The following is a 114408-nucleotide window of genomic DNA, read 5'->3' on the forward strand; positions in this document are numbered from 1 at the left end:
CGACGGCATCGAGGTCTCCAAGGTCGCCCTGGAGCACCGCGACCTCGCCGGCATCCACTTCACCGGCTCGACCAAGACCTTCCAGTACCTGTGGAAGACGGTCGGCAACAACATCGAGAAGTACCGCTCCTACCCGCGCATCGTCGGCGAGACCGGCGGCAAGGACTTCGTCGTCGCCCACCCGAGCGCCGACAAGGCGGTCCTGAAGACCGCCCTGACCCGCGGTGCCTTCGAGTACCAGGGCCAGAAGTGCTCCGCGACCTCCCGCGCGTACATCCCGGCGTCGATCTGGAACTCCGGCTTCAAGGAGGAGTTCGCGGCCGAGGTCGACTACCTCACCATGGGTGACGTCACCGACCTGTCCAACTTCGTCGGCGCCGTCATCGACGACCGTGCCTTCGCCAAGAACAAGGCCGCCATCGACCGCGCCAAGCAGGACCCCTCCTGCACGATCGTCGCCGGCGGCTCCTACGACGACTCGGTCGGCTACTTCGTCCGCCCGACCGTCATCGAGTGCAGCGACCCGGAGAACGAGGTCTTCACGACCGAGTACTTCGGCCCCGTCCTCGCCGTGCACGTCTACGAGGACGACCGCTACGACGAGATGCTGGAGCAGATGGAGTCGGTGTCCGCCTACGCCCTGACCGGCGCGGTCATCTCGGGTGACCGTGCGGCGACGGCGTACACCATGGAGAAGCTGCGCTACGCGGCAGGCAACTTCTACATCAACGACAAGTCGACCGGCGCCGTCGTCGGCCAGCAGCCCTTCGGCGGCGGCCGTGCCTCCGGCACCAACGACAAGGCCGGCGCCCCGCAGAACCTGATGCGCTGGACGCTGACCCGCGCCATCAAGGAGACCCTGGTCGCGCCGACCGACTACACCTACCCGCACATGGGCTGACACCCCAACTCATCGGAAAAGGCCGGGTCTTGAGGGACCCGGCCTTTGCCGTGCGGGGAGAATGCGGCCATGACGGTGACGGCGGACGACGGCGTAAGACTGTGGGCGAGCGCGACCGGCCGGGGCGAGCCGCTGGTGCTGTGCCACGGCGGGCCCGGGCTGTGGGACATGTTCGAGGACGTGTCCGCCATGCTCGACGACACGGCCACGGTGGTGCGCTGGGACCAGCGCGGATGCGGGCGCTCCGAGCGCTGCGCGGGCCCCTGGACGACCGACCGGTTCGTGGCGGACCTCGACGCCGTCCGACGGCACTTCGGGCCCGGCCGGACGGCGCTGCTCGGCCACTCCTGGGGCGCGCAGCTGGCGCTCGCCTACGCACTGGCGCACCCGGAGCGGGTGAGCACGCTGGTGTACGTGGCCGGAACCGGCATCGGGCCGCCCGGCGACTGGCACCCGGCCTACGAGGAGAACTTGCTCGCGAGGCTGGGCGAGGATCCCGAACGGCTCGCCCGCTGGCGGGAGTTGCCCAAGGACGACCGGGAACGGGCGGTGCTCCAGTGGTCGGCCGAGTTCGAGGACCGGGCGCGGGCGCTGGAGCACGCCGGGCGGATGGCCGACCCGTGGTTCGGCATCAACACCGAGTGCGGCGCGGCCCTGAACGCCGAGACCCGGCGCACCTGGGGCACCCCCGAGCTGTACGCCGCCTGCCGGGACCTGGACCTGCCCGTGCTCATCGTCGACGGGGCCCACGACATCCGGCCGCGCTCGGCGGTGGACTCGCTGGAGCGGGCGCTGCCCCGGGTGCGCCGGGTGACCCTGCCCGACGCCGGGCACCTGCCGTGGGTGGAGGACCCGAAGGGCTTCCGGGAGGCGGTGGCGGCCGCACTGGGGTGAGCTACTCGGCGATCTCCGTGCGCTCCCACCACTCGTAGACGGCCAGCGCGCCCTGCGGGGTGTCCGTCTGCCGGGTCGTCGGCCGGAAGTGCTCGTATCCACCGCGGAGCTTGATCTTCACGTCCGGCCCGGGGGCCGGGGCCGGGACGATCCGGTCGGGCAGGTCGTCCGGGCCGCCCTCGAGGAACACTTTCGCCGTGTCGTTCATGACCTCACCGTTCCCCTCGCCGAGCCCGTCCGTCCCGTGCCGCCCGGAGGATCAGCCGAGTGGGCGATCCGCGACGGTGTCCGCCTGCGGCGCCGATACTGGTCGGATGACCACATCCGCTTCCGCCGTCACGGCCCGCACCGCGCACACCGCCGACCTCACCCCCGCCGAACTGCGCGCGATCCGCGCCCTGATGGACGACGCCTTCGACGGCGACTTCTCCGACGAGGACTTCGAGCACGGGCTCGGCGGCATGCACGCCCTGGTCCACGACGACGCCGGACGGCTCGTCGCGCACGGGTCGGTGATCATGCGGCGGGTGCGGCACCGGGACAGGTGGTTGCGGGTCGGGTACGTCGAGGCGGTCGGCGTACGGCCCGACGCGCGCCGCACCGGGCTCGGCGGCCGGGTGATGGCAGAGCTGGAGCGGGTGATCGACCGGGCCTACGACGCGGGCATGCTCTCCGCGAGCGACGAGGGGGCCGCGCTGTACGCAGCCCGGGGCTGGGAGGTGTGGGGCGGGCGGGTCTGCGGGCTCGGGCTCGAAGGCGTCGTCCATCTCCCGGACGAGGAGGGCAGCACGTTCATGCGGACCGCACTCGCCGGTCGTCTCGATCCCGCATTCGAGCTGGTCTTCGACTGGCGGGACGGGGATGTGCTGTGACGGGCCGCCGGTAGAAAGCGCAGGTCAACGGCGGGTGGCCCACTACGCCGTCTCAGATAGTAGGAAGTCCGAGTAATTGTGGAGACAGACGCGCCGTCCTCCCTTAGTTTTGTAGGAGCCGAACGTCTCGCTCGATCAAGCGAATGGCGGTCGTGAGCCGGGCCCCGTGCAGGCAACCCCTGCGGCACCGCTCCCCGCCCCACCCGGCGTCTCCCCTCTGTGCACTCCCGATTGTCGAAGGAGTCGATTTCCCATGGCCGAGACGACCGCCCGCCGTCGAGTCCGTCACATCTCCCGTACCAGCGAGTCCGACCGCAAGAATGCCGCGGCTGCGCTGCAGCGCGCGCTCGACCGTCGGGACAACGGGGGCAGTACCGGCCACCAGGCCGCCTGACGCCGTAACAGCACGCCACCAGCCGGGAGCCGCACCCGATCGAGGTGCGGCGCGCGGTCTCACGCCCCGCGCCGCACCTCGAAGTGGTCGATGCGCTCCCCGTCCTGCGCCAGTGCCGACACCTGCAGCCGTGGCTTCGTGCCGCCCTCCGCCTCGACCGTGAGGAAGGAGAAGCCCCGGTAGCGCACCCGCGACCACTGCACGCTCTCCGGCTTGGTGTTGCGTGACTTGGTCCACTTGAAGGTGTCGACCGACTCCCGCTCGGTCACATGCCCCTCGTAGCTCTCCTCGACGCCCGGGGGGAAGCCGTACAGCTCCTTGCCGCCCCCGCCCGCCGTGACGTAGACGATGCCGTCCCGGGTCGGGTCCGTCGAGGCGCCGATGGGCACCTGTCGGCCGACCTCGCCGTTCTTGATGGCGTCCGTCCGCTCGTAGACGTGGTTGTGCCCGTTGATCACCAGGTCCACCTCGTGCTGGGCGAACAGCGGCACCCACTCGGCCCGCACACCCCCGTCGGACGCGTGCGAGGACGTCGAGTAGGCGCAGTGGTGGAAGAAGACGACGATGAAGTCGACGCCCTTCGCCGCCCGCAGCTCACCGAGCCGCTCGTCCAGCCACTTCGTCTGGCGGCCGTCCGTGTGGCCCCGGTTGGCGGGAATCTCGTACGACACGTCGTTCGCGTCCAGCGCCACGAAGCCGACGTTGCCGTAGGTGAAGGAGTACACACCGGGGGCCGTACGGGAATCGAAGCCGCTGTCCGGCAGGGACCAGCGGGCCAGCTGGCCGCCGTAGCCGTCCGGCGAGTACCAGGCCTCCATGTCGTGGTTGCCGGTCGTCACCATCCACGGCACCGACTTGGCCACCGACTCGGTCTGCTTGAGGTACCCGTCCCAGTAGCCGGGGTCGTAGGCGTCCGACTCCTTGCCCAGGCCCTTGACGTTCGCGTAGCAGATGTCGCCCGCGTGGAGGTGGAAGGCCGGGTTCTGGCCCAGCAGGAGCTTGTCGTTGGTGGCGGCCGCCTCGCTGACGCCCTGGTCGCCGAAGGCCGTGAAGGTGAAGGTCTCCGCGCTCGCGGGAGCCGTGCGGAAGGAGGCGATCGTCGCGCGGTTCTTCGGGGCCGCCGGGTCGAAGCCGTCATGGCCCACGCCGTAGTAGTACGTCGTGCCGGGGCGCAGGGAGTCCAGCGCCGCATGGACGTAGTACTGCTCCAACGCCGCGCGGATGCCCTGCAGTTCGGGGGTGTACAGATCGCGGATCTCGGCGTCGATCCGGCGGCTCAGGTCGTCGGGCCGCAGGCCGATCCGGATGTACGGCTTCCGCACCGCGGCCGGGACCTGCCAGGAGATCCGCATCTGCGACTTCGGGTCGGCGCCGAAGGCGAGATGGCGGCCGAACGGGACGACGGCCGAACCCGGCACCTTCGTGAGGGTGGACGCGGACGCCGATACGGAGGGCTTCGCACCGGGAGTGCCCGGCTCCGAGCAGCCCGTCAGCAGCCCGCCCGCGACCGCGCCCGCGGTCACCAGCGTGCGGCGCCGGGTCAGCTTGGCGCGCAGGTACTCGTGCTGCTCCGCCATGCTCATACGGCGGGCGAGCTGCGGGGGGATGCCGAAATCGGGAACGTCCATGGTGGGAAAGTTCCCAGCGGCAGCCAACAGCCGCCCTGCATGCGGGTGAACGGCGGTTGAAGCGCAGGAACCTTCCCCCGTCCGGCCGTCCGCATCGCGGACACCGCATGTCATTCCATGGGACGAGGAGTAGGGTGCCGACATGTCTCGCAGCCTCAATCTCGCAGTGATTCCCGGTGACGGCATCGGCCAGGAGGTCGTGGCCGAAGGCCTGAAGGTCCTCTCCGCCGTCCTTGAGCAGGATGTGAAGCTGGAGACCAAGGACTACGACTTCGGCGCCCGGCGCTACCACGCCACCGGTGAGACCCTCACCGACGCCGACCTCGACGCCCTGAAGCAGCACGACGCGATCCTGCTGGGCGCGATCGGCGACCCGGGTGTCCCCTCCGGCGTCCTGGAGCGCGGCTTCCTGCTCAAGCTCCGCTTCGCCTTCGACCACCACGTCAACCTGCGTCCGTCGAAGCTCCTTCCGGGTGTCGCCACCCCTCTCGCGGGTGAGCCGCAGATCGACTTCGTCGTCGTCCGCGAGGGCACGGAAGGCCCGTACACCGGCAACGGCGGCACCATCCGCAAGGGCACCGAGCACGAGGTCGCCACCGAGGTCTCCGTCAACACGGCGTTCGGTGTCGAGCGGGTCGTCCGGGACGCGTTCGCCCGCGCCCAGGCCCGGCCGCGCAAGAAGCTGGCGCTGATCCACAAGAACAACGTGCTGACCTTCGCCGGTCACCTGTGGACCAACGTCTTCAACAAGGTGGCCGAGGAGTTCCCCGAGGTCACCACCGAGTACATGCACGTCGACGCGGCCACCATCTACCTGGTGACCCAGCCCGAGCGCTTCGACGTCATCGTCACCGACAACCTCTTCGGCGACATCATCACCGACCTCGCCGCGGCCGTCTCCGGCGGCATCGGCGTCGCCGCCAGCGGGAACATCAACCCGAGCGGCGCGTTCCCGTCCATGTTCGAGCCGGTCCACGGCTCGGCCCCGGACATCGCCGGCCAGGGCAAGGCCGACCCGACCGCCACGGTCCTGTCCGTCGCCCTGCTCCTGCGCCACCTCGGGTACGACGCCGAGGCCGGCCGCATCGAGGACGCCGTGTCGGCCGACCTCGCGGAGCGCACCGGCAAGCCCGCCCGCAGCACCTCGGAGATCGGCGACGCGCTCGCCGTACGAGTAGCCGGCTGATCCGGCGCGCACTCGAACTCCCCCACTCTCGACTTCGCTCGAGCGGGGGGACCCCCATCGAAGCCGCCGGGTCACATCGCACCCGGCGGCTTCCCCATGTCCGCCGCCGGGTGTCACCATCGACCCCTGGATCGCGATTCACTCCGTACCGGCCGATTTCTCCCTCAAGCTCCCAAAGGGCGGGGGGAGCCCCCATCCGGCTCCGCGCTTGCGATAATCGAACGCGGAGCCGCGGAATGAGGGAATGCTCGGACGTCCTAGCACTGGCCCTTGGCAGTACTGGCGTGAGCGCGGCCCGCCACAACCAAACCGGTGAAGGACACCTACTCATGACGACGCCCACGATCGAGCTCAAGCCTTCCGCCAGCCCACTCGCCGCCGCCGAGCGCGAGGCGATACTGGCCAACCCGGGGTTCGGCCGCCACTTCACCGACCACATGGTGACGATCAAGTGGACCGAGGGCCGCGGCTGGCACGACGGCGAGCTCGTGCCGTACGCGCCGCTCTCGCTGGACCCGGCCACCATGGTCCTGCACTACGCGCAGGAGATCTTCGAGGGCCTGAAGGCCTACCGCCAGCCCGACGGGTCCGTCGCCTCCTTCCGCCCCGAGAAGAACGCCCGGCGCTTCCAGGCCTCGGCCCGCCGGCTCGGCATGCCGGAGCTGCCGGTGGAGACGTTCATCGAGGCGTGCGACGCGCTGGTCGCGCAGGACGCGGACTGGGTGCCGGCGCACGGCGGCGAGGAGTCCCTCTACCTGCGCCCGTTCATGTTCGCGACCGAGGTCGGCCTGGGGGTGAAGCCGGCGAGCGAGTACCTCTTCATCGTCATCGCCTCCCCGGCCGGCGCCTACTTCCCCGGTGGCGTCAAGCCGGTGTCCATCTGGGTCTCCGAGGACCACGTCCGCGCCGTGCCGGGCGGCATGGGCGACGCCAAGACCGGCGGCAACTACGCCGCGTCCCTGCTGGCCCAGGCCGAGGCCGCCGCCAAGGGTTGCGCCCAGGTCTGCTACCTCGACGCGGTCGAGCGCAAGTGGGTCGAGGAGCTCGGCGGCATGAACCTGTACTTCGTGTACGGCGACAAGATCGTCACGCCCTCCCTCACCGGCTCCATCCTGGAGGGCGTCACCCGTGACTCCCTGCTCACGGTCGCCCGTGACCTCGGGTACGAGGCCGAGGAGGGCCGCGTCTCCATCGACCAGTGGCAGCGCGACTCCGCCAACGGCAGCCTCACCGAGGTCTTCGCCTGCGGCACGGCGGCCGTCATCACGCCGGTCGGCACCGTGAAGCGCACGGGCGCGGAGTGGCAGCAGAGCGACGGGGAGCCCGGCGAGGTCACGCTGAAGCTCCGCCAGGCGCTCCTCGACATCCAGCGGGGCGCTGCGCTGGACCAGCACGGGTGGATGCATCGCCTGGGCTGATCAGTGCTCGGCGTTGAGGCCGGGGTCTGGGGGCTGCCGCCCCCAGGCCCCCGCTTTCGGCCTAGACGGCCTCGTCCTCAAGCGCCGGACGGGCTGAGAATGCCGCCCCCGGGCTCGGCTGAGACTGAGCCCGGGGCTGCAGCAGTGCGTACGCCACGCCCCCCACCAGCCCCGACAGCAGGAAACTGCAGTCCACCCCGCCCGTCAGGCCGAGCAGCGGCCCCTCGTGCGACGGCAGGGAGACGGCGAGCAGGCCGACCGTCGCGCCCAGGGTCCAGGACACGGTCGCCGGGATGTTCCAGCCGGAGCGGTACCAGTAGACGCCGCCCTTTGCGCGGCGGTTGAAGACCTGGAGGGCGTCCGCGTCGTACACGCCCCGGCACCGGACGAAGCCGATCAGGGTGATCACCGCCCACGGTGTGCCGACGGCGGTCAGCAACAGCACGAAGGACGTCATCGCGTCCTGTGCGGTCGAGGCGTAGTGGCCGACGAAGACGCAGACCGTGGCGACGACCGCGACCGCGCAGGTCGCCCGGGCGCGGGAGGCGCGCGGCAGGATGGCGTCGAGGTCGAGGCCCATGGAGTAGAGCATCAGCCCCGCGTTGCCGACCGAACCGGCGGAGGCGGCGAGGAGGAGCGGCGGCAGGTACCAGGCGGGGGAGGCGTCGACCAGGGGACCGGCGTAGTCGAGGGCGGCCCGTGCGGCGTACGAGGTGAACGTGCCGAACAGCTGCGGGACCAGCAGCCCCAGGATCAGGCCCAGCCAGGTCGCGTGCAGCACCCGGCGTGAGGAGTGCCGGGCCGGGGAGATGTAGCGGGTGTAGTCGCCGAGCAGGGTGATGAAGGCGATCGGCCCCGACAGTCCCGCCGCCACCGTCGCCAGCAGCCACGTGGGCCAGAAGCCGCCCAGCAGATAGCCGCCCGCCTCGGGCAGCGCCTGCGTGGTGAAGTGCGGGGCGTAGGCGATCACGCCGAGGAGCAGCAGCGCCGTCATGCCGACCGCGAGGATCCGGGACATGGCGAGCAGTACCCGGTAGCCGTACACCGCGCCCGCGACGGTCGCCGCGGCCAGCAGCCCGTAGACCACGCCGTACGACACCCCGCTCGCCGGCAGCCCGAACAGCCGGCCCAGTACGCCCACCATGACATCGCCGCCGATCCACACGGTCAGGGCCGTGTAGCCGAGGGCGAGCAGCAGGCCGACCACCGAGCCGACCAGTCGGCCGCGCACCCCGAACTGGGCGCCCGAGGAGGTGGACAGGTTCGTCGCCGTGCGCAGGGAGATCAGGGCCAGCGGGGCGGTGAGGGCGGTGCCGGCCACCGTGCCCACCACGATCGAGCTCACCGACGCCCACCAGTCCAGACCGAAGGACGGCGGCAGCCAGCCGAAGACGATCACCCCGAGGCACAGGTTCGACCCGAGCAGGATCGAGACGAGGTCCCGGGGACCGCTCGTGCGTTCCTCCTCCGGGATGGTGTCGACTCCGCGCTGTTCCATCGGCATGGGTGGCTCCCTCGGTTTGAGTGACGTTCAATCTGAAGTCCCCGAGGTTTGCTGTCAACCTTTCGGTTCATCGAATTTCGTGTTTAGAGTGATGCTCTAAAGTCGAGTCTGGCAAGGAGGTGCCGCGTCGTGAGACTGACCCCCACGGAACGTGACCGGCTGCTGCTCTTCGGAGCCGCCGAACTGGCCCGGGCGCGCCGGGCCCGCGGGCTGCGGCTGAACGTCCCGGAGGCGACGGCGATCGTCGCGGACACGGTGTGCGAGGCCGCCCGGGACGGCGCCCGGCTCGCCGAGGCGATCGAGCGTGCCCGCCGTGTGCTCGGGCCGGACGACGTGCTGCCGGGCGTGGCGGACATCGTCACCGAGGTCCATGTCGAGGCGGTCTTCGACGACGGCTCGCGCCTCGCGGTCGTCTCCGACCCCATCGGGGGCGGGCTCGGCCCGCAGGCTCCCGGCGCGCTGCTGCCGGGTCCGGATCACGCCGAGCCGGAGGCGGCGCTGCGGCTGACGGTCACCAACACCGCGACCGTGCCGGTCTCCGTCACCTCCCACTTCCACTTCTTCGAGGCCAACCCGCGGCTGGACTTCGCGCGCGAGCAGGCCTACGGCATGCGGCTCGCCGTGCCCGCCGGGTCGTCCGTGCGCTTCGGGCCGGGGGAGAGCATCGAGGTCGGGCTGGTCCCGATCGGCGGCGAGCGGATCGCGATCGGATTCGCGGGGCTCGTCGACGGGCCGCTGGACGCGCCCGGCGCCCGCGCGCAGGCGCTGCGCCGGGCCGCCGCGTGCGGCTACCTCGGCGTCACGGAAACACCTGATCAGGAGGTCGTGCGATGAGCCGCCCAGGAGGCCACGCCGCCGAGGCCCGCCGCCTCGGCCCGTACGAGTACGCGTCCACCCACGGCCCGCGCGCCGGCGACCGGATCCGGCTCGGCGACTCCGGGCTGACGATCCGGGTCGAGTCCGACTCCCAGCGCTACGGCGACGAGTTCCTCGCCGGGTTCGGCAAGACCGCCCGGGACGGGCTGCACCTCAAGGCCGCCGCCGTCCGGGACACCTGCGACGTCGTCATCAGCAATGTGGTGGTGATCGACGCGGCGCTGGGGATCCGGAAGGTCTCCATCGGGATCCGCGAGGGGCGGATCTGCTCGATCGGGCGGGCCGGGAACCCCGACACCCTCGACGGGGTCGACGTCGTCGTCGGCACGGGCACCTCGATCGTGTCCGGCGAGGGGCTCATCGCCACCGCCGGGGCCGTCGACACCCACGTCCATCTGCTGTCGCCGCGCATCATGGAGGCCTCGCTCGCCTCCGGCGTGACCACGATCATCGGCCAGGAGTTCGGGCCGGTGTGGGGCGTCGGCGTCAACTCGCCCTGGGCGCTCAAGCACGCGTTCAACGCCTTCGACGCCTGGCCCGTCAACATCGGCTTCCTGGGGCGCGGTTCGTCCTCGCACAGCGCGCCGCTCGTCGAGGCACTGGCCGAGGGCGGGGCGAGCGGTTTCAAGGTGCACGAGGACATGGGCGCCCACACCCGGGCGCTGGACACGGCGTTGCGTGTCGCCGAGGAGCACGACGTCCAAGTCGCCCTGCACAGCGACGGGTTGAACGAGTGCCTGTCCGTCGAGGACACCCTGCGCGTCCTGGACGGCCGCACCATCCACGCCTTCCACATAGAGGGCTGCGGCGGCGGACACGTCCCCAACGTGCTGAAGATGGCCGGGGTCCCGAACGTCATCGGCTCCTCCACCAACCCCACCCTGCCCTTCGGGCGGGACGCGGTCGCCGAGCACTACGGCATGATCGTCTCCGTCCACGACCTGAAGACCGACCTGCCCGGCGACGCGGCGATGGCCCGCGACCGCATCCGCTCCGGGACGATGGGCGCCGAGGACGTGCTGCACGACCTGGGCGCCATCGGCATCACCTCCTCCGACGCGCAGGGCATGGGCCGGGCCGGCGAGACCGTCCGCCGTACGTTCGCGATGGCCGGGAAGATGAAGGCCGAGTTCGGCGCCCCGGACGACGGCCACGACAATGAACGCGTCCTGCGCTACATGGCCAAGCTGACCATCAACCCGGCCATCGCGCACGGCCTCGCCCACGAGGTCGGCTCGATCGAGGTCGGCAAGCTGGCGGACATCGTGCTGTGGCGCCCGGAGTACTTCGGTGCCAAGCCGCAGCTGGTGCTGAAGTCCGGGTTCCCCGCGTACGGCGTGGTCGGCGACCCGAACGCCGCCACCGACACCTGCGAACCCCTCGTCCTGGGCCCGCAGTTCGGGGCGTACGGCGCCACCCCCGCCGACATATCCGTCGCCTTCGTCGCCCAGGCCGCCGTCGACCAGGGCAACGACTCGATGCCGACCCGGCGCCGCAGGGTCGCCGTGCGCGCCACGCGCGGCATCGGGCCGGCCGATCTGCGCCTGAACTCCCGTACCGGAGCCGTCGACGTCGACCAGCGCACCGGCCTGGTCACCCTCGACGGCGAGCCGCTGCGCTCCGAGCCGGCCGAGTCCGTGTCCCTCAATCGCCTCTACTTCCTCTGATTCCTCCAATTCCGCTAAGGACACCCCATGTCTGCTGCCTCCGACGGCTTCCGTATGCCGGCCGAGTGGACCCCGCACGAGCGCACCTGGATGGCCTGGCCGGGGCCGAACGTGACCTTCGAGGACGCCGAGGATCTCGTGGCGGCCCGCCTGGCCTGGGCGTCGGTCGCCCGTGCGGTGCGACGCTTCGAACCGGTGACGGTGGTGTGCGGCCCGGGACAGTCCGAGGAGGCCCGCACGCTGCTCGGGCCGGGTGTGGAGACCGTTGAACGTGACCTCGACGACGCCTGGATGCGCGACATCGGCCCGACGTTCCTGACCAATGGTGCCGGTGAACTCGGCGCTGTCGACTGGACGTTCAACGGCTGGGGGGCGCAGGACTGGGCCAGCTGGGAGCACGACGCGAAGATCGCCGCATACGTCTCCGACCTGGCCGGCTCGACAAGGACGTACGCCTCGAAGCTGGTGAACGAGGGCGGGGCGATCCATGTCGACGGCGAGGGGACGGTCCTGCTGACGGAGACGGTCCAACTCGGGCCGGAGCGCAACCCGCACTGGACGCGCGAGGAAGTGGAGGCCGAGATCCATGCCATGCTCGGCACCCGCAAGGCGATCTGGCTGCCGCGCGGCCTCACCGGCGACTATCCTCCCCCACTGCCCGAAAGGCGTGGGGGGACCCCCAACGTCTTCGGCACCCTGGGCCATGTCGACATCGTCGCCGCCTTCGCCCGGGCCGGCGTCGTCGTGGCCCATGTGCAGCCCGACCCGGCGCACCCCGACCACGAGGTGACCAAGGAGATCCTCGGCCTGCTGAAGTCGCAGACGGACGCACGCGGGCGCCGCCTGGAGGTCGTCGAGGTCCCCGCCCCGACCGTCCTGGAGGCCGACGGCCACTGGGCCGACTACTCCTACATCAACCACTACCTCTGCAACGGCGGCGTGGTGCTCTGCGGCTTCGACGACCCGCGCGACGAGATCGCGGCCGGCATCTTCCGACGGCTCTTCCCGGAGCGGACGGTGACGCTCGTCGACGCGCGCACGGTCTTCGCGGGCGGGGGCGGCATCCACTGCATCACTCAGCAGCAGCCGAGGGGTGTGGTCAGGTAGAACGTACGGGTGAACGTACTGCTCTGCGCCACCTGCGGAACCCGGCTGACCGAGCCGGTCCGGCGGCTCGACGAGATGCCCGAGTACCCCGGCTGGGACGGCCTCCCGGGCCCGGACGGCCGGCGGCACGGCCCGCCGAGCGTGTCGCGCGGCACCTACGTCGTCGACCCGCTGCCCTTCGGGGCGCCGTTCGAGCCGATCGGTCCCGACGAGGAGTACGACGGGGTCGTACCCGGCGGCTACTGGAAGTCCGACGAGCGTGGCTTCCTGGTCTCCGCAGGGCCGCGCGGCACATACGTCCTGCACCCGGACGACGTCATGGACCTCACCCCCCATCCCGACACGTACCGCCTGATCGGCTGCTGCGGTCCGGACGGGTCGGCCGGGGTCAACCACGTCTGTGCCTGCGGTGCCGAGGTGGCGATCGTCGCCGCCGACTGCACGAGCGGCTACGAGACACGGCTCGTCCCGGACGCCGTCCGCGTGGAGGTGGCCGCGTGACGCCTGCCCGCCGCCGCACCCCCGCCCCACCCCGCGAGGACGTCCTCGCCGCGGCCATGGACATGATCGCGGAACTGGGCCTGGAGAAGCTCACCATGGCGGCGCTCGGCCGCGAGGTCGGGATGAGCAGCGGCCATCTCCTCTACTACTTCCACTCCAAGGACGAACTGCTGCTGCGCACCCTGGAGTGGAGCGAGGGCCGGCTCGGCGCCGAGCGCGGCCGGCTCCTCACCCGGTCCGCCTCCGCCCGCGAGCGGCTCGACGCGTACGTCGACCTGTACATCCCCGACGGCCACCGCGACCCGCACTGGTCGCTGTGGCTGGAGGTCTGGAACCGCTCGCAGAACGCCGACGAGGAAGCCCGCGAACGGCAGGCCGCGATCGAGGGCGCCTGGCACCGCGACCTGGTGGCGCTGGTCGCGGAAGGCGTGTCGAGGGGGGAGTTCCGAGCGGTCGACCCGGACCGTTTCGCGGCCCGGCTGCGGGCGCTGCTCGACGGCTTCTCGATCCATGTGGCGATCGGGCTGCGCGGCACGGACCGAGCGCAAATTCTGCGCCACGTACGGGAGTTCCTCGACGACAGCCTCCTCGCGGACTCCTGAGCCCAGGTCCTGGTTGTACGCAATATGGGGGATTGACCCTGTAGTGCCTGGTGCGTTTGTCTCATGGAGAGCCCTCGGCGCGGGCCGGGGGAGAAGCGTTCACGGGGACCACAGGGGGAATCTTGCTGAGCAGCATGCGTGCGGCGTCCGTCGCCGTATTCGCGGGGGCGCTGATCGCCACGACGGCGACAGCGGCGTCCTCGGCACCGGCACCGCGCACCGAGCGGGTCACGCTGACGTCGACGGGGCAACAGGGCGACGGCGACTCGTACGGGGCGCAGTTCAGTGCCGACGGCCGGTTCGCGGCCTTCACGGCGTACGCGACCAACCTGGTGCCCGGTGACACCAACGGGCACGCGGACGTCTTCGTGCGCGACCTGCGCAAGGGGACCGTCGAGCGGATCAGCGTCGCCTCGGACGGCACACAGGCCGACATGCCCTCGTCGACGGCGGCCATCAGCGCCGACGGGCGGTACGTCCTGTTCCGCTCCAACGCGCGGAACCTGGTCCCCTGGGACCCGCCGCCCACGAACGACGCGGCCGAGGACGTCTATCTGCACGACCGGCGCACCGGCAGCACCGAGCGGATCAGCGTCGGCTTCGACGGCGGCTCCGCGTTCTCGGCCGGCGCCCATATGTCGGCCGACGCCCGCTACATCGTGTTCAACGCCAAGGCCGACCGGATGGAGAGCGGCGCCCGCGACCTGTTCGGGGCGGTGTACGTCTTCGACCGCCGCACCGGCAGCACCGAGCGGGTCAGCAACGGGGACCGCCCGACCAACCCCGCGCTCCTGCAGAGCGTCAGCGCCGACGGCCGCTTCGTGGCGTACACGCAGCTGGTGCCGCGCAGCGGGTCCGGCGTCACTTGGGTGCACGACCGCCGCACGGGCACCGAGGAACGGGTCAACGTCAAGCAGGACGGCACTGCGGCCGAGAGGTACGCGATGCCCGTCTCCCTGTCGGCGGACGGCCGGACGGTCGCCTTCAAGTACACGGGCGACGACCTGGCCGAGGGCGACGCCCCCGGGGACGCCTCCGACCTCTACGTCCGCGACCTGCGCGCGGACGTGACCCGGCGCATCGACCCCGGCCCCGACGGCGAGCGATGGCTCGACGCCCCGCAGCTCAGCCCGGACGGCCGTCACCTGGCCTATGAGGCGGAACCGCGGCTGGCGGACGGGCAGTACGGGCCGGACAACGTCTACCTGCGCGATCTGCGCACCGGCGGCACCCGGCTGGTCAGCGCCTCCGTGACCGGCGGTCCCGTCACGGACGCGTACGTGTCGGTCTACGAGGTCGGCGCGGGCGCAGGGCGGGTCAGCCTGGGCAGCAGCTCCGCCCAACTGGTCCCGGACGACACCAACGGCCACTACGACGGCTTCGTGCGCCGCCTGCGGTGATCAACGCTGTGCTCGCATCCTGAGACGGACGGTGAGCTCGGGGGCGGTCTGTGCCAGACTGCCCCCGTGCTCTCGTTCGCCATGATTATTGGCAGCAGGCGCGCCGGTCCGCAGTGACCGCCACGTACGACCAGGTACGGGCGGACACCGTCGTCCTCGACCCGCGCGCAGACCTCTCGCACCCGCGAGGGGTTTTTCGCATTTCTGGCCCACCTACAGCCGGGACCGCAGCGCGAGGGATCATTGGAGGACGGTGGAGCCGGTCATTCCGGTACAGACCGAGATCCATACATCAGGAGCCTTCAGACCATGACGGAAACCAGCGAGCTCGACGACTCGTTCCACGTCTTCGACACCACCCTGCGCGACGGCGCCCAGCGTGAGGGCATCAACCTCACCGTCGCGGACAAGCTGGCCATCGCACGGCACCTGGACGACTTCGGCGTGGGCTTCATCGAGGGCGGCTGGCCCGGCGCCAACCCGCGGGACACCGAGTTCTTCGCCCGTGCCCAGCAGGAGATCGACTTCAAGTACGCCCAGCTGGTCGCCTTCGGCTCCACTCGGCGCGCGGGCGCCAAGGCCTCCGAGGACCCGCAGGTCAGGGCGCTGCTGGAGTCCGGCGCCCCGGTGATCACGCTGGTCGCCAAGTCCCACGACCGGCATGTCGAGCTCGCCCTGCGCACCACCCTGGACGAGAACCTGGAGATGGTCCGCGACACGGTGTCCTACCTGAGCGCGCAGGGCCGCCGCGTCTTCGTCGACTGCGAGCACTTCTTCGACGGCTACCGCGCCAACCCCGAGTACGCGAAGTCCGTCGTCCGTACGGCCTCGGAGGCCGGTGCCGACGTCGTCATCCTCTGCGACACCAACGGCGGCATGCTCCCCGCCCAGGTCCAGGCGGTCGTCTCCACGGTCCTCGCCGACACCGGCGCCCGGCTCGGCATCCACGCCCAGGACGACACCGGCTGCGCGGTCGCCAACACCCTCGCCGCGGTCGACGCGGGCGCGACCCACGTCCAGTGCACGGCCAACGGCTACGGCGAGCGGGTCGGCAACGCCAACCTGTTCCCGGTCGTGGCCGCCCTGGAGCTCAAGTACGGCAAGCAGGTCCTCCCCGCCGGTCACCTGCGCGAGATGACCCGTATCTCGCACGCCATCGCCGAGGTCGTCAACCTCACCCCGTCCACGCATCAGCCCTACGTCGGCGTCTCCGCCTTCGCGCACAAGGCCGGTCTGCACGCCTCCGCGATCAAGGTCGACCCGGACCTGTACCAGCACATCGACCCCGAGCAGGTCGGCAACACCATGCGGATGCTGGTCTCCGACATGGCAGGCCGCGCCTCGATCGAGCTCAAGGGCAAGGAGCTCGGCATCGAGCTGGGCGGCGACCGGGAACTGGTCGGCCGGGTGGTCGAGCGGGTGAAGGAGCGCGAGCTCCAGGGCTACACCTACGAGGCCGCCGACGCCAGCTTCGAACTCCTGCTCCGCACCGAGGTCGAGGGCAAGCCCCTGAAGTACTTCCAGGTCGAGTCCTGGCGCGCGATCGTCGAGGACCGCCCCGACGGCAGCCACGCCAACGAGGCCACGGTCAAGCTCTTCGCCAAGGGCGAGCGCATCGTCGCCACGGCGGAGGGAAACGGCCCGGTCAACGCGCTGGACCGGGCGCTGCGGGTGGCGCTGGAGAAGATCTACCCGCAGCTCGCCAAGCTGGACCTCGTCGACTACAAGGTCCGCATCCTGGAGGGCGTGCACGGCACCCAGTCCACGACCCGCGTCCTGATCTCCACGTCCGACGGGGCGGGGGAGTGGTCCACGGTCGGCGTCGCCGAGAACGTCATCGCGGCGTCGTGGCAGGCGCTGGAGGACGCGTACACGTACGGGCTGCTGCGGGCCGGGGTGACGCCGGCGGAGTAGGCCGAACGGACCTCGAGGCCGCCCCCGGGCCCGTCGTCCACGGCACAGTGGAGCCATGGACGACAAGGACACCGACGCCCGACACTTCCTCACCCGGGGGCAGGTGGCGACCCGGCTGCCCGCCCAGGACCTGGAGCGGGCCCGGCGCTTCTACTCCGAGAAGCTCGGTCTGGACCCGGTCGACGAACGGCCGGGCGGGCTGCTGTACCGGTGCGGCGGCACGGAGTTCGCCGTGTACCAGTCGACCGGAGCCTCCCCCGGCACCTTCACCCAGATGGGCTGGCAGGTCGAGGACGTGGATGCGGTCGTGGCGGAACTCAGGCGGCGCGGCGTCGAGTTCGAGGACGTCGACGTGCCCGGCCTGCGCACGACGAACGGCATCGCCGACATCGAGGGGCACTACCCCAGCAAGGGCTTCCGCGGGGAGCGCGCCGCCTGGTTCCACGACAGCGAGGGCAATCTGCTGGGCCTCGGCGAGCCGTTCGCCTGAGCCGCTACGCCTGCAACCGCCACTTCTGGTTAGTGGCGCCCGTGCAGCTCCAGATCTGCGCACGGGCACCGTTGACCGAGGAGTTGTCGGTCACGTCGAGGCACTTGTTCGCGCCGCGGTTGGCCACGTCACCCGTCGTCGCGTTGTACGTCCACTGCTGCGCACCCGAGCCGTTGCAGTCGTACAGCTGCACCTTCGCCCCGTCCGCGGTCGCGCCGGACGTGACGTCCAGGCACTTGCCCAGCGCCCGCACCGACCCGTCGGACTGCACCGTCCACCGCTGGGCGGTGGAGCCGTTGCAGTCGTAGAGCTGCACGGCCGTGCCGTTGGCCGACGAACCGCCCGCCACGTCGAGGCACTTGCTCCCGAGGCCGACCAGCGCACCCGACTGCGACGGGCCCTCGGTCTGCGTGCCCGACCAGGTGAAGGTCGCCGACGTCTTGCCCGGCAGTGAATAAGTGGCGTGCTGCGAGCCCCAGTTGATGGTGACGGTCTTGGCGGCCGAGGAGTCGTTGTACGCGATCAGCGCCTTCGAACCGTCGGGGTTGCGCCACGCCACGTTCGGCACCGACGCGGACGCCGTGGACGCGATCCGCTGCGCACCCGGCTTCACGAACTTCGTCAGATGACCCATCGTGTAGTACTCGACGGTGTAGTCGACCTGCCCGTGCCGGGAGTCCCCGTTGTGCACGGTGATCAGGCCGTCGCAGGTGCCGCAGCCGCCGTTGTGCGGACCGCGGTTCTGGTCCAGCGCGAGCGACCACTTGGTCACCGACTTCGCCCAGTTCCGGGTGTAGTCGATGATGTTCATCATGTCCTCGCGCTGCTGGTTCGCGATCCAGGTGCCGCCGGAGTGCTCGGTGCCGAAGGCGTCCAGCTGCGGGTACTGGTTGTGCACCTGCGTCTGCTTGGCCACGTCACCGCCGTAGCCGTGCCAGGCGATGCCGCCGAAGTTCGGGTGGCTGCGCACCGCCGCGTCGTCCACGGTCTGGGCGGCGTAGGCGTCGTAGGTGTCCCAGTTCCAGTCGTGCGCCAGGACCTTGGTGGACAGGCCGGCCGCCTGGAGCTTCGGCAGCAGCTCGCTCTTGGTGAAGTACGCCAGGCCGCTCCCGTTCCAGCTCATCGACGGGTAGCCCGAGCAGCAGGTCGGTTCGTTCTGCGCGGTGACGTACGCGATCGGGACGCCCTGGGCCTGGTAGGCCTGCACGTACTTCACGAAGTACGAGGCGTAGGCCCCGTAGTTCTCCGCCTTCAGCCAGCCGCCGTTGAGTTGCCCGTTGTCCTTCATCCAGGCGGGGGCCGTCCACGGCGAGGCCATCACGGTGAGCTGGGGGTTGAGCTGACGGGCCTGCTTGGTCAGCGGCACGACGTCCTGGAGGTCGTGTGCGATCGTGAATTCGGAGAGGTCGGGGTCGGTCTGCCCGGCCGGCATGTCGTCGTAGGTGTAGCCGAAGCGGGCCAGGTCCGAGCCGCCCATGGGATTGCGCAGGAACGACAGCCCGATGCCCTCCGTCGGGGAGAACAGCTTGCGCATGGTGTCGTCCTTCGTGGCCTGCGACAGCGCGCCGCTGCCGTCCATCAGCCAGGCCGCGGTGTCCGTGAAGGACGCGCCGCCGCCGGTGAAGGACTGGTAGCGGGTGCTCTCGTCGACGGTGATGTTGTCGCCGCTTCCGCCGGAGCCGGCCTGGAAGGCGAACGGCGCCTGCTGCTGGAGCCCGCGGACCACATGGCGGCCGCCGGAGTCGTCCGTCGTGGTGAGCCAGGCGGTGACCTGCTCGCCCGCGGCCTGCGCGGGCGTGGCCGCCGAGAAGCCGGCCGAGGTGAGGAGCCCGGCGACAAGCAGCCCGAGCGTCCGAGTGGATCTCCTCATGGAGCGCAGCCCTTCTGGGGGTGGGGGATGGGGGCGTGCGAGGCGTGAGTAAATGACGGCTTCGTATACGCGTCAAGGGGTCGCGCGTTCACGAGATGAAGGGACAACGCCACTGATCCGGCCAGGACTTGAGCGCGTACCGGTTCTGACGTGAAGTCTTGACGCCAAACCGCACCCCCAGTTAACTCAAGGCGTGAGGTAAGTCATAAGTGGACCATGAGAGTCGAGGGACGTTCCATGCGAAGAACCGCCCTGCTCGTCTCCGCCGCCCTCTGCACCACCCTGCTCCCGCTGACCGCCGCCGCGCCCGCGTCCGGCGCCGACGACCCCGCCCCGGTCCCCGTGGACCGCTTCGAGGGCGAGGTCCCCTTCGCGCGCCCGCCCGCCGAGGGCCTCTTCACCTGGGGCAGCGACAACGACGACCCGCCGGCCCTGACGCTGACCGCCCGCGACGACGCACCCGAGGGCGGGAAGGTCCTCACCGGCAGCTACGACATCAGCGGATACGGCGGCTTCACCCACGACTTCGCCTTCGCCGAGCCGGCCCACGACTGGTCCGCGCACAAGGGCATCCGCCTGTGGTGGGAGGGCCAGGACAACGGCAAGAAGATCCCCTTCGAGCTCAAGGACGGCGGCGCGAACGGCGAGGCCTCCGAGCTGTGGACGACCTCCTTCACCGACGACTTCAGCGGCTGGAAACAGATCGAGCTGCCCTTCACCGACTTCACGTATCGCACGGACTACCAGCCCGTCGGCGGCATCGACCACATCCTCGGCCTCACCGGGACGTGGGGATATTCGGTCACCCTCCCCGTCGGCGGCCCGGGTCAATTCGCCATGGACGGCGTGGAGTTGTACGGCAAGGCCGACCAGTCGCTGCGCGCCTCCGTCACCACCGACGCGGCCGTGTACCCGGTGCGGGAGGGCGGCACGGCGGCCGTGCGGATCGCGGTCGCCACCACCGGGTCCGCCCCGCTCGCCGAACCCGTGACGGTCACGTACGAGACCGCGAGCGGCAGCGCGGACTCCGGCAAGGACTTCACGCCGGTCAGCGGCACGGTCACCTTCCCCACCGGCACGGTCTCCGGCACCTCGCGCACCGTCCGCGTCCCCACCCTCAAGGACAGGTCCGCCGAGCCTGCCGAGACGATCCCGCTGAAGCTGACCGTCACCGGCGCCAAGGCCCCGGCCGAGACCCCGCAGATCGTCGTCGACGCGCACGGACTGCCTTATCTGAACAGCGAGTTGCCGGTGCAGCGGCGCGTCGCCGACCTGCTCTCCCGGATGTCCCTGGCGGAGAAGGCCGGCCAGATGACGCAGGCCGAGCGCGGCGCCCTGTCGAACGCGGGTGACGTGGCCGCGTACGACCTCGGCTCGATCCTGTCCGGCGGCGGCTCCACCCCGACGCCCAACACCGCCGAGGCCTGGGCCAGGATGATCGACGGCTTCCAGCTGCGGGCGCAGGCGACGCGCTTCCAGATCCCGCTGATCTACGGCGTCGATGCGGTGCACGGCCACAACAACCTGGTCGGCGCGACGATCATGCCGCACAACGTCGGCCTCGGCGCGACCCGCGACCCGGACCTCGCCTACCGGGCGGGCGCGGTGACGGCCGCCGAGACCCGGGCCACCGGCATCCCCTGGGACTTCGCGCCCTGCCTGTGCGTGACGCGGGACGACCGCTGGGGACGGGCGTACGAGTCCTTCGGCGAGGACCCGGCCCTCGTCGAGTCGATGGAGACGATCATCCAGGGCCTCCAGGGCGCCGCGAATGGCAAGGACCTCAAGGACGACGACAAGGTCCTCGCCACCGCCAAGCACTTCGTCGGCGACGGCGGCACCGGGTACGGCTCCTCCACCAACGGCACCTACACGATCGACCAGGGCGTCACCAAGGTCACCCGGCAGGAGCTGGAGGCCGTGCACCTGGCGCCGTTCGAGACGGCCGTCGACCGCGGTGTCGGCACCGTCATGCCGTCGTACTCCTCGCTCGACCTCGTCGGCGACGGACAGGGCCCGGTCAAGATGCACGCCCGCGCCGACATGATCAACGGCGTGCTCAAGGACCGCATGGGCTTCGACGGCTTCGTGATCAGCGACTGGAACGGCATCGACCAGATCCCCGGCGACTACGCCTCCGACATCCGTACGTCGGTCAACGCCGGCCTCGACATGATCATGGCCCCGTACGCCTTCCGGGACTTCCACACCACGCTCGTGAAGGAGGTCCAGGCCGGGCGGGTCAGCGAGGCGCGGATCGACGACGCCGTCTCCCGCATCCTCACGCAGAAGTTCCGGCTGGGGCTCTTCGAGAAGCCGTACGCCGACACCAGCGGCGCGTCGAAGATCGGGTCCGCCGGACACCGGGCCGTGGCACGGGAGGCCGTGGCCGAGTCGCAGGTGCTGCTGAAGAACGCCGGCGGGGTCCTGCCGCTGAAGAAGTCGCAGAAGGTGTACGTCGCCGGATCCAACGCCGACGACATCGGCAACCAGAGCGGCGGCTGGACGATCACCTGGCAGGGCTCGTCCGGGGACATCACGCCCGGCACGACGATCCTGGAGGCGATCGGCAAGAACTCCACCGCCCTCACCTACTCCAAGGACGCCTCCGAGCCCCTGACCGGCCACGACGTCGGAGTGGTCGTCGTCGGCGAGACCCCGTACGCCGAGGGCGTCGGTGACGTCGGCAATGGCCACGACCTCCGGCTGAGCGCCGCCGACCAGGCCGCCGTGGACAAGGTGTGCGGCGCGATGAAGTGCGCCGTGCTGACCGTCTCCGGACGCCCGCAGCTCATCAACGACGAGAAACTGTCCGGGATCGACGCCCTGGTCGCCTCCTGGCTGCCGGGCACGGAGGGCGACGGCGTGGCGGACGTGCTGTACGGCAAGCGGCCCTTCACGGGGCAGTTGCCCGTCAGCTGGCCCCGGTCGGAGGCCCAGCTGCCGATCAACGTCGGGGACGCCTCGTACGACCCGCGCTTCCCGTACGGCTGGGGCCTGACCACGCTGACCAAGGTGCCCGGGGGCGGTGCCACGACGCTCAAGGCGCTCGGCATCGCGGCCAGGGCCGCCGAGAAGGCCGGGGCGGACCAGGTGGGCCGCACGCTCGTCGGCAAGGCCCGGCTGATCGTCCAGCAGCGGGCCGCCGGGGCGGGGATCACCGAGGCGGTGGCGAAGCCCTTCGCCGAGGCCGACCATCTGCTGCTGACCGGCCGGTACGGGTCGGCTGTGGAGAGGCTGAGCGCGGCGTACCGCGCGGCCTGAGCCGCCGTACGGCACGCGGCGGGATGCCGTGCGGCCGCCGGTCCCGGTGGGAATCCAGCCACCGGGACCGGCGCCTTTGCCGGTCTCATCAGGTAGCGTCGACAGTATGAGGATTCCGCTCTTCCGGAGCCTCATGCGCTCGCTGATCGTGCCGGCCGCCGCGACTGTGGCGGTGCTCATGGCAGGCACGACCGGCGCACATGCGGCCACTGACCTGTCCCGGGTGGCCGAGGCACTGCGGGACGGTCCCGTCTATGTGGACCCCGCCGCCTCGGACCAGCTGTCGTCGGCCGACGCCGAGGCGCTCGCCGACAAGATCGAGGACGCCGACAAGCCGGTGTTCATCGCCGTCCTCCCGGCCGACCAGCCGACCGAGAACCTCCTGCTGAACCTCCGCACGGAGACCGGCATCACGGGCCTGTACGGCGTCCGCGTCGGCGACCGCTTCGACGCGGCGGCCGACGCCTCGGTGATGTCCCGGCAGGCCGTGGACAACCTGGTCGCCTCGGTGCAGAGTGCCGGCGATCCCAAGGCCCAGCTGAACGACTTCGTCGACTCGGCGCTGCGCAACGTGCGCGGCACGGCACCGGCCAGTTGGAGCGACGGCGGCGGCAGCTCCGGTGTGGACGCCGGCGGTCTGATCGCCGTCGGCGTGGTGCTGGCGGCGGGCGGCGCGGGAGCGTACGCGCTGGTCCGGCGCAACCGGCGGCGCCACGAGGAGAAGCAGCGGGCGGCGCTGGACAAGCTGCGGGTCGTGGTCGACGAGGACATCACCGCGTTCGGCGAGGAACTGGAACGCCTGGACTTCCACCCGGCGGAGTCCGGCGCGGACGACACGATGCGCGCGGACTACGAGCGGGCCCTGGACTCCTACGAACAGGCGAAACGGCTGATGGAATCCGCCCGGAAACCGGAGGACGTCAAGGCGGTCACGCAGGCCCTGAACGACGGCCGGTTCTCCCTCACCGAGCTGGCCGCCCGCCGCGAGCACCGGCCCCTGCCGGAGCGCCGGCCGCCGTGCTTCTTCGACCCGCGCCACGGCCCTTCGGTGGCCGACGAGACCTGGACGCCACCGGGCGGCACCAGCCGCGAGGTCCCGGTCTGCGCGGCCGACCGCACCCGGTTGTCCGAGGGCCGCGACCCCGTGGTCCGCGAGGTCGACACGGAGCAGGGCCGCCGCCCGTACTGGGAGGCCGGCCCGGCGTACGGCCCCTGGGCCGGCGGCTACTTCGGCGGCGGCCTTCTGCCCGGCCTGCTCGTCGGCACGATGCTGGGCACCCTGATGGCCACCCCGTCCTACGGGGCCGACTACGGCGCGGGCTACGGCTACGGCGGTGGTGGCTACGAGGGCGGTGACATGTCCGGCGCGGACTTCGACAGCGGCGACTTCGGCGGTGGTTTCGGGGGCGGGGACTTCGGTGGGGGAGGAGGGTTCGACGGCGGCGGCTTCTGAACCCGCTCCTGCTCAGGGACACGTACACGTACACGGACACGCATACGGACACGGGCCCGGCGTCCGAGGACACCGGGCCCGCTGGTGCGGCACTTCGAGGGTGCCGAGGGATCAAGGTTGCCGGGAGGTCAGAGAGACGACGCGGCCGACGCGATCGCGGAGGCGAAGGTGGAGACCTCCGTGTAGACGCCGGGGGCGTTCGGGCGGGCGCAGCCTATGCCCCAGCTGACGATGCCGACCTGGATCCAGGCGTTGCTCGCGTCGCGGCGGAACATCGGGCCACCGGAGTCGCCCTGGCAGGTGTCGACGCCGCCGGACGGGAGGCCGGCGCAGATCTCCTCGTTCGCGACGAGACCGCTGTAGCCGCTGTACGAACGGCACTGGGTGTCGCTCATGAACGGCACGTTGGCCTTGAGCATGTAGCGCTGCTGGCCACCGCCCTCGGTGGCGGCGCCCCAGCCGGCGACGGTGAAGGTGCCGGTGTTGTACTGCGTGGTCGTGGCGATCTTCAGCGTCGGCAGGTTGATCGGCTGGGCGAGCTTGATGAGCGCCCAGTCCTTGCCGGTGCCGTTGTAGCCCGGGGCCCGGTACACGTACGTGGAGCGGACCTGCACCCGGCCGCTGGTGGACTGGAGGTCCACGACGCCGGCGGTGGCGGTGATGGAGGTGTTGGCGCCGGTCGAGCCCACACAGTGCGCGGCGGTGAGCACGATCTGCTGGGTGTAGAGCGCGCCGCCACAGCCCATCGAGAGCCGGACCATGAACGGGAACTCGCCCTGCGTGGCGCGGGTTCCGCCGACGACACGCGAGTCGGCGGCCTGCGCGGCCGAGACGGGCTGAAGGCTGACGATCGCGAGAGCGGCGGCGCCGAGGGCCGCGCATCTCTTGAGCGCGGTGAGGAGCTTCTTCAACGTGATGCCTTCCGTGGGGGGTTGGACATACGAACGTTCAGAGCGCTGGAATGTCGGGGGCATGCCAAGCGGGGGGAGTGAGCTCTGCTGGCATGCGCCGGTCAATTCTGTTGCTGGATTATCGGAACCCTGTGAGCGCCACCACAAGGGGCAAAATCCGGCCACGCGCGATTTTCAGGCCAGGGCCGGCCCGCCCGGGAACCGTCGTGCGTACCGTTCCCCGGCGGCGTGCCACCAGCCGGGCGGGGAGGGGCCGTTGACGACGGAGGTCGGCTGATCGGGATGCAGTCCGAGCCGCCGTACGGCACCGGCGTCGAGATGGACCGTGATCCACGCACGCCAGTGCCCGTCGGCGCCCGGCGCGCACATACGGTCCCAGCGGACCTCGCCCGCCCCGAACGGCATCCAGTCGATGCCGCGCTCACGCAGTCAGGCGTGCACGGCGACCAGGGGCCTCGGGGACCCCTTCTCGAACTCGTACGAGGCGATGACGATCCATGCGGAGGCGGAGCGGGACGGTGCGGTCATGCGGACGATGATCCCCGCGTACGGCGACCGTGCGCGCGCTCGTTTCGCCGCCAGGCAGGAAAGCTCGCGACCACCAGCGACGGCGTCACCAGCTCGCGGTGCCCTACAGGCACGACCGGTATCCGAACCGGAGCGGGACGGTGTGGTCATCGCGACCATGATGCCCGCACCCGCCGACCGTCCGCGTGCTCGTTTCGCCGCCCGGCAGCACAGCTCGCGACCGCCAACGACAGTGCCACCAGCTCGCGGTGCCCTGCATGGCGACCGGTATCCGTCCCGGAGCAGGACGGTGTGGTCATCGCGACCATGATGCCCGCACCCGCCGACCGTCCGCGTGCTCGTTTCGCCGCCCGGCAGCACAGCTCGCGACCACCAGCGACAGCGCCACCAGCACCGCGCTGACCCACAGGGGCGACCGGTATCCGAGCCCGGCCCCGATCGCCGTGCCGCCCAGCCAAGGGCCCAGCGCCGCGCCGACGTTGAACGCTGCTGTCGCGAAGCCGCCGGCCAGGGTGGGGGCGTCGGGCGCGGCGTACAGCGCCTGGGAGATGAGCGTGGATCCGACCCCGAAGGACAAGGCGCCCTGCACGAGGACGAGTCCGAGCGTCACGGCCGGTGTTCCGGCGCCGAGCGCGAGGGCGGCCCACCCGAGGCACAGGGCGCCACCGCCGCCGGCCAGCACGGCACCGGGCCACCGATCGGCGAACCGCCCGCCGACGGCGACCCCCACGAACGACCCGGCGCCGAACAGCGCGAGCACGACGGGCACCCACCCGCTCTCCAGCCCCGTCACCTTCGTGACCAGGGGCGCGAGATAGGTGAAGGTGCAGAAGGTCGCCCCGTTCACGAGGGCACCCAGGAGCAGGGTGACCCGCAGGCGAGGGCTGCGCAGCGACCGCAGTTCACCGCGCAGCGCGGGCCGCTGCGAGCCCTCGGCCGCACCGCCGGGTACGGACCGTGCCACGGCAGCGACGGCCGGCAGGGACACCAGCGCGACGGCCCAGAACGCCGCACGCCATCCCCAGAGTTGACCGAGCAGCGCCCCCGCGGGCACGCCCACGACACAGGCCAGCGTGACCCCGCCGAGCAGGGTGGACGTGGCCCGGCCCTTGGCCCCCGGCTCGACCATCCCGACGGCCGTGACGAGGGCGACGGCCAGGAACCCGGCGTTGGCCAGCGCCCCGACGACGCGGGTCGCGACCAGAACCCCGAAGCTGCCGGTCACCGCCCCCACGACATGGACGGCGAGGAACACCGCCAGAAATCCCAGCAACGCGCCCCGCCGCGACCACCGCCGCGCGAGCCCGGCCATGAGGGGCGCCCCGACCACCATCCCCACGGCGAAGGCCGAGGTGAGCGCACCGGCCGCGGGCACCGAGACCCCCAGGTCCCGGGCGATGTCCGGCACCAGCCCGGACAGCATGAACTCGGACGTCCCCTGTGCGAACACGGCGACGCCCAGCAGAAAGAGAGCGAACGGCATGAAGAAACTCCGCAACCCGAAGTCGAAGTGGAAAACGGCACGTCGAACGGCCGTCCGGTGGCGGAGTGAGCCCGGAAGCGGAAGTGAGCGCTGATCAGGCCGACATCACGAGCAGCCACCGGAGAGCCGGTGGCCGGAGTCTGGAGGCCTCGGGGCTGGACACGCAGGCAGGCTATGCGGGTCCCGGAGAGCGCGGCCACCGGATTTCCGCCGGGGAGGGCCGCCCGCGCGCTGCACGAGGACGACCGCGGCGAGACCGACGGCCAGTCCGAGGGCGGTCTGCACACCGAACGGCTCCCCGAACATCAGCGCTCCCCAGACCGCCGTGACCGGAGCCATGAGGAACATCAGCGCGTTGACCTTGGTCACCCCGGAGCGGCGCAGGATGATCCAGTACAGCCCGTACCCGCCGAAGGTGGACAGGACGACGAGCCAGACGACCGCCACCCAGAAGCCGGCCTCGGCGGGCGGCCCGGCCGTTCCGGCGCTCACGGCGAACACCGTGAACAGCACGGCGCTGGTGGCGCAGTGGACGGTCAGCGCCACCCCGGGCGCGACCGGCGTACGGGACCGGCTCTCCAGGAACGTGGCCGCCACCAGCGAGAGCATGCCGAGGAACGGGACGAGATAGGCCCACGCGGCGACACCGGTCGCGGCCATGGCGTCCGCCGTGGTGACCAGGGCGACGCCGCCCACCCCCAGGCCGAGGCCCAGCCACTGCCGACGTGAGACGTACTGCCGCAGCAGCGGTCCGGCCAGCGCTCCGGCGACGAGGGGCTGGACACCGTCGATCAGGGCCGTGGTGCCGCTGGAGACGCCGAGCTGGATGGCGTAGTAGACGGTGAGCAGATAGCCGCTCTGCGACAGCACACCGATCGCGGCCTGCCGTCCGACGTCCCGCGCGGCGAGCCCCCGCCACGACGCGCGGCCCGCCGTGACGGCGACGACGATCAGGATCGCGGCGAGCGGCAGGAACCGCCACATCAGGATCGTGACCGCGGACGCGCTCCCCGCGCCGAGCTTGGCCCCGATGAACCCGGAACTCCAGCACAGGACGAAGGCGATCGAGAGCAGGGCGTTCACGACACCACATCCAGTAGACAGATCTGTATACCTGGCTCGGATCTCGAGTATACAGATCGGTATACTTTCAGGCATGGGCACAGCACAGCAGCCGCAGCGCATCACGATGACGCGTGCCGGACGGCGCGTCCTGGAGGCCGCCGAGCGGCTGTTCTACGAGCGCGGCATCCATGCCGTCGGCGTCGACCTCATCGCCGCGGAGGCGGGGGTGACCAAGAAGACCCTCTACGACCGCTTCGGCTCCAAGGAGCGGATCGTCGTGGAGTACCTGGCCGACCGCGACGAACGCTGGAGGGCCTTCCTCGCGCGGTACCTCGACGACCACCTCGACCCGGCGGACGCGACGCCGCGGGCGCGCATCCTGGCCGTGTTCGACGCCTCCCGCGCCTGGTCGGAGGAGTACGGCTCCAAGGGGTGCAGCATGGTCAAGGCGCACGCCGAGATCAGCGACCCCGCCCACCCGGCGTTCCCGGTCATCGCCGGGCAGAAGCAGTGGATGCTGGCCCTGTTCACCCGCCTCGCCGCCGACCTGGCCCCGCAGGGCGCGGACCGCCTGGGCCGGACCCTGATGCTCCTGCACGAGGGGGCCCTCGTCGCCCACGGCCTGCAGGTCTTCCCCGACCCCATCGCGCACGCCCGCGACCAGGCAGAAGCTCTCCTACGGCAGGAGCACTCCATGTGAGCGATCAAGGTCTCCCACCTAGACTGAAGACGGCACGGGGGAGGGACGCCGACCCAGGAGGACGCGATGTTCCGGCACACCCGGCTGCCAGGGGAATCCGCCGAATACCTCGCGGCCCGCGAGGAACTGCGCCTCGCCGAGATCGAGCTGATGCACCGGCGCGAGGAGGTCGCCGCCCGGCGGCGCGCGCTCCCGCCGGGGCCGCCGCTCGACGACTACCTCTTCCTGGAGGGCCCCGCCGACCTCGATTCGGGCGACGAACCGGTCCGCGAGGTACGGCTGAGCGAGCTCTTCACGGCTCCCGAAACCACACCCGAAGCCAGGCCCGAAGCCACGCCCAAACGCCCGCTGATCATGTACCAGTTCATGTACGGCAAGGCCCAGACCGACCCCTGCCCGATGTGCACCCTGTGGATCGACGGCTTCAGCAACATCGCCCACCACGTCACCCGCAACGCCGACTTCGTCATCGCGGCGGCGGCGGACCCGCCCGTCCTGCGGACGTACGCCCGCAGCCGTGGCTGGCACCGGCTGCGGCTGCTGAGCTGCGGCGACAGCACGTTCAAGTACGACACCGGCAGCGAGGACAAGGACGGCGGACAGGACTCCACCGTCTCCGTGTTCACCCGCGACGGCGACGGCACGGTCCGCCACTTCTACTCGGTGCACCCCCGCATGTCCCCCGACATCGCTGAGCGGGGCATCGACGTGCTGGCCCCCGTCTGGCACCTCCTCGACCTGACCCCGCAGGGGCGCGGCGACTGGTACCCGAGCGTCGACTACTGATCCGGGAGACCCCGCCGACAGCGGACGGTTTCTGACCTAATTCGCCCTTACGTTGTGCGTCATGAGCCCTCACCCCGAGCCGGAATCCCGCGCCTTCGCGTCCGCCGAGGCCCTCGACGCCTGGCTGGCCGACCACCCGGCCCCGCACCCCGGCCTCTGGATCAAGGTCGCCAAGAAGGACTCCGGCATTCCGTCCGTCACCGCCGACGAGGTCAACGACGTGGCCCTTTGCCACGGCTGGATCACGGGACAGCGCAAGGGGCTCGACGCGTCGTACTACGTCCAGCGGATCACCCCGCGCCGGCGCGGCAGTCTCTGGTCCATGGTCAATGTGCGGCGTGTGCCGGAACTGGCCGCCGAGGGGCGTATGCGTCCCGCGGGCCTCGCCGAAGTGGACGCGGCCAAGGCGGACGGGCGGTGGGAGGGGGCGTACGAGTCGCAGCGCGCGGCGGAGGTCCCGGCGGAGCTGACCGCGGCACTTCAGGAGGATCCCGGCGCGCAGGCGGCGTTCGAGAAGCTCGGCAGGACCGATCGCTACCAGCTCATGCTCGGCCTTCTGCAGGCCAGGACCCCGCGCGGCCGCGCGACTCAAGTCGCCGCGATCCTCCGGGAACTGACGAAGCGCCGGTGAGCGGATCGCTCACCGGCGCTTGGTGGAGAAACGTCAGGCGTTCTTGATCGCCGAGATGTCGAAGTTCAGCTTGATCTTGTCGGAGACCAGCACGCCGCCCGTCTCCAGCGCGGCGTTCCAGGTCAGACCCCACTCGGAGCGCAGGATCTCGGCCTTGCCCTCGAAGCCCACGCGCTCGTTGCCGAACGGGTCCTTCGCGGCGCCGTTGAACTCCAGGTCGATGGTGATCGGCCGGGTCGTGCCGAGGATCTCCAGGTCGCCGGTGATGCGGTAGTCGTCACCGCCGAGCGCCTCCGCCTTGGTGGACCGGAAGGTCATCACCGGGAACTCGTCGATCTTGAAGAAGTCCGCGCTCTTGAGGTGCCCGTCGCGGTCCGCGGAGCCGGTGTCGATGCTGTCCATCTTGATGTCGAGGGACGCCGTGGACGCCGACGGGTCACTGCCGTCCAGGTGCAGGGAGCCGCTGAAGTCGAGGAATTTGCCCTTGACGTTGGTGACCATGGCGTGCCGCGCGACGAAGCCGAGGGTCGTGTGGGCCGCGTCGATCGTGTAGTCGCCGGTCAGCGCGGCCAGGTCCGGGTTGACGGCGGCGGCAGCGGTCTGGGTGCCGGCGTCGGTCGTGTCCTTGCGGTTGAAGATGCCCATGACGTGCTCCTCGGGAGGTGATGTTGAATGTTGAACTACACAACGCGGCCCACCGTAGACCTATTCCGTTCAGCGTTCAACATCTTCCAGGTGTGTCTGTGGAATTACTCGCCGTCACGTGGTAGGGCATGGACATGACCCCCACGCGCCGTGCCTTCCTGTACGCCGCCGCCCTCGTCGCGACCTTCGCCCAGGGCCCTGGAGCCACGGTCCACGCGGCGGACGCCGACCCCGAGCAGGACCCGTACGCCACCCTCCGCCGCCGCTGGCTCGGCATCGCCCTCGGCACCGGCTACGACCCGGCGACAGAGCCGTACGCCTCCCGGCTCGCCGAAACCGGCACCCTGGCCCGCGGCTACCGGGCGACCATGACCCCCACCGCGACCTCCCTCTGGCCCGGCCACCCCTTCGACCCTCCGGCCGGCATCACCCAGAGCTACAGCCGCCTGTGGACCATGACCCAGGCCTACGTCCAGCAGGGCACCGGCTCCACCGCCGACCCGGCGCTCCTCGCCGACGTCCTGCGTGGCCTCGACCACCTCTCCGCCACCGTCTACAACCCCGCCACCACCCGCTACGGCAACTGGTGGGAATGGCAGATCGGCAGCCCCCGCCTACTGACGGACATCACGGCCGCCCTGTACGACCACCTCACCGACGCCCGGATCGGCGCCGCCTGTGCGGCCGTCGACCACTTCATCCCGGACGCGACGCTGACCGACTACTCCGGCACCTCCACCGGCGCCAACCGCGTCGACCTGTGCCGCAGCGTCGCCCTGCGCGGCATCCTCGGCCGGTCCCCGGCGAAGATCGCGCTCGCCCGGGACGCCCTCTCCCCGGTCTTCCCGTACGTCACCAAGGGCGACGGCCTCTACGCCGACGGCTCCTTCGTCCAGCACACCTGGGTCGCGTACTCGGGGACGTACGGACAGGTGATGCTCGACGGACTCGGCCGGCTGTTCACACTCCTCGCCGGCTCCGAGTGGGAGGTGACCGACCCGAACCGGAGAATCGTCCTCGACAGCGTCGAGCGTGCCTACGCACCCCTCATTCACGACGGGTTGGTGATGGACAGCGTCAACGGCCGTGCCATCAGCCGGGGTTACCTCAAGAGCGACGACCGGCAGGTCATGCGCAGCGACCACTATCACGGGCAGGCGATCATCGCCGCCGTCGCCCTGCTCGCGGGCGGCGCGAGCGTGGCGGAGAGGGAGCGCTGGTACGGCCGCATCAAGGGATGGATCGAACGCGACACGACCGCACCGATCTTGACGGCACGTCAGTTGGACGTTGCCGACCTCGCCCGACTGCACACCGTCGCCGAGTCACCGGTCCCCGCGACGCCCGAACTCCCCGGCCACCACCTCTTCGCCGCGATGGACCGGGCGGTGCATCGCCGCCCGCGCTTCGTCGCGAACATCGCCATGGCCAGCGACCGCATCGCCCACTACGAGTGCGGCAACGGCGAGAACCCACGTGGGTGGCACACCGGCGCCGGGATGCTCTCCTGGTGGGCGGCCGGCCTCGACGGCCGGGCCGATCGGGCCGATCAATACACGGACTGGTACTGGCCGACGGTCGACTGGTACCGCCTCCCCGGCACAACCGTCTCCACCCTCCGGCTCCCCGACCGGGCGGGCGGCGAGTGGGGCGCGCCCAAGCCCGACGTGCGGTGGGTCGGCGGCACGACCGACGGCGAGTACGCGGCGATCGGGCAGCACCTGAAGGGACTGGGGTCGACGCTCCAGGCCCGTAAGTCGTGGTTCTGCGTCGAGGACGCGGTGATCTGCCTCGGCGCGGGGATCACCAGCGCGGACGGCGTCCCCGTCGAGACCGTCGTCGACAACCGCAACCTGGGGGAGGGCGGCAACCAGGCCCTCGTACGCGGCCGGGACTGGGCCCATCTGGAAGGCCACGGCGGCTGGGTGGTGCCGTACGGCGAACTGCGCACCCTGCGCGAGGACCGCACCGGAGCCTGGGCCGACATCAACAGCGCCGGCACGACCGAGCGCCGCACCCGCCGCTGGCAGACCCTGTGGCTGGATCACGGCACGGACCCGACGGACGCGACCTACGTCTATCTGCTCATGCCCGGCGCGGACCGCCGTGCGGTGGCCGCCCGTGCCGCCGACCAGGGGTGGCTGCAGGTCCTCGCCAACGACAGCGGGTGCCAGGCGGTGCGCGTCCCCTCGCTCGGGCTCAAGGCCGCCAACTTCTGGCGGCCGGGCACAGCGGGCCCGCTCACCGCCTCCGCCGGCGCGAGTGTGCTGCTCCGGGGCCGGGGTCGTACCGCTACGCTCTGCCTGAGCGAGCCGCCGCGCACCGGTGAGCCGGTGGAGATCATCTGGGACCACCCCGTGCGACGGGTCCTGCGGGCGGACGACTCGGTCGAGATCCTCGCGACAGGACGCCGCCTGAGGGTCCGTGTCACTCCGGGGATGGTATGCGCGACCCATCGATGTGAGGTGGCTCTCGCCTGACGGCTTTGTGCGACCCCCACAACCCGCAAGCCCTCTGACCAGTCGGAAGGGCTGCATGCGGTGATGGTTCTGTTCAGGGGTACCAGGAAATGGGTCCGGAGACTGTACGGAGTCAACGGCTCGCTTTTGTCGGTGTCCTTCGTAAGGTCGCTACATGACCGTTTTGGATGAGGCACCGGGTGAGCCGATCGACGCGCGCGGGCGGACGGCCGAGCTGCACGAGATCCGTGCGCAGGCGCTGGCCGGCCCGAGCGAGAAGGCGACCGCGGCGCAGCACGCCAAGGGCAAGCTGACCGCCCGGGAGCGCATCGAGCTCCTCCTGGACCCGGGTTCCTTCCGGGAGGTCGAGCAGCTGCGCCGGCACCGGGCCGTGGGGTTCGGCCTGGAGGCCAAGAAGCCGTACACCGACGGTGTCATCACCGGCTGGGGCACGGTGGAGGGCCGCACGGTCTTCGTGTACGCGCACGACTTCCGGATCTTCGGCGGCGCGCTGGGCGAGGCCCACGCCACGAAGATCCACAAGATCATGGACATGGCCATCGCGGCCGGCGCTCCGCTGGTCTCCCTGAACGACGGCGCGGGCGCCCGTATCCAGGAGGGCGTCTCGGCCCTCGCCGGCTACGGCGGCATCTTCCAGCGCAACACCAAGGCGTCGGGCGTCATCCCGCAGATCAGCGTGATGCTCGGCCCGTGCGCGGGTGGCGCGGCCTACAGCCCCGCCCTCACCGACTTCGTGTTCATGGTCCGCGAGACCTCGCAGATGTTCATCACCGGCCCGGACGTGGTGAAGGCCGTGACCGGCGAGGAGATCACCCAGAACGGCCTGGGTGGCGCGGACGTCCACGCCGAGACCTCCGGTGTCTGCCACTTCGCGTACGACGACGAGGAGACGTGCATCGCCGAGGTGCGCTACCTGCTGTCGATGCTCCCGCAGAACAACCGCGAGAACCCGCCCCGGGCCGAGTCCTCGGACGCGCCCGACCGCCGCAGCGAGGTGCTCCTCGATCTGGTCCCGGCGGACGGCAACCGGCCGTACGACATGGCCAAGGTCATCGAGGAGATCGTCGACGACGGCGAGTACCTGGAGGTCCACGAGCGCTGGGCGCGCAACATCATCTGCGCGCTGGCCCGGCTCGACGGACAGGTGGTCGGCATCGTGGCCAACCAGCCGCAGTCCCTCGCCGGCGTTCTGGACATCGAGGCGTCGGAAAAAGCTGCGCGCTTTGTCCAGATGTGTGACGCTTTTAACATCCCGATCGTCACTTTCCTGGACGTCCCCGGGTTCCTTCCGGGCGTCGACCAGGAGCACGGCGGAATCATCCGCCATGGAGCGAAGCTGCTCTACGCCTACTGCAACGCGACCGTCCCGCGGATCTCGCTGATCCTGCGCAAGGCGTACGGAGGTGCCTACATCGTCATGGACAGCCAGTCCATCGGTGCGGACCTCACGTATGCCTGGCCGACGAACGAGATCGCCGTGATGGGCGCGGAGGGCGCGGCCAACGTCATCTTCCGCCGGCAGATCGCCGAGGCCGAGGACCCCGAGGTCATGCGGGCGCGCATGGTCAAGGAGTACAAGTCCGAGCTCATGCACCCCTACTACGCGGCCGAGCGCGGTCTGGTCGACGACGTGATCGACCCCGCCGAGACGCGCGAAGTACTCGTCAAGTCCCTGGCGATGCTGCACACCAAGCACGCCGATCTGCCGTCCCGCAAGCACGGCAACCCCCCGCAGTAACCCACCGGTACCGCTGCGGAAACCTCTCTCACGGAGACTGACACCCATGAACCTCCCTGATATCCGCGTCGAGAAGGGCCACGCCGAGCCCGAGGAAGTCGCCGCCATCACGGCGATCCTCCTGGCCCGCGCCGCCGCCCAGCCGGCGCCCGCCGTGACCCACCGCGGCCGCGCGAAGGCCGGCTGGCGCCGCCTGGAGCGCGAGCCCGGCTTCCGGGCGCCGCACAGCTGGCGCTGAGTTCTTGAGTCTGGCCACGGCCCCGTGCTCCTCCGGGAGGGCGGGGCCGTGGTGCGTGTTCAGCTGACGGCGACATCCCCGCCGGGGAAGTTCAGCGCGCGCCGGTCGGCGGGCAGCGAACAACTCCGCGGGGAGCCGCGACGCCGTCGAGCATGGCCTCCGGCGCCGGTAGCGCCCGGCCGCTGTACTCCCGTGGCTTCACGAGCATCGGCGTCAGACCGTTCCAGTCCGTCAACTCGCCCGTGAAGGCGCCGCGGGCCGCGGTGACCGCCGGCCGGCGCACCAGCGTCGTCCTCTGCCCGAGCCCGCCTCGCCCTGCGGCAGCACCCGCGAGGAGCCCCGTAGAGCGGTCTCCACGCGCATTCCGGAGCCCTCGGTATCCGCGGTCTCCCAGTCGCTCATGTCGGCCCGCAGACGGGGCCTGATCCGTGCCGTCCGGCGCGAACAGGGAGCGGTCCGGGGGCCGTTCGAGGATGCGGGCCACCTCACCGGCCGACGTGGACGTCCGCACCAACAGAACTGCGCACGATCCGGACGTAGTACTCCACGCACTCGGTGAACAGCCGCTTGTACAGGCTGCTTTCGGCCTCGCCCGGACCGCGCAGCCGCCTCAGCGCTCATCCCCGTGTCCCCTCCCGCAAACGACTTACGGCCCCCATCCCTCCCAGCAGGAGGAACGAGGGCCGCAGCCGAAACGTGCCGGAGAGGCGGGCCGCTAGCGCAGGCGGGCCATCAGGGCGTGTTCGACCAGGGTGATCAGCGCCGACTTGGCGTCCGCGCGGTGGCGGGCGTCCGTCGTGATGATCGGGGTGTCGGGGCCGATCTGCAGGGCCTCGCGCACCTCGTCCGGGTTGTACGGCTGGTTCCCGTCGAAGCCGTTGAGGGCGATGACGAAGGGGAGACCCGAGTTCTCGAAGTAGTCGACCGCGGGGAAGCAGTCGGCGAGACGCCGGGTGTCCACGAGCACGATCGCGCCGATCGCGCCGCGCACCAGGTCGTCCCACATGAACCAGAAGCGGTCCTGGCCGGGCGTACCGAAGAGGTACAGGATCAGGTCCTGGTCCAGGGTGATACGACCGAAGTCCATGGCGACCGTGGTGGTCGTCTTGTCCCCGGTGTGGGTGAGGTCGTCGATGCCCGCCGAAGCTGACGTCATCACGGCCTCTGTGCGCAGCGGGTTGATCTCCGAGACGGCGCCGACGAACGTGGTCTTGCCCACGCCGAAGCCGCCCGCCACCACGATCTTCGCGGACGTGGTGGAGCGGGAAGGACCGCCGCTAGAGCTTGCGAAGTCCACTGAGCACCCTTTCGAGCAGTGTCACGTCTGGCTGGCCGCCGGCGTTCTCGTCGCCGCCGGGCTGATGGATCGCGACCAGTCCCGCCTCCGCCAAGTCGGCGACGAGGATCCTGGCCACGCCGAGAGGGATCGTCAGCAGGGCCGAGACCTCGGCGACCGACTTGATCTCACGGCAGAGGTTGCAGATGCGCTGATGCTCGGGCAGTTGGCCCTGCATCTGGTGCGGCTGCGCGGTGGTGTGCACCAGTGCCTCGATGGCGAGCTGGTAGCGCGGGCGCGTCCGGCCGCCGGTCATGGCGTACGGGCGCACCAGGGGGTTGTTCGACGCCCCTGCGGGCGCCGGCTCAGGGGTGCGTCGCTGCGGCTGCACCGGCTGAATACGCGGGGCCGGCGGCTGGTCGTACGGCGAGGGCCCGGGGCCCTGCGGCATGTACGGCTGTCGCTGGCTCGGCGTGGAGGGGAAGTTGTACCGGTTCTGGGAACCGTCGTTCTGGCCCTGGGCAGGGCCGTACGACCAGTTGCCCGATGACGAACCGTCTGGGGGTGTTGCCACTTTCTCTCCTCCTCCGACTGTGCCTGGCACCCATCATGTGGAGCCGCGTCCCGAAACCTTACGGCCACGGGACGCCAAAACGCACCGCTGTCTGTTAGTTGAGCAGGCTCCCTTGGAGCTCCGCACGCAGATCCGGGGTCAGGACCGTACCGGCACGGTCGACCAGAAGCGCCATCTCGTACCCAATGAGGCCGATGTCCGCCTCGGGATGTGCGAGCACCGCGAGCGACGATCCGTCGGAGATGGACATGAGGAAGAGGAATCCTCGCTCCATCTCCACAACCGTCTGGTTCACGCTCCCGCCCTCGAAGATTCGGGAGGCGCCTGCCGTCAGAGACGTCAGACCGGAGGCGACGGCCGCGAGCTGGTCGGCGCGGTCGCGCGGAAAGCCTTCGGACATCGCCAGAAGGAGTCCGTCGGCGGAGACCACCACCGTGTGCGACACCCCGGGGGTGTTGTCCACGAAGTTGGTGATCAACCAGTTCAGGTTCTGTGCCGCCTGGCTCATCGGGCTCACACTAACGCTCCTGGTTGTAGGTGCTGTCAGGACCGAAGCCCTGGCCGTTCGTTTCACTGCCCGCACTGCGACCCCGCTGGACACCGCGGCGCAGGTTGCTCAGCCTGCCCCGGACGTCCTCGGGAGCGCGGGAGACCTGTGGGCCGCCCTGGGGGGTGGCTGCGGCGGCTCCCTCGACCAGGTTGGCCTTGGGAACCCGCCGGGGCAGGCCGGAGGAGGTGACCCCGCCCGCCTTGGGCTTACGGAGCGCCGAGGCCTGCTGCCAGCGGTCGTCGTTCTGCGAACGCCAGCTGTCGCCGTTGCTCTCCGGTGTGGGGGCCGGCGACTCCTGCCGCGCGGGCCGTGCGCCGTTGGTGCCGTTCGCGAGGGAACCGCGGCGCGGAAGTCCGGCGTTGGTCATCGTGTGGCCGGCGGACGGAGCCGCTCCCGGACGGTCGAAGCCTACGCGGTCGCGCTCACTCGCGTCATCGACCTGCGCGGATTCCGCTTGCGGAGCGTACTGGTCCTGCTGTCCGCCCCGGTAGCCGTCCTGCTGCGGCCAGTCGTCCTGGTGACGCCGCTGCTCGAAGGCCGTGAAGCTCTCCGGAGCGGATGCGCCGGCAGGCGCGGGCTCTTCCTGGGCCGGTTCCGCATAGGAGGGCTCGGGGTAGCCGCCGCCGGACGAGAAGGTGTCGTTGCGCGGCAGGCCGCCGTTCGGCGCGTAGTACGTGTCGTCGTACGCCGGGCGCTGTTCCTCGTAGGACGGCATCTGCGGCTCGTCGTACGCCGCCTGCTGCTGCTCCTCGTACGACTGCTGCCGGTCGTAGCCCGCGGGCTGCTCCGGGAAGCCGTTCGGCCGGTTGTCGTAGGAGGGCTGTCCGGGGAAGTCGTCCGCGTAGGCAGGCAGCTCAGGGGTGTCCTGGCCGTGCGTCTGGGCCTCCAGGGCCGCTCGGCGCTCCTCGCGCATCAGGGAGCGGCCGACGGGGTCCAGGTCGCGCAGGTCGTCCGGGACCTCGGTGTAGCGGCTGTCGTCGAAGCCGAGCTCGGCGGCCGTACGCATCGGCTGGCCGAAGTTCTCACCCTGGAAGTTCTGCTCCGGGATGATCTGCTCGGGGATGATCTGCGAGACGGTGAACTCGTCCTGAGCCGGCTGGTAGTCGCCGCCACCACCGTGCGTGATCGCGTCCGGCAGCATGACCAGGGAGGTCGTGCCGGCCTGCTCTCCGGAGGGGCGCAGCTGGACCCGGATGCCGTGCCGGTCGGACAGCCGGCCGACCACGAACAGGCCCATGCGCTGGGATATCGCGGCGTCGACGGTCGGCGGGTTGGCCAGCTTGTGGTTGATGTCCGCGAAGTCCTCGGCGGTGAGGCCGATGCCCTTGTCGTGGATCTCGATCATGATGCGACCGTCGGGGAGACGGGTGGCCGTCACACGAACCTTGGTCTGCGGGGAGGAGAACGTCGTCGCGTTCTCCAGCAGCTCGGCCAGCAGGTGCACGAGGTCGGTCACGGCGCGGCCGTGGATCTCGGCCTCCGGGACGCCGGAGAGCTCGACGCGCTCGTACTGCTCCACCTCGGAGGAGGCGGCGCGCAGCACGTCGACCAGCGGGACCGGCTGGTCCCAGCGGCGGCCGGGCTCCTCGCCGGCGAGGACCAGGAGGTTCTCGCCGTTGCGGCGCATACGGGTCGCGAGGTGGTCCAGGCGGAAGAGGTTCTCCAGCTGGTCCGGGTCGGCCTCGTTGTTCTCCAGGTCGGTGATCAGGGTCAGCTGGCCCTCGATCAGCGACTGGTTGCGGCGCGACAGGTTGGTGAAGATCGCGTTGATGTTGCCCCGCAGCAGGGCCTGCTCGGCGGCGAGCCGGACGGCCTCGCGGTGGACCTGGTCGAAGGCGCGGGCGACCTCGCCGATCTCGTCCCGGGTGTTGATCGGGATCGGGGCGACGCGGGTGTCCACGCGACCGGGGTCGGTGCGCGAGAGCTGGTCGACCAGCATCGGCAGACGCTGCTCGGCGATACCGAAGGCGGCGTTGCGCAGCTGGCGCATCGCGCGGGACATCTGGCGGGCCACCATGCCGGCCAGGATGAACGCGGCAAGCAGGGCGACCACGACGACGGCGCCGGTGATCAGGGCGTCGCGCTTGGCGTCGTCCGAGATCGCGGACGCCTCCTGCACCGCGGCGTCGGCGAGGCCGGTCTCGAGGTCGCGGTAGGCGTTGTACTTGAGGGTGTTGACCGCCCACCAGTTCTCGGCGGTGATGCCCTGCTGGGCCAGCGCGGCGCGCTCGCTCGTGTCAGTGGAGCTCAGCTGGGACAGCGCGCCGACCATCTTGACCGGGTCGGACGGCGGCGGCACGTAGTCGGGGTCCTTCTGCTTGGCCGCCGTGGCCAGCGCGACGCCCTCGGCCTGGATCTCCTTCTTGGCGTCTTCGAGCTTCTGGATGTCCTGCTCGGTGCCACCGCTCGTGTACTCCTGGATGGCGATGCCCTCCAGGTAGGCGTACGAGGAGAGGGCGATGCGCTGCCTGGCCAGGTCTGTGGCCTTGGGGCCCGGCTTGACCAGCATGTGCATACCGATGGAGCGCTCCAGCGAGAGCGCGCCCTTGGTGAGGGAGATGGCGTAGACGGTACGGCCGTAGCTGGTGATGTTGCCGGTGCCGAGACCCAGCTCGTTGGAGAACTCCAGCAGACGGTGCTCGACCTCGACGTAGCCCTCTTCGGTCTTGACGCCGGTGAGCTTGTCGGTGTAGGCGGCCGCGCGGAGCTCGGTCAGGTCCGGCTCCACCTCGCGGAAGCGCTCCAGACGGCGTTCCAGGTTGGCCCGGTCGGGCATGTTCTGGGCGGCCTCGTCGAAGGCGTCGGCGGCCTTGTCGGTGGCGGCACGCGCCTTGACGACCGTCGGGTCGTCCTCGCCCTTGCCCTGGAGGAGGGGCGCGGCGGTCGTGTCACGCTCGACGAGCAGGGCGTCGCCGTAGGTCAGGGCGGCGGCCACCAGACGCGCGGTGTTCTCCGCGTCCTCGGCCTCCTGCCAGGTGTCGATCGAGCTCTTCACCTGGAAGCCGCCCATGACGAGGCCGACCATCACGGGTATGAGCAGGATCGCGTTCAGCCGGGTCGGCACGCGCCAGTTGCGCGGGGAGAGACGGCCGCCGCTTGGGGCCGGCGCGGCCGTTGGTTCCGATCCGGGCACATGGGCGGGCGCCGCTCCGCGCGGCGGCGGGGTGAAGTTGCCCCGGGCCGACGGCTCGGGACTGCTCTTGCTTCGCCTCACTCGACCAACAACCTTCCGGCGGGGTCGGCACCAACGTTGTGCCGCAGTGTCTCAGAGCCCAGTTCGCCATCGAGTACGTGCTACTGCGGAGTACGTCTTTGACTATTGGGCAGTTCTCGCATTCCAGCACGTCGGCGTGCGCTCTTCCAAACAGTGGAAGGAGCACATTCCGAGTGATGTAAGCCCTAGATAAAACGGTCATAAAGAGCGAGCCCCGTCAAAAGACGGGGCTTTTGTACGCGCAGCGAGACCGCTTGACCGCGACGAGTGGCCGTACCACCCGATTCCTCTGCCGAAACGTTATGAACAACGGAGCCGACCGTGTCAAAGGCCACAGCCGGCTCCGGCACATCTACGACAACTGCCGTATGTCGCTATCGACTTGCCCTACCGCAGCCGGGCCATGAGCGCGTGCTCCACCAGCGTGATCAGCGCACCCTTGGCGTCGGACCGATGGCGGGCGTCCGTCGTGATGATGGGCGCGTCGGGGCCGATCTGCAGGGCCTCGCGCACCTCCTCGGGAGCGTACGGCTGGTGCCCGTCGAAGCCGTTGAGCGCGACGACGAACGGCAGTCCGCTGTTCTCGAAGTAGTCGACCGCGGGGAAACAGTCCGCCAGACGCCGGGTGTCCACGAGCACCACCGCGCCGATGGCACCGCGCACCAGGTCGTCCCACATGAACCAGAAGCGGTCCTGGCCGGGCGTACCGAAGAGGTACAGGATCAGGTCCTGGTCCAGGGTGATACGACCGAAGTCCATGGCCACCGTGGTGGTGGTCTTGTCACCGGTGTGCGTGAGGTCGTCGATGCCCGCGCTCGCGGACGTCATGACGGCCTCGGTGCGCAGCGGGTTGATCTCCGAGACGGCGCCGACGAACGTGGTCTTGCCCACGCCGAAGCCACCCGCCACCACGATCTTGGCGGAAGTGGTCGCCCGACCCGGTTCAGAGCTTGCGAAGTCCACTGAGCACCCTTTCGAGCAGCGTCACGTCCGGAGCGCCGCCGTTGTTCTCGTCGCCACCCGGCTGGTGAATGGCGACCAGGCCGGCCTCGGCGAGGTCCGCGACGAGGATCCTGGCCACGCCCAGCGGCATGGACAGCAGCGCGGAGACCTCGGCTACCGACTTCACCTCACGGCACAGGTGGCAGATGCGCTGGTGCTCCGGAAGGAGCCCCATGAGCGCTGCCGGGTCGGCCGTGGTGCTGATCAGGGCCTCGATGGCCAGCTGGTAGCGCGGCCGGGTCCGGCCACCGGTCATCGCGTACGGACGTACCAGCGGCTGGTCGCCCTCATCCTCGTACGGCTCCGCGTACGGATCATGAGAGGCGGTGGGCGGGGTCATGAATCCTCCGGGCTGGGACAGCAAGTCGGTCAGTCAAGCCGTCTGGGTGAGGGCCAGTGGGGGGATTGTGGCGGCCGGACGGTGATTTGGTGAGACGGGTTGGATCCAGGGCGATCAGTGGAGCAGACTGCCTTGCAGTTCGGCGCGCAGGTCGGGCGTGAGCACCGCGCCCGCGCGGTCGACCAGCAGCGCCATCTCGTAGCCGACGAGGCCGATGTCGCATTCGGGGTGTGCCAGGACGGCGAGGGACGAACCGTCCGAGACCGACATCAGGAAAAGGAACCCCCGCTCCATTTCCACGACGGTCTGGGCGACGTCGCCGCCCTCGAAGATCCGCGATGCCCCCGCCGTGAGCGAGGTCAGGCCCGACGCGACGGCCGCCAGCTGGTCGGCACGGTCGCGGGGAAAGCCCTCCGACATCGCCAGCAGCAGGCCGTCGGCGGACACGACGACGGTGTGGGAAACACCTGGGGTGTTGTCCACGAAGTTGGTGATCAACCAGTTGAGGTTCTGTGCCGCCTGGCTCATCTGGCTCAACTAACGCTCCTGCTGGTGAGTGGGGCTCGGGAAGCTTCCGGTCTGACCGGTACCAGTACCGGCCTGTCGACCCTGCGCGATACCCCGACGGAGATTGGTCAGCCGTCCGCGTACGTCATCAGGCGCACGCGAGACCTGCGGACCGGCTTGGTGCTGTTGCTGCTGAGCCGTACCCGGGACGAGGTTCGCCCTGGGTACCCGGCGCGGCAGGCCGGAGGTGGTGACACCGCCCGCAGCCGGCTGCCGGACGCGTTCAGCCTGCCGGACGAGGTCGTCGTTCGGCGAGCTGCGCCAGGCGGTCGACGCGGGACGCTGGGGGGCCGAGGACGGCTGCGGCCGCTCGGCGGGGGCCTGCGGCTCCTGGTGCGGAGCGGAGGCCGGGGCAGGACCGTCGGCACCGGGCTGACGTCCCTGCGGGCCGCCGTGGAACCAGTTGGTCTCCAGCGTGTCGTACAGCGGGGTACGTCCGTCGCCGGGACCCGTCGCGGGCGGCAGCGCCTCGGGCTCCTGACGCGGCCGCTGCTGCGGACGCGGCGGGACCGGGGGCTGAGCCGGGCCGACGAGGCCGGAGTTGCCGCCGTAGGTGCCGTTGACCTGGGGCCGCTCGAACTGGCCGGTGGAGTCGGAGTTCTGGTGGCCGGGCAGGGCGTGCTGACCGGTCGAGCCGGCGTCGTACGCCTGCGGAACGGAGAACTGGCCCGTCTGCGACGAGTTGTTCTGTCCGCTGCCCGGGGCGCCGTAGACGTCCGGGCGGACGAACTGACCCGTGTTCTGCTGTCCGTTCGCACCGCTACCGGGGCGGGCGAACTGGCCCGTGCCCTGCGGGTTGTACGAGCCGGGGGCCTGGGCGTCGAAGTCCGGGCGGGCGAACTCCGAGGTGGAGCCGGCGCCCTGCCGGTCGTCGATGCGCGGCATCCGGGAGGTCTGTGCGGGGTCCTCGTCATGCCCGCGCGGGGTGTCGAGCGAGGCGCGCGGCACCGGCGGCTGCGCGTTCTCGTCGCTCCAGCTGGGACGGGAGGGCTGGCCGGCGCCCGGCAGCTCGGCACGCGGACCACCGCGCGGCGGCAGCTGCGGCTGGCGGCCACGACGGCCCTTCTCACCACTGGGAGGCGGCGACTGCGGCGCCGACGCACCCGGCCGGGACTGCTCGCGGCCGGAGTCACGGGAGCCGCCGAAGGCGTCCTGGCCCCCGCCGAACCCGTCCGAGCCCATGCCCGCCGCCTGGAGCCCCTGCGGGGCACCCGGAGCCTGGCCGCCGAACCCGGCGCCCGCACCGGGGGGACGGCCCTGCGACGGGGCGCCCGGACCCTGCGGTCCACGCGGCGCACCCGGTCCACCCGGCTGTCCGCCACCGTCACGTCCGGGCAGCGCGGCCCGCGGTCCCTGACCGGCACCGAGCCGGCCCCCGCCGGACGCACCGGCGCCGAGGGCACCACCCGGAGCACCGCCACCCGGCGCACCCGCGCCGAGCGAGCCGCCTGACTGGGCCTGACGACGGGCCGCTGCCACACCGGCGGCGGCCTGCGCGGCGGCCGGACCACCGGAGGCGCCGGGGCCGTTCGGGCCGGGCTTGGCACCGGCCGGCTTGCGGCCGCCCTGGGCGACGTCGACGGGCAGCATGACCAGCGCGGTCGTACCACCGGAGTCGGACGGGCGCAGCTGGATGCGGATGCCGTGCCGCTGCGACAGACGACCGACCACGAAGAGGCCCATGCGGCGGGAGACGGAGACGTCCACGGTGGGCGGCGAGGCGAGCCGCTCGTTGATCGCGGCGAGGTCCTCGGGGGAGAGGCCGATGCCGGTGTCGTGGATCTCGATCAGCACCCGGCCGTCGGGCAGCGCGTGACCGGTGACCTTGACCTTGGTCTGCGGTGAGGAGAACGAGGTCGCGTTCTCCAGCAGCTCGGCGAGCAGGTGCACGAGGTCGTTGACCACACGGCCGGCCACTTCGGTGGTCGGCACGGAGGCCAGCTCGATGCGCTCGTACTGCTCCACCTCGGAGGCGGCGGCGCGGAGCACGTCGACCAGCGGGACCGGGCGGGTCCAGCGGCGGCCGGGCTCTTCACCGGCGAGAACGAGGAGGTTCTCACCGTTACGGCGCATGCGGGTCGCGAGGTGGTCGAGCTTGAAGAGCGAGGACAGCTGGTCCGGGTCGGCCTCGCGGGACTCCAGCTCGGAGATGAGCGAGAGCTGACGCTGGATAAGACCCTGGGAGCGGCGCGAGAGGTTGGTGAACATCGCGTTGACGTTGCCCCGCAGCAGGGCCTGCTCGGCGGCGAGGCGGACCGCCTCGCGGTGCACGTCGTCGAAGGCCGCGGCCACCTGGCCGATCTCGTCCCGGGAGTGCACACCGACCGACTCGACGGAGGTGTCGACGTCCTGCGGGTCGGACTCGGACAGCTGCTTGACCAGCTCGGGCAGGCGGTCCTGGGCGACCTTGGTGGCGGTCTCCTCCAGGCGGCGCAGCGAGCGGATCATGGAGCGGGCCACGACGAAGGCGCCGACCAGCGAGACACCGAGCACGATCAGGATCAGCGCACCGGAGATGATCGCCTCGCGCTCGGAGGCGTTGCGCAGCTCGCGGGCCTTCTGCTCCATCTCCTCGAGCAGCGTGGTCTCGATGGCGCGCATGCCCTGGAGCTTGGTGGTGCTGTCGTCCACCCAGTCCCGGTAGGAGCGGCGGTCCAGGTCGGCGAGGCCGTTGGGGTTGCCGAGTGCGCGGCCGGCGTACTTGTCCGTGGCCGCGATGGTCGGATTGCCCTCTTCGATGGGCTTGAGGAGCTCGGCGGACTGCGCGCCGTAGATGCTCTTGAACTGACGCAGCTCGGACTTCTGGCTCGCCAGTGCCGACGACGCGTACAGCCGGTCGTTCTCGGTGAGGTCGCCGCGCGTGGTGTTGTTCGCGGGCAGGGCCGCCGCGAGGACCGCGCGCTGGATGGAGGCGTACTCCTTGGCGGTGGAGAAGGCGGACAGAGCACGCGTGCTCTGGATCATCTCCGGGTTGCTGGTCGCCTCCGCCATGTCCTGGGAGAGACCGAGCAGGTTGGTGATCAGCCGGTGGTAGGCCTCCACCGTCTGGGTGGAGTTGCCGTCGGCCTCGTAGGCGGTGTTGCGGATCTTCGCGATGTCGTTCAGGTCGCCGACGAGCTGGACGAGGTTGTCGCGGACGCCCTTGAGGTTGCCGTCCTTGCTGTTGTCGTCGATCTCCTCGGAGGCCTCGATGAAGCCCGACATGGCCCGGTCCGTCTTGTCCCGGAAGCCCTTGACCGTGTAGTCGGAGGCCTTGGCGCCATGCGCGAGGGGACCGGCGGACTGGTCGCGCTCCTCCTGGAGCGCGGCGGCCAGCTCGGTGGCCCGCTTGGTCATGTCCGTCAGCAGCCGCATGTTCTCGAGCTGCTGGATGTCGTCCATGTTGTCGCTGATGCGCAGTGCGCCCAGCGAGGTGGCCGCGACCACCGGGAGCGTCAGCAGCGCCACCAGGCGTGTGGAGATACGCCAGTTGCGCAGGGCTATTCGCGAGCCCGGGCCGGGGGTGCTCCTCGGAGCCTTCGCCGGCGGTGCGGTCGGATTGGCCGTGCCTGCAGACGCCGACACGGCGGGGCGCCCGGAGCGCTCACCGCCGTCCACCGACGCGGTCGAGCCCGGGTTCTGGGCGTGCTGGGGCGAGGGACCTCGGTCGGTCCCGCCGTGCTCCGGCTCCGCCGAAGCGCTGCCATCCCTCTTGAAACGTCCCTGCACTAGCGTCGCAACCTCTGGACCAGGCGCCCTTCCGCGTGAACGGACGGACACGGTGTCGGCGTATTAGAGAGCGTCCTGAACACGCTCCCCGATGGTCGTGAGTGACCGGCGCTGGTTCCCCCTATCTCGCCGCCACTCGGCGCTAGGTGCGCCCCCTGTGCGCCGGCTAGATCCTGCGGCGGTCCGTGAGATTCCAGCACAGCGCAGGATCTCCAACAAGGCCCGTAGGCCGAGCCGTGACATACGTGACGCCACGTGAGTGCGAGATTACCTGCCGTAGAAACTATTCTCCCCCATAACGGACTTATGCCCGCGAGCCGCTCGTGCGCGGAAGGTGTCCTAGTCGCCATGATCAGGAGCGGAATGATGGCTTCAGGGGGCGAATGTCCGTTTCGTTGGGGTGAAATGCGAGCCGGAAATGACCGGTTTGCCTGTGAGCCCGTGAGCAAACTCACATACCGATCAACGGGTCTTCGCGACTTCCAACGGGAATCGCATGTTTAGCCTGACGCTTTACAGGACGTCAGTAAATGGCAACCCACTTCTGATGACAGGGTCGAGTACAACCGTGAAGACGACGATGATGTTCCGCAACATAGCCAACCCGCGACGCACGACGCTGGCCCACCTCGACGGCGCCGACGCACTGCGGATCCCGGAGCAGCCGGAGCACTCCCTCGATCTTCCCACCCAGACCGCGAACCCCAGCCGCACCACCCTCATCGACGCCCCCGCCACGGCCGCCGTCGCCGGCTAGTACGCGGACCGGCCGCCGATCGTTCAATGGCGTACGAACTGTCGCGTGCGGGTCGCCGGTAGTACGCGAGGCACCCGCCCCTCCCCGCGTTAGCCTGGAGCGTCAGACTCCAGCCGGCTCAAGTGAGGGGCGCCAGATCCCGTGCGCATCGCCAGATTCTCCATCGACGGGAACGTCGCCTTCGGCGCGGTCGAGGGCGACAAGCCGGACGAGCTCGTCCTGGACATCATCAAAGGCATCCCGTTCGCGGACTTCGAGCTCTCCGGCACCAAGGTCCCGCTGAGCAAGGTCAGGCTGCTGCCCCCGGTGCTCCCCAACAAGGTCGTGGCCTTCGGCCGCAACTACGCCGAGCACGCACGCGAACTCGGCCACGAAGTGCCGGACGCCCCGTTCGCCTTCTTCAAGCCCTCCACCGCGGTGATCGGCCCCGGCGACGAGATCCAGTACCCGTCCTTCACCGAGGACCTCCACCACGAGGCCGAGTTGGCCGTCGTCATCGGCCGCATGTGCCGCGAGGTCCCGCGTGAGCGCGTCAAGGACGTGATCTTCGGCTTCACCTGCGCCAACGACATCACGGCCCGGGACGTCCAGAAGCGCGAGAAGCAGTGGGCGCGGGCCAAGGGCTTCGACACCTCCTGCCCGCTGGGCCCCTGGGTGGAGACGGACCTGGACCTCGAGCGCGCGTCCGACCTCACCATCCAGCTCACCGTCAACGGCGAACAGCGCCAGCTCGGCCGCACCAGCGAGATGATCAACTCCATCGAGGATCTGATCGTCAACATCACCGAGGCCATGACGCTGCTCCCCGGCGACGTGATCCTCACGGGCACCCCGGCAGGGGTCGGCCCCCTCAACGTCGGCGACGAGGTCGCCGTCACCATCGAAGGCATCGGCACTCTCACCAACAAGGTTGTCAAGCGTGGCTAGCGCACCCGCCTCTCCCGTTCGCGTCCGTTTCTGCCCCTCGCCCACCGGTAACCCCCACGTGGGCCTGGTCCGCACCGCCCTGTTCAACTGGGCGTTCGCGAAGCACCACCAGGGCACCCTGGTCTTCCGCATCGAGGACACCGACGCGGCCCGCGACTCCGAGGAGTCCTACGACCAGCTGCTCGACTCGATGCGCTGGCTGGGCTTCGACTGGGACGAGGGCCCCGAGGTCGGCGGCCCGCACGCCCCCTACCGTCAGTCGCAGCGCATGGACCTCTACAAGGACGTCGCGGCCAAGCTCCTCGACGCCGGCCACGCCTACCGCTGCTACTGCTCCCAGGAGGAGCTGGACAGCCGCCGCGAGGCCGCCCGAGCCGCCGGCAAGCCCTCCGGCTACGACGGCCACTGCCGCGACCTGACCGACGCGCAGGTCGAGGAGTACAAGGCCCAGGGTCGCGCCCCGATCGTCCGCTTCCGCATGCCCGACGAGACGATCACCTTCACGGACCTGGTCCGCGGCGAGCTGACGTTCACGCCGGAGAACGTCCCGGACTACGGCATCGTCCGCGCCAACGGCGCCCCGCTGTACACGCTCGTCAACCCGGTCGACGACGCCCTGATGGAGATCACCCACGTCCTGCGCGGCGAGGACCTGCTCTCCTCGACGCCCCGTCAGATCGCCCTGTACAAGGCGCTGATGGAGCTGGACATCGCGAAGCGGATCCCGTCGTTCGGCCACCTGCCGTACGTGATGGGCGAGGGCAACAAGAAGCTCTCCAAGCGCGACCCGGAGTCGTCCCTCAACCTCTACCGCGAGCGCGGCTTCCTCCCCGAGGGCCTGCTCAACTACCTCTCCCTGCTGGGCTGGTCGCTCTCCGCCGACCAGGACATCTTCACGATGGACGAGATGGTCGCGGCCTTCGACGTCTCCGACGTGCAGCCCAACCCGGCCCGCTTCGACCTGAAGAAGTGCGAGTCGATCAACGGCGACCACATCCGCCTGCTCGACGTGAAGGACTTCACCGAGCGCTGCGCCCCCTGGCTGAAGGCCCCCTTCGCCCCCTGGGCGCCGGAGGACTTCGACGAGACCAAGTGGCACGCGATCGCCCCGCACGCGCAGACCCGCCTGAAGGTCCTCTCCGAGATCACGGACAACGTCGACTTCCTGTTCCTCGCGGAGCCGGTCGTCGACGAGGCGTCCTGGACGAAGGCGATGAAGGAGGGCAGCGACGCCCTGCTGCGCACTGCTCGCGAGAAGCTGGACGCGGCCGACTGGTCCTCCCCGGACTCCCTCAAGGAGGCCGTCCTCGCCGCCGGTGAGGCCCACGGCCTCAAGCTCGGCAAGGCCCAGGCCCCGGTCCGCGTCGCCGTCACCGGACGTACGGTCGGCCTGCCCCTGTTCGAGTCCCTGGAGGTCCTGGGCAAGGACACGACCCTGGCCCGGATCGACGCGGCGCTGGCGAAGCTCGCCGCATAGCACGTTCACAGCGGGGCGGCGTCCGGTTCGGGCGCCGCCCTTCGCGTGTCCGCCCAGCCGTCACCCGGAGTTCATCCGTCCGGCCAACTTCCGCTCCCCGAGGGCACGTTGGATGTCCCCCGTGCACATGATCAGCGTGTGCACCCTGTTTCAGGGGGAGGGAACGTGACTCGTTCACGAAGACTTGGCCTGGTGGCGCTCAGCGGCGCGGTGGCCCTGACGTGCGCCTTGCCGATCACGCCCGCGCAGGCCGTGGACTCGCCGGTGGGGACGGTCCGGCTCGCATCGGAGAAGCGGCCGGAGATCCGGTACGTCTGGGCCGGTGCGTCCGGATTCCAGTGGGTCCCGATCAGCGGCGGCGCGACCACCTGGTTCGACTACCCGGGCTTCGTCCCGCCCGCGCACGCGGGGCCGGACGACCTGGCCACCGGCACCGACGTCACCACCACGGTGAGCGGTGCGACCATCACGCAGAAGCACCGCTCCACGGGCGTGACCGCCACCCTCACGATCCCCGCCGGCCAGACCTACCAGGGCGCCGTCGGCTGGAGCGCGCTGACCCGGGACACCACGGGTGCCCTGCACGTGCTGCGCGCCGCCTCCGACGGCAGCACGACAGACCTGCCGGTTGCCGGCCTCCCGGCGGGCGCCCAGCCCACCGCGTATCCGCTCGGCGGCTCGGTCCGCCGGATCGCGGTCGTGTACCAGCTGGACGGCACGCGCGCCGTCGGCCTCATCGACCTCGACGACGGCACCTTCCGCACCTACGTCACCGGTGTCGTCGAGAACCCGGAGGTCGTCTACAACGACAGCTGGCTCGTCGCCGACTGGAAGTCGATACGGGTGGACGCCGAGCCCGGCGCCCTGCCCACGGCACACCCCCGTCTGGCCGCCGACCTGGAAGCCGTGGTCGGCGACCAACTCCTCATCGGCAACTGGGAATTCGTCGAGCTGGGCAAGGATCGCGAACTGACCGCCCTCTCCCTGGTGACCGGCGCCCACACCACCGCGCTCAGCTCGTCGTTCGGCGGCATCGGCCCCACCCTGGACGGCGGCGCCCTCGCCACCGCCGGACCGTCGAGCCTCGACTGGAACGTCCACCGCATCACGCCCACCGAAGACGGCGGCACCGCCACCGAGAAGGTCGCCCCGATCCCCGCCACGGCGGCCGGCATCGATGGGCTGGCCGTCGCCGGCGGCGAGTTGCTCATATACGGCTCCACGCCCAGCGCCGCCTCCTACCGCGTCAATAGCTTCCAACTGGACGCCACGGGCAGGCCCACCGGTCAGCAGACCCAGCGCAGCCCGGCCGTGACCGGCAGGACGTGCCTCCCCGGCGACGCCGCCTGCCCCCAGCTGGAGGCGACGGGCGACGGCCGGGTCTCCTTCCTGTGGACCGACGCCGACCGCCAGGAATCGATCCTCAACGTCGGCCTCGACACCAAGACCACCCGCACCGAGCCCACCGACGGCGACGCGGGTGGCCGTATCCCCGGCGGCAGCGGCCGATACGTGCTCTACAACGGCGGTTCCGGCACCCAGCGGGTCGTCGACTTCCCGAACGGCACGACCGAGGGCACCACCGTCCTCACCCGCCCCCGCACTGCGGCCGCCGTCTGGGGCCAGGTGCTGTGGACCCCCGGCACCACCCAGGGCTCGGTCGTCGGCAAGCACCTCAAGACCGGCCAGACGGTCACCACCGTGGCCACCGGCGCACCCTGCACCCCCACCGACATCCAGGCCGTCAACACCTGGCTGTACTGGTCCTGCGGCTCCACCGCCGGCGTCTACGACCGGGCGACCGGCCGCAAGATCACGGTCCCGGCCGACAACGGCCCGGCCCGCCTCGCCGACGGCTACCTGCTCCGCGAGAACCGCACCACGCACGAGTTGCTGCTCACCGACTTCCACACCGGCACGGCCGCCACCCGCATCCTGGTCAAGCTGACCACCTGGGACGCGAACACCGGGGGCAGCAACGGCCGCTGGGCCGTCGACCGCTTCGGCGGCCACATCGCCTACCTCAACGGCACCTACGGCGAGGTGTCCATCGTCAACAGCGGCGTCCCCGCCTCGGCGCTCGCGCAGATGGAGGCCCAGACGGACGCGGTGCCGTTCGGCCCCACGAAGTCCAACCCCTGGCAGCCCGTCTGGCAGCTCAACAAGCCCGCCACCTGGACACTCACCCTGAGTAACAGCGGCGGCACGGTGATCCGGACCCTCACCGGCAGCACCCAGGGCGCCGCCGTCCGCGCCGCCTGGGACGGCTACGGCGACGACGGCCGCCGGATCACCGGCGCCTACACCTGGAAGCTGACCGCCGAGCCCCGCGACAACCAGGGACCGGCCGTCACCGTGACCGGCACCACCACGGTCAACTGACGGACAGGCTCCCGGCGTCCGGGTTACCGTCGGATCATGAGCATTCGCGCCGTGGTGTGGGACGTCGACGACACCCTCTTCGACTACACCGCCGCCGACCGCGCCGGAATGCGGGAGCACCTGCGGGCCGAGGGCCTGCTCGACGCGTACGACAGCGTCGAGCAGGCCCTCGTGCGCTGGCGGCAGGTCACGGACGCCCAGTGGGCGCGGTTCTCCGCCGGGGAGGCGACCTTCCAGGGGCAGCGGCGTGATCGCGTACGGGTCTTCCTGGGTTCGGAGCTCACCGACGCCGAGGCCGACCGGTGGTTCGAGCGTTACATCGGTCACTACGAGTCCGCCTGGGCCCTCTTCCCGGACGTGGTGCCCGTCCTGGACGCCCTCGCCGCCAGCCACCGGCACGCGGTGCTGTCCAACTCCAGCCTCACCGTCCAGGACCGCAAGCTGCGCGTACTCGGCGTCCACGACCGCTTCGAGGCGATCCTGTGCGCCGCCGAGCTCGGCGTCTCCAAGCCGGAGGCCGGCGCCTTCCACGCGGCCTGCGCCGCCCTCGACCTCGCCCCGCATCAGGTCGCGTATGTCGGCGATCACCCGGAGATCGACGGGCGGGGCGCCGCGGACGCCGGGCTGCTGTCGGTGTGGATCGACCGCGACGGGGCGCGCACCAGCGAGGACGACCCCGGCGGGCCGCACCGGATCGCCTCCCTGGCCGAACTCCCCGCGATCCTCGGCTCGGATACCCGTTTTGGAGCCCCGTCCACCTTCAGGTAATGTTCTTCCTGCGCCGCCGGGGAGCGGGCCGAAAGGCCGGGAACCGGAGGAGCAAACTAGAACAAGAACCCCTCCGGGGCTTGCGTTCCAGTGGCCTATGGTGTAATTGGCAGCACGACTGATTCTGGTTCAGTTAGTCTTGGTTCGAGTCCAGGTAGGCCAGCTCGCAGAGCTCATCTGCAAAGGCGGAGATCAACTCCGCGAAGCCCCCGTTGTGTAGCGGCCTAGCACGCTGCCCTCTCAAGGCAGTAGCGCCGGTTCGAATCCGGTCGGGGGTACAGATCCTTCCCGCGAGGAGAGTTCGGGTAGCTCCCCCTCACCTCGATGCAGGATCGCTAGGGCCCCCGTTGTGTAGCGGCCTAGCACGCCGCCCTCTCAAGGCGGTAGCGCCGGTTCGAATCCGGTCGGGGGTACGAACTGGTTTAAACCACATTGGTCTATGGTGTAATTGGCAACACTACGGTTTCTGGTACCGTCATTCTTGGTTCGAGTCCAGGTAGACCAGCTCGGATCTGCGGAAACGCAAGATCCTCGCCCCCGTTGTGTAGCGGCCTAGCACGCCGCCCTCTCAAGGCGGTAGCGCCGGTTCGAATCCGGTCGGGGGTACGCAGTTCGAAGGCCCTCCACTTCGGTGGGGGGCCTTCGGCGTGCCCGGCGCCGGTTACTCGAAGCCGTACCGCCGCGTCGTCTCCTCCTCCTGGGCCAGCCGGTGCAGCGCCTGAAGCAGCGGCTCGTTGAGGATCGCGCCCAGGACCGCGAACTCGATCCGCTCCGCCTCCGACGGGTGCGCCTCCATGTTGTCCACGTCGAGGACGGCGGTCCGGTGCATCAACTCGGCGTACGGCGCGAGCTGTTCGGCCCCCCAGCTGTAGCCGAGCCGGCGGAACGCGGCCACCCCCACCACCAGCGAGCGGTACGCGGGGGAGAGGGTCGAGAGCCGCTTGGCGTTCTCCCAGCCGAGCCGGTCCAGGAGGGTGTCGACCTCCGCGTGTGCGGCCTGGACGTACTCGTCCTCCTCGTCCGGCTCCGGCACCTGCGGCAGTGCCCACACCGCCGCGCCCACGCGGATCGCGCGGCCCAGGGAGTCGTCGTCCACGTGGCCGAGCACCTCCTTGACCGTCGCCACCGGTACTCGGCCGACCTGGATCATCGCGCGGATCAGACGGAGGCGGCGCAGGTGCTCCTCGTCGTACTCGGCCGTCGTCGTGTTGATCTGGCGGCCGGGGGCCAACAGTCCTTCGCGCAGGTAGTACTTGATCGTCGAGGTGGACACCCCGCTGCGCTCGCTCAGTTCGGCCAGCCGCATCTCTTGCGCCCTTCATTGGGGAGTGCCACTATCCAAGCATCACTCGCAAGGATAGTGCCGCTATCCGACAGGGGAGGCAGGGGCCGTATGTTCGCCAAACCGGTACCGGGTCGCACCACCGCGGACGCCGAGGGCGAGGTGGTCGTCCTGCTGATCGGGATGCGCATCAACCACTTCTGGGCCGTGCACCACTGGCTGCCGGTGGCGGTGGCCATGCCGCGGATGCTGCGCGAGCTGGGGAAGGCGCCCGAGCGTGGTCTGCTCGGCCATGTCCTGCTGACCGCCTCGCCGCGGACGTACTACGTCGTCCAGTACTGGGAGTCGAAGGAGAAGCTGTACGCCTACGCACACGCGTCGGACATGCTCCACCGCCGGGCTTGGACGATCTTCAACCGCAAGGAGAAGGCGGGGAAGGTCCGGCAGCACGTGGGGATGTGGCACGAGACGTACGTCGTGCCGGAGGGGTCGTACGAGTCGATCTACTCGGACATGCCGGCGTTCGGGCTGGCGGCGGCGCACGGGCAGGTGCCGGTTGAACGGCGGGGCCGGTATGCGAAGGACCGGTTCGCGCACAGGTCCGGGAGCGCGACTTCCTAGGGGCGCGGGGGTCGTCTCGCCCTGGGAGAAACCTGCCGCGGCGTTGGGGCAGGTCCTCCCGGCCGGCGTATCCCTGAGTCAGCCCGTGCGGCGCAGTGCCTCGGAGAGGCGGCCGGCGGCGTCGATGACCGCCTGGGCGTGCATACGGCCCGGGTGGCGGGTCAGGCGCTCGATGGGGCCGGAGACCGAGACGGCGGCCACCACGCGGTTCGAGGGGCCGCGCACCGGTGCGGAGACGGACGCGACGCCCGGCTCGCGCTCGCCGATCGACTGGGCCCAGCCACGGCGTCGTACGCCGGAGAGCGCGGTGGCCGTGAAGCGGGCGCCCTGCAGGCCGCGGTGCAGGCGCTCCGGCTCCTCCCAGGCCATGAGGATCTGCGCCGACGAACCGGCCTTCATCGTGAGCGTCGAGCCGACCGGGACAGTGTCCCGCAGGCCGGACAGGCGTTCTGCCGCGGCGACGCAGATGCGCATGTCGCCCTGGCGGCGGTAGAGCTGCGCGCTCTCGCCCGTGACGTCACGGAGGTGGGTGAGGACCGGGCCCGCCGTGGCGAGGAGGCGGTCCTCGCCGGCCGCCGCGGCCAGCTCCGCGAGGCGGGGGCCGAGAATGAACCTGCCCTGCATGTCACGCGCCACCATGCGGTGGTGTTCCAGCGCCACGGCCAGTCGATGTGCCGTGGGTCTTGCCAATCCGGTGGCCGAGACGAGCCCCGCGAGGGTGGCCGGACCGGACTCCAGGGCGCTCAGGACAAGGGCTGCCTTGTCCAGAACGCCGACGCCGCTACTGTTGTCCATGAAACGATACTCGCGTCTCACTCTGTGAAACGCAAGTTCAATTTTCCGTGGAACACGCCACTCTGGAAGAACGAAGGCAGAGCGGCCCGCGGACCAGAGCGGGCTTGTCGGTGGACGCCCGGAAGCAGGGGCGCGGGCGCCGGCCGCCTTCTCAAGATCTCTAGTTGGGCCGGTGGACCGTATGCCGGCCGGAGGGAAAGCGATGGGTAGGACACTCGCGGAGAAGGTCTGGGACGACCATGTCGTCCGGCGCGCCGAGGGCGAGCCCGACCTCCTCTTCATCGATCTGCACCTGCTGCACGAGGTGACCAGCCCGCAGGCCTTCGACGGCCTCCGCAAGAGCGGTCGCCCGGTGCGCCGGCTCGACCTGACCATCGCCACCGAGGACCACAACACCCCGACCCTCGACATCGACAAGCCCATCGCCGACCCGGTCTCCCGGGTACAGCTGGAGACGCTGCGCAAGAACGCCGCCGAATTCGGTGTGCGTCTGCACCCGCTGGGCGACGTCGAGCAGGGCGTCGTGCACGTCGTCGGCCCGCAGCTGGGCCTGACCCAGCCGGGCATGACGGTGGTCTGCGGTGACTCCCACACCTCCACGCACGGCGCCTTCGGCGGTCTGGCGTTCGGCATCGGCACCTCCCAGGTCGAGCATGTGCTGGCCACCCAGACGCTGCCGCTGGTCCGCCCGAAGACCATGGCCATCACGGTCGACGGCGAGCTGCCCGACGGCGTCACCGCCAAGGACCTGATCCTGGCGATCATCGCCCGGATCGGTACCGGCGGCGGCCAGGGCTATGTCCTGGAATACCGCGGCTCCGCCATCGAGAAGCTCTCGATGGAGGCCCGGATGACCATCTGCAACATGTCGATCGAGGCCGGCGCCCGCGCGGGCATGATCGCCCCCGACGAGACCACCTTCGAGTACCTCAAGGGCCGCCCGCACGCGCCCGAGGGCGAGGACTGGGACGCGGCCGTCGCGTACTGGAAGACGCTGAAGACGGACGAGGACGCCGAGTTCGACGCCGAGGTCGTGATCGAGGCCGCCGAGCTGTCGCCGTTCGTCACCTGGGGCACCAACCCCGGCCAGGGCGCGCCGCTTTCCGCGTCCGTCCCCGATCCTGCTTCGTACGAAGACGCTTCGGAGCGCCTCGCCGCCGAAAAGGCCCTGGAATACATGGGGTTGGAGGCCGGTCAGTCGCTGCGCTCCATCAAGGTGGACACCGTCTTCGTAGGCTCCTGCACCAACGGCCGCATCGAGGACCTGCGCGCCGCCGCGGAGCTCGTGAAGGGCCGCAAAGTCGCCGACGGCGTACGGATGCTGGTCGTGCCCGGCTCCGCGCGGGTGGGTCTGCAGGCCGTTTCCGAGGGCCTGGACGTCGTCTTCAAGGAGGCCGGCGCCGAGTGGCGGCACGCGGGCTGCTCGATGTGCCTGGGCATGAACCCCGACCAGCTGGCCCCCGGTGAGCGCTCCGCCTCCACCTCCAACCGCAACTTCGAGGGCCGGCAGGGCAAGGGCGGTCGTACGCACCTGGTGTCGCCGCAGGTCGCCGCCGCGACCGCCGTGCTGGGCCACCTGGCCTCGCCCGCCGACCTGTCCGACGCCCCTGTCGCCGCTGGAGTCTGATCAGTCATGGAAGCATTCACCAAGCACACCGGCCGGGCCGTTCCGCTGCGCCGCTCCAACGTCGACACCGACCAGATCATCCCTGCTCACTGGCTCAAGAAGGTCACTCGGGACGGGTTCGAGGACGGGCTGTTCGAGGCCTGGCGCAAGGACGAGAACTTCATCCTCAACCGGCCCGAGCGCGAGGGCGCGACCGTCCTGGTCGCCGGTCCCGACTTCGGCACCGGCTCCTCCCGTGAGCACGCCGTCTGGGCGCTGCAGAACTACGGCTTCAAGGCCGTCATCTCCTCGCGCTTCGCGGACATCTTCCGCGGCAACTCGCTCAAGAACGGCCTGCTCACAGTGGTTCTGGAGCAGAAGATCGTGGACGCGCTGCAGGAGCTCACCGAGAACGACCCGCAGACCGAGATCACGGTCGACCTCGAGGCCCGTGAGGTGCGCGCCGAGGGCATCACCGCCTCCTTCGAGCTGGACGAGAACTCCCGCTGGCGGCTGCTGAACGGCCTCGACGACATCTCGATCACCCTCCAGAACGAGGACGACATCGCCGCCTACGAGGCGAAGCGGCCGTCGTTCAAGCCGCGCACCCTCCAGATCTGACCCGAGGCGCGCCCGCAAGGCGACTTTCGGACACCGCAACACCCTCCCAGTACCCCCGATCAGCCCGATCGGGGGTACTGGCATGTCTGCACCCGAACGGTCCTGTGCCGCGTGCGCCGGGGGCTCAACTGCCCACGTTATGACGGGTGTTACCGGGGTAGGCGAGTGGTGTGGCGGTGACTTCCGCAAGTGCCCCGAAGGCCATTTGAGGCCGGAGTTGCACCCCTGGCAGGCGACAACTCGCCCCAGATGGCACAATCTGTGCATGGAACACGACGGCCAACTCGAGCTCTATGCGGCAGTCGCGGACCAACTGAAGGAAGCGCACACAAGAGTGCGCGCACTGCAAGTCCCGGAGGGCGTACGGATGGCGCTGACCCGGAAGCTGCTGGTCATTACGGCCGCGGCCAAACACGACGTCGCCGAAGCGACAAGGCGTCTGGAGCGGTTCATCGCGGACCTCGACGCGGGGCGATTCCCCGAAGAGGAACGCTGAGAACACCTTCGAGACAGCCGAGTCTGTTGCGGCACAAGGGTGATTAGCCCGTTTCGTGTTTGATTTGCGGTATATATCTGCCTAACGTGCGAAAAAGCTTGAACACTTTCGTTCTGGCGATGTCTCCGAAGGGGAAGACGTGAACAAGGCGCAGCTCGTAGAAGCGATTGCCGACAAGATGGGCGGCCGCCAGCAGGCCGCCGATGCTGTCGACCACGTACTGGACGCCATCGTCCGCGCGGTCGTCTCGGGTGAGCGGGTCTCCGTCACCGGCTTCGGTTCGTTCGAGAAGGTCGACCGTCCGGCCCGGTACGCCCGTAACCCTCAGACCGGCGAGCGGGTTCGGGTCAAGAAGACCTCCGTTCCGCGCTTCCGTGCGGGGCAGGGCTTCAAGGACCTGGTGAGCGGCTCGAAGAAGCTCCCGCGGGGCGGCGAGGTCGCGGTCAAGAAGGCGCCCAAGGGCAGCCTGACCGGTGGTGCCGCGGCGACGGTCAAGAAGGCCGCCGCGAAGAAGACCACCAAGGCGGCAGCGGCGAAGAAGGCGGCCGCGAAGAAGGCGCCGGCCAAGAAGATCACGGCCGCCGCCAAGAAGACCGCGGCGAAGAAGGCGCCGGCCAAGAAGACCACGGCCGCCGCCAAGAAGGCCACCGCGGCGAAGAAGACCACCGCCAAGAAGGCGACGGCCAAGAAGGCCCCGGCGAAGAAGGCGACCGCCAAGAAGGCGCCGGCCAAGAAGTCGACGGCGCGCAAGTCCGCTGCCAAGCGGACGACGCGCAGCAGGTAGGACCGCACAGGGGCACTCACGCGCCGGGCCGGACTCCGTGGGGAGTCCGGCCCGCGGCGTGTTTCAGGGCCTGCTTCAGGGCTCGTTTCAGAGGGTTTGCAGGGTCACCAGCGTGATGTGCAGGGACTCGCCCTTGCCCTCGGTCTCGATACGGACCCGTTGCCCTGGGCGCAGCAGCCGCAGGCCGCCCGCGTCGAAGGCCGGGGCGTCGAAGGGGACGGGGGTGCCGTCGTCCAGCAGCACGCTGCCGGAGCGGGTTTCGGCGTCGTAGGTGTATGCGGTGGCCTGCATGGGTGCCAGCCTACGACCCGTTGTGGTTCGGGTGCGGGGCGGTGGGGGCCGGTCGCGCAGTTCCCCGCGCCCCTGAGGGCGTGGCAGCCAGGCGTGCCACAGCCGTCGCCGTTCTTGGGCCTACGCCCAAGGCCAGTGCCGCTCGTAGGTCGGCGCCCGTGTCCACGTCCTGGCGTACCGAGTCCACCTCGGCGAGGTCGAGTTCCCTCGCCCCGGACTCGCGATGGCGGGCCCGGGAATCCGTGCCGAATGACGGGCGCAATTCCTGGCCCGGGGCCGCGGTCAGCAGGGTTGTGCCGATTTCCGCTGCGTCCGCGAGAAATGCGCGCGGGAATTGCGCCGCCGCGTCCAGAACCCGGGCCAATTCCAGCGGGCGCAGGGCGGGGAGGTCGGCGTTCAGGGCGGCCACGGGGGTTTCGGGGCGCGACGACCGTACGACCGCCGCGGCGTGCGCCAGCGCCGCGTTCAGGCCGCCGCCGGGTTCGTCGGGGACGATGTGCGCGCCAAGTGCGCCCAGCTCACGCCCGGCCAGGGGGTCGTCCGTGACGACTGCCACATCCTTCACCGCGGGGCAGGCCAGCGCCGCGGCCACCGTGTCCTGTGCGAACGCGAGCGCCAGGCCCGGGCGCAGTTCGTCCGCCGCGGCGTCCGACAGCCTGCTCTTCGCCCGCGCCAAGGGCTTCAGGGGTACGACCAAGGTCCACTGCACGAGCGCTCCGTCCCTCTCCAGTCGCGGTCATTGTCACTCAGCCGTCACCAGGGCCATCTGGCGGTCGCGGTTGCGAGGCGTACGGTGTTCTCGACAGACCGGCGGCCTGGGGCGACACTTGTGCGGCCCCACGGGCCGACGACCTTGATACCTAGAGGAAGGTGCACGCGTGCCCCGCCGCAGAATCGGCTTCTGGTACCGCTTCGCCGCGGTGCTCTGCAAACCGCCGTTGGTGGTTCTGATCAAGCGGGACTGGCGTGGAATGGAGCACATTCCGGCCGAGGGTGGATTTATCACCGCGGTGAACCACAATTCGCACATCGATCCCTTCGCGTACGCGCACTTTCAGTACAACACCGGCCGGGTTCCGCGATTCCTCGCGAAGAGCGGCCTTTTCAAGAAGGGATTCGTCGGCGCCGCGATGCGCGGCACCGGGCAGATCCCCGTCTACCGGGAGACCACGGACGCGCTGAGCGCCTTCCGCGCCGCGATCGACGCCGTGGAGCGCGGCGAGTGCGTCGCCTTCTACCCCGAGGGCACCATCACCCGGGACCCGGACCAGTGGCCGATGACCGGCAAGACCGGCGCCGCGCGCGTGGCCCTGGAGACCAAGTGCCCGGTGATCCCGGTCGCGCAGTGGGGCGCCAACGAACTGCTGCCGCCCTATGCCAAGAAGCTCAACCTCCTTCCGCGCAAGACCCACCGGGTTCTCGCGGGCCCGCCGGTGGACCTGACGCGCTTCTACGACAAGGAGATGTCCCCGGATCTGCTGAAGGAGGCGACCGAGGTCATCATGGCCGCGATCACCCACCATCTGGAGGAGATCCGCGGCGAGAAGGCGCCCGGGACGACGTACGACCCGCGCCAGGAGCGCATCGAGCAGCGCCGCAGGACGGCCGCGCAGAACAATGGGCAGACGAAGGCCGAGCAGGAAGAGGGGCAGGGCACGTGAGCAAGCCCGTCAAGGCGGCAGTCCTGAGTGCCGGTTCGTGGGGCACGGCGTTCGCCATCGTCCTCGCGGACGCCGGCTGCGACGTCACCCTGTGGGCCCGCCGCCCCGAGGTCGCCGAGGCCATCAACTCGACGCGGACGAACCCCGACTACTTCCCCGGCGTGGAGCTCCCGCAGGGCGTCCGGGCCACCACCGATCCCGCCGAGGCCATGGCCGGCGCCGACTTCACGGTGCTGTCCGTCCCCTCCCAGACCCTGCGCGCCAACCTCGCCGAGTGGACGCCGATGCTGGCGCCGGGCACGGTCCTGGTGTCCCTCATGAAGGGCGTCGAACTCGGCACCACCATGCGGATGAGCGAGGTCATCGAGGACGTCGCCAAGGTCGGCCACGACCGCATCGCCGTCGTCACCGGCCCCAACCTGGCCCGTGAGATCGCCTCCCGCATGCCCGCCGCGGCCGTCGTCGCCTGCACCGACGAGTCCGTCGCCCAGCGCCTCCAGGCCGCCTGCCACACGCCGTACTTCCGCCCGTACACCAACACGGACGTCGTGGGTTGCGAACTGGGCGGAGCCGTGAAGAACGTCATCGGGCTCGCCGTGGGCATCGCCGACGGCATGGGCCTCGGCGACAACGCCAAGGGGTCCTTGATCACGCGCGGGCTCGCCGAGACGACCCGGCTCGGGATGGCGCTGGGCGCCGACCCGCTGACGTTCTCCGGACTGGCCGGACTCGGCGACCTGGTGGCGACCTGCTCCTCGCCGCTGTCGCGCAACCACACCTTCGGCACCAACCTCGGCAAGGGCATGACCCTCCAGGAGACCATCGCGGTCACCAAGCAGACCGCCGAGGGCGTCAAGTCCTGCGAGTCCGTGGCGGATCTGGCCCGTCGGCACGGTGTCGACATGCCGATCACCGAGACGGTCGTGGACATCGTGCACGAGGGCAAGCCCCCGGTGGTCGCCCTCAAGGAACTGATGTCGCGCAGCGCGAAGCCGGAACGACGCTAGGCGCTCCGCTGAGGGGGCCGCGGTGGTCCGTGGGCGGCTGCGGCGCCGTCGTGGCTTGTCGCGCCCCGCGGCGGAGCCGCATGTCGATACAGTCCCGCGCCCCTTCAGGGCGCTGCGCTCTACCACCGGGTACCCTCAACGCGATATGAGCACCGAGAACCTCCCCCAGAGCCCTGACCAGCCGCAGCGCAAGCCGCGTGTGGCCGTCGTGTTCGGCGGCCGCAGCTCCGAGCACGGGATCTCCATGGTCACCGCCGGCGCCGTACTGCGCGCGATCGACCGGACGAAGTACGACGTCCTGCCGATCGGCATCACGCAGAGCGGCCGGTGGGTGCTCACCGCCGACGAACCGGAACGCATGGCGATCACCGAGCGCCGTACGCCCAACGTCGAGCAGCTGGCCGACTCCGGCGAGGGCGGTGTGGTGCTCCCCGTCGACCCCGCGAACCGTGAAGTCGTCTACACCGAGCCGGGATCGGTGCCCAAGGCGCTCGGCGAGATCGACGTGGTCTTCCCGGTGCTGCACGGCCCCTACGGCGAGGACGGCACCCTCCAGGGCCTGCTGGAGCTCTCCGGGGTGCCCTACGTCGGCTCCGGCGTGCTCGCCTCGGCCGTCGGCCAGGACAAGGAGTACATGAAGCGGGTGTTCACTTCGTTCGGGCTCAAGGTGGGCCCGTACGTGGTGATCCGGCCGCGCGAGTGGGAGCAGGACGAGTCCGCCGCCCGCAAGAAGATCATCGACCTTGCGGGCGACCACGGCTGGCCGCTCTTCGTGAAGCCCGCGCGCGCGGGCTCGTCGATCGGCATCACCAAGGTCGAGGACCTGTCCGGCCTGGACGAGGCGATCGCCGAGGCCCAGCGGCACGACCCGAAGATCCTCGTCGAGGCGGCCCTGCGCGGCCGGGAGATCGAGTGCGGGGTGCTGGAGTTCGAGGACGGCCCGCGCGCCTCCGCCCCGGCCGAGATCCCGCCGCCGGACGCGCACGCGTACTACGACTTCGAGGCCAAGTACATCGACTCCACGCCCGGCATCGTCCCGGCGCCGCTGACGCCCGAGGAGACGGCCGAGGTGCAGCGCCTTGCCGTGGACGCCTTCGAGGCGGCCTCCTGCGAGGGCCTGGTGCGCGCGGACTTCTTCCTCACCGAGGACGGGGAGTTCGTGATCAACGAGATCAACACGATGCCCGGCTTCACGCCGATCTCGATGTACCCGCAGATGTGGCAGGCCAGCGGGATCAGCTACCCGGACCTGGTGGACCTGCTGATCGAGGCGGCGCTGCGGCGCTCGACCGGGCTCAGGTAGGAGCCGTCACGGCTCTCAGTCGGCGATCCCTTCGGGGATCGCCTTCTTCACGGCCGAGGCCAGGTCGATCAGCACACTCGAACTGTCCCGGCCTTCCGGCACGCTGACCTCGACGTACGCGCGACGCAATGCGGTGGTGAACCGGTAACCCCCGTCGCCGTCCTCCTCCATCAACCACCTGACGCCGTTCACGCCACCGGCCACCGCGTCGTCGTCCCTGCCCTCGGCCACCTTGGGGTCGCTCATCTTCGGCGGCCGTACGACACCGCACCGCAGTATGATCGCCGGGTCTCCCCAGCCCGCGGTCAGCGTGGACGCGGGCGAGGGGTCCTCACGGTCGGCACCGTCCACCTCGGCCGGCAGTACCTTGTCGAGGTTCTGGCACAGCTTCGTGGCCTTCGCACCGGGGCTGGGAACCGCCGCCGACGCGCTGCCGTCTGCTGATGAGCAGCCCGCGGTGATGACCAGCAGGATGAACGCGGGCAGCCCGATGACAGAAAAGCGCCGGTGACGGAAAGAGTTCACCGGCCAAGGGTAGACGGGGGCTACAGATGTACGACCGGGCAGGTCAGGGTGCGGGTGATGCCGTCCACTTGCTGGACCTTTGCGACCACCATGCGACCCAGGTCGTCGACGGTGTCGGCTTGGGCGCGCACGATGACGTCGTACGGTCCGGTGACGTCCTCGGCCTGGATGACTCCAGGGATCTTGCTGATCGTCTCGGCGACGGTCGACGCTTTGCCGACCTCCGTCTGGATCAGGATGTACGCCTGTACCACGGAACCTCCAGGGCGGCCACGAGGATCATGTGGGGAAAAGGAACGCCACGGTATCGCGTCACCGCTCGTCACGGGGAGACCCTCGTTGGCCAGGGCACCCGCGCCGCGGTGCGCGGACCACGGAAGTTGACGTACACCTCGACCGTAGCGAGCACAGTAGGGACGCGCGACCGGGTGCGGACAGGGACAGAAGGGGCGTAAGGGAAATGAAGGGCACTGTTGGTGAGCTCGGTGAGTTCGGGCTCATCAGGGAGCTCACCTCCCGTCTCACCACCACCCCGGCGGTCCGGGTCGGCCCGGGCGACGACGCCGCGGTGGTGGCCGCGCCCGACCGCAGGGTGGTCGCCAGCACGGACATCCTGCTGGAGGGACGGCACTTCCGCCGCGACTGGTCCACGGCCTACGACGTCGGCCGCAAGGCCGCCGCGCAGAACCTCGCGGACATCGCCGCCATGGGCGCCGTGCCGACCGCCCTGCTGCTCGGCCTGGTCGTACCGGCCGAACTCCCGGTGACCTGGGCCAGCGAGCTGATGGACGGAATCCGCGACGAGTGCCAGGTCGCGGGCGCCTCGGTGGTCGGCGGCGACGTCGTACGCGGCGACACGATCATGGTGTCGATCACCGCGCTCGGCGATCTGCGCAACCAGGAGCCCGTCACGAGGGCCGGCGCGCAGCCCGGTGACATCGTCGCCGTGACCGGCTGGCTGGGCTGGTCCGCCGCCGGATACGCCGTACTCTCCCGGGGTTTCCGCTCGCCACGCGCCTTCGTGGAGGCACATCGGCGCCCCGAGCCGCCGTATCACGCGGGTCCGGCCGCCGCCGGGCTCGGGGCCACGGCCATGTGTGACGTGAGCGACGGACTGATCGCCGACCTCGGGCACATCGCCGAGGCCAGCAAGGTCCGCATCGACATCCGTTCGGGCGCGATCGACATCCCGACGCAGATGAACGACATCGGGCAGGCCGTCGGCGTCGACCCCATCCAGTGGGTGCTGACCGGGGGAGAGGACCACGCGATCGTGGCGACCTTCCCGCCGGACGTGAAGCTGCCGGCCCGCTGGAAGGTCATCGGCGAGGTCCTCAACCCCTCGGCGCTGCCCCAGGTCACGGTGGACGGGGCGCCGTGGACCAGGAAGGGCGGCTGGGACCACTTCGGCGGGGACATCGAGTCATGATCCCGGGCGTTCTCACGGTGGCCGGTTCCGACTCCGGTGGCGGCGCGGGCATTCAGGCCGACCTGAAGACGATGCTCGCGCTCGGGGTGCACGGCATGAGCGTGATCACGGCGGTCACCGCCCAGAACTCCCTCGGTGTGCAGGGCGCTTGGGAACTGCCGGTGGAGGCGGTGCGGGCGCAGTACCGCAGCGTCGTCGACGACATCGGCGTCCAGGCGATCAAGACCGGCATGCTCGCGTCCGCCGAACTCGTGGAGACGGTGGCGGAATTGATCGGGGAGACGGACGCACCCGCCGTGATCGACCCCGTCGGCGTCTCCAAGCACGGCGACCCGCTGCTGGCGGCCTCCGCGCTGGACTCCGTACGCACCAAGCTGCTGCCGGTGGCCACCGTGGCTACGCCGAACCTCGACGAGGTGGCGCAGTTGACCGGCGTGCACGTCGAGTCCGAGGAGCAGCTGCGCGAGGCAGCGGCGGCCGTGCTGGCGTACGGGCCGCGCTGGGTGCTGATCAAGGGCGGTCATCTGCCCGGGGACGCCGTGGATCTGCTCACCGACGGCTCCCAGGAGCACTGGCTGCGGGCTCCCCGGTACGACAACCGGCACACCCACGGCACCGGCTGCACCCTCGCCTCCGCGATCGCCTCGGGGCTCGCGAAGGGACAGTCCGTGCCGGAGGCGGTCACCGCCGCGAAGGAGTACGTCACCGGGGCGATCAAGGCCGGGTTCGCGCTGGGCGGCGGGATCGGTCCCGTGGATCACGGGTGGCGCTTCCGCGTCGGCGCGTAGCCACGTATCGGCCGCCGGGCATAGCAAAGAGCCGGTCCACCGAGAGGTGGACCGGCTCAGTGCAGCGAACCAGCAGTGGCCGCGCGCGAAGCTGTGGGCGTCAGCGCGAGACCTTGCCGGCCTTGATGCACGAGGTGCAAGCGTTCACGCGCTTCGGCGTCCCGCCGACCACGGTACGGACGCGCTGGATGTTCGGGTTCCAGCGACGGGACGTACGGCGGTGCGAGTGCGAGATGTTGTTGCCGAAGCCCGGCCCCTTGCCGCAGACGTCGCAGTTGGCAGCCACGGGTCACTCCAAAGACTTCAGATGCACTTACGGATAATCCCGGCATGCCGGGATCGAGATCAATGATCTGAAGTGGCGCTGCCAGGGGAACGGCCCGATCTGCATCGGGCAACCGGAGCAGCATACAACGACTGCGCCAGTGGAACGAAACTACCATGGCTGCTCAGGGGCCCGCTCCCAGCCCTCTTCCGGCGCCCACCGGCCCTGGGTCTACGCTGCGTGCCACGTCCGGCAGCTCAAGGAGGCGCAGGTGGCGCAGGTGCCGCAGACATTCTTCGATGCTCTCGCGGTGCGCACCTGGTGCGGTCTCGCGCTGGAGTCGCTCGGTCGCGCGCGTGAGGAGATCGACGCGATCAACGTCTACCCCGTGGCCGACGGGGACACCGGGACGAACCTGTATCTGACCGTGGAGTCGGCGGTCGCGGCCGTGGAGGCCGTCTTCACCGCCTACGACGTGGGCAAGCCCAGCCTCGCGGACGCCGCCCGCGCGATGGCGCACGGCGCTCTCATAGGCGCCCGCGGGAACTCCGGGACGATCCTCGCCCAGCTGCTGCGGGGCATGGCTCAGGTGCTCGCCGTCGACGGTGAGACGGCTCACACCGACGGCTCCGGTCTGCGCGTCGCCCTGCGGCGGGCCGCCGACTCCGCCCGCGAGGCCGTGGCCCACCCCGTCGAGGGCACCGTCCTCACGGTCGCCTCAGCCGCCGCCGACGCGGCCCACGGTGCCGCGGGCGACGATTGCGGGACCGTCGCGCGGGCGGCCTACGAGGGCGCGCGTGCCGCGCTCGCCGCTACGCCCGGACAGCTGGCGGTCCTGGAGCGCGCGGGAGTGGTCGACGCCGGGGGGCGGGGGCTGCTGGCGGTGCTGGGCGCGCTGGTGGAGACGTTCACGGGGGAGGCGGTGCCCGTGGCTCCCGGGGCGCACACGCGCGTGGCGAGCGGTTCAAATACCGGCGGTGACGGCGCCATGCTCCCCGATGCCGAGGACTGCGCCGACGTGCCGGAGGCGGGCGGTCCCGCCTTCGAGGTGATCTACCTCCTGGAGGCCGAGGACGCTGCCGTGGCGCGGCTGCGGTCGCGGCTGGACGGGCTCGGGGACTCGCTCGTGATCGTCGGCGGTGACGGACTGTGGAACGTCCATGTGCACGTCGACGACGCGGGGGCCGCCGTGGAGGCGGGCGTCGAGGCCGGGCGGCCGTACCGGATCCGGATCACCCACTTCGGGGCCGGCGACGCGCACACCACCGGTGAGCGGCTGCCCCGGGAGCGGGTCCAGCGGGCCGTCGTCGCCGTCGTGCCCGGCGAGGGCCTGGCCGGGCTGTACGGCGAGGCCGGCGCGACCACCGTCCTCGCCCGCCCGGGCGAGCCGCCCGCCAGCGGAGAGCTGGTCGAGGCCCTGCGGCGGGCCCACGCGCGCGAGATCGTGCTGCTGCCCAACGACGCCGACCTGCGCCACACCGCGGCCGCCGCGGCCGAGCAGGCCCGCGTGGAGGGCATCCGCGTGGCGCTGATCCCCACCCGTTCCGCGGTCCAGGGCATCGCCGCGCTCGCCGTGCACGAGCCGGACCGCCGCTTCGACGAGGACGTCGTGTCGATGACGTCGGCGGCCGGTGCGACCCGCTACGCCGAGGTCGCCGTCGCCGAACGCCAGTCCTGGACCATGGCCGGCATCTGCCAGGCCGGCGACGTCCTGGGCCTCATCGACGGCGACGTGGCCGTGATCGGCACGGACGTCACCGTCACCGCCGAGAGCGTCCTCGACCGGATGCTCTCCGCAGGCGGCGAGCTCGTCACCCTCGTCCTCGGCGACGAGGCGCCCGAGACGATCGCCGAGCACCTCGAAGCACGCGTGCGTGAGTCGTACCTCGCCGTCGACACGGTGGTGTACCGCGGCGGGCGGCAGGGGGCGCTGCTGCTCATCGGCGTGGAGTGAGCCCGGCCGGGACCTACGCCCCGTCCTGCTCCTCCACGACCTGGAGCATCTGCCCGGCCTCCGCGCGCCGCTCCCGCGCCGCCTCGTCGTCCTCGTCGACGCCGTCGTACGCCGCGAGCACGGCACGCGCGCGTGCCGCCGCCTCGGCCGGACGGCTCAGGTCGGCCTCCAGCCAGCCCGCGGCGAGCTCGGCGCCGGTACGGCTGTGCAGGGCGTCGTCGCCGAGGGAGGCGAAGACCGCGACGGCCTGCGTCACCTGGGACAGGGCCTCCTCCAGCGCGCCGCGGATCGACTCGTCCTCGGCATCCTCCGCGGCGGAACGCGCGAGGAGGTCGCTGAACTGACGGTGGGTGTGGCCGAGTTCGGCGACGAGCCGCTCGCGGGCCTCCTCGTCGTCGACCGCCTCCAGCGCCGCCCGGCACTCCTCGACCGCGCTCGCCATCAGCGCCGGAGCCGAGTCCTGCCCGCCCGCTGCGTCCTCCTCGTCCCCCTCGCGCAGCGCCAGCCACGCGCGGGCGCGCAGGGACCGCACCAGGCCGTGGACATTGCCGAGGGAGCGCCACAGCGTGCCCGCGCGCGCGTACGCCTGGTCCGCCTCGGCGTGCAGGCCCGCGTGGCCCAGGGACTCGGCTGCCAGGTGGGCGAGGGTGGCGTGGTCGTGCTGCTCGGGCCAGTGCCGGGCGATCTCGGCGGCCTGAAGCCGGCGTTCGGCCGCCTCACGGTGCTCGCCGAGCTCGCTCAGACAGTCGCCGAGCCACCACTGCGTCTGGACGACCGCCCCGTCGCCGTGCGCCTCGGCGGACAGGTCGACAAGCGCCGACTCCAGCACCTCGGCGGCCTCGGCGAACCGTCCCTGCCGCAGCAGGAACCCGCCCAGCTGCTGGCGCGCCCAAGCGCCCAGCGTGCGGCTCTCGCCCGCCTCGTCGGCCCAGTGCGCCGCCTCCAGGGCGTGCTCCGCGGCCTCCTCGGACAGCCCCCGGCCGCCGAGCACCTCGGCCAGCTGGAGGTGCAGTTGCGCCCGCCCCGCGGCCTCCAGGTGCGGCCCGCCGTGCTCCAGGGCCGCCCGCAGCGCCCGCTCGGCCTCCGCGGTGTCGCCGAGATGGTGCGCGAGCCCGGCCAGCCGGGCCTCGTACTCCACCGCGAACCACGGCAGCCCGGCCCCGACGAACGCCGCCGAGGCCCGCGCGAACAGCTCCGCGGCCCCCTCCACGTTCCCCGCGAGCGCCGCCAGCTCCGCGAGCATCGCCTGCGCCTCGGCGATCCGTGCAGCGAGCCGTACGTCGTCCCCGGACTGCCCGTCGACGAGCGCGAGCACCTCACGGGCGGCGATCTCGGCGCCGGCTGCCGACTGCGGCGTCGCGTCCTCGGCCTCGTGCACCCGCCGCATCAGGATCCGCGCCCGGCTCATCAGCACGGCTGCCGTCTGCCGCAGGCCCGTGCCGTCCTCGGCGTACAGCGCGAGGACTCGGTCGTACAGGTCGGCGATCGCCGTGAGGGCCTCGGACACCTCGCCGTGGAGCGCCCGTACGTACGCTCCACGCGCGCGTGCCGCCAGCGCCTCACCGGGGTCGCCCGCCTCCGCGTACAGCCCCGCCGCCTCCTCGAACAGGGCGACGCCCTCGGGGCCCAGGTCCATCGCCCGGTGGTCGGCGATCTCCGCGCGGTCGCGGGCGTCCAGCTCGACGCCCTCGGCGGCCCGCGAGACGGCCGCCCACGCCTCGACGGCGCCCGGCTGGAGGGTGTCCGACAGCCGCCGTGCCTCGGCGATCAGCGCCGGCAGGTCGGGCCGCGGGCCCGGGTCCCGCGGCGCGCTCGACGCGGCGGGCACGGGCACCGACGGTGTCGGCCGTGCCGCCGTACGCACCCCCAGCGGCAGCCGCTCCACCAGCGGGCGCTGCTCCATACGCGCGCGTGCCCGCTCGCTGATGTGCGTCGTGCCGTTGCGCTCGTCGAAGCGCGCGGCCAGGGCGAGGGCCTCCTCGCGCGCGTGGGCGGCGAGTTCGCGGGCGGTCCAGGTGCGGTCTGCCGGACCGGGCACCTGCTGCTCGCCCAGCCCGAGCGCGCTCAGGCGGTCCATGAGCAGGGCCACCACCGACATGAACTCCAGCTTGCTGCGCGGATGCCCGTCGTCCGTGAAGTACGCCGGCCGCTCCGCGAGCAGTTCCAGGCCGCGCGCCTCGTTGCCGGTCAGCACACAGAACTCGACGTGGTCCGCGTACGCCCCGCGCATGCTCTCCATGGCCCGCACGAGCCGGAAGCCCCGCAGATGGTGGGCGCGGGCCTCGTCCATGCGGCCCAGACGCAGCAGCGGCGTCAGGGAGGACGCGAGGACCGTGTGCGGCTCGTGGGCGCACGTGAACTCGCCCTCCAGGACCGGCGCCCACAGCCGCAGCGCCTCGGCGTCCTGGCCCCGCTCCGCCTGCCACCACCCCTGCCCGTGCAGCTCGCACGCGTGGCAGTCGGCCATGGTGTCGCGGTCCGCGCCCAGCCAGGCGCCGTACGCCCGCTCCGCCCGCGCCACGTCCCCGACATGCGCGGCCACGCTGAACTCGGCGCCGCGCACGGCCCGTTCGGAGTGCCCGGCGAGCCGGTAGCGGTGCTCCATCTCGCCGAGCCACTTCTCGATCGAGGCCAGCGGGACGTGCGGCTGGTCGAGCATGCCGGACGACATCCACTTGAAGACCCAGTGCAGCGAATGGATCTCGTACTCGTCGAAGTCCTCGGGCCGTTCGTCCCACATGCGCAGCAGACGCGCGAAGGGGACGAACATCTTGCCCTTCTCGGAGCTGTAGTTGTAGACCTTCAGCTGGTGCCCGAGCGCCTCGATCACGGCCAGCGGGACGTTCAGCTTCTCCGCCTCGGCGAGCAGCTGCTCCGCGCGCGCGTTGCGGGCCGGACCCTCCGGTTCCTCGCCGTTCTCCGCCATCGCCCGGCGCAGCGAGTCGAAGTCGGTGATCTCGCTCATCAGCGGCCTCCCTCGCCGTTCGTGGCCCACTCCAGCAGACCGATGAAGGCCCGGTTCAGCAGCGCCGAGTCGGCGGGCCTGAGCGGACGCTGCGCCATCAGCAGGGCCTGCCCGTACAGCGACTCGGTGGCGGTGCCGATCAGCTCCGGATCGCCCAGCGAACCGATTCGCCGGATCAGCGGGTTGAGGTGGTTCAGCACCAGACGCGCGCGTGGCGCACTGCCGCGCAGGGAGCCGAGGATGCCCGCCCACAGGTCGTCGGCCTGCTCCTCGGCCTGCACGCGCGCCTGCTCGTGCCGGGCCGCCCGGTCGTCCAGGTGCAGCGCGGGCACGGACAGCGGATGGAAGGCGCGCAGGACGACGTCACAGCCCAGCGGGTCGAGTTTCGCCCGCGCCGCCGCAAGGAAGCCCGACAGCGCCAGCTCCTCGGCCGGGTCGACCGAGTCCAGGTGGGCGGTCACGGTCTCCGCGTCCAGCTCGGCGACGACCGTCCCGGGCCGCACCGACGGCAGCGCCTCGATCAGCTCGCTGTCGTACGTGTAGCCGCCGTTGACCACCCCGACGCCTTGGGCGGACGCGATCGGGGCGACCTGCCGGTACTCCTCGACGGTCCGCGTGAAGTGCACCACCGCGTGCCGCTGCGCGAACTCCTCCAGGGACAGCCGCCCGTCGGACGTCTCGAAGGGCAGCCACGGCAGCATCGTGCGCAGCATCTCCTTGTCGTGCCGCGCGAGGGACTTCACGCCCAGGTGATGCACGGACAGGAACGCCGCCAGCCGTTCCGGATCCCCGGCGGCGAGGCCCGTGAGCCAGGACCGAATCCTTGTCCCCAGCGCCTCCCGTACGGCCGCCAGCGTCTCGTCCTCGTACAGCGACTCGCGCGACGCCGTCGGCCGCAGGCTGTCGGTGTCCAGGACGCAGCGCACGAAGAACGCCCAGTCGGGCAGCAGCTGTTCGGCCCGCTCGGTCAGCAGCATGCCCTTGAGGTGGACGCGATGACCGGCCCGCTGGGCGGGGCTGACCGCGGCCGGCAGCACGTACGCCACCCCGCGGATCCCGGCGAGCGGCACGTTCAGCTCGACGGAGTCCAGCGGGGTGAAGCCGAACAGGTCCTGACAGTGCCGGGCCAGGGCCACCCGGCGGTTGGCGGGGGAGGGGTACGACCGGTCCCAGGGCGCCGGCAGATCGGTGACGGCCTCGCCGCCGACCCGTACGTCGTACGGCAGCAGCGAGCCGAAGTCCCGCGCCAGCGCCAGGACCCGGTCCTCGGCCAGCCACTCGGCGGCCCCTGCCCGCGCCACCAGGTGCACGGTCGTGCCCGGTTCGCGGCGGGCGTCGTCCGGCAGCGTCCGCACGGTGTACGAACCGTCGTCCGTCGCCGTCCACTCCACCGGCGGCGCGTCCGGCGTACGGGCGCTGCGGCTGACCACCCGGATCCGCTCGGCGACCACGAAGCACGCCAGCAGACCGATGCCGAACTGCCCCAGGAAGTCGGACCGGGCCTCCTGAAGCCCCTCGGCGCGCTTGGAGCTGCGGCCGATGGTCGCGAGGAGGCTGTGCACGTCCGCCTCGGTCAGCCCGATCCCGGAGTCCTCGACGCGCAGGGTGCCCGACTCGGCGTACAGCCGCACCACGGCGGGCGCGCCCGGCTCCTCGGCGCGTCTGGCGGTGATGGCGTCGACGGCGTTCTGCAGCAGCTCGCGCAGATAGACCTTCGGACTGGAGTAGAGGTGGTGGGAGAGCAGGTCCACCAGACCGCGCAGGTCGACCTGGAACGTATGAGGTGACGGGGATGGCTGAGGTGCCTGGGATGACTGTGAGGTCTGGGAGTCCATCGTCGCAGCGCCGTTGGGGGGAGTTGGCGACGGCGCGGGGTCGGGCGGCCCCGGTGAGGCGGTGACCGCGAAGGGATGGCCGGAGCGCGCCATCCTAGGGCCGAAGCGAGCCGCCTGACCAGGGGTTTCCGGGAGGTTTACCGGGACGGACGCCGTGACCTCTACGGCATTGTCAGTGCCGTGGTGTGGAATGGATCTCGTGCCCGCACTGGAAGAACCACTGAAGAAAGTGCTCGGCCCTCCCACCGCGAAGGTGATGGCCGAGCATCTCGGCCTGCACACCGTGGGCGACCTGCTGCACCACTACCCGCGCAGATACGAGGAGCGCGGCCAGCTCACCCACCTCGCCGACCTCCCCATGGACGAGCACGTCACGGTGGTCGCCATGGTCGCCGACGCGCGCCTGCACAGCTTCGCCTCCAGCAAGGCCCCGCGCGGCAAGGGCCAGCGCCTCGAAGTGACCATCACCGACGGCAGCGGCCGCCTCCAACTGGTGTTCTTCGGCAACGGCGTTCACAAGCCCCACAAGGATCTCCTGCCGGGCACACGCGCGATGTTCGCGGGCAAGGTCTCGGTCTTCAACCGCCGCCTGCAACTGGCACACCCGGCCTACGAGTTGCTGCGCGGCGACTCGGAGGAAGCGGTCGAGACCTGGGCCGGCGCCCTGATCCCCATCTACCCCGCCACCGCCAAGCTGGAGTCCTGGAAGGTCGGCAAGGCGATCCAGACGGTCCTGCCCAGCGCCCAGGAGGCCGTCGACCCGCTCCCGGACACCCTCCGCGAGGGGCGCGGCCTGGTCGCCCTCCCCGAGGCCCTGCTCAAGATCCACCGCCCCCACACCAAGGCCGACATCGAGGACGCCCGCTCCCGGCTCAAGTGGGACGAGGCCTTCGTCCTCCAGGTCGCCCTCGCCCGCCGCCGCCACGCCGACGCCCAACTCCCCGCGGTCGCCCGCAAACCCAAGCCCGACGGCCTCCTGACCGCCTTCGACGCCCGCCTCCCCTTCACCCTCACCGAGGGCCAGCGGAAGGTCTCCAAGGAGATCTTCGACGACCTGGCGACGGAGCATCCGATGCACCGGTTGCTTCAGGGGGAGGTCGGATCCGGGAAGACCATGGTGGCGCTGCGCGCCATGCTCGCCGTGGTCGACGCCGGCGGACAGGCCGCCATGCTCGCGCCCACCGAAGTGCTCGCCCAGCAGCATCACCGCTCCATCGTCGAGATGATGGGCGAGCTGGCCGAGGGCGGGATGCTGGGCGGCGCGGACCAGGCCACCAAGGTGGTGCTGCTCACCGGGTCCATGGGCGCGGCCGCCCGCCGCCAGGCGCTGCTCGATCTCGTCACTGGCGAGGCCGGGATCGTCATCGGCACGCACGCGTTGATCGAGGACAAGGTGCAGTTCCACGACCTCGGCCTGGTCGTCGTCGACGAACAGCACCGGTTCGGCGTGGAGCAGCGCGACGCCCTGCGCGGCAAGGGCAAGCAGCCGCCCCACCTGCTCGTCATGACGGCCACGCCCATCCCGCGCACGGTCGCCATGACGGTCTTCGGCGACCTGGAGACCTCGGTCCTGGACCAGCTCCCCGCCGGTCGCTCACCCATCGCCTCCCATGTCGTCCCGGCCGCCGACAAGCCCCACTTCCTGTCCCGCGCCTGGGAGCGAGTGCGCGAGGAGGTCGGCAACGGCCATCAGGCCTACGTCGTCTGCCCCCGGATCGGGGACGAGGAGGACGACCCGAAGAAGTCCGGGAAGAAGAAGTCACCCGAGGACGAGGCCGAGAAGCGCCCGCCGCTCGCCGTCCTCGACGTGGCCGACCAGCTCTCCAAGGGCCCGCTCAGCGGCCTCAAGGTGGAGGTCCTGCACGGCCGTATGCACCCCGATGACAAGGACGCGGTGATGCGCCGGTTCGCCGCCGGCGAGACCGACGTCCTGGTCGCCACGACGGTCATCGAGGTCGGCGTGAACGTCCCCAACGCCACCGCGATGGTGATCATGGACGCCGACCGCTTCGGCGTCTCCCAGCTCCACCAGCTGCGCGGCCGGGTCGGCCGAGGCTCCGCCCCCGGCCTCTGCCTCCTGGTCACGGAGATGCCGGAGGCCAGTCCGGCCCGCCAGCGCCTCAACGCGGTCGCCGCCACCCTCGACGGCTTCGAACTCTCCCGCATCGACCTCGAACAGCGCCGCGAGGGCGACGTCCTCGGCCAGGCCCAGTCCGGCGCCCGCACCAGCCTGCGGATGCTGGCGGTCATCGAGGACGAGGAGATCATCGCGGAGGCGAGGGAGGAGGCGGCGACGCTGGTGGCGGCGGACCCGGAGCTGACCAACCTCCCCGGTCTGCGGACAGCCCTGGACGCCCTCTTGGACGAGGAGAGGGAGCAGTACCTGGAAAAGGGGTGAGCGGACCCACCCAAGGGGCGCGGGGCTGTAATCCATATGCGGCTACCGCCGCGCGGGCGCGACCAGCCACACTGATACCCAAAGCCGTCCACGACCAAGGACCGAAGATGACCCGCGTGATCGCCGGCGCAGCCGGCGGACGTCGCCTGGCAGTCCCGCCAGGGACCGGCACCCGCCCCACCTCCGACCGCGCACGCGAGGGCCTCTTCTCCACCTGGCAGGCCCTCCTGGGCGGCCCACTGGAGGGCGACCGCGTCCTCGACCTCTACGCCGGATCCGGCGCGGTCGGCCTGGAGGCCCTCTCCCGAGGCGCCGGCCACACCCTCCTCGTCGAGGCCGACGCCCGAGCCGCCCGCGTCATCCGCGAGAACGTGAAGAGTCTCGGCCTCCCCGGCGCCGAGGTCAGATCGGGCAAAGCAGAACAGATCATCCAGACCCCGGCGCCGACCGAGCCGTACGACATCGTCTTCCTGGACCCGCCCTACGCCGTCACGGACGACGATCTTCGCGAGATTCTCCTCACACTCCGCTCAGGGGGCTGGCTCGCGCGCGAGGCGCTCGTCACCGTGGAGCGCAGCACCAGAGGCGGAGAATTCCGGTGGCCCGAGGGTTTTGAAGCGATCAGGGCCCGTCGTTACGGCGAGGGAACGTTTTGGTACGGTCGCGCCGCCTCTACGTGCGAAGACGCACGATGACCGGACCGGAGAGCGAGGGATCACAAGTGCGCCGCGCCGTATGTCCCGGGTCATTCGACCCGATCACCAACGGACACCTCGACATCATTTCCCGCGCCTCCAGGCTGTACGACGAGGTCTACGTCGCAGTCATGATCAACAAGTCCAAGCGGGGCCTGTTCGAGATCGACGAGCGGATCGACCTGATCCACCAGGTCATCGCGGAGTTCGAGAACGTCCGGGTCGAGGCCTTCCACGGCCTCCTCGTCGACTTCTGCAAGGAACGCGACATCCCGGCCATCGTCAAGGGCCTGCGTGCGGTCAGCGACTTCGACTACGAGCTGCAGATGGCGCAGATGAACAACGGTCTGTCCGGCGTGGAGACGCTCTTCGTGCCGACCAACCCCACCTACAGCTTCCTGTCGTCCTCGCTGGTGAAGGAGGTCGCCACCTGGGGCGGCGACGTCTCCCACCTGGTGCCGCCGGTGGTGCTGGAGGCCCTCAACAAGCGCCTGCGCCAAGGCTGAACGGGCAACGGCGGCTACAGTCGTCCCGTCCGTCTCCATCACAGCTGTAGAGAGTGGCGAGCACACGGTGGACGTACAGAACAAGCTCGACGAGATCGTCGCGGCGGTCTCAGGTGCCCGGTCGATGCCGATGTCGGCGTCCTGCGTGGTCAACCGCGCCGAACTGCTCTCCTTGCTGGAAGAGGTCCGTGCGGCCCTGCCCGGCTCCCTCGCCCAGGCCCAGGAGCTGATCGGCGACCGCGAGCAGATGGTCGAGCAGGCCCGCCAGGAGGCCGACCGGATCATCCAGGGCGCGCACGCCGAGCGTGGCTCGCTGATCTCCGACACCGAGGTCGCCCGCCGCTCCCAGGCCGAGGGTGACCGCATCCTCGTCGAGGCCCGCCAGGAGGCCGAGGACGTCCGCGCGGAGGCCGACGACTACGTCGACTCCAAGCTCGCCAACTTCGAGGTCGTCCTCACCAAGACCCTCGGCTCGGTCGGCCGCGGCCGCGAGAAGCTCCTCGGCACCGGCCCGGGCCTCGACGAGCAGGGCTACGAGGACGAGGACGCCCCCGAGCGCAGCCACGACCCGGAGACCCTGCGCCGCACGGCCGACCAGTACGTCGACGCCAAGCTCGGCGCCTTCGAGGCCGTCCTCGCCAAGACCCTGGAGGCCGTCGGCCGCGGCCGGCAGAAGCTGCACGGCCGGATCGCCACCGACGACCTCGGCGCCCTCGGCGACGAGATCGGCACCCAGCACTCCAGCGACGCCGACTACCTCGCCGACCTCGTCGCGCTGGCCGAGCAGGACGCCCCGGCGGCCCCGCCCGAGCAGCCGGCGGCCGTACCGGCACAGCCGCAGTACGACCCGCAGACCGTGCAGCCGGCGTATGGCTACCAGCAGCAGGACACCTACGGCGGCTACCCGCAGCAGCAGGCCTACGCCCAGCAGCAGGACCCGTACGGCTACCAGCAGGCCGATCCCTACGCCTATCAGGGCTACGACGGCCAGCAGGCGGCTTACGACCAGCAGCAGGCCCAGCAGCCCCAGCAGGCCCACCAGTCGTACGCCCTCGACGAGACCAGTCTCTTCGACACGGGCATGATCACTCCGGAGCAGTTGCGTGCGTACGAGCAGGGGCGCGGCCAGTAACGGACCTCCGGATTGGGCCGTGAGCGAAAGGTCCAGTATCCTGGCTCTTCGGTCGCGTGTACGTCCGCGATCAGAGCTGCCCAGGAACACCGCGGGCAGTGACCCCCTGAGCTCAGCAGATCGAAAGCAGGAATGGCGTGACAGCCCGCCTCGACCACCGCAACCCTCTCGTGTTCGACACGCACGAGCTGGGTCGGCGGCCCGGTGCGCTGCAGCGCCTGACCCGTACGGTCGCCGCCCCCAAGGACTTCGGTATCCAAGGGGTCGTCGGAGTGCCGGAAGGCGCCCCGGTGGAGCTCGGACTCCGTCTTGAGTCGGTCATGGAAGGGGTGCTTGTCACAGGCGCCGCCCGTGCACAGGCCGAGGGGGAGTGCGTAAGGTGTCTGGAGCCGCTTCAGCTCGACGTCGAAGCGGAATTCCAGGAGATGTTCTCGTACCCTGACGCCGACGACCGGGGCCGCCACCACGCGGAACCGGGCGACGACGCCGAGGACGACGAGGACAGGCTCTTTCTCGAGGACGGCATGTTCGACCTCGAAGCCGTGCTGCGTGATGCGGTGGTGCTCGCACTGCCGATGCAGCCGGTGTGCCAGGAAGGCTGCCCAGGACTGTGCACCGAGTGCGGTGCACGCCTTGCGGACGACCCGGACCACCACCATGACGCCGTCGACATGCGTTGGGCGGCACTGCAGGGACTCGCCGAGACCATGACGGACGGCGAGAAGGACGAGATGAGCGGCGGCGCGCTTCCATCAGCGCACGCCGACGAGAAGCAGGAGAAGTAGCCGTGGCTGTTCCGAAGCGGAAGATGTCGCGCAGCAACACGCGCCACCGCCGGTCGCAGTGGAAGGCTGCGGTCACCCCCCTGGTTGCGTGCGAGCGCTGCCACGAGCCCAAGCAGCAGCACATCGCGTGCCCGTCTTGCGGCACGTACAACAAGCGCCAGGTCCTCGAGGTCTGAGCGGCTGGTGAGAGGCACTGTGTCCACGCCGAAGAAAAACTCTGCGGAGACCACGGCCTCGTCCCACACGCTGTTGGAAGGGCGGCTCGGGTACAAGCTCGAGTCCGCCCTTCTGGTGCGTTCGCTGACCCACCGTTCGTACGCGTACGAGAACGGCGGTCTGCCGACCAACGAGCGCCTGGAGTTCCTCGGGGACTCCGTCCTGGGCCTCGTCGTCACGGACACGCTGTACCGAACCCACCCCGACCTGCCCGAAGGCCAGCTGGCCAAGTTGCGGGCCGCGGTGGTCAATTCTCGTGCGCTGGCGGAGGTCAGCCGTGGGCTCGACCTGGGCTCCTTCATCCGGCTCGGCCGCGGTGAAGAGGGCACGGGCGGCCGGGACAAGGCATCCATCCTTGCCGACACCCTGGAAGCGGTGATCGGCGCGGTCTATCTCGACCAGGGCCTGGACTCTGCGGCGGAGCTCGTGCACCGCCTGTTCGACCCCCTGATCGAGAAGTCCTCGAACCTCGGTGCCGGCCTGGACTGGAAGACCAGTCTCCAGGAGCTCACCGCGACCGAAGGGCTCGGCGTGCCCGAGTACCTGGTCACGGAGACCGGCCCCGACCACGAGAAGACCTTCACTGCTGCCGCCCGCGTCGGAGGCGTCTCGTACGGCACCGGCACCGGCCGCAGCAAGAAGGAGGCGGAGCAGCAGGCCGCTGAATCCGCGTGGCGGGCCATCAAGGCCGCCGCGGAGGAGCGCGCCAAGAAGGCGGCAGCGAACGCCGCCGAGCCCGACGCGGACGCGTCGGCCTCCGCCTGACCGAACAAGCGCGATCCGAGCGCCCGTCCCGGCCCTGTTTTGGCCGCGGGGCGGGCGCTCGGCCCATATCCGCAAGGTGTGTACGGGAGATCCCATGCCCGAGTTGCCCGAGGTCGAGGTCGTGCGGCGTGGCCTGGAGCGGTGGGTCGCCCACCGTACGGTCGCCGACGCCGAGGTGCTGCACCCGCGTGCCGTACGCCGCCACATCGCCGGCGCGGACGACTTCGCGCACCGCCTCAAGGGTCATCGAGTCGGTGTCCCCAGCCGCCGCGGCAAGTACCTGTGGCTGCCCCTGGAGGACACCGGTCAGTCGATCCTGGCCCATCTCGGCATGAGCGGTCAGCTGCTGGTCCAGCCGCGCACCGCGCCCGACGAGAAGCACCTCAGGATCCGGGTGCGGTTCGCGGACGCGCTCGACACCGAACTGCGGTTCGTGGACCAACGCACCTTCGGTGGCCTGTCGTTGCACGACACGACTGCGGACGGCCTGCCCGACGTCATCGCGCACATCGCCCGCGACCCCCTCGACCCGCTCTTCGACGACGAGGCCTTCCACCAGGCCCTGCGCCGCAAGCGGACGACCATCAAACGGGCCCTGCTCGACCAGTCGTTGATCAGCGGAGTCGGCAACATCTACGCGGACGAGGCCCTTTGGCGCGCCCGTCTGCACTACGACCGCCCGACGGGCACCTTCACCCGCCCGCGCAGCCTCGAACTCCTGGGCCATGTCCGGGACGTGATGAACGCGGCCCTCGCGGTCGGCGGCACCAGCTTCGACAGCCTCTATGTCAACGTCAACGGCGAGTCGGGCTACTTCGACCGCTCGCTCGACGCGTACGGCCGTGAGGGACTGGCCTGCAAGAGGTGCGGTACGCCGATGCGCAGGCGGCCCTGGATGAACCGGTCGAGCTACTTCTGCCCGAGGTGTCAGAGGGCGCCGCGCGTCTCGTCGTAACTCCGGCGTGCTTCGAGCACGTCGTCCATCTGCCCCTCCACGAAGTGGATGAGGCTCAGCAGGCGCTCCGCCACCCCGCGGCCGAGGGGCGTCAGCTCGTAGTCGACCCGCGGCGGGTTCGTCGGCTGGGCGTCGCGGTGGACCAGGCCGTCCCGCTCCAGGGCGTGCAGCGTCTGGGACAGCATCTTCTCGCTGACGCCGTCGATCCGTCGGCGCAGCTCGTTGAAGCGCAGCGAGCCCTCGTACAGGGCGCCGAGCGTGAGCCCGCCCCAGCGGCCCGTGACGTGCTCCAGCGTGCCGCGCGAGGGGCAGGCCTTGGCGAACACGTTGTACGGGAGGTCCTGCGCCTCCGTGCGCTCCTGCGTGATGTCCATATCTGAAGCGTACTCGAATGCAGCGCTAACTGGCAGGTTGCACTAACTGGAAGTTAGTGCTTTCCTTTCGTCATCGCCAGTGAGCTGGCCAATGCCCAGCTGCCTACTTCAGGAGTACCTACGTGACCACCCCCGTCATCTCCATCGCCTACCACTCCGGCTTCGGCCACACCGCCGTCATCGCCGAGGCCGTCCGCTCCGGTGCCGTCGAGGCCGGTGCCGAGGTGCATCTGATCAAGGTGGACGAGATCACCGAGGAGCAGTGGGCGATCCTCGACGGTTCCGACGCCATCGTGTTCGGCTCGCCGACCTACATGGGCACCGCGTCCGGCGCCTTTCACGTCTTCGCCGAGGCCACCTCGAAGCGCTGGGCCGAGCAGGCCTGGACGGACAAGCTGGCCGCCGGCTTCACCAACTCCGCCTCCAAGAGCGGCGACAAGCTGCACACCCTGCAGTTCTTCCAGATCCTGGCCGGCCAGCTCGGGATGCACTGGATCAACCTCGGCCTGCTGCCCGGCTGGAACAACAGCGCCGGCTCCGAGAACGACCTCAACCGCCTCGGCGTCTTCGCCGGCGCCGCCGCCCAGACCAACGCCGACCAGGGCCCGGAGGCCGTCCACAAGGCCGACGTGGCCACGGCCGAGCACCTGGGGCGCCGGGTGACCGAGACCGCGAAGGTGTTCGCCCTCGGCCGCTCGGCGGTCGCCGCGTAAGAGCGGGCGAACACGCACGAGGGGCTCCCGGCCGGTGTTCGTCACCGGGTGGGAGCCCCTACGCGGTCGGCGTCACGGCGTCGGAATGCCGACCCGGTGCCGTCGTGCCAGGCTGAGATCAGGGATCGAGTCAGTGCGGGAACCCGGCTGGCCGGATGGCTCTGCGACCCAAGGAGGCCGGCATGGCCCGTGACGCCCCCCAACCCGAATGGGCCAACGCCGACCCGCGCCCCTGGCACGGGCCCACGTCCGGTACCACCCTCTTCGCCGCAGCACTGATGATCTTCGGCGGAGCAATGGCGATCTTCGAAGGAGTCTCTGCCATTGCCGAGGACGACCTGTTCCTCGCGACACGTCACTACGTGTTCGACTTCAGCCTGGCGGGCTGGGGCTGGGTCCACCTCATTCTGGGAATCGTCCTCGTCCTTGCAGGCTGCGCCGTGATCAGCGGAGCGCTGTGGGCACGCTTCTTCGGCGTACTCGTGGCCGGCCTGGGCGCGCTCGCCAACTTCCTGTGGGTCCCGTACTACCCGCTATGGGCCCTGGCACTGGTCGCCATCAACATCTTCATCGTCTGGGCCCTGTGCACCGGTATGCACAGAGAGGCCCACGACGGCCGGACGGCCTGACCCGGACATCACTTCCGTGCGCGGCCCGAGCCGCGCACGGTGACCTGCGGCCGGCTCAGTAGCCGAAGTCCTGCGTCCACCAAGGGCCGCCGGCGCCGATGTGCACGCCGACCCCGAGGGTCTTGAAGTCGCAGTTCAGGATGTTGGCCTTGTGGCCCGGGCTGTTCATCCAGGCTTCCATCACGGCGGCCGCGTCGGCCTGGCCGCGGGCTATGTTCTCGCCGCCGAGGTCGGCTATGCCGGCCTTCGCGGCCCGGTCCCACGGGGAGGCGCCGTTCGGGTCGGTGTGGTCGAAGAAGCCCCGCTGGGCCATGTCCTCGCTGAAGTCCTGGGCCAGATCGGCGAGCGAGCTGTTGGCGGCGACCGGGCTGCAGCCCACCTGTGCGCGCTCGTCGTTCACGAGCCTCAGCACCTCGGCCGCGGCGGCGGCCTGGGCGGACACCGTCACCGGCGGGGTGGTCTTGTCCTGGCCCTGCTCGGGCTTCTTGTCCTTCTGCGGCGCCTTCGTGGCCGTCCGCGAAGGAGTCTGGTCCGGCTTCTTGCTGGGCGTGGCCGACGGCTTCTTCGACGGCGTCTTCGTCGGCGCCGCCGACGAGGTCGACGGGGCCGGAGTGGTCGGCCGCTCGATGTCACGGCTCGTCGATTCGCCGCTGTCGTCCCGGTCCGCGCTGCCGGACGTACCGCCCTGCTCGGCGGGGGAGTTGGTCGGGCTGTCGGCGGCCTGCACCCGGTCCGTGCCGTTGCTGCCGCCGAGCTGGTAGTTGTCGATGCCGGGCACCACGCCCGTGGCCACCGCGACCGTGCCGATGGCCACCGCCGCGGAGACGCCGAGCAGCCCGGTCTTCACCGGAGCCGCGGCCTTCTTCTTACGGCGGCGGTGCGTGCCGGGCCGCGGGGAGCCGCCGTCGGGCGTGAAGCCGTCACTGTGGAAGACCGCGGTGGCCGTGGCGTCGTCGCTCGGGAAGGTCGTGGGGTCGGTGAACCGGTCGTAGTCCTCTTCCGTGGCGAAGAGGTAGGCGTCGCTCCTCGCGTAGGCCTCGGCGTACGCCTCCGGATTCAGATAGGGCGCGATGCCTCTCGCGGGGCGTTCGCTCGCGTACGAGTCCCGTGGGTCGTGGCCCTCCGTATAAGAGCCGTCCGTGTGTGTGACCCCCGTGGCGCGGCCGGTGGCGGCGCGTCCGGCGGCGGAGCGTCGGTGGCGTCCCATGTACTGGCCTTCCTCGTCCCTGCGGTCTGAACGTCCTCACATAACTCACACGATCGAGTGAGTTTCATATGAGATTCATTGGGTCGGGACGGTACCGCATGGCGCCAGAGGAGGGAGTGCCCCGAGAGACATTGGCCCGTTAGGTTGCAGTCATGAGCGAGGATGTGCGGTTGGTCGCCTGGGTGCGGGGACGCGTCCAAGGTGTGGGTTTTCGCTGGTTCACGCGGGCCAAGGCCCTCGAGATCGGCGACCTGAGTGGTTTTGCTCTCAATTTGGACGACGGCCGGGTCCAAGTGGTCGCGGAGGGCCCCCGGGGCGGCTGTGAAGGACTGCTCGACTGGCTCCAGGGCAACGACACGCCCGGGCGGGTGGACGGTGTCACCGAGATCTGGGACACACCTCGCGGGGGTTACGACGGCTTCGCCATCCGCTGAGCCGATTCTGTAAAGCGGCCCAGGAGCAAGCGGAGGGACCTGCCACCGGCAACTGCCCCGAGCAGAAATGAGCAGGTGGTTGCCAAGAACGGCGCGCGGTGGCAGGCTCCGCACTTAAGGATGATCGCCACGCCCCGCGGGGCCCGCAGGAGTCGCCGCGCAGCCCTCTGCGGCCGTGTGCACCCGGGTTTGCCCGCCAATACGGGGCGTGATCGTGTTGACCGTCAAACTTTTTGGTGAGACGCTGAAAGCCCCGCGCACCTTCGCTGTTTGGCGTGCTGAACGGCAGTACAACTCCAGGCCTGCCAACCAACCGCGGGTGCGAATCCCTCACGACCCACACCGCTTCGGTCGGTCACTCAGTGTGGAGGACCATCCATCATGGCAAAGGCGCTTCTCGGTTACGTCGGCGGCTCCGACCCTCGACTCCTCGCCGAGATGCGACGGCTCCAGCAGCGTGTCCAGGACCTCGAGTCCGAGCTCGGACGGATTCAGGCCGAGAACGACGCGCTGACGGCTGCCGCTTCTCACGACAGGATCATGGAGAGCATCGACGCACACCAGGCGGAGCCTGCGCTCACCTGATCACTGCATCGCTCCACGACAGCACAAGCAGTGGTTGGGCGGCCCGTATCCAACCGCTAAGTAGTTGTCAGACGTCCGGCTTGCCGGGCATCAGAAGTTGCAAGGGACGCTTCGGCGTCCCTTCTTTCTTGCCCCCGGTTTACTGCCCCGCGCATCCTTTCACCCTCTTTAACGTCTGGTGTGCCCTGCACGTTCACCGGTGAAACCGTGGGTTCATGGAGCGAGACTTCCCCGGGAGGTAGAGTCCAGCGGCGTGCACCTCAAGGCCCTGACCCTCCGAGGGTTCAAGTCGTTCGCCTCGGCGACCACGCTCCGGTTCGAGCCGGGCATCACGTGTGTCGTCGGTCCGAACGGCTCGGGCAAGTCCAACGTCGTGGACGCGCTCAGCTGGGTCATGGGCGAGCAGGGTGCCAAGTCGCTGCGCGGCGGCAAGATGGAGGACGTCATCTTCGCCGGCACCACCGGCCGCCCGCCGCTGGGCCGCGCCGAGGTGTCGCTGACCATCGACAACTCCGACGGGGCACTGCCCATCGAGTACTCCGAGGTCACCATCACGCGGATCATGTTCCGCAACGGCGGCAGCGAGTACCAGATCAACGGCGACACGTGTCGCCTCCTCGACATCCAGGAACTGCTCTCCGACTCCGGCATCGGCCGCGAGATGCACGTCATCGTCGGACAGGGCCAGCTCGACTCCGTCCTGCACGCGGACCCCATGGGCCGGCGCGCCTTCATCGAGGAGGCCGCGGGCGTCCTCAAGCACCGCAAGCGCAAGGAGAAGGCGCTGCGCAAGCTGGACGCGATGCAGGCCAACCTCGCGCGCGTGCAGGACCTGACGGACGAACTGCGCAGACAGCTCAAGCCGCTCGGCCGCCAGGCGGCGGTCGCCCGCAGGGCCGCGGTCATCCAGGCGGATCTGCGCGACGCCCGGCTCCGCCTCCTCGCCGACGACCTCGTACGGCTGCGCGAGGCGCTGCAGGCCGAGGTCGCCGACGAGGCCGCGCTGAAGGAGCGCAAGGAGGCCGCCGAGCAGGAGCTGAAGAAGGCGCTCCAGCGCGAGGCCCTCCTGGAGGAAGAGGTGCGCAGACTCACGCCGCGCCTCCAGCGAGCCCAGCAGACCTGGTACGAGCTGTCCCAGCTGGCCGAGCGGGTGCGCGGCACGATCTCGCTGGCCGACGCGCGGGTGAAGAGCGCGACGTCCGCGCCGCCGGAGGAGCGTCGGGGCCGCGACCCCGAGGACATGGAGCGTGAGGCCGCCCGCATCCGCGAGCAGGAGGCCGAGCTGGAGGCTGCCCTCGAAGCGGCCGAGCGGGCCCTGGAGGACACGGTCGCCCACCGCGCCGAACTGGAGCGGGAGCTCGCCCTCGAAGAGCGCCGGCTGAAGGATGTCGCCCGGGCCATCGCCGACCGGCGCGAAGGTCTGGCCCGGTTGAACGGCCAGGTCAACGCGGCCCGTTCGCGTGCCACCGCCGCCCAGTCGGAGATAGAGCGCCTGGCAGCCGCACGGGACGAGGCCCAGGAGCGCGCCTTCTCCGCGCAGGAGGAGTACGAGGCACTCAAGGCCGAGGTCGACGGCCTGGACGCGGGAGATGTGGAGCTCGCCGAGCAGCACGACGCGGCGAAGGCGCAGCTCACGCAGGCGGAGGCCGCCCTGACGACCGCCCGCGAGGCTGCCACCGCGGCGGAGCGCAGCCGCGCCGCGACCCAGGCCCGCCGCGAGGCACTGGCCCTCGGACTGCGCCGCAAGGACGGCACGGGTGCGCTGCTCGGCGCGAAGGACCGCCTCACCGGTCTGCTGGGCCCGGCCGCGGAACTGTTGACCGTGACGCCGGGCCACGAGGTGGCGCTGGCGGCGGCCTTCGGCGCGGCGGCGGACGCGATCGCGGTGACGTCACCGTCCGCGGCGGCGGAGGCGATCCGGCTGCTGCGCAAGCAGGACGGGGGACGGGCGGCGCTGCTGCTGAGCGGTACCCCCGACGGAGCGGGCCAGCAACCGAGGCCGGACGGGCCGCCGTACGCCGCCGACCTGGTCCGGGGTCCCGGCGAGCTCATGCCCGCCGTACGCCGCCTCCTGCGCGGCATCGTCGTCGTCGCCACCCTTGAGGACGCCGAGGACCTCGTTTACGCCCACCCCGATCTGACCGCCGTGACCGCCGAAGGCGACCTCCTCGGCGCCCACTTCGCGCACGGCGGGTCCGCCGGGGCGCCGAGCCTCCTCGAAGTGCAGGCCTCCGTGGACGAGGCCGCGGCCGAGCTGGAAGAGCTGGCTGTGCGGTGCGAGGAGCTGGGCGAGGCTCAGCAGGCGGCGGGCGAGCGGCGCAAGGAGTGTGCCGCGTTCGTCGAGGAGCTGGGGGAGCGGCGCAGGGCGGCCGACCGGGAGAAGTCCTCCGTGGCGCAGCAGCTCGGCCGGCTCGCCGGGCAGGCGCGCGGAGCCGCGGGCGAGGCCGAGCGGTCCGTCGCCGCCGCCGCGCGGGCCCAGGAGGCGCTCGACAAGGCGCTGATGGAGGTCGAGGAGCTGGCCGAGCGGCTGGCCGTCGCCGAGGAGATGCCGGTCGAGGAGGAACCCGACACCTCCGTACGGGACCGTCTCGCCGCCGACGGTGCCAACGCGCGCCAGACCGAGATGGAGGCCCGCCTCCAGGTCCGTACGCACGAGGAGCGGGTCAAGGGGCTCGCTGGACGGGCCGACTCGCTCGACCGGGCCGCCCGCGCCGAACGAGAGGCACGCGCGCGGGCCGAGCAGCGGCGGGCGCGACTGCGCCACGAGGCGGCCGTCGCGGAAGCCGTCGCCTCCGGTGCCCGGCAACTCCTCCTGCACGTCGAGGTCTCCCTCGCCCGCGCCGACGAGGAGCGCACCGCCGCCGAGGCCGCCAAGGCGCGCCGCGAGCAGGAACTCACCGCCGCCCGGAGCGAGGGCCGCGACCTCAAGGCCGAGCTCGACAAGCTGACCGACTTCGTCCACCGCGGCGAAGTCCTCGGCGCCGAGAAGCGGATGCGGATCGAACAGCTGGAGACCAAGGCGCTGGAGGAGCTGGGCGTGGAGCCCGCCGGGCTCGTCTCCGAGTACGGCCCCCACCAGCTCGTGCCGCCCTCCCTGGCCGCCGAGGGCGAGCAGCTCCCGGAGGACCCCGAGCATCCCCGCAACCAGCCCAAGTCCTTCGTCCGGGCCGAGCAGGAGAAGCGGCTCAAGGCCGCCGAGCGCGCCTACCAGCAGCTCGGCAAGGTCAACCCGCTCGCGCTGGAGGAGTTCGCGGCGCTGGAGGAACGGCACAAGTTCCTCAGCGAGCAGCTGGAGGACCTGAAGAAGACCCGCGCCGACCTGCTCCAGGTCATCAAGGAGGTCGACGAGCGCGTCGAGCAGGTCTTCACCGAGGCGTACTGGGACACGGCCCGGGAGTTCGAGGGCGTCTTCAGCCGGCTGTTCCCCGGTGGCGAGGGACGGCTGATCCTGACCGATCCCGACAACATGCTCACCACCGGCGTGGACGTCGAGGCCCGGCCCCCGGGCAAGAAGGTCAAGCGGCTGTCCCTGCTCTCGGGTGGTGAGCGCTCACTCACCGCGGTCGCCATGCTGGTGTCGATCTTCAAGGCCCGGCCGAGCCCGTTCTACGTCATGGACGAGGTCGAGGCCGCCCTCGACGACACCAACCTCCAGCGGCTGATCCGCATCATGCAGGAGCTGCAGGAGGCCTCGCAGCTGATCGTGATCACGCACCAGAAGCGCACGATGGAGGTCGCCGACGCGCTGTACGGCGTCTCCATGCAGGGCGACGGTGTATCCAAGGTCATCAGCCAGAAGCTTCGCTGACGCCGGGGCCGAGGATCTCGGCGGATCAGCCGGTCGGTCTTCACTTCTTCACCTTCACTTCAAGAAGTGAACACACGTCACCTGACTGCGTCTTCAAACTCACAGCATCCCTCCTATTGACTTCGATACTTGAAGGCATAAGGTCTGCAACGTTGCTTTTAACTTCAGGTATCACTGCCTGAAACGGCTGACCCCCACCCGGCAGCGTTGCCGGTGCCCCAGGAGTACACGTGACCAGCACAGCGCAGGCGTCCACATCAGGAGCCAGGACGGCTCACCCCGAACATCTCGGGCACGTCATCTTCATCACCGCCGCGGCTGCCATGGGCGGCTTCCTGTTCGGCTACGACAGCTCCGTCATCAACGGGGCCAACGGCGGCATCCAGGCCCGGTTCGACCTCAGCTCCGGCGTCACCGGCACCGTCGCCGCCAGCGCCCTGCTCGGCAGCGCCCTCGGCGCCGCCATCGCCGGCCGCATAGCCGACCGCATCGGCCGGATCCGCGTCATGCAGATCGCGGCGGTGCTGTTCGCTGTGAGTGCCGTCGGTTCCGGACTGCCGTTCGCCGCGTGGGACCTCGCCGCCTGGCGTGTCCTCGGCGGCATCGCCATCGGCATGGCCTCGGTCATCGGCCCGGCCTACATCGCCGAGGTCGCCCCGCCCGCCTACCGTGGCCGGCTCGCCTCGTTCCAGCAGGCCGCCATCGTCATCGGTATCGCCATCTCCCAGCTGGTCAACTGGGCCCTGCTGAACATGGCCGGCGGCGAGGAGCGCGGGACGATCGCGGGCCTGGAGGCCTGGCAGTGGATGCTCGGCGTGATGCTCGTACCCGCCGTGATCTACGGCCTGCTGTCCTTCGCGATCCCCGAGTCCCCGCGCTACCTGATCAGCGTCGGCCGCTTCGCCGACGCGAAGAAGGTGCTCGCCGACGTCGAGGGCGGCGCTGATCTGGACGGCCGGGTCGCCGAGATCGAGCAGGCCATGAAGAGCGACCACAAGTCCACGTTCAAGGACCTGATGGGCGGCCGGTTCGGCCTGCTGCCGATCGTGTGGATCGGTATCGGCCTCTCCGTCTTCCAGCAGCTGGTCGGCATCAACGTCATCTTCTACTACTCGAACCTGCTGTGGCAGTCCGTGGGCGTCGACCCGTCGAGCTCGTTCTTCTACTCGTTCGAGACCTCGATCATCAACATCATCGGCACCGTGATCGCGATGATCTTCGTCGACCGCATCGGCCGCAAGCCGCTGGCCCTCATCGGCTCCATCGGCATGGGCATCTCGCTCGCGGCCGCCGCCTGGGCCTTCTCCTTCCAGAACGGCAGTGACCCGCTGCCGACCGCGCAGGGCTACGTGGCGCTGATCGCCGCCAACGCCTTCGTCCTCTTCTTCGCCCTGTCCTGGGGCGTGGTCGTCTGGGTCATGCTCGGCGAGGTCTTCCCGAACAAGATCCGCGCCGCCGCCCTGGGCGTGGCCGCCTCGGCCCAGTGGATCGCCAACTGGGTGATCACGATCACCTTCCCGGACCTGTCGGAGTGGAACCTGTCGCTCACCTACGTCATGTACGCGGTGTTCGCCTTCCTCTCCATCCCGTTCATCCTCAAGTTCGTGCCCGAGACCAAGGGCAAGAAGCTGGAGGAGATGGGCTGACCGCCCCCGGACTCGGGGGGAAGGGCCAAGTCCCCGCTGCCCCTCTCCCCGTAACCCGCCGCCGCCCCGGCTCGGCCACTGCCCGAGCCGGGGCGGCGGCCTTGGTACGTCACCAGATCAGGACGCCGGCTCCGAGCTCCTGGGCGCGCAGGGCGGCCGCCTCGATGTTGTCCAGCCGCGTCTCGATCTGAAGCCTGTGCTCCGTGATCTCCCGCGGGCGCCGCGTGGTGGTGGCTATCAGCTCCAGGTTCGCCCGCAGCAGCGCGACCTCGTCCCGGAAGGCGCGCACCTCGTGCGCCTCGACGTACAGATCGTCCTCGGCGAGCACGGGCAGGAACCGGGCGCCCAGCGAACGCACCGCCACGGAGCCCCACACCGTCTCGCGCCAGACCTCGAACCCGGCCGAGTCGTCGCACCCCTCCGGCACGTCGAGGACCCGCCACTTTCCGTCCGCCTCACGCACGAAGACATCCACGCACAGACTCATGCGCCCAGTGCACCACTCCAGCACCCGACCGGGCCAGGTCAGCCCTCCATCGCCGGAAGCACTCGCTCGCAGAACAGCCGCAGGCTCCGCCACCCCTCCTCCACCGGCATCCCGCCCGACAAGGGGTGCAGCACGTAGTTGTCGAACCCCAGCGCCACACACTCCTCGGGCGTCACGATCCGGTACACGCCCTCGGCACGCAGCTCCTCCACCGTCGTGGCCGCCGACTTCACCGCCGAGCGGATGTCGCCGGACTGCCAGGAGGCGTAGGTGCGGGCCTCGTGCAGGAAGTGCCGGCCGTGCTCGGCCCAGGTCCGGTCGGGGTCCTCGGCGATGTGCAGCAGGGGGGTCTCGGCGGCCGGCATCATGGTCCAGCCCTCGGTGCCGTACTCGACCAGCAGCTCCTTGTAGTACGCCTCCAGCTCCGGCAGATGTGCGCTGGGGAAGAACGGCAGGCCGAGCCGGGCGGCCCGGCGGGCGGCGGCCTTCGAGGAGCCGCCGACCAGGAGCAGGGGGTGCGGGTCGGTGAACGGGCGCGGGGTGACCCGTACCGTACGGCCCCGGTACTCGAAGGGCTCGCCCGTCCACGCCTTGAGCAGCGTCTCCAGCAGCTCGTCCTGGAGCCTGCCGCGCCGCTTCCACTCGACGTCGAACAGGGCGTACTCCTCCGGCCGGTACCCGATCCCGGCGACCGTCACGAGACGCCCGCCGCTCAGCAGGTCCAGAACGGCGATCTCCTCGGCGAGCCGCAGCGGGTCGTGCAGCGGCCCGATGATCGCCGAGACGGTGACCGCGAGGCGCCGCGTAGCGCCGAAGACCGCCGCCGCGAAGGCGAACGGCGACGGCATCCAGTTGTTGTCGGCGCCGTGGTGCTCCTCCGTCTGAACTGTGGTGATGCCGTGCTCGTCGGCGTACGCGGCCATCTCCAGGGCCGCCCGGTAGCGGGCGGCGAGCGAGGCGGGGGTCGCGTCGGGCTCGACGAGGTTGAAACGGACGACCGTGACGGGCATGGGGGTCCCCCTTCACCGGGCGGGTGTGAAGGCGGACGTTAGCTGACGGTGTGTCAGACATCCAGAGGGGTGTCGCCGGACTCCATGGCCGATACTGGACGGGTTATGGACATCGTCATCCTTGCTGTAGTCATCGCCGTGGTCGTGCTCGGCGCGCTCGGCGGGCTCATCGTCGGCAGCCGCCGTAAGAAGCAGCTGCCCCCGCCGCCGCCCGCCGCCCCCGACATCACCGCCCCTCCGGCCGAGCCGCACGTCGGCGACGAGGCCGAGACACCGCGCGACGAACCGCGCCGGACCATAGAGGAGGTGGATCTTCCCGACGGCTCGACCGGGGTCGCCGTCGAGGAACCGCCCGTCGTCGAAGAGCTCCCGCCGACCGAGATCGAGGTTCCGGAGCCCACTGCCGGCCGCCTCATCCGCCTGCGCGCCCGGCTCTCCCGCTCGCAGACCGCCCTCGGCAAGGGGCTGCTCACGCTGCTGTCGCGCGAGCACCTCGACGAGGACACCTGGGAGGAGATCGAGGACACCCTGCTCACCGCCGACGTCGGCGTCGCGCCCACCCAGGAACTCGTCGACGGCCTGCGCGAGCGCGTCAAGGTCCTCGGCACCCGCACCCCCGTGGAGCTGCGCGGCCTGCTGCGCGAGGAGCTCCTCAAGCTGGTCGGCACCGACATGGACCGCGTGGTCAAGACCGAGCCCGAGGCCAGCAAGCCCGGCATCGTGATGGTCGTCGGCGTCAACGGCACCGGCAAGACCACCACCACCGGCAAGCTCGCCCGCGTCCTCGTGGCCGACGGCCGCAGCGTGGTCCTGGGCGCCGCCGACACCTTCCGTGCCGCCGCCGCCGACCAGCTCCAGACCTGGGGCGAGCGCGTCGGCGCCCACACCGTGCGCGGGCCGGAGGGCGGCGACCCCGCCTCCGTCGCCTTCGACGCGGTGAAGGAGGGCAAGGAGATGGGCTCCGACGTCGTCCTCATCGACACCGCCGGGCGCCTGCACACCAAGACCGGCCTCATGGACGAGCTCGGCAAGGTCAAGCGGGTCGTCGAGAAGCACGCGCCGCTGGACGAGATTCTGCTCGTGCTGGACGCCACCACCGGGCAGAACGGCCTGGTGCAGGCCCGTGTCTTCGCCGAGGTCGTCGACATCACCGGCATCGTGCTCACCAAGCTGGACGGCACGGCCAAGGGCGGCATCGTCGTCGCGGTGCAGCGCGAGCTGGGCGTGCCCGTGAAGCTGATCGGGCTCGGGGAGGGCGCCGACGATCTGGCGCCGTTCGAGCCGGAGGCGTTCGTTGACGCCCTTATCGGAGAGTGACCCCACCTACCGAATTTGGTACGTGCTCGAAGAAGCGCCCGCCTCCCAAGGTGCAGTTGGGAGTCGGGCGCTTCGCTGTGTACGTCTATGTGTACGTCTATGCGCGCGACCTGTGGGCCACATAGGCCAGCGTCCCCAGCAGCAGCCGGGCCGCCGGTGGCTTCGTCGCCGTGTCCAGCGCCGGCGGGCGCAGCCAGCGTGCCGGACCCAGGCCGCCCCGGTCGGACGGCGGGGCCGTGAGGTGCGTGCCGGGGCCGAGGCCGCGCAGGTCGAGGTGGGTCGGGTCGTCCCAGCCCATGCGGTAGAGGATCTCGGGGAGCTCGGCGGCGGCGCCGGGGGCGACGAAGAAGTGGGCGCGGCCGTCCGGAGTGGCGGTGACCGGGCCGAGGGGCAGGCCCATGCGTTCGAGCCGGGTCAGCGCGCGGCGTCCGGCGGGCTCGGCCACCTCGATCACGTCGAACGCCCGCCCGACCGGCAGCATCACCGCGGCGCCCGGGAACTCCGACCAGGTCTTGGTGACCTCGTCGAGCGGGGCCCCCGCCGGGATCCGGGGCGCGAAGTCCAGGGGGTGCGCGCCGGGCGCGTCGCAGTCCGAGCGGCCGCACGAACAGGCGCCCGCGGCGGCGCGTGCGCCGGGCACCGCGTCCCAGCCCCACAGTCCGGTGAACTCGGCGACGGCGGTGCACTCCGAGGAGCGGCCGCGTCGCCGCGAGCCGGATCGCATCTCCCGGATGCCGCCGATCGTGAAGCCCATGCCCCCTCCAACGGTCCAGTGCGCCGGTGGTTACGACGCGAAAGCGGAACGTGACCCTGTGTGTTCCTGGGCGGTCGGGTACCCCATGGCGTCGCGCGGTCCATGCGGCGCTTGGAAGTGCTCCGGGTTGTGGGCCGGGCAACACGCGCCCCTGAGTGCTTCGCTCCGCCCACTTCCGGCCGTCCTATGTCAAGTGAATCGCGTGGAGGCGACCGTGAGTTCATTCGAAGGGGTGGCGAATGGTGGCGATTCAGGGATCGCCATGGCTGGAGCAGTGATCGTAGGATTACCGTGAGTGCACGAAGCTTCGGGGCTCATGCGCTCGTGGGTATGCCGGGGGCAAGTCGGCTTTCCGTTCGAAGGGTGAGAACCGCCGGACGGCCGACCGTATTTACCGGCATTCTGATAGGGCTTGGCGCACTCGGTGACAAGTGGTCCAAGGGATGGGGGCGTTCCAGTGAGCGGCAACAGCGGAAGCGGTACGAGTGCCGGTGGCGCATCGCACGCTGACAAGCGCCCGAACGAGCTTCTCACGTCCTGGTTCGTGCGCAGCGGCTGGTCGAAGGGCGAACTCGCCCGCCAAGTGAACCGCCGGGCCCGCCAGTTGGGCGCCAATCACATCTCCACCGACACCTCCCGCGTGCGTCGCTGGCTGGACGGCGAGAACCCCCGCGAGCCGATCCCCAGGATCCTGTCCGAGCTGTTCTCCGAGCGCTTCGGCTGCGTCGTCTCCGTCGAGGACCTCGGCCTGCGTGCCGCCCGCCAGTCACCCTCCGTGTCCGGCGTCGACCTGCCCTGGACGGCCCCGCAGACGGTGGCCCTCCTCAGCGAGTTCTCGCGCAGCGACCTGATGCTGGCGCGGCGCGGCTTCCTCGGGAGCTCGTTGGCCCTGTCCGCGGGCCCGGCGCTCATCGAGCCGATGCAGCGCTGGCTGGTCCCGGCGCCGCCCGCCCCGTACCAGGAGTCCCGGCCCGTCCCGTCCTCACGCGCGCGTGGCCGGCTGTCCAAGCCCGAGCTGGACCTGCTGGAGTCCACCACCGTGATGTTCCGGCAGTGGGACGCCCAGTGCGGCGGCGGCCTGCGCCGCAAGGCGGTCGTGGGCCAGCTGCACGAGGTGACGGACCTGCTCCAGGAGCCCCAGCCCGAATCCACGACCCGCAAGCTGTTCAAGGTCGCCGCCGAGCTGGCGGAGCTGGCCGGCTGGATGTCGTACGACGTCGGGCTCCAGCCCACCGCGCAGAAGTACTTCGTCCTCGCGCTGCACGCCGCCAAGGAGGCCGGCGACCGGCCGCTCGGCTCGTACGTCCTGTCCAGCATGAGCCGCCAGATGATCCACCTCGGCCGGCCCGACGACGCGCTGGAGCTCATCCATCTCGCGCAGTACGGCAGCCGGGACTGCGCGAGCCCGCGCACCCAGTCGATGCTGTATGCGATGGAGGCCCGCGCGTACGCCAACATGGGCCAGCCCGGCAAGTGCAAGCGGGCGGTCCGGATGGCCGAGGACACCTTCTCCGAGGCCGACGACTGGGACGACCCGGACCCCGACTGGATCCGCTTCTTCTCCGAGGCCGAGCTGTACGGCGAGAACTCCCACTCCTTCCGCGACCTCGCTTATGTCGCCGGCCGCAGCCCGACGTACGCCTCGCTGGCCGAGCCGCTGATGCAGCAGGCCGTGGATCTGTTCGCGAAGGACGGCGAGCACCAGCGGTCGTATGCGCTGAACCTCATCGGGATGGCCACGGTCCATCTGCTGCGGCGTGAGCCCGGGCAGAGCGCGGCCTATGCGGAGCAGGCCATGCTCGTCGCCAAGAAAGTGCGCTCCGAGCGCGTCAACACTCGTATTCGAAAGACGGTCGACACGGCCGTACGCGACTTCGGGGATCTCGCCGAGGTCGTGGACCTGACGGACAAGCTCGCCGTCGAGCTCCCGGAGACCGCGGAGGCGGTCTGACACCGCGGGCGAATCCCGCGGAAACCCCAGAACCCCGGCCGCGGCCGGCCCTCCCGAACTGCCCGACTCGGCTCCCCCATGCCAGGTCATCGGAAGGCCGACCGCGGCCGGTCCTTTTCTTCCTTCAGTGAAGGTTGCGCCACGATAACGATCCGGCAGCCGCACATCCGGCAGTTCATCGAGGCGTAACACGCAGGGCGCCTTCGTCACGGTGGCGAAACAACGAGGGGCTTCGACCGAAACGGCGCTGCGCCAATCTCATGGCGCATAACCGGCCCACCCCTCATTCCGCTCAGGCTTCGCCCGCACGGGGCCGTACCAATGACGAGGAGACGCCGATGGCATCAGCCGCCATCACGCTTGCGGCGGACGCACCCACGCTGTCGTCCGCCAACACAGGCTTCATGCTTATCTGTTCCGCCCTGGTCCTGATCATGACCCCGGGCCTTGCCTTCTTCTACGGAGGCATGGTCCGCGTCAAGAGCACGCTGAACATGCTCATGATGAGCTTCATCAGCATAGGGATCGTCACCATCCTGTGGGTGCTGTACGGCTTCTCCATGGCCTTCGGTACGGACTCCGGCAGCCTCATCGGCTGGAACTCCGACTGGGTCGGCCTCAGCAACATCGGCCTGACGGAGCTGTGGGACGGCTACACCATCCCGATCTTCGTGTTCATGGTCTTCCAGCTGATGTTCGCGATCATCACGCCCGCCCTGATCAGCGGTGCTCTGGCCGACCGTGTGAAGTTCACGGCGTGGGCGCTGTTCGTCGCGCTGTGGGTCACGGTCGTCTACTTCCCGGTCGCGCACTGGGTCTGGGGCTCCGGCGGCTGGGCCTTCGAGCTCGGTGTGATCGACTTCGCCGGTGGTACGGCGGTCCACATCAACGCGGGTGCCGCGGCGCTCGGCGTGATCCTCGTCATCGGCAAGCGCATCGGCTTCAAGAAGGACCCGATGCGCCCGCACAGCCTCCCGCTGGTCATGCTCGGCGCCGGTCTGCTGTGGTTCGGCTGGTTCGGCTTCAACGCCGGCTCGTGGCTCGGCAACGACGACGGCGTCGGCGCGCTGATGTTCGTCAACACACAGGTCGCCACCGCCGCCGCCATGCTGGCCTGGCTCATCTACGAGAAGATCCGGCACGGCGCGTTCACCACGCTGGGCGCCGCCTCCGGCGCGGTCGCCGGTCTGGTCGCCATCACCCCGTCCGGCGGCGCGGTCTCCCCGCTCGGTGCGATCGCCGTCGGTGCCATCGCCGGTCTGCTGTGCGCCATGGCCGTCGGCCTGAAGTACAAGCTCGGCTACGACGACTCGCTCGACGTCGTCGGCGTCCACCTGGTCGGCGGTGTCGTCGGCTCCCTGCTGATCGGCCTCTTCGCCAGCGGCAAGGGCCAGTCCACGGTCGAGGGTCTCTTCTACGGCGGCGGCCTGACCCAGTTCTGGAAGCAGTGCGCCGGTGTCTTCGCCGTCCTGGCCTACTCGCTGATCGTCTCCGCGCTCCTCGCCTTCATCCTCGACAAGACCATCGGAATGCGGGTCTCCGAGGACGACGAGGTGGCCGGCATCGACCAGGCCGAGCACGCCGAGACCGCATACGACTTCAGTGGCGCCGGTGGCGGCGCCGCCCGGACGGCCGCCCCCGCCCCGGCCGCCGCGGCCGCGAGCAAGAAGGTGGACGCATGAAGCTCATCACCGCAGTCGTCAAGCCCCACCGGCTCGACGAGATCAAGGAAGCCCTCCAGGCCTTCGGAGTACACGGTCTGACGGTCACCGAGGCGAGCGGCTACGGTCGTCAGCGGGGCCACACCGAGGTCTACCGCGGTGCCGAGTACACCGTCGACCTGGTCCCGAAGATCCGCATCGAGGTCCTGGCCGAGGACGACGACGCCGAGCAGCTGATCGACGTCATCGTCAAGGCCGCCCGCACCGGCAAGATCGGTGACGGCAAGGTCTGGTCCCTGCCGGTCGAGACGGCCGTACGGGTCCGGACCGGCGAGCGCGGACCCGACGCGCTCTGACAGAAGAAGAACAGGAGCTGCTGGGTGTCGAGTACGGACGTGCGTAACGAAGCAGAGGACTCGGGACCCAGCGGCTACGCGGCGGCCCGGCTGCGTCTCCTCACCGAGGGGGCGCGGTCCGGGCCGCCGCGCCGTGCCGCCCTCGCGGAGCTGACCGACGAGTGGCTGACCGGCCTGTTCGCGGCCGGCGCCGAGGGAATGCGGGGGGTCTCCCTGATCGCCGTCGGCGGATACGGCCGCGGCGAGCTGTCCCCGCGCAGCGACCTCGATCTGCTCCTGCTGCACGACGGCGGCGACAGCAAGGCGGTGGCCGCACTGGCCGACCGCATCTGGTACCCCGTCTGGGACCTCGGTCTCGCCCTCGACCACTCCGTGCGCACGCCCGCCGAGGCCCGCAAGACCGCCGGCGAGGACCTCAAGGTCCAGCTGGGCCTGCTGGACGCCCGGCACATCGCGGGCGACCTGGGACTTACGGCCGCACTGCGCACGTCGGTGCTCGCCGACTGGCGCAACCAGGCGCCCAAGCGGCTGCCCGAGCTCCAGGAGCTGTCCGTCGAACGCGCCGAGCGCCAGGGCGAGTTGCAGTACCTGCTGGAGCCCGACCTGAAGGAGGCGCGCGGCGGCCTGCGGGACGCCACCATCCTGCGCGCCGTCGCCGCGTCCTGGCTCGCCGACGCCCCGCGTGAGGGCCTCGACGACGCCCGGCGCCGGCTGCTCGACGTACGCGACGCCCTGCACCTGTCCACCGGGCGGGCGACCGACCGGCTGGCGCTCCAGGAGCAGGACCAGGTCGCCGCCGAGCTCGGGCTCCTCGACGCCGATACGCTGCTGCGGCAGGTGTACGAGGCAGCGCGCGTCATCTCGTATGCCAGTGACGTCACTTGGCGCGAAGTGGGGCGTGTGCTACGGGCGCGCGCCGTGCGGCCACGTCTGCGCGCCATGCTGGGCGGCGGCGCGAAGCCGACCGCCGAGCGCTCCCCGCTCGCCGAGGGCGTCGTGGAGCAGGACGGCGAGGTGGTGCTCGCCCGCGCCGCGCGCCCCGACCGTGACTCCGTGCTGCCCCTGCGCGCCGCGGCCGCTGCCGCACAGGCGGGACTTCCGCTCTCCCTGCACGCCGTACGGCGCATGGCGGCCGGCGCGCGGCCGCTGCCCACCCCCTGGCCCGCCGAGGCGCGCGAACAGCTCGTGACGCTGCTGGGCTCCGGGCGGCCGACGGTCGAGGTGTGGGAGGCGCTGGAGGCCGAGGGGCTGATCACCCACTTCCTGCCCGACTGGGAGCGGGTGCGCTGCCGTCCGCAGCGCAACGCCGTGCACATCTGGACCGTCGACCGGCACCTCATCGAGACGGCCGTCCGCGCCTCCGAGTTCACCCGCCGGGTCCACCGCCCGGACCTCCTGCTGGTCGCCGCGCTGCTGCACGACATCGGCAAGGGCTGGCCCGGCGACCACTCGGTGGCCGGCGAGATCATCGTCAAGGACGTGGCCGCGCGCATCGGCTTCGACCGCGACGACGTGGCCGTGCTCTCCACCCTCGTACGCCATCACCTGCTGCTCGTCGACACGGCCACCCGGCGCGACCTGGAGGACCCGGCCACCGTGCGCTCGGTCGCCGAGGCGGTCGGCTCGCAGGGCACCCTGGAGCTGCTGCACGCCCTGACCGAGGCGGACGCGCTGGCCACCGGCCCGGCGGCGTGGTCGTCCTGGCGCGGGTCACTCGTCGCCGACCTGGTGAAACGGGTCGGAGCCGTGCTCGCCGGGGACGACCCGGACGAGCCCGAGGCCGCCGCGCCCACCGCCGAGCAGGAGCGCCTCGCCATCGAGGCGATCGCCACCGGCAGCCCCGTTCTGTCGCTGCGCGCCCAGACCGAGCCGCCGACCGAGGAACAGCCCTCGGGCGACCCGGAGCCGCTCGGCGTGGAGCTCCTCATCGCCGTCCCCGACCAGCCGGGTGTGCTGCCCGCGGTGGCCGGCGTCCTGGCGATGCACCGCCTGACCGTGCGCACCGCGGAGCTGCGCGCCCTGGACCTGCCGGACGGCGTCGAGGGCTCCGTGCTGCTGCTGAACTGGCGGGTCGCCGCCGAGTACGGCTCCCTGCCGCAGGCCGCCCGGCTGCGCGCCGACCTCGTCCGGGCGCTGGACGGCTCCCTGGACATCGCGGGCCGTCTCGCCGAGCGGGACGCGGCCTATCCGCGTCGCCGGGGCGTCGTGGCACCGCCGCCGAGAGTGACGGTCCATCCGGCCGCCTCCCGGCTGGCCACGGTCATCGAGGTCCGGGCCCAGGACGCACCGGGGCTGCTGTTCCGGATCGGCCGGGCGCTGGAGGACGCGAGCGTGCGGGTGCGCAGCGCGCATGTCAGCACACCGGGCGCCAACGCCGTCGACGCGTTCTATGTCACAGGGCCCGAGGGAGCGCCGCTGCCCGGCGACGAGGCGGCAGCCGTGGCACGCAAGCTGGAGGAGACGTTGCGGGGCTGAGCGCTCCGCTGGATGTGCCGTCGTTCGGCTGCGGCGCCGTTGTGGCTGGCCGCTCCCCCAAGCTCTCAACTTCGTTCGAGCAGGGAGGTACCCCCTTCGTGGCGGAGCCGCATATCGATACAGCCCCGCGCCCCTACGGGGCGCTGCCCAAACGCAGTCGACTTCGCCAGGTCCGCTCAGGGCCGGTCCTTACACCGATCCGAAGGACAGGCCCTGAACCGGGGATCCCGGCAACCTGTGCCGCCGGGATACCCTGGAGGGCGATTGCCAGCCGCCACCGACCCCGAGGACCGCGAGCGCCGTGTTCGATACTCTTTCCGATCGCCTCTCAGCGACTTTCAAGAACCTGCGCGGCAAGGGACGGCTCTCCGAGGCGGACATCGACGCGACAGCGCGCGAGATCCGCATCGCGCTTCTCGAAGCGGACGTGGCACTGCCCGTCGTGCGCACGTTCATCAAGAACGTCAAGGAGCGCGCGCTCGGCGTAGAGGTCTCCAAGGCGCTGAACCCGGCCCAGCAGGTCCTGAAGATCGTCAACGACGAGCTCGTGACGATCCTCGGTGGCGAGACCCGCCGCCTGCGCTTCGCCAAGCAGCCGCCGACCGTGATCATGCTGGCCGGTCTGCAGGGTGCCGGTAAGACCACCCTCGCGGGCAAGCTCGGCCACTGGCTGAAGGAGCAGGGCCACTCGCCGCTGCTGGTCGCCTGTGACCTCCAGCGCCCGAACGCCGTGAACCAGCTCAGCGTCGTCGCCGAGCGCGCCGGCGTCGCGGTCTACGCGCCCGAGCCGGGCAACGGCGTCGGTGACCCGGTCAAGGTCGCCAAGGACTCCATCGAGCACGCCAAGGCCAAGGTCCACGACATCGTGATCGTGGACACCGCCGGCCGCCTGGGCATCGACCAGGAGATGATGCAGCAGGCTGCGGACATCCGTGACGCGGTCTCGCCGGACGAGATCCTGTTCGTCGTCGACGCGATGATCGGTCAGGACGCGGTCAACACCGCCGAGTCCTTCCGTGACGGCGTCGGCTTCGACGGCGTGGTGCTCTCCAAGCTCGACGGTGACGCCCGCGGTGGCGCCGCCCTGTCGATCCGCCAGATCACCGGCAAGCCGATCATGTTCGCGTCGAACGGCGAAAAGCTCGACGAGTTCGACGCCTTCCACCCGGACCGGATGGCCTCCCGCATCCTCGACATGGGTGACCTGCTCACCCTGATCGAGCAGGCGGAGAAGACCTTCGACCAGGCCGAAGCCCAGAAGATGGCCGAGAAGCTGGCCTCCAAGAAGGGCCAGGACTTCACCCTCGACGACTTCCTGGCCCAGATGGAGCAGGTCAGGAAGATGGGCTCCATCTCCAAGCTGCTCGGCATGCTCCCGGGCATGGGCCAGATCAAGGACCAGATCAACAACCTCGACGAGCGCGACGTCGACCGCACCGCCGCGATCATCAAGTCGATGACGCCTGGCGAGCGCCAGGAGCCGACGATCATCAACGGCTCGCGCCGCGCCCGTATCGCGAAGGGTTCCGGCGTCGAGGTCAGCGCGGTCAAGAACCTCGTCGAGCGGTTCTTCGAGGCGCGCAAGATGATGTCCCGCATGGCCCAGGGCGGCGGCATGCCCGGTATGCCGGGAATGCCCGGCATGGGTGGCGGCCCCGGCCGTACCAAGAAGGCGCCGAAGAAGGCCAAGGGCAAGCAGCGCTCCGGCAATCCGATGAAGCGCAAGCAGCAGGAGCAGGAGGAGGCCGCCCGCCGGGCCGCCGCCGCTCAGGCCGGAGGCGCCCTCGGACTGCCGGGTCAGCAGGCGGCCGCGCAGGACTTCGAGCTGCCGGACGAGTTCAAGAAGTTCATGGGCTGACGGTTCTCCCGACGGTTTTGTCGTACGACCGTCCCGTCCCGTACGTCACAGAGGGCGCCCCTCGCCAGGAGGGGCGCCCTCTGCGCGTGCCATGGCCCGCTGTCTGCCGTAACGTCCAGATATGAGCAATGCCGCGCCACCGCGCAAGGCCCCTGACCAGCCGTGGCGCACCGAGGGCACCCCGGACGAGCCGCCCAGGAAGTCCGGTGGCCGGCGCCTACGCGGCCGTTGGTGGAGCCTGCTCCTCACCGCGGTGATCGTGTTCCTGCTGGCGTACATCGGACTGACCTACCTCGACCAGGGCAACGAGCCGACGATCTCCTACACCGAGTTCAGCAGGCAGGTCGACGACGGCAACGTCTCCAAGATCTACTCCAAGGGCGACGCCATCCAGGGCGAGCTCAAGAGCGCCAGGGACAAGCCCGACGGCGACGGCGACTACACCAAGTTCAAGACGCAGCGTCCGGCCTTCGCCGACGACGAGCTGTGGCAGGAGCTGCGCAGTCACGACGTCACGGTGACCGCGGAGCCGGTCGTCAAGCAGCGCGGTCTCCTCGTCAACCTGCTGATCTCGCTGGCACCGCTCGTGATCATCGTCGCGGTGTGGATCTTCGTCGCCCGGCGGTTCGCCGGGGGCCGGGGCGGCGCGGGCGGCATGTTCGGGCGCAAGGCGCCGCCCAAGCCGGTCGAGCTGCTGCCGGGCAAGGACCGTACGACGTTCGCCGACGTGGCCGGCATCGACGAGGTCAAGGGCGAGCTGGACGACGTCGTCGACTTCCTGGAGCACCCCGACGCCTACCGCAGGATGGGCGCCAAGATGCCGCGCGGCGTACTGCTCGCGGGCTCACCCGGCACCGGCAAGACCCTGCTGGCGCGTGCGGTCGCGGGCGAGGCGGGCGTGCCGTTCTTCTCCGCCTCGGCGTCCGAGTTCATCGAGATGATCGTCGGCGTCGGCGCCTCCCGCGTCCGTGAGCTGTTCGCCGAGGCCCGCAAGGTGGCGCCGTCGATCATCTTCATCGACGAGATCGACACCATCGGACGGGTGCGCAGCGGCGGCGCGTCGGTGAGCGGTCACGACGAGCGCGAGCAGACCCTGAACCAGATCCTCACCGAGATGGACGGCTTCTCCGGCTCGGAGGGCGTGATCGTCATCGCGGCGACGAACCGCGCCGACATCCTGGACCCGGCACTGACCCGGCCCGGCCGCTTCGACCGGGTCGTCAACGTCTCCCCGCCGGACCGCCGTGGACGCGAGGCGATCCTGCGGATCCACACCCGCGACATCCCGCTCGCCGAGGACGTGGACCTGGTCCAGCTGGCCCGCAAGACCCCGGGCATGACAGGCGCGGATCTGGCCAACCTCGCCAACGAGGGCGCGCTGCTCGCGGTCAAGCGGGGCCAGGAGCAGGTGTCGGCGGCGGACCTGTCCGAGGCCCTGGAGAAGGTGCAGCTGGGCGCCGAACGCACCCTCGTGATGCCCGAGGAGGACCGCCGCCGCACCGCGTTCCACGAGAGCGGGCACGCCCTCCTCGGCATGCTGCAGCCGGGCGCCGACCCCGTCCGCAAGATCACCATCGTGCCGCGCGGCCGGGCACTCGGCGTGACGATGTCGACCCCCGAGGTGGAGCGGTACGCGCACTCGGAGGAGTACCTGCGCGGCCGGATCATCGGCGCGCTGGGCGGCATGGCGGCCGAGGAGGTGGTCTACGGGGTCGTCACCACCGGCGCCGAGAACGACCTCGAACAGGTCACCAACATCGCGCGCGGGATGGTGGCCCGCTGGGGCATGAGCGAGCGCGTCGGCCGGCTGTCCGCCCTGCCGAGCGACGCCCAGCAGGCGTACGGACTCTCCGCCGCCCCGCAGACCCTCGACGTCATCGACTCCGAGATGCGCCGGATCGTCGACGACTGCTACGAGGAGGCCTGCCGCAAACTCCGCGACCACCGCGGGAAGCTGGACGCGCTGGCGGAGGCCCTGCTGGAGAACGAGACCCTGGAGGAGGCGGACGCCTACCGGATCGCGGGGATCACCAGGCCGGCCAAGGACACGGAGGCTTAGGGGACCCGCGCGATCAGGTACCGGAACACGTTCGGCATCCACACCGTGCCGTCCTGCCGCTGGTGCGGGTGCAGTGCCTCGGTCAACTCCTTGTCGACCTGGGCCTGGTCGGTCGCGCGGACCGCCGCGTCGAACAATCCCGTCGACAGCAGCCCCCGTACGGCACTGTCGACGTCCGCGTACCCGAAGGGGCAGGCCACCCGCCCGGAACCGTCGGGCTTGAGGCCCGCACGCTGGGCGACCTCCTCCAGGTCGTCACGCAGGGCCGGACGCCAACTGCCCGTGCTGCGCAGGGGATCGGCCAGCTTGGTGGCGACGCGCAGCACCGACGACGTGGCGCAGCGCTCCGGCGGACCCCAGCCGGCGAGCACTACCGGCGCCCCCCGCTCGGCGAGCGCAGCGACGGCCGCGAGCGTCTCACCGAGGCCCTCCGCGTCACCCGCGAGGCACCCGATGGGCTCGAACGCGGTCACCAGCGTGTACGCGGGCGTCTGCGCGTCGGACGCGTCCCCGGGCGAGCCCTCGACGAGCCGGATCTCGGCACGCGCGCGCGTGCCCCACGCCTCGGGCAGCAGCCGCTGCCGGGCGAGCCTCAGCCGTTCGGGGGAGTCGGACTCGACACCGGTGACGGCCGCGCCTCTGGACGCCGCCATCAAGAGGGCGAGTCCGCTGCCGCAGCCGAGGCCCAGCAGCCGGGTGCCCGGGCCCACCTCAAGTCGCTCGTAGACGGCCTCGTAGAGCGGAACCAGCATCCGCTCCTGGATCTCGGACCAGTCACGCGCGCGTGCACACAGGTCCACACGGGGCGTCGCGCCCGCGTGGGGTGGGTGCTGCCGCACGAGCGTAGGTGTCATGTAAAGCGCCCCATTCCCAAGAGAGTTGTCACTGTGCCCTATGCCGTAGCGCCCTGTGACGGTGCGCTCACGCTCCCCCGTATGCCAGGAAACTCCGCACCCGACGTCGCGTCCAGGGGTCTCGGGACCCTGCTTGCGGGTTCCGGGCGTCCGTGGCCGAAATTCACATTCCGGCAACATGGGCCCGTACCATCTGGCCATGGCAAAGGCACCCGTTCTTACGCCACGGGCACATGACTTCCCGCGCTGGTACCAGGACCTGATCAACAAGGCCGAGCTCGCCGACAACGGTCCGGTGCGCGGCACGATGGTGATCCGGCCGTACGGGTACGCGCTGTGGGAGCGGATGCAGGCCGAGATGGACGCCCGCATCAAGCAGGCCGGTGCCGCCAACGCCTACTTCCCGCTCTTCATCCCCCAGTCGTATCTGACGCGGGAGGCCGAGCACGTCGAGGGCTTCGCCCCCGAACTCGCCGTCGTCACGCACGGCGGCGGCAAGGAGCTGGAGGAGCCCGTCGTCGTCCGGCCCACCTCCGAGACGATCATCAACGACTACTTCGCCAAGTGGGTGCAGAGCTACCGCGACCTGCCGCTCCTGATCAACCAGTGGGCGAACGTAGTGCGTTGGGAGATGCGCCCGCGCGTGTTCCTCCGGACGACCGAGTTCCTCTGGCAGGAGGGCCACACCGCGCACGCCACCTACGAGGACGCCCGGGACTACGCCGCGCACATCCACAAGGAGGTGTACGCCGACTTCATGGTCGACGTCCTCGGTATCGACGTCGTCCTGGGCCGCAAGACCGCGAGCGAGCGCTTCGCCGGGGCCGTCAACACCCTCACCCTCGAAGCGATGATGGGCGACGGCAAGGCCCTCCAGATGGGCACGAGCCATGAGCTCGGCCAGAACTTCGCCAAGGCCTTCCACACCCGCTACCTGTCGAAGGAGGGCCGCGAGGAGTACGTCTGGCAGACCTCCTGGGGCTCCTCCACCCGCATGGTCGGCGGCCTGATCATGGCGCACGGCGACGACGACGGACTGCGCGTGCCGCCGCGCCTCGCGCCGATCCAGGCCGTCGTCCTGGCGATCAAGGGGGACGAGCCGGTTCTGGCCAAGGTCCGCGAGATCGGCGCCCGGCTGGCCGCGGCGGGCATCCGCGTCCAGGTCGACGACCGCACGGACACGCCGTTCGGGCGCCGCGCGGTCGACTGGGAACTCAAGGGCGTGCCCATACGGATCGAGGTCGGGCCCCGTGACCTGGAGGGCGGCACGGCGATGCTGGTCCGCCGGATCCCTGGGGGTACCTCCCAGGCTTTCGGCACTGGGGGAGGCAAGGAACCGGTCCCGCTCGACGCACTGACCGGGCTGCTCCCCACGATCCTCGACGAGGACCAGGCGCTGCTGCTGCGCCAGTCCCGCGAGCGCCGCGAATCCCGTACGTCGGACGTGTCTACGGTCGAGGAAGCGGTCGAGGCGGTGACCGCCGGCGGCTGGGCACGCGTCCCGTGGGCCACGCTCGGCGAAGAAGGCGAGGCCAGACTGGCCGAGCAGGCCGTGACCGTACGGTGTCTGGTCGCCGAGGACGGGTCGGTGCCGGACGCCGACGACGCACCCGGTAACGTCGCCGTCGTCGCGCGCGCTTATTGAGATGACGCCCGTGTGGAACGAGAGCGACCGAAACGCCTCTTGCGCATCCGCGGACCACAGTTGCACCGGCGCGTGGACAGGGCGTACGTGCCGGGGCGTACGTCAGACTACGCACCGGCTTGGTATGAGCTGTGAGGCTTCTCCGCAGATCAGCGCACCCGCCCTCGTCCGGGCGCATCATTCGCAACTGACGGGTACGTGCAAATTATTTGGGATGGCCCGGAATCGGAACACAGCGGCACTCCGGCTCGTTGTCATTACGTGAGCACGACACAGACACCACCTGTTCTCGCCGCAGAACTGGCGCAGGCGTGGGCCGATATTCAGCGGTACCACCCCGAGCTGCCGGATCTCGCCGCGCCAGAGTCCCTGATCGGGGAGTCGTCGTCCGCCTGCGGTCACGAGCTCTCCTTCGAGCGACTGCTTCATGAGGCAGTCCATGGCGTCGCCGCCTCGCGCGGCGTCCGCGACACCTCCCGGGCCGGTCGCTACCACAACCGCAGATTCCTCGCCATCGCCGAGGAGCTGGGCCTCGACCACCCCGAGGAGCCGCACCCGAGCAGCGGCTTCTCCCTGGTCACGCTCAACCCCGAGGCCAAGCGCCGGTACCGCCCGACCATCGAACGCCTCCAGCGCGCCCTGAAGGCCCACACCGTGGCGACCTCCGCCGACACGAGCCGGACCTTCCGGGGCCCGGCCGCCCGCCACGGCTCGTCCGGCGGCGGCGTCCGGGTCAAGGCGGTGTGCGACTGCGGTCGCAACGTCCGCGTCGTCCCGTCGGTCCTGGCCCAGGCCCCGATCGTGTGCGGCGGCTGCGGCAAGCCGTTCCGGATCCCGGAGGTCGTGGGAGCGGCGTAGCGGCGTCCCGTCGGACACCGGCATCTCGTGGCTGCCGGTTCGGCACGTGGCGTCGATGGCGAGGGTGCCGTCGCGGACTCGTATGTGAGGCGGCACCCCGTCGCGCCGGGTCGCAGAACCCTTCGAGGGCACCCTTCGCGCCGGGTGCCCCTCAGTGATGCCCAGGCGCCCACGCCGTACCCCTCGGCCAAGAGTGACCGCCGGGTGTGGCACAATGGCTAGCTGTACTCGACAGCCGCACAGGAACCCTCTCGCCTCCGGCTGACGCGTCCATCGGGCACTCGGGTACCGCAACCCCACGCGGCAGTCTCGCCGTGCCCAACCACGTCAAAACCAGGAGAACCCACTCCCGTGGCAGTCAAGATCAAGCTGAAGCGTCTGGGCAAGATCCGTTCGCCTCACTACCGCATCGTCGTCGCCGACTCCCGCACCCGCCGTGACGGCCGTGCGATCGAGGAGATCGGCAAGTACCACCCGACCTACAACCCGTCGGTCATGGAGGTGGACGCCGAGCGTGTGGCGTACTGGCTGGGTGTCGGCGCGCAGCCGACCGAGCCCGTCCTCGCCATTCTGAAGAAGACCGGCGACTGGCAGAAGTTCAAGGGCGAGCCCGCCCCGGCTCCGCTGCTGGTTGCCGAGCCGAAGAAGGCGCGCCCGTCGTTCGAGGCCCTCAGTGGCGAGGACGAGGGCAAGGGTGAGGCGATCACCCAGAAGAAGAAGGCGGAGAAGAAGGACGAGGCTGCCGCCGAGTCCGAGTCGGCCGGGGCCTGAGCATGCTCGAGGAGGCTCTCGAGCACCTCGTGAAGGGCATCGTCGACAACCCTGACGATGTGCAGGTCGCATCCCGCGACCTGCGCCGCGGACGCGTGCTCGAGGTCCGGGTCCATCCCGACGACCTCGGCAAGGTGATCGGTCGCAACGGCCGCACCGCACGCGCTCTGCGCACCGTCGTGGGCGCCATCGGCGGCCGCGGTGTCCGCGTCGACCTCGTCGACGTGGACCACGTCCGCTGACGCCGAACACACAGCACCGGCTCGGGCCGGGGAGGGCCACTGGGCCGTCCCCGGCCCGTCGTCGTCCGACAGGAGAGCAAGCACAGTGCAGCTGGTAGTCGCACGGATCGGCCGCGCCCACGGCATCAAGGGCGAGGTCACCGTCGAGGTACGTACGGACGAGCCGGAGCTCAGGCTCGGCCCGGGCGCCGTCCTGCTCACGGACCCCGCCGCCACGGGCCCCCTCACCATCGAGACCGGGCGCGTCCACAGCGGACGCCTTCTCCTGCGCTTCGAGGGCGTGAAGGACCGCACCGGCGCCGAGGCCCTCCGCAACACCCTCCTGATCGCCGAGGTCGATCCGGAGGAGCTGCCGGAGGAGGACGACGAGTACTACGACCACCAGCTCATGGACCTGGACGTGGTGACGAAGGACGGTGTCGAGGTCGGCCGTATCACCGAGATCTCGCACCTGCCCTCGCAGGACCTCTTCATCGTGGAGCGTCCCGACGGGAGCGAGGTGATGATCCCCTTCGTCGAGGCGATCGTCACCGAGATCGACCTGGAGCAGCAGCGCGCGGTCATCACGCCGCCGCCGGGTCTGATCGACGACCGCGCGGAGATCGCCTCGTCGCGCGACGCGGAGGACGAGAGCTGATGAGGCTCGACGTCGTCACGATCTTCCCCGAGTACCTGGAGCCCCTGAACGTCTCCCTGGTCGGCAAGGCACGCGCGCGTGGGCAGCTGAACGTCCAGGTGCACGACCTGCGCCGCTGGACGTACGACCGCCACAACACGGTCGACGACACCCCGTACGGCGGCGGCCCCGGCATGGTCATGAAGACCGACCCCTGGGGCGACGCGCTGGACTCCGTCCTGGCCGACGGCTACGAGACCGGCTCCGGCGCGCCCACCCTGATCGTCCCCACCCCCAGCGGCCGCCCCTTCACCCAGGAACTCGCCGTCGAACTCTCCGAGCGGCCCTGGCTGATCTTCACGCCGGCCCGCTACGAGGGCATCGACCGCCGCGTCATCGACGAGTACGCCACCCGGATGCCCGTCCACGAGGTGTCCATCGGCGACTACGTCCTCGCCGGCGGGGAGGCGGCCGTCCTGGTCATCACGGAGGCCGTGGCCCGCCTGCTGCCCGGCGTCCTGGGCAACGCCGAGTCCCACCGGGACGACTCCTTCGCGCCCGGCGCGATGGCGAGCCTCCTGGAGGGTCCCGTCTACACCAAGCCGCCCGAGTGGCGCGGCCGGGACATCCCGGAGGTGCTGGTCAGCGGCCATCACGGCAAGATCGCCCGGTGGCGCCGCGACGAGGCCCTGAGGCGTACGACGGCCAACCGGCCCGACCTCATCGAGCGCTGCGACCCCAAGGCCTTCGACAAGAAGGACCGCGAGATGCTCTCCATCCTGGGCTGGATGCCCGACCCGGAGGGGGAGCGGTTCGGCCGATTTTGGCGCAGGACCGAGGGCATGGAAGAATAGGCCGCTGTTGTGCGCCGTCCGGCGTGCGCCCCTGCCACAGGGGGACACGACGCCCGCCCCGACGCGGACAGCATCCTCACGAACACCTACCTCCCGCCTCTGACCTGTGGCATGGGCGAAGAAAGCAGACGAAATGTCTCACCTGCTCGACATCGTCGACTCCGCGTCGCTGCGCAGCGACGTCCCGGCCTTCCGCCCCGGCGACACTGTCAACGTCCACGTCCGCGTCATCGAGGGCAACCGCTCCCGTGTGCAGCAGTTCAAGGGCGTTGTGATCCGTCGCCAGGGTGCCGGCGTGCGCGAGACCTTCACGGTCCGCAAGGTCTCCTTCTCTGTCGGCGTCGAGCGCACCTTCCCGGTGCACACCCCGATCGTCGAGAAGATCGAGCTCGTCACCAAGGGTGACGTCCGCCGCGCCAAGCTGTACTACCTGCGCGAGCTGCGCGGCAAGGCGGCGAAGATCAAGGAGAAGCGCGAGAACTGAGCGCGCCTTCAGGGGGCTCGCCCCCGCGGGGTCCAAAGCGGGGCCGGATAACATCTGGCCTCGATGGACACCGAAGCACAGCCGACGGAGCGCGACCGCTCCTCCCGCCCTTCCGACTCCGAGGAGATCTCGGACCCGGAGGGCCAGGAGGGACGGTCGCGCTTCGCGTTGGTGTCGCGGATCACGGAGCGCGTCACCGAGTGGCTGCCGGGCGGACGGATCAGTCTGACCCTGCTGGTCCTGTTGGTGTTTCTGCTGCTGCTCAACACGTTCGTGGTACGGCCGTTCGAGATTCCCAGCGGATCCATGGAGTCCGGATTGAGGATCGGGGACCGCGTTCTCGTAAATAAGTTGGCGTACCGTTTCGGTGCCGATCCACGGCGCGGTGATGTTGTGGTGTTCGACGGAACCGGGTATTTCGGGGATGCCGACTACATCAAACGCGTTGTGGGTGTGGGGGGAGACCACGTGGTCTGCTGTGACAACGAGGGGAGGATCCAGGTGAACGGCCGGTCGGTCGACGAGTCGACGTTCCTGTACCCCGGCGACAGCCCGTCCACGGTGCGCTTCGACGTCGTCGTACCCGACGGGTCCCTGTTCCTCCTCGGCGACCATCGCAGCGCCTCCAGAGACTCCCGCGACCATCTGGGCTCGCCCGGCGGCGGCATGATCCCGGTCGGCGAGGTCGTCGGCCGCGCCGACTGGATCGTATGGCCGACCGCGCACTGGACCCGACTGCACCGTCCCGACGCCTACGCGCGCGTGCCCGCAGCGGAGGGGGTCCATGGGTAACCGTGGCAAACCGCGCGGCGTCCCGAGCAGCCCCGCCGAGAATCTGCTGCCCACCGGTTCCCGGCGCGCCGCCAGCCCCGCCGGTGGTCGTACGCGCGCGGAGCGGCGCAAGCTCCAGCGCAAGGTCAAGCGGCGCCGCAGGCGCTCCGCGATCAAGGAGATACCCCTTCTCGTCGGCGTCGCGGTCCTCATAGCGCTCGTGCTGAAGACCTTCCTCGTCCAGGCCTTCGTGATCCCCTCCGGCTCCATGGAGCAGACGATCCAGATCGGCGACCGCGTCCTCGTCGACAAGCTCACCCCCTGGTTCGGCTCCAAGCCGCAGCGCGGTGACGTCGTCGTCTTCAAGGACCCCGGCGGCTGGCTCCAGGACGAGCAGACGACGGTGAAGAAGGAGGACCCCGTCGTCGTCAAGCAGGTCAAGGAGGCGCTCACCTTCATCGGCCTGCTGCCGTCGGACGACGAGAAGGATCTGATCAAGCGCGTCGTCGGCGTCGGCGGCGACCGGGTCAAGTGCTGTGACACGCAGGGACGGGTCACCGTCAACGGCGTTCCCCTGAACGAGGACTATCTGTACCCCGGCAACTCCCCCTCCGAGGCGAAGTTCGACATCACCGTCCCGCAGGGCCGGCTGTGGGTGATGGGCGACCACCGGGCCAACTCCGCGGACTCCCGCGCCCACCAGAACCAGGACTACGGCGGCACGGTCTCCGAGGACGAGGTGGTCGGACGGGCGATGTGGATCGCCTGGCCGCTCGGTCACTGGACCAACCTGGAGGAGCCGAACACCTACGCTTCGGTCTCCGACTCGGCGACCGGGTCGACCGCCTCACCCCAGCTGTCGCATAGGGTTGCTTCCGACGATTCGAACGGAACGATCCAGCTCCCGAGCCCTGCGGAACTCCCGCTCGTTATGGGAGTGGTGGGCCTGCGTCGTCTATGGGGCAGGCAGCGGCACAGAGTGAGGAGTTGGCGTGGGGGATGTGGCGGTTGGCGCACGGTCCGGGCACGATGGCGAGGAGCACCGCGGACACCCCGTGGAAGCAGCCGACCCGGCCGCGGACGGCGCCGTGACCTCCGGGAATGAGCCCGGATCCGACAGTGACGGCGGACGGTCGGGCGGGCAGCCCCCGATCGACGGCCAGGGGTCGGGCGGGGCCGCCCCCGTCAAGAAGCAACGCTCCTTCTGGAAGGAGCTGCCCATCCTGATCGGTATCGCGCTGGTTCTCGCGCTGCTGATCAAGACGTTCCTGGTGCAGGCGTTCTCGATCCCCTCCGACTCGATGCAGAACACCCTCCAGCAGGGTGACCGCGTCCTGGTCGACAAGCTCACCCCCTGGTTCGGCTCCGAGCCCGATCGCGGCGAGGTCGTCGTCTTCCACGACCCCGACAACTGGCTGGCGGGCGAGCCCACTCCGGATCCCAACGCCCTGCAGACCTTCCTCAGCTGGATCGGTCTGATGCCGTCCGCGGAGGAGAAGGACCTCATCAAGCGCGTCGTCGGCGTCGGCGGCGACACCGTCGAGTGCAAGGGCACCGGCCCGCTCAAGGTCAACGGCAAGGCGCTGAACGAGCCGTACGTCTACCCCGGCAACACGCCGTGCAGCCAGGACGATCAGGGTGGTCAGTTCAAGGTGAAGGTCCCCGAGGGCTTCATCTGGGTCATGGGCGACCACCGGCAGAACTCCCGGGACTCGCGCTACAACGTGTCCGACGCGAACCACGGCATGGTCCCCGTCGACAAGGTCGTCGGCCGCGCCATCGTGATCGCCTGGCCGATCAACCGCTGGGACACCCTGCCGGTCCCGGACACCTTCGAGCAGAACCTGAACGCCCGCTCCGCAGCCCTCACGGTCGCGCCGCAGGGGCTTGCCCTCGCGGGTGCGGTGCCGCTGGTGCTGTGGCGGCGGCGCCGGGTCGCGGCGGCCGAGATGCGCTGACCGCCGGACGCGGGTCTGTAAGGGCGCGCCTGCGTGGGCGGGGCCTCTTGCGGACCGGCTCCTGAGGGCGTGCCTTGCGGACCCAGCTCCTGCGGGCGTGCCTTGCGGGACGCGCTTTTCCTGAACCGACCGCTCCGGGCGCGCTCGTCCGGGCGGGGCCTTTCAGGAGGCGCTTTCCCAGGCCGGCTGTCACCGGGTGGCGAGAGGCCGGCTGTCGTCTCGCCCCGCGCCCGGCTCCGCCTGCCCTCCCGCGCTGGCGAAAGCTTTGCCCAGCCGGTGGTCTCGGTGCTCGGGAGGGGCTGCCCGGTGTCGGTACCGCCGGGTAGGGTGCGGATCCATGGGTGGCGAGAGCACTACACGTACGGCGCCGCGTGACGGTGGCGCGAGCAGGGGCCCGGCGGGCAGCCGGACCGGGCAGCGGTTGTCCGGCCTGGCCGTGGCGCTGGGCCTGGTGCTGTTCCTGGGCGGGTTCGCCTGGGGAGCGGTGCTCTACCGGCCGTACACCGTGCCCACCAGTTCGATGGCACCGACGATCGGAGCCGGTGACCGGGTGCTGGCCCAGCGCGTCGACGGCGACGAGATTCGCCGTGGCGATGTCGTCGTCTTCACCGACAAGACCTGGGTGACCAACGCGCCCGTCGTCAAGCGCGTGGTCGCGGTCGGCGGTGACACGGTCGCTTGCTGCACGGACGGCAAGCTGACCGTCAACGGCAAGCAGATCGACGAACCGTATCTGGCCGAGGACAGCCTGGCCGAGATCCAGAATTTCCCGACGGTGACCGTGCCGAACGGCAGGCTCTTCCTGCTCGGTGACGAGCGCAGCGGCTCGCTGGACTCCGCCGCCCACCTCACGGACGCCGCCAGCGGCACCGTGGCGCGCAGTGCCGTCTCGGCCAGGGTGGACGCCGTCGTATGGCCCATGGACGGCATGCTGGAGCGCCCCACCAGCTTCGAGCAGCTCGGCGCGCTGTCGACGCCCGGACCGCTGCGGACGGTTCTCGCGCTGATCGTGGTCGGCGGCGTGCTGGTCCTGGCCGGCGGAGCGTACGGCCCGGTCGCACAGCGGCTCGGCGGCCGCTCCCGCGCGCGGACGGAGCCCGCGAGTGCCCGCTGAGGCGGCGCAGCGGCAGGACGAGGGGTTGCGCAAGGTCGCCCGGGTCGTCCTGCTCGACCCCGACGACCGCATTCTGCTCCTGCATGGCCATGAGCCGGAGGATCCGGCCGACGACTGGTGGTTCACGCCCGGCGGGGGCCTCGAGGGCGACGAGACGCGCGAAGAGGCGGCGCTGCGGGAACTCGCCGAGGAAACCGGCATCACGGAGGTCGAACTCGGCCCCATGCTGTGGCGGCGGAGGTGCTCGTTCCCGTTCGCGGGACGCCGCTGGGACCAGGACGAGTGGTACTACCTGGCGCGTACGACGCAGACGGCGACCCGGGCCATGGGCCTCACCGAGCTGGAGCGACGCAGCGTCGCCGGTGCGCGCTGGTGGACGTGTCAGGAACTTGCCCGAGCGCATGAGACGGTGTATCCGACCAGACTCGCCGAGCTGCTGCGCAGGCTGCTCGACGAAGGTCCCCCCGCCGGGCCCGTGACCCTTGACCCCGAAATTGTCTAGGTGCTGACGGGACTGGCGCACAATGGTGGGATCGCACGGCTGAAGGG

Annotated in this window: 104 protein-coding genes and 5 tRNA genes (1 of these 109 only partly in view); 76 read left to right on the forward strand and 33 right to left on the reverse strand. The window is 70.5% G+C overall.

Annotated elements, in window-relative coordinates; all coding sequences use genetic code 11:
- Together pruA and OG254_RS34000 are read left to right on the forward strand one after the other, a co-directional pair.
- Positions 1-901 carry the 3' portion of an L-glutamate gamma-semialdehyde dehydrogenase gene (gene pruA, locus OG254_RS33995; protein ID WP_405589436.1) on the forward strand. Its footprint begins 731 nt before the window's first position, so the window shows 901 of its 1632 coding nt (coding positions 732-1632); its start codon lies off the left edge, out of view; the stop codon is at positions 899-901.
- Positions 902-970: 69 nt separating this feature from the next.
- Entirely contained in the window at positions 971-1795 is an 825-nt protein-coding gene (locus tag OG254_RS34000; RefSeq protein WP_405589439.1) for an alpha/beta fold hydrolase, read from the forward strand.
- A 1-nt stretch (position 1796) separates the two neighbouring features.
- Here OG254_RS34000 and OG254_RS34005 read toward each other — a convergent pair whose 3' ends face one another.
- A complete protein-coding gene (locus OG254_RS34005) occupies positions 1797-2003 on the reverse strand; it encodes a DUF5988 family protein (protein ID WP_147993925.1) in 207 nt (68 codons plus the stop codon).
- A 106-nt stretch (positions 2004-2109) separates the two neighbouring features.
- Here OG254_RS34005 and OG254_RS34010 point away from each other — a divergent pair, with 106 nt between their 5' ends.
- Both OG254_RS34010 and OG254_RS34015 read left to right on the forward strand, forming a co-directional pair.
- The gene (locus tag OG254_RS34010; protein WP_405589443.1) at positions 2110-2667 is read left to right on the forward strand and encodes a GNAT family N-acetyltransferase; all 558 of its coding nucleotides are present in this window, start codon (positions 2110-2112) and stop codon (positions 2665-2667) included.
- 253 nt (positions 2668-2920) lie between these two features.
- Positions 2921-3061 (forward strand): hypothetical protein, encoded by a 141-nt coding sequence (locus OG254_RS34015; RefSeq protein WP_093747366.1) that lies wholly within the window; start codon positions 2921-2923, stop codon positions 3059-3061.
- A gap of 59 nt (positions 3062-3120) precedes the next feature.
- On the opposite strand, the gene OG254_RS34020 is transcribed toward OG254_RS34015, so the two are convergent.
- Complete coding sequence (locus tag OG254_RS34020; protein WP_405589447.1) at positions 3121-4689, reverse strand: purple acid phosphatase family protein; 1569 nt, start codon at positions 4687-4689, stop codon at positions 3121-3123.
- A gap of 142 nt (positions 4690-4831) precedes the next feature.
- Here OG254_RS34020 and OG254_RS34025 point away from each other — a divergent pair, with 142 nt between their 5' ends.
- Positions 4832-5875, forward strand: a complete 1044-nt coding sequence (locus OG254_RS34025; RefSeq protein WP_351188245.1) for a 3-isopropylmalate dehydrogenase — start codon at positions 4832-4834, stop codon at positions 5873-5875.
- Positions 5876-6204: 329 nt separating this feature from the next.
- A complete protein-coding gene (locus OG254_RS34030) occupies positions 6205-7293 on the forward strand; it encodes a branched-chain amino acid aminotransferase (RefSeq protein WP_405589450.1) in 1089 nt (362 codons plus the stop codon).
- Between the two features lie 61 nt (positions 7294-7354).
- Here OG254_RS34030 and OG254_RS34035 read toward each other — a convergent pair whose 3' ends face one another.
- Entirely contained in the window at positions 7355-8797 is a 1443-nt protein-coding gene (locus OG254_RS34035) for a cytosine permease (protein ID WP_405589453.1), read from the reverse strand.
- Between the two features lie 129 nt (positions 8798-8926).
- On the opposite strand from OG254_RS34035, the gene ureA reads away from it, so the two are divergent.
- From ureA to OG254_RS34075, 8 genes are all read left to right on the forward strand, one after another.
- Entirely contained in the window at positions 8927-9631 is a 705-nt protein-coding gene (gene ureA, locus OG254_RS34040) for an urease subunit gamma (protein ID WP_405589455.1), read from the forward strand.
- Entirely contained in the window at positions 9628-11340 is a 1713-nt protein-coding gene (locus tag OG254_RS34045; RefSeq protein ID WP_405589458.1) for an urease subunit alpha, read from the forward strand. The genes ureA and OG254_RS34045 overlap by 4 nt, the downstream gene beginning before the upstream one ends.
- A gap of 27 nt (positions 11341-11367) precedes the next feature.
- The gene (locus OG254_RS34050) at positions 11368-12447 is read left to right on the forward strand and encodes an agmatine/peptidylarginine deiminase (protein ID WP_405589461.1); all 1080 of its coding nucleotides are present in this window, start codon (positions 11368-11370) and stop codon (positions 12445-12447) included.
- Between the two features lie 9 nt (positions 12448-12456).
- Entirely contained in the window at positions 12457-12948 is a 492-nt protein-coding gene (locus OG254_RS34055) for a hypothetical protein (RefSeq protein WP_405589464.1), read from the forward strand.
- Between the two features lie 56 nt (positions 12949-13004).
- Positions 13005-13550, forward strand: coding sequence for a TetR/AcrR family transcriptional regulator (locus OG254_RS34060; protein WP_405595357.1), 546 nt, complete (start codon positions 13005-13007; stop codon positions 13548-13550).
- Between the two features lie 134 nt (positions 13551-13684).
- Positions 13685-14950, forward strand: coding sequence for a TolB family protein (locus tag OG254_RS34065; protein ID WP_405589467.1), 1266 nt, complete (start codon positions 13685-13687; stop codon positions 14948-14950).
- 309 nt (positions 14951-15259) lie between these two features.
- On the forward strand, positions 15260-16864 hold the full coding sequence (gene cimA, locus OG254_RS34070) for a citramalate synthase (RefSeq protein ID WP_405589470.1): 1605 nt from the start codon (positions 15260-15262) through the stop codon (positions 16862-16864).
- Between the two features lie 55 nt (positions 16865-16919).
- Positions 16920-17354, forward strand: a complete 435-nt coding sequence (locus OG254_RS34075) for a VOC family protein (protein ID WP_405589473.1) — start codon at positions 16920-16922, stop codon at positions 17352-17354.
- A gap of 4 nt (positions 17355-17358) precedes the next feature.
- Here OG254_RS34075 and OG254_RS34080 read toward each other — a convergent pair whose 3' ends face one another.
- Entirely contained in the window at positions 17359-19224 is a 1866-nt protein-coding gene (locus OG254_RS34080; RefSeq protein ID WP_405589476.1) for a lectin, read from the reverse strand.
- 237 nt (positions 19225-19461) lie between these two features.
- Here OG254_RS34080 and OG254_RS34085 point away from each other — a divergent pair, with 237 nt between their 5' ends.
- Both OG254_RS34085 and OG254_RS34090 read left to right on the forward strand, forming a co-directional pair.
- A complete protein-coding gene (locus OG254_RS34085) occupies positions 19462-22488 on the forward strand; it encodes a glycoside hydrolase family 3 protein (RefSeq protein WP_405589478.1) in 3027 nt (1008 codons plus the stop codon).
- A 106-nt stretch (positions 22489-22594) separates the two neighbouring features.
- On the forward strand, positions 22595-23941 hold the full coding sequence (locus OG254_RS34090) for a hypothetical protein (protein WP_405589480.1): 1347 nt from the start codon (positions 22595-22597) through the stop codon (positions 23939-23941).
- 128 nt (positions 23942-24069) lie between these two features.
- Here OG254_RS34090 and OG254_RS34095 read toward each other — a convergent pair whose 3' ends face one another.
- The 4 genes from OG254_RS34095 to OG254_RS34110 form a co-directional block, all read right to left on the reverse strand.
- Positions 24070-24852: a serine protease gene (locus tag OG254_RS34095; RefSeq protein WP_405589482.1), complete on the reverse strand. Its 783-nt coding sequence runs from the start codon at positions 24850-24852 to the stop codon at positions 24070-24072.
- Positions 24853-25026: 174 nt separating this feature from the next.
- Positions 25027-25257, reverse strand: a complete 231-nt coding sequence (locus OG254_RS34100; protein WP_405589485.1) for a hypothetical protein — start codon at positions 25255-25257, stop codon at positions 25027-25029.
- Positions 25258-25675: 418 nt separating this feature from the next.
- A complete protein-coding gene (locus OG254_RS34105; protein ID WP_405589488.1) occupies positions 25676-26863 on the reverse strand; it encodes a Cmx/CmrA family chloramphenicol efflux MFS transporter in 1188 nt (395 codons plus the stop codon).
- A 105-nt stretch (positions 26864-26968) separates the two neighbouring features.
- Complete coding sequence (locus OG254_RS34110; RefSeq protein WP_405589490.1) at positions 26969-27946, reverse strand: DMT family transporter; 978 nt, start codon at positions 27944-27946, stop codon at positions 26969-26971.
- Positions 27947-28019: 73 nt separating this feature from the next.
- On the opposite strand from OG254_RS34110, the gene OG254_RS34115 reads away from it, so the two are divergent.
- The 3 genes from OG254_RS34115 to OG254_RS34125 all read left to right on the forward strand — a co-directional run bounded on the left by OG254_RS34115 (position 28020) and on the right by OG254_RS34125 (position 30045).
- A complete protein-coding gene (locus tag OG254_RS34115) occupies positions 28020-28628 on the forward strand; it encodes a TetR/AcrR family transcriptional regulator (protein ID WP_405589493.1) in 609 nt (202 codons plus the stop codon).
- A 66-nt stretch (positions 28629-28694) separates the two neighbouring features.
- Complete coding sequence (locus OG254_RS34120; RefSeq protein WP_405589496.1) at positions 28695-29414, forward strand: DUF899 family protein; 720 nt, start codon at positions 28695-28697, stop codon at positions 29412-29414.
- A 61-nt stretch (positions 29415-29475) separates the two neighbouring features.
- Complete coding sequence (locus OG254_RS34125) at positions 29476-30045, forward strand: YdeI/OmpD-associated family protein (RefSeq protein WP_351188282.1); 570 nt, start codon at positions 29476-29478, stop codon at positions 30043-30045.
- A 33-nt stretch (positions 30046-30078) separates the two neighbouring features.
- Here OG254_RS34125 and OG254_RS34130 read toward each other — a convergent pair whose 3' ends face one another.
- Positions 30079-30690 carry a YceI family protein gene (locus OG254_RS34130; RefSeq protein WP_405589499.1) on the reverse strand — a complete coding sequence of 204 codons (612 nt, stop codon included), beginning with the start codon at positions 30688-30690 and terminating at the stop codon, positions 30079-30081.
- A 134-nt stretch (positions 30691-30824) separates the two neighbouring features.
- Between OG254_RS34130 and OG254_RS34135 the strand changes: the two genes are divergently transcribed.
- The 3 genes from OG254_RS34135 to OG254_RS34145 all read left to right on the forward strand — a co-directional run bounded on the left by OG254_RS34135 (position 30825) and on the right by OG254_RS34145 (position 35146).
- Positions 30825-33170, forward strand: a complete 2346-nt coding sequence (locus OG254_RS34135; RefSeq protein WP_405589501.1) for a polysaccharide lyase 8 family protein — start codon at positions 30825-30827, stop codon at positions 33168-33170.
- A gap of 154 nt (positions 33171-33324) precedes the next feature.
- Entirely contained in the window at positions 33325-34908 is a 1584-nt protein-coding gene (locus OG254_RS34140) for an acyl-CoA carboxylase subunit beta (protein WP_351188287.1), read from the forward strand.
- Between the two features lie 46 nt (positions 34909-34954).
- Positions 34955-35146, forward strand: coding sequence for an acyl-CoA carboxylase subunit epsilon (locus OG254_RS34145; protein WP_351188289.1), 192 nt, complete (start codon positions 34955-34957; stop codon positions 35144-35146).
- A 91-nt stretch (positions 35147-35237) separates the two neighbouring features.
- Here the strand turns inward: OG254_RS34145 and OG254_RS34150 are convergent, their stop codons facing one another.
- From OG254_RS34150 to OG254_RS34190, 9 genes are all read right to left on the reverse strand, one after another.
- Positions 35238-35429 carry a hypothetical protein gene (locus tag OG254_RS34150; protein ID WP_405589505.1) on the reverse strand — a complete coding sequence of 64 codons (192 nt, stop codon included), beginning with the start codon at positions 35427-35429 and terminating at the stop codon, positions 35238-35240.
- A 432-nt stretch (positions 35430-35861) separates the two neighbouring features.
- Complete coding sequence (locus OG254_RS34155; RefSeq protein ID WP_026248371.1) at positions 35862-36443, reverse strand: ATP/GTP-binding protein; 582 nt, start codon at positions 36441-36443, stop codon at positions 35862-35864.
- Entirely contained in the window at positions 36424-36996 is a 573-nt protein-coding gene (locus OG254_RS34160; RefSeq protein ID WP_147993968.1) for a DUF742 domain-containing protein, read from the reverse strand. The genes OG254_RS34155 and OG254_RS34160 overlap by 20 nt, the downstream gene beginning before the upstream one ends.
- A 94-nt stretch (positions 36997-37090) precedes the next feature.
- Complete coding sequence (locus OG254_RS34165; protein WP_030948713.1) at positions 37091-37504, reverse strand: roadblock/LC7 domain-containing protein; 414 nt, start codon at positions 37502-37504, stop codon at positions 37091-37093.
- Positions 37505-37514: 10 nt separating this feature from the next.
- Positions 37515-40760, reverse strand: a complete 3246-nt coding sequence (locus OG254_RS34170; RefSeq protein WP_405589509.1) for a nitrate- and nitrite sensing domain-containing protein — start codon at positions 40758-40760, stop codon at positions 37515-37517.
- A gap of 387 nt (positions 40761-41147) precedes the next feature.
- Positions 41148-41723: an ATP/GTP-binding protein gene (locus OG254_RS34175; protein WP_351188294.1), complete on the reverse strand. Its 576-nt coding sequence runs from the start codon at positions 41721-41723 to the stop codon at positions 41148-41150.
- Positions 41704-42102: a DUF742 domain-containing protein gene (locus OG254_RS34180; protein ID WP_003997626.1), complete on the reverse strand. Its 399-nt coding sequence runs from the start codon at positions 42100-42102 to the stop codon at positions 41704-41706. Before OG254_RS34180 ends, OG254_RS34175 begins: the two co-directional genes overlap by 20 nt.
- A gap of 114 nt (positions 42103-42216) precedes the next feature.
- Positions 42217-42630 (reverse strand): roadblock/LC7 domain-containing protein, encoded by a 414-nt coding sequence (locus OG254_RS34185; protein ID WP_005479910.1) that lies wholly within the window; start codon positions 42628-42630, stop codon positions 42217-42219.
- A gap of 9 nt (positions 42631-42639) precedes the next feature.
- Positions 42640-46377 carry a nitrate- and nitrite sensing domain-containing protein gene (locus OG254_RS34190; RefSeq protein WP_405589512.1) on the reverse strand — a complete coding sequence of 1246 codons (3738 nt, stop codon included), beginning with the start codon at positions 46375-46377 and terminating at the stop codon, positions 42640-42642.
- A 568-nt stretch (positions 46378-46945) separates the two neighbouring features.
- Between OG254_RS34190 and OG254_RS34195 the strand changes: the two genes are divergently transcribed.
- From OG254_RS34195 to OG254_RS34240, 10 genes are all read left to right on the forward strand, one after another.
- Entirely contained in the window at positions 46946-47134 is a 189-nt protein-coding gene (locus OG254_RS34195) for a hypothetical protein (protein ID WP_405589515.1), read from the forward strand.
- A gap of 141 nt (positions 47135-47275) precedes the next feature.
- On the forward strand, positions 47276-48061 hold the full coding sequence (locus OG254_RS34200) for a fumarylacetoacetate hydrolase family protein (protein WP_405589518.1): 786 nt from the start codon (positions 47276-47278) through the stop codon (positions 48059-48061).
- A complete protein-coding gene (gltX, locus tag OG254_RS34205; RefSeq protein WP_405589521.1) occupies positions 48054-49538 on the forward strand; it encodes a glutamate--tRNA ligase in 1485 nt (494 codons plus the stop codon). Before OG254_RS34200 ends, gltX begins: the two co-directional genes overlap by 8 nt.
- A 165-nt stretch (positions 49539-49703) precedes the next feature.
- A complete protein-coding gene (locus tag OG254_RS34210) occupies positions 49704-51920 on the forward strand; it encodes a hypothetical protein (protein WP_405589524.1) in 2217 nt (738 codons plus the stop codon).
- 36 nt (positions 51921-51956) lie between these two features.
- On the forward strand, positions 51957-52688 hold the full coding sequence (locus OG254_RS34215) for an HAD family hydrolase (protein WP_405589526.1): 732 nt from the start codon (positions 51957-51959) through the stop codon (positions 52686-52688).
- 91 nt (positions 52689-52779) lie between these two features.
- Positions 52780-52851, forward strand: a tRNA-Gln gene (locus OG254_RS34220).
- A 42-nt stretch (positions 52852-52893) separates the two neighbouring features.
- A tRNA-Glu gene (locus tag OG254_RS34225) sits at positions 52894-52966 on the forward strand.
- A 62-nt stretch (positions 52967-53028) separates the two neighbouring features.
- A tRNA-Glu gene (locus OG254_RS34230) sits at positions 53029-53101 on the forward strand.
- A 20-nt stretch (positions 53102-53121) separates the two neighbouring features.
- Positions 53122-53193: transfer RNA gene (locus tag OG254_RS34235), tRNA-Gln, on the forward strand.
- A gap of 28 nt (positions 53194-53221) precedes the next feature.
- Positions 53222-53294 (forward strand) — tRNA-Glu (locus OG254_RS34240).
- A 55-nt stretch (positions 53295-53349) separates the two neighbouring features.
- On the opposite strand, the gene OG254_RS34245 is transcribed toward OG254_RS34240, so the two are convergent.
- Positions 53350-53994: a MerR family transcriptional regulator gene (locus tag OG254_RS34245; protein ID WP_405589528.1), complete on the reverse strand. Its 645-nt coding sequence runs from the start codon at positions 53992-53994 to the stop codon at positions 53350-53352.
- 87 nt (positions 53995-54081) lie between these two features.
- Here OG254_RS34245 and OG254_RS34250 point away from each other — a divergent pair, with 87 nt between their 5' ends.
- Positions 54082-54591 (forward strand): DUF4188 domain-containing protein, encoded by a 510-nt coding sequence (locus OG254_RS34250; RefSeq protein ID WP_405589530.1) that lies wholly within the window; start codon positions 54082-54084, stop codon positions 54589-54591.
- Positions 54592-54669: 78 nt separating this feature from the next.
- On the opposite strand, the gene ndgR is transcribed toward OG254_RS34250, so the two are convergent.
- Positions 54670-55386: an IclR family transcriptional regulator NdgR gene (gene ndgR, locus OG254_RS34255; RefSeq protein WP_048580622.1), complete on the reverse strand. Its 717-nt coding sequence runs from the start codon at positions 55384-55386 to the stop codon at positions 54670-54672.
- A 202-nt stretch (positions 55387-55588) separates the two neighbouring features.
- Here ndgR and leuC point away from each other — a divergent pair, with 202 nt between their 5' ends.
- From leuC to OG254_RS34275, 4 genes are all read left to right on the forward strand, one after another.
- A complete protein-coding gene (gene leuC, locus OG254_RS34260; RefSeq protein WP_351188312.1) occupies positions 55589-57013 on the forward strand; it encodes a 3-isopropylmalate dehydratase large subunit in 1425 nt (474 codons plus the stop codon).
- A 6-nt stretch (positions 57014-57019) separates the two neighbouring features.
- Complete coding sequence (leuD, locus tag OG254_RS34265) at positions 57020-57613, forward strand: 3-isopropylmalate dehydratase small subunit (protein WP_405589533.1); 594 nt, start codon at positions 57020-57022, stop codon at positions 57611-57613.
- Positions 57614-57878: 265 nt separating this feature from the next.
- On the forward strand, positions 57879-58109 hold the full coding sequence (locus tag OG254_RS34270; protein WP_093910159.1) for a hypothetical protein: 231 nt from the start codon (positions 57879-57881) through the stop codon (positions 58107-58109).
- A gap of 139 nt (positions 58110-58248) precedes the next feature.
- On the forward strand, positions 58249-58893 hold the full coding sequence (locus OG254_RS34275; RefSeq protein ID WP_405589536.1) for an HU family DNA-binding protein: 645 nt from the start codon (positions 58249-58251) through the stop codon (positions 58891-58893).
- 87 nt (positions 58894-58980) lie between these two features.
- On the opposite strand, the gene OG254_RS34280 is transcribed toward OG254_RS34275, so the two are convergent.
- Complete coding sequence (locus OG254_RS34280) at positions 58981-59184, reverse strand: hypothetical protein (RefSeq protein ID WP_147993981.1); 204 nt, start codon at positions 59182-59184, stop codon at positions 58981-58983.
- A 10-nt stretch (positions 59185-59194) separates the two neighbouring features.
- Positions 59195-59893, reverse strand: a complete 699-nt coding sequence (cofC, locus tag OG254_RS34285) for a 2-phospho-L-lactate guanylyltransferase (protein ID WP_405589539.1) — start codon at positions 59891-59893, stop codon at positions 59195-59197.
- A gap of 169 nt (positions 59894-60062) precedes the next feature.
- Between cofC and OG254_RS34290 the strand changes: the two genes are divergently transcribed.
- The 3 genes from OG254_RS34290 (at position 60063) to OG254_RS34300 (ending at position 63155) form a co-directional block, all read left to right on the forward strand.
- Positions 60063-60845, forward strand: coding sequence for a lysophospholipid acyltransferase family protein (locus OG254_RS34290; RefSeq protein WP_405589542.1), 783 nt, complete (start codon positions 60063-60065; stop codon positions 60843-60845).
- Positions 60842-61852: an NAD(P)H-dependent glycerol-3-phosphate dehydrogenase gene (locus OG254_RS34295; RefSeq protein WP_147993984.1), complete on the forward strand. Its 1011-nt coding sequence runs from the start codon at positions 60842-60844 to the stop codon at positions 61850-61852. The genes OG254_RS34290 and OG254_RS34295 overlap by 4 nt, the downstream gene beginning before the upstream one ends.
- A gap of 145 nt (positions 61853-61997) precedes the next feature.
- On the forward strand, positions 61998-63155 hold the full coding sequence (locus OG254_RS34300; RefSeq protein ID WP_351188322.1) for a D-alanine--D-alanine ligase family protein: 1158 nt from the start codon (positions 61998-62000) through the stop codon (positions 63153-63155).
- Positions 63156-63170: 15 nt separating this feature from the next.
- Here OG254_RS34300 and OG254_RS34305 read toward each other — a convergent pair whose 3' ends face one another.
- Both OG254_RS34305 and OG254_RS34310 read right to left on the reverse strand, forming a co-directional pair.
- Entirely contained in the window at positions 63171-63680 is a 510-nt protein-coding gene (locus tag OG254_RS34305; protein WP_405589546.1) for a DUF3515 domain-containing protein, read from the reverse strand.
- A 20-nt stretch (positions 63681-63700) separates the two neighbouring features.
- Positions 63701-63934, reverse strand: coding sequence for an Lrp/AsnC family transcriptional regulator (locus tag OG254_RS34310; protein WP_003997603.1), 234 nt, complete (start codon positions 63932-63934; stop codon positions 63701-63703).
- A 206-nt stretch (positions 63935-64140) separates the two neighbouring features.
- On the opposite strand from OG254_RS34310, the gene OG254_RS34315 reads away from it, so the two are divergent.
- Both OG254_RS34315 and thiD read left to right on the forward strand, forming a co-directional pair.
- Positions 64141-65109: a thiamine-phosphate kinase gene (locus tag OG254_RS34315; protein ID WP_351188327.1), complete on the forward strand. Its 969-nt coding sequence runs from the start codon at positions 64141-64143 to the stop codon at positions 65107-65109.
- Positions 65106-65897 carry a bifunctional hydroxymethylpyrimidine kinase/phosphomethylpyrimidine kinase gene (gene thiD / locus OG254_RS34320; RefSeq protein ID WP_405589549.1) on the forward strand — a complete coding sequence of 264 codons (792 nt, stop codon included), beginning with the start codon at positions 65106-65108 and terminating at the stop codon, positions 65895-65897. The genes OG254_RS34315 and thiD overlap by 4 nt, the downstream gene beginning before the upstream one ends.
- A 100-nt stretch (positions 65898-65997) precedes the next feature.
- Here the strand turns inward: thiD and rpmB are convergent, their stop codons facing one another.
- Positions 65998-66183, reverse strand: a complete 186-nt coding sequence (gene rpmB / locus OG254_RS34325; RefSeq protein WP_003993230.1) for a 50S ribosomal protein L28 — start codon at positions 66181-66183, stop codon at positions 65998-66000.
- A 250-nt stretch (positions 66184-66433) separates the two neighbouring features.
- Between rpmB and OG254_RS34330 the strand changes: the two genes are divergently transcribed.
- Entirely contained in the window at positions 66434-68116 is a 1683-nt protein-coding gene (locus OG254_RS34330) for a DAK2 domain-containing protein (protein ID WP_405589552.1), read from the forward strand.
- A 13-nt stretch (positions 68117-68129) separates the two neighbouring features.
- Here OG254_RS34330 and OG254_RS34335 read toward each other — a convergent pair whose 3' ends face one another.
- Together OG254_RS34335 and OG254_RS34340 are read right to left on the reverse strand one after the other, a co-directional pair.
- A complete protein-coding gene (locus OG254_RS34335) occupies positions 68130-71081 on the reverse strand; it encodes a tetratricopeptide repeat protein (protein WP_405589554.1) in 2952 nt (983 codons plus the stop codon).
- Positions 71081-72916 (reverse strand): HSP90 family protein, encoded by a 1836-nt coding sequence (locus OG254_RS34340; protein WP_405589557.1) that lies wholly within the window; start codon positions 72914-72916, stop codon positions 71081-71083. The genes OG254_RS34335 and OG254_RS34340 overlap by 1 nt, the downstream gene beginning before the upstream one ends.
- Positions 72917-73106: 190 nt before the next feature.
- On the opposite strand from OG254_RS34340, the gene recG reads away from it, so the two are divergent.
- The 8 genes from recG (at position 73107) to mutM (ending at position 80368) form a co-directional block, all read left to right on the forward strand.
- Positions 73107-75314, forward strand: coding sequence for an ATP-dependent DNA helicase RecG (gene recG / locus OG254_RS34345; protein WP_405589560.1), 2208 nt, complete (start codon positions 73107-73109; stop codon positions 75312-75314).
- A 107-nt stretch (positions 75315-75421) separates the two neighbouring features.
- On the forward strand, positions 75422-76009 hold the full coding sequence (rsmD, locus tag OG254_RS34350) for a 16S rRNA (guanine(966)-N(2))-methyltransferase RsmD (RefSeq protein WP_405589563.1): 588 nt from the start codon (positions 75422-75424) through the stop codon (positions 76007-76009).
- Positions 76006-76515 (forward strand): pantetheine-phosphate adenylyltransferase, encoded by a 510-nt coding sequence (coaD, locus tag OG254_RS34355; RefSeq protein WP_147993994.1) that lies wholly within the window; start codon positions 76006-76008, stop codon positions 76513-76515. The genes rsmD and coaD overlap by 4 nt, the downstream gene beginning before the upstream one ends.
- A gap of 67 nt (positions 76516-76582) precedes the next feature.
- On the forward strand, positions 76583-77647 hold the full coding sequence (locus tag OG254_RS34360) for a cell division initiation protein (RefSeq protein WP_405589567.1): 1065 nt from the start codon (positions 76583-76585) through the stop codon (positions 77645-77647).
- 137 nt (positions 77648-77784) lie between these two features.
- Positions 77785-78432 carry a YceD family protein gene (locus OG254_RS34365; RefSeq protein ID WP_405589570.1) on the forward strand — a complete coding sequence of 216 codons (648 nt, stop codon included), beginning with the start codon at positions 77785-77787 and terminating at the stop codon, positions 78430-78432.
- 2 nt (positions 78433-78434) lie between these two features.
- On the forward strand, positions 78435-78608 hold the full coding sequence (gene rpmF / locus OG254_RS34370) for a 50S ribosomal protein L32 (protein ID WP_015657589.1): 174 nt from the start codon (positions 78435-78437) through the stop codon (positions 78606-78608).
- 19 nt (positions 78609-78627) lie between these two features.
- Positions 78628-79413 carry a ribonuclease III gene (gene rnc / locus OG254_RS34375; protein ID WP_405595359.1) on the forward strand — a complete coding sequence of 262 codons (786 nt, stop codon included), beginning with the start codon at positions 78628-78630 and terminating at the stop codon, positions 79411-79413.
- Between the two features lie 94 nt (positions 79414-79507).
- The gene (gene mutM, locus OG254_RS34380; RefSeq protein WP_405589574.1) at positions 79508-80368 is read left to right on the forward strand and encodes a bifunctional DNA-formamidopyrimidine glycosylase/DNA-(apurinic or apyrimidinic site) lyase; all 861 of its coding nucleotides are present in this window, start codon (positions 79508-79510) and stop codon (positions 80366-80368) included.
- Here the strand turns inward: mutM and OG254_RS34385 are convergent.
- Positions 80341-80742 (reverse strand): winged helix-turn-helix transcriptional regulator, encoded by a 402-nt coding sequence (locus OG254_RS34385; RefSeq protein ID WP_405589577.1) that lies wholly within the window; start codon positions 80740-80742, stop codon positions 80341-80343. The genes mutM and OG254_RS34385 overlap by 28 nt on opposite strands.
- A gap of 122 nt (positions 80743-80864) precedes the next feature.
- Here OG254_RS34385 and OG254_RS34390 point away from each other — a divergent pair, with 122 nt between their 5' ends.
- A complete protein-coding gene (locus tag OG254_RS34390; RefSeq protein ID WP_351188350.1) occupies positions 80865-81455 on the forward strand; it encodes a flavodoxin family protein in 591 nt (196 codons plus the stop codon).
- A 278-nt stretch (positions 81456-81733) separates the two neighbouring features.
- The gene (locus OG254_RS34395; protein ID WP_405595361.1) at positions 81734-82084 is read left to right on the forward strand and encodes a hypothetical protein; all 351 of its coding nucleotides are present in this window, start codon (positions 81734-81736) and stop codon (positions 82082-82084) included.
- A 55-nt stretch (positions 82085-82139) separates the two neighbouring features.
- Here the strand turns inward: OG254_RS34395 and OG254_RS34400 are convergent, their stop codons facing one another.
- The gene (locus OG254_RS34400; RefSeq protein ID WP_351188353.1) at positions 82140-83291 is read right to left on the reverse strand and encodes a CAP domain-containing protein; all 1152 of its coding nucleotides are present in this window, start codon (positions 83289-83291) and stop codon (positions 82140-82142) included.
- 152 nt (positions 83292-83443) lie between these two features.
- Here OG254_RS34400 and OG254_RS34405 point away from each other — a divergent pair, with 152 nt between their 5' ends.
- From OG254_RS34405 to OG254_RS34420, 4 genes are all read left to right on the forward strand, one after another.
- Positions 83444-83725 (forward strand): acylphosphatase, encoded by a 282-nt coding sequence (locus OG254_RS34405; RefSeq protein ID WP_351188356.1) that lies wholly within the window; start codon positions 83444-83446, stop codon positions 83723-83725.
- Between the two features lie 381 nt (positions 83726-84106).
- Entirely contained in the window at positions 84107-84310 is a 204-nt protein-coding gene (locus OG254_RS34410; protein ID WP_030048901.1) for a hypothetical protein, read from the forward strand.
- Positions 84311-84563: 253 nt separating this feature from the next.
- Complete coding sequence (gene smc / locus OG254_RS34415) at positions 84564-88118, forward strand: chromosome segregation protein SMC (protein WP_405589583.1); 3555 nt, start codon at positions 84564-84566, stop codon at positions 88116-88118.
- Between the two features lie 230 nt (positions 88119-88348).
- Complete coding sequence (locus OG254_RS34420; RefSeq protein ID WP_147994003.1) at positions 88349-89764, forward strand: sugar porter family MFS transporter; 1416 nt, start codon at positions 88349-88351, stop codon at positions 89762-89764.
- Between the two features lie 109 nt (positions 89765-89873).
- Here the strand turns inward: OG254_RS34420 and OG254_RS34425 are convergent, their stop codons facing one another.
- Together OG254_RS34425 and OG254_RS34430 are read right to left on the reverse strand one after the other, a co-directional pair.
- Positions 89874-90251 carry a hypothetical protein gene (locus tag OG254_RS34425; protein ID WP_405589586.1) on the reverse strand — a complete coding sequence of 126 codons (378 nt, stop codon included), beginning with the start codon at positions 90249-90251 and terminating at the stop codon, positions 89874-89876.
- Between the two features lie 38 nt (positions 90252-90289).
- Complete coding sequence (locus OG254_RS34430; protein WP_405589589.1) at positions 90290-91261, reverse strand: LLM class flavin-dependent oxidoreductase; 972 nt, start codon at positions 91259-91261, stop codon at positions 90290-90292.
- A gap of 105 nt (positions 91262-91366) precedes the next feature.
- Here OG254_RS34430 and ftsY point away from each other — a divergent pair, with 105 nt between their 5' ends.
- Positions 91367-92578, forward strand: a complete 1212-nt coding sequence (ftsY, locus tag OG254_RS34435; protein ID WP_405589592.1) for a signal recognition particle-docking protein FtsY — start codon at positions 91367-91369, stop codon at positions 92576-92578.
- Positions 92579-92675: 97 nt separating this feature from the next.
- Here the strand turns inward: ftsY and OG254_RS34440 are convergent, their stop codons facing one another.
- Positions 92676-93332 (reverse strand): bifunctional DNA primase/polymerase, encoded by a 657-nt coding sequence (locus OG254_RS34440; protein WP_405589595.1) that lies wholly within the window; start codon positions 93330-93332, stop codon positions 92676-92678.
- A gap of 457 nt (positions 93333-93789) precedes the next feature.
- On the opposite strand from OG254_RS34440, the gene OG254_RS34445 reads away from it, so the two are divergent.
- From OG254_RS34445 to ftsH, 6 genes are all read left to right on the forward strand, one after another.
- Positions 93790-95283 (forward strand): hypothetical protein, encoded by a 1494-nt coding sequence (locus tag OG254_RS34445; RefSeq protein ID WP_351188374.1) that lies wholly within the window; start codon positions 93790-93792, stop codon positions 95281-95283.
- Between the two features lie 338 nt (positions 95284-95621).
- A complete protein-coding gene (locus OG254_RS34450; protein WP_405589599.1) occupies positions 95622-96965 on the forward strand; it encodes an ammonium transporter in 1344 nt (447 codons plus the stop codon).
- Positions 96962-97300, forward strand: a complete 339-nt coding sequence (locus tag OG254_RS34455; RefSeq protein ID WP_003997576.1) for a P-II family nitrogen regulator — start codon at positions 96962-96964, stop codon at positions 97298-97300. The genes OG254_RS34450 and OG254_RS34455 overlap by 4 nt, the downstream gene beginning before the upstream one ends.
- 24 nt (positions 97301-97324) lie before the next feature.
- Positions 97325-99775 (forward strand): [protein-PII] uridylyltransferase, encoded by a 2451-nt coding sequence (locus OG254_RS34460; RefSeq protein WP_405589602.1) that lies wholly within the window; start codon positions 97325-97327, stop codon positions 99773-99775.
- A 301-nt stretch (positions 99776-100076) separates the two neighbouring features.
- Positions 100077-101633 (forward strand): signal recognition particle protein, encoded by a 1557-nt coding sequence (gene ffh, locus OG254_RS34465; protein ID WP_405589605.1) that lies wholly within the window; start codon positions 100077-100079, stop codon positions 101631-101633.
- Between the two features lie 121 nt (positions 101634-101754).
- Complete coding sequence (gene ftsH / locus OG254_RS34470; protein WP_405589608.1) at positions 101755-103692, forward strand: ATP-dependent zinc metalloprotease FtsH; 1938 nt, start codon at positions 101755-101757, stop codon at positions 103690-103692.
- Here the strand turns inward: ftsH and OG254_RS34475 are convergent.
- A complete protein-coding gene (locus tag OG254_RS34475) occupies positions 103689-104546 on the reverse strand; it encodes an SAM-dependent methyltransferase (protein WP_405589610.1) in 858 nt (285 codons plus the stop codon). The two genes, ftsH and OG254_RS34475, sit on opposite strands and share 4 nt — an antisense overlap.
- 199 nt (positions 104547-104745) lie before the next feature.
- Here OG254_RS34475 and proS point away from each other — a divergent pair, with 199 nt between their 5' ends.
- From proS to OG254_RS34535, 12 genes are all read left to right on the forward strand, one after another.
- Complete coding sequence (gene proS, locus OG254_RS34480; RefSeq protein WP_405589613.1) at positions 104746-106191, forward strand: proline--tRNA ligase; 1446 nt, start codon at positions 104746-104748, stop codon at positions 106189-106191.
- A gap of 261 nt (positions 106192-106452) precedes the next feature.
- A complete protein-coding gene (locus tag OG254_RS34485) occupies positions 106453-107049 on the forward strand; it encodes a hypothetical protein (RefSeq protein ID WP_405589616.1) in 597 nt (198 codons plus the stop codon).
- Positions 107050-107400: 351 nt separating this feature from the next.
- Positions 107401-107820: a 30S ribosomal protein S16 gene (gene rpsP / locus OG254_RS34490; RefSeq protein ID WP_405589619.1), complete on the forward strand. Its 420-nt coding sequence runs from the start codon at positions 107401-107403 to the stop codon at positions 107818-107820.
- A gap of 2 nt (positions 107821-107822) precedes the next feature.
- A complete protein-coding gene (locus OG254_RS34495; RefSeq protein ID WP_005479813.1) occupies positions 107823-108062 on the forward strand; it encodes an RNA-binding protein in 240 nt (79 codons plus the stop codon).
- Between the two features lie 85 nt (positions 108063-108147).
- Positions 108148-108699: a ribosome maturation factor RimM gene (gene rimM, locus OG254_RS34500; protein WP_405589622.1), complete on the forward strand. Its 552-nt coding sequence runs from the start codon at positions 108148-108150 to the stop codon at positions 108697-108699.
- Complete coding sequence (trmD, locus tag OG254_RS34505) at positions 108699-109532, forward strand: tRNA (guanosine(37)-N1)-methyltransferase TrmD (protein WP_405589625.1); 834 nt, start codon at positions 108699-108701, stop codon at positions 109530-109532. Before rimM ends, trmD begins: the two co-directional genes overlap by 1 nt.
- Before the next feature lie 133 nt (positions 109533-109665).
- Positions 109666-110016, forward strand: a complete 351-nt coding sequence (rplS, locus tag OG254_RS34510) for a 50S ribosomal protein L19 (RefSeq protein WP_147994019.1) — start codon at positions 109666-109668, stop codon at positions 110014-110016.
- A 63-nt stretch (positions 110017-110079) separates the two neighbouring features.
- On the forward strand, positions 110080-110808 hold the full coding sequence (gene lepB, locus OG254_RS34515) for a signal peptidase I (RefSeq protein ID WP_405589628.1): 729 nt from the start codon (positions 110080-110082) through the stop codon (positions 110806-110808).
- Complete coding sequence (gene lepB / locus OG254_RS34520) at positions 110801-111892, forward strand: signal peptidase I (protein ID WP_405589631.1); 1092 nt, start codon at positions 110801-110803, stop codon at positions 111890-111892. Before lepB (OG254_RS34515) ends, lepB (OG254_RS34520) begins: the two co-directional genes overlap by 8 nt.
- Complete coding sequence (gene lepB / locus OG254_RS34525) at positions 111780-112745, forward strand: signal peptidase I (protein WP_405589634.1); 966 nt, start codon at positions 111780-111782, stop codon at positions 112743-112745. The genes lepB (OG254_RS34520) and lepB (OG254_RS34525) overlap by 113 nt, the downstream gene beginning before the upstream one ends.
- A 337-nt stretch (positions 112746-113082) precedes the next feature.
- Positions 113083-113859: a signal peptidase I gene (gene lepB, locus OG254_RS34530; protein ID WP_405589637.1), complete on the forward strand. Its 777-nt coding sequence runs from the start codon at positions 113083-113085 to the stop codon at positions 113857-113859.
- Positions 113849-114361 carry an NUDIX hydrolase gene (locus OG254_RS34535; RefSeq protein WP_405589640.1) on the forward strand — a complete coding sequence of 171 codons (513 nt, stop codon included), beginning with the start codon at positions 113849-113851 and terminating at the stop codon, positions 114359-114361. Before lepB (OG254_RS34530) ends, OG254_RS34535 begins: the two co-directional genes overlap by 11 nt.
- Positions 114362-114408: the final 47 nt, after the last annotated feature.

The organism is Streptomyces sp. NBC_01092, assembly GCF_045039535.1.
GTDB lineage: Bacteria > Actinomycetota > Actinomycetes > Streptomycetales > Streptomycetaceae > Streptomyces.

What these genes read in the sequence shown, in the direction of transcription:
- OG254_RS34000 (WP_405589439.1), top strand. Translation starts at nt 971, where the DNA reads ATGACGGTGACGGCGGACGACGGCGTAAGACTGTGGGCGAGCGCGACC.
- OG254_RS34005 (WP_147993925.1), bottom strand. Translation starts at nt 2,003, where the DNA reads ATGAACGACACGGCGAAAGTGTTCCTCGAGGGCGGCCCGGACGACCTG.
- OG254_RS34010 (WP_405589443.1), top strand. Translation starts at nt 2,110, where the DNA reads ATGACCACATCCGCTTCCGCCGTCACGGCCCGCACCGCGCACACCGCC.
- OG254_RS34015 (WP_093747366.1), top strand. Translation starts at nt 2,921, where the DNA reads ATGGCCGAGACGACCGCCCGCCGTCGAGTCCGTCACATCTCCCGTACC.
- OG254_RS34020 (WP_405589447.1), bottom strand. Translation starts at nt 4,689, where the DNA reads ATGGACGTTCCCGATTTCGGCATCCCCCCGCAGCTCGCCCGCCGTATG.
- OG254_RS34025 (WP_351188245.1), top strand. Translation starts at nt 4,832, where the DNA reads ATGTCTCGCAGCCTCAATCTCGCAGTGATTCCCGGTGACGGCATCGGC.
- OG254_RS34030 (WP_405589450.1), top strand. Translation starts at nt 6,205, where the DNA reads ATGACGACGCCCACGATCGAGCTCAAGCCTTCCGCCAGCCCACTCGCC.
- OG254_RS34035 (WP_405589453.1), bottom strand. Translation starts at nt 8,797, where the DNA reads ATGCCGATGGAACAGCGCGGAGTCGACACCATCCCGGAGGAGGAACGC.
- OG254_RS34045 (WP_405589458.1), top strand. Translation starts at nt 9,628, where the DNA reads ATGAGCCGCCCAGGAGGCCACGCCGCCGAGGCCCGCCGCCTCGGCCCG.
- OG254_RS34050 (WP_405589461.1), top strand. Translation starts at nt 11,368, where the DNA reads ATGTCTGCTGCCTCCGACGGCTTCCGTATGCCGGCCGAGTGGACCCCG.
- OG254_RS34060 (WP_405595357.1), top strand. Translation starts at nt 13,005, where the DNA reads ATGGACATGATCGCGGAACTGGGCCTGGAGAAGCTCACCATGGCGGCG.
- OG254_RS34065 (WP_405589467.1), top strand. Translation starts at nt 13,685, where the DNA reads ATGCGTGCGGCGTCCGTCGCCGTATTCGCGGGGGCGCTGATCGCCACG.
- cimA (WP_405589470.1), top strand. Translation starts at nt 15,260, where the DNA reads ATGACGGAAACCAGCGAGCTCGACGACTCGTTCCACGTCTTCGACACC.
- OG254_RS34075 (WP_405589473.1), top strand. Translation starts at nt 16,920, where the DNA reads ATGGACGACAAGGACACCGACGCCCGACACTTCCTCACCCGGGGGCAG.
- OG254_RS34080 (WP_405589476.1), bottom strand. Translation starts at nt 19,224, where the DNA reads ATGAGGAGATCCACTCGGACGCTCGGGCTGCTTGTCGCCGGGCTCCTC.
- OG254_RS34085 (WP_405589478.1), top strand. Translation starts at nt 19,462, where the DNA reads ATGCGAAGAACCGCCCTGCTCGTCTCCGCCGCCCTCTGCACCACCCTG.
- OG254_RS34090 (WP_405589480.1), top strand. Translation starts at nt 22,595, where the DNA reads ATGAGGATTCCGCTCTTCCGGAGCCTCATGCGCTCGCTGATCGTGCCG.
- OG254_RS34100 (WP_405589485.1), bottom strand. Translation starts at nt 25,257, where the DNA reads ATGCCGTTCGGGGCGGGCGAGGTCCGCTGGGACCGTATGTGCGCGCCG.
- OG254_RS34105 (WP_405589488.1), bottom strand. Translation starts at nt 26,863, where the DNA reads ATGCCGTTCGCTCTCTTTCTGCTGGGCGTCGCCGTGTTCGCACAGGGG.
- OG254_RS34115 (WP_405589493.1), top strand. Translation starts at nt 28,020, where the DNA reads ATGGGCACAGCACAGCAGCCGCAGCGCATCACGATGACGCGTGCCGGA.
- OG254_RS34120 (WP_405589496.1), top strand. Translation starts at nt 28,695, where the DNA reads ATGTTCCGGCACACCCGGCTGCCAGGGGAATCCGCCGAATACCTCGCG.
- OG254_RS34125 (WP_351188282.1), top strand. Translation starts at nt 29,476, where the DNA reads ATGAGCCCTCACCCCGAGCCGGAATCCCGCGCCTTCGCGTCCGCCGAG.
- OG254_RS34130 (WP_405589499.1), bottom strand. Translation starts at nt 30,690, where the DNA reads ATGGGCATCTTCAACCGCAAGGACACGACCGACGCCGGCACCCAGACC.
- OG254_RS34135 (WP_405589501.1), top strand. Translation starts at nt 30,825, where the DNA reads ATGACCCCCACGCGCCGTGCCTTCCTGTACGCCGCCGCCCTCGTCGCG.
- OG254_RS34140 (WP_351188287.1), top strand. Translation starts at nt 33,325, where the DNA reads ATGACCGTTTTGGATGAGGCACCGGGTGAGCCGATCGACGCGCGCGGG.
- OG254_RS34145 (WP_351188289.1), top strand. Translation starts at nt 34,955, where the DNA reads ATGAACCTCCCTGATATCCGCGTCGAGAAGGGCCACGCCGAGCCCGAG.
- OG254_RS34165 (WP_030948713.1), bottom strand. Translation starts at nt 37,504, where the DNA reads ATGAGCCAGGCGGCACAGAACCTGAACTGGTTGATCACCAACTTCGTG.
- OG254_RS34180 (WP_003997626.1), bottom strand. Translation starts at nt 42,102, where the DNA reads ATGACCCCGCCCACCGCCTCTCATGATCCGTACGCGGAGCCGTACGAG.
- OG254_RS34185 (WP_005479910.1), bottom strand. Translation starts at nt 42,630, where the DNA reads ATGAGCCAGGCGGCACAGAACCTCAACTGGTTGATCACCAACTTCGTG.
- OG254_RS34215 (WP_405589526.1), top strand. Translation starts at nt 51,957, where the DNA reads ATGAGCATTCGCGCCGTGGTGTGGGACGTCGACGACACCCTCTTCGAC.
- OG254_RS34245 (WP_405589528.1), bottom strand. Translation starts at nt 53,994, where the DNA reads ATGCGGCTGGCCGAACTGAGCGAGCGCAGCGGGGTGTCCACCTCGACG.
- OG254_RS34250 (WP_405589530.1), top strand. Translation starts at nt 54,082, where the DNA reads ATGTTCGCCAAACCGGTACCGGGTCGCACCACCGCGGACGCCGAGGGC.
- ndgR (WP_048580622.1), bottom strand. Translation starts at nt 55,386, where the DNA reads ATGGACAACAGTAGCGGCGTCGGCGTTCTGGACAAGGCAGCCCTTGTC.
- leuC (WP_351188312.1), top strand. Translation starts at nt 55,589, where the DNA reads ATGGGTAGGACACTCGCGGAGAAGGTCTGGGACGACCATGTCGTCCGG.
- leuD (WP_405589533.1), top strand. Translation starts at nt 57,020, where the DNA reads ATGGAAGCATTCACCAAGCACACCGGCCGGGCCGTTCCGCTGCGCCGC.
- OG254_RS34270 (WP_093910159.1), top strand. Translation starts at nt 57,879, where the DNA reads ATGGAACACGACGGCCAACTCGAGCTCTATGCGGCAGTCGCGGACCAA.
- OG254_RS34280 (WP_147993981.1), bottom strand. Translation starts at nt 59,184, where the DNA reads ATGCAGGCCACCGCATACACCTACGACGCCGAAACCCGCTCCGGCAGC.
- OG254_RS34300 (WP_351188322.1), top strand. Translation starts at nt 61,998, where the DNA reads ATGAGCACCGAGAACCTCCCCCAGAGCCCTGACCAGCCGCAGCGCAAG.
- OG254_RS34315 (WP_351188327.1), top strand. Translation starts at nt 64,141, where the DNA reads ATGAAGGGCACTGTTGGTGAGCTCGGTGAGTTCGGGCTCATCAGGGAG.
- thiD (WP_405589549.1), top strand. Translation starts at nt 65,106, where the DNA reads ATGATCCCGGGCGTTCTCACGGTGGCCGGTTCCGACTCCGGTGGCGGC.
- OG254_RS34335 (WP_405589554.1), bottom strand. Translation starts at nt 71,081, where the DNA reads ATGAGCGAGATCACCGACTTCGACTCGCTGCGCCGGGCGATGGCGGAG.
- OG254_RS34340 (WP_405589557.1), bottom strand. Translation starts at nt 72,916, where the DNA reads ATGGACTCCCAGACCTCACAGTCATCCCAGGCACCTCAGCCATCCCCG.
- recG (WP_405589560.1), top strand. Translation starts at nt 73,107, where the DNA reads ATGGATCTCGTGCCCGCACTGGAAGAACCACTGAAGAAAGTGCTCGGC.
- rsmD (WP_405589563.1), top strand. Translation starts at nt 75,422, where the DNA reads ATGACCCGCGTGATCGCCGGCGCAGCCGGCGGACGTCGCCTGGCAGTC.
- coaD (WP_147993994.1), top strand. Translation starts at nt 76,006, where the DNA reads ATGACCGGACCGGAGAGCGAGGGATCACAAGTGCGCCGCGCCGTATGT.
- mutM (WP_405589574.1), top strand. Translation starts at nt 79,508, where the DNA reads ATGCCCGAGTTGCCCGAGGTCGAGGTCGTGCGGCGTGGCCTGGAGCGG.
- OG254_RS34385 (WP_405589577.1), bottom strand. Translation starts at nt 80,742, where the DNA reads ATGGACATCACGCAGGAGCGCACGGAGGCGCAGGACCTCCCGTACAAC.
- OG254_RS34395 (WP_405595361.1), top strand. Translation starts at nt 81,734, where the DNA reads ATGATCTTCGGCGGAGCAATGGCGATCTTCGAAGGAGTCTCTGCCATT.
- OG254_RS34400 (WP_351188353.1), bottom strand. Translation starts at nt 83,291, where the DNA reads ATGGGACGCCACCGACGCTCCGCCGCCGGACGCGCCGCCACCGGCCGC.
- OG254_RS34405 (WP_351188356.1), top strand. Translation starts at nt 83,444, where the DNA reads ATGAGCGAGGATGTGCGGTTGGTCGCCTGGGTGCGGGGACGCGTCCAA.
- OG254_RS34410 (WP_030048901.1), top strand. Translation starts at nt 84,107, where the DNA reads ATGGCAAAGGCGCTTCTCGGTTACGTCGGCGGCTCCGACCCTCGACTC.
- OG254_RS34425 (WP_405589586.1), bottom strand. Translation starts at nt 90,251, where the DNA reads ATGAGTCTGTGCGTGGATGTCTTCGTGCGTGAGGCGGACGGAAAGTGG.
- OG254_RS34430 (WP_405589589.1), bottom strand. Translation starts at nt 91,261, where the DNA reads ATGCCCGTCACGGTCGTCCGTTTCAACCTCGTCGAGCCCGACGCGACC.
- ftsY (WP_405589592.1), top strand. Translation starts at nt 91,367, where the DNA reads ATGGACATCGTCATCCTTGCTGTAGTCATCGCCGTGGTCGTGCTCGGC.
- OG254_RS34440 (WP_405589595.1), bottom strand. Translation starts at nt 93,332, where the DNA reads ATGGGCTTCACGATCGGCGGCATCCGGGAGATGCGATCCGGCTCGCGG.
- OG254_RS34450 (WP_405589599.1), top strand. Translation starts at nt 95,622, where the DNA reads ATGGCATCAGCCGCCATCACGCTTGCGGCGGACGCACCCACGCTGTCG.
- OG254_RS34455 (WP_003997576.1), top strand. Translation starts at nt 96,962, where the DNA reads ATGAAGCTCATCACCGCAGTCGTCAAGCCCCACCGGCTCGACGAGATC.
- ftsH (WP_405589608.1), top strand. Translation starts at nt 101,755, where the DNA reads ATGAGCAATGCCGCGCCACCGCGCAAGGCCCCTGACCAGCCGTGGCGC.
- OG254_RS34475 (WP_405589610.1), bottom strand. Translation starts at nt 104,546, where the DNA reads ATGACACCTACGCTCGTGCGGCAGCACCCACCCCACGCGGGCGCGACG.
- proS (WP_405589613.1), top strand. Translation starts at nt 104,746, where the DNA reads ATGGCAAAGGCACCCGTTCTTACGCCACGGGCACATGACTTCCCGCGC.
- OG254_RS34495 (WP_005479813.1), top strand. Translation starts at nt 107,823, where the DNA reads ATGCTCGAGGAGGCTCTCGAGCACCTCGTGAAGGGCATCGTCGACAAC.
- trmD (WP_405589625.1), top strand. Translation starts at nt 108,699, where the DNA reads ATGAGGCTCGACGTCGTCACGATCTTCCCCGAGTACCTGGAGCCCCTG.
- rplS (WP_147994019.1), top strand. Translation starts at nt 109,666, where the DNA reads ATGTCTCACCTGCTCGACATCGTCGACTCCGCGTCGCTGCGCAGCGAC.
- lepB (WP_405589628.1), top strand. Translation starts at nt 110,080, where the DNA reads ATGGACACCGAAGCACAGCCGACGGAGCGCGACCGCTCCTCCCGCCCT.
- lepB (WP_405589631.1), top strand. Translation starts at nt 110,801, where the DNA reads ATGGGTAACCGTGGCAAACCGCGCGGCGTCCCGAGCAGCCCCGCCGAG.
- lepB (WP_405589637.1), top strand. Translation starts at nt 113,083, where the DNA reads ATGGGTGGCGAGAGCACTACACGTACGGCGCCGCGTGACGGTGGCGCG.